109 protein-coding genes, 1 tRNA gene, 1 other RNA gene and 1 pseudogene (2 of these 112 cut by a window edge) are annotated in these 109,225 nt (G+C 69.2%); 48 read left to right on the forward strand and 64 right to left on the reverse strand.

Going from position 1 to position 109,225, the window contains the following annotated elements; all coding sequences use genetic code 11:
• Nucleotides 1-693, reverse strand: partial view of a pseudouridine-5'-phosphate glycosidase gene (locus ACK8OR_RS15035; RefSeq protein ID WP_410190216.1) — the 5' portion only. 198 nt of this gene lie to the left of the window's left edge; the window shows 693 of its 891 coding nt (coding positions 1-693); its start codon is at nt 691-693; the stop codon falls past the left edge of the window.
• A 110-nt stretch (nt 694-803) separates the two neighbouring features.
• On the opposite strand from ACK8OR_RS15035, the gene cobN reads away from it, so the two are divergent.
• Together cobN and ACK8OR_RS15045 are read left to right on the forward strand one after the other, a co-directional pair.
• Complete coding sequence (cobN, locus tag ACK8OR_RS15040; RefSeq protein ID WP_410190217.1) at nt 804-4,478, forward strand: cobaltochelatase subunit CobN; 3,675 nt, start codon at nt 804-806, stop codon at nt 4,476-4,478.
• A gap of 33 nt (nt 4,479-4,511) precedes the next feature.
• Nucleotides 4,512-4,982, forward strand: coding sequence for a DM13 domain-containing protein (locus ACK8OR_RS15045; protein ID WP_410190218.1), 471 nt, complete (start codon nt 4,512-4,514; stop codon nt 4,980-4,982).
• A gap of 9 nt (nt 4,983-4,991) precedes the next feature.
• Here the strand turns inward: ACK8OR_RS15045 and ACK8OR_RS15050 are convergent, their stop codons facing one another.
• On the reverse strand, nt 4,992-5,168 hold the full coding sequence (locus ACK8OR_RS15050) for a hypothetical protein (protein ID WP_410190219.1): 177 nt from the start codon (nt 5,166-5,168) through the stop codon (nt 4,992-4,994).
• A 57-nt stretch (nt 5,169-5,225) separates the two neighbouring features.
• Nucleotides 5,226-5,546, reverse strand: coding sequence for a hypothetical protein (locus ACK8OR_RS15055; protein WP_410190220.1), 321 nt, complete (start codon nt 5,544-5,546; stop codon nt 5,226-5,228).
• Nucleotides 5,547-5,632: 86 nt separating this feature from the next.
• On the opposite strand from ACK8OR_RS15055, the gene cobO reads away from it, so the two are divergent.
• Entirely contained in the window at nt 5,633-6,253 is a 621-nt protein-coding gene (gene cobO, locus ACK8OR_RS15060; protein ID WP_410190221.1) for a cob(I)yrinic acid a,c-diamide adenosyltransferase, read from the forward strand.
• Between the two features lie 57 nt (nt 6,254-6,310).
• Here cobO and ACK8OR_RS15065 read toward each other — a convergent pair whose 3' ends face one another.
• From ACK8OR_RS15065 to ileS, 3 genes are read right to left on the reverse strand one after another with little or no spacing between them, the layout of a single operon-like run.
• Nucleotides 6,311-6,574 carry a DUF3253 domain-containing protein gene (locus tag ACK8OR_RS15065; protein WP_410190222.1) on the reverse strand — a complete coding sequence of 88 codons (264 nt, stop codon included), beginning with the start codon at nt 6,572-6,574 and terminating at the stop codon, nt 6,311-6,313.
• A gap of 5 nt (nt 6,575-6,579) precedes the next feature.
• A complete protein-coding gene (locus ACK8OR_RS15070) occupies nt 6,580-7,830 on the reverse strand; it encodes an NADH:flavin oxidoreductase/NADH oxidase family protein (protein WP_410190223.1) in 1,251 nt (416 codons plus the stop codon).
• 2 nt (nt 7,831-7,832) lie between these two features.
• Nucleotides 7,833-10,778 carry an isoleucine--tRNA ligase gene (gene ileS, locus ACK8OR_RS15075; protein ID WP_410190224.1) on the reverse strand — a complete coding sequence of 982 codons (2,946 nt, stop codon included), beginning with the start codon at nt 10,776-10,778 and terminating at the stop codon, nt 7,833-7,835.
• A 228-nt stretch (nt 10,779-11,006) separates the two neighbouring features.
• Between ileS and ACK8OR_RS15080 the strand changes: the two genes are divergently transcribed.
• Nucleotides 11,007-11,141 (forward strand): hypothetical protein, encoded by a 135-nt coding sequence (locus ACK8OR_RS15080; RefSeq protein ID WP_410190225.1) that lies wholly within the window; start codon nt 11,007-11,009, stop codon nt 11,139-11,141.
• Between the two features lie 10 nt (nt 11,142-11,151).
• Here the strand turns inward: ACK8OR_RS15080 and ACK8OR_RS15085 are convergent, their stop codons facing one another.
• The 3 genes from ACK8OR_RS15085 to ACK8OR_RS15095 form a co-directional block, all read right to left on the reverse strand.
• A complete protein-coding gene (locus ACK8OR_RS15085) occupies nt 11,152-12,804 on the reverse strand; it encodes an FAD-dependent oxidoreductase (protein ID WP_410190226.1) in 1,653 nt (550 codons plus the stop codon).
• 2 nt (nt 12,805-12,806) lie between these two features.
• Nucleotides 12,807-13,823 carry a YcjF family protein gene (locus ACK8OR_RS15090; RefSeq protein WP_410190227.1) on the reverse strand — a complete coding sequence of 339 codons (1,017 nt, stop codon included), beginning with the start codon at nt 13,821-13,823 and terminating at the stop codon, nt 12,807-12,809.
• 77 nt (nt 13,824-13,900) lie between these two features.
• Nucleotides 13,901-15,313 carry a YcjX family GTP-binding protein gene (locus ACK8OR_RS15095; RefSeq protein WP_410190228.1) on the reverse strand — a complete coding sequence of 471 codons (1,413 nt, stop codon included), beginning with the start codon at nt 15,311-15,313 and terminating at the stop codon, nt 13,901-13,903.
• A 136-nt stretch (nt 15,314-15,449) separates the two neighbouring features.
• Here ACK8OR_RS15095 and truA point away from each other — a divergent pair, with 136 nt between their 5' ends.
• Entirely contained in the window at nt 15,450-16,226 is a 777-nt protein-coding gene (gene truA / locus ACK8OR_RS15100) for a tRNA pseudouridine(38-40) synthase TruA (protein ID WP_410190229.1), read from the forward strand.
• Here truA and ACK8OR_RS15105 read toward each other — a convergent pair.
• Nucleotides 16,193-16,675: a MarR family winged helix-turn-helix transcriptional regulator gene (locus tag ACK8OR_RS15105; RefSeq protein ID WP_410190230.1), complete on the reverse strand. Its 483-nt coding sequence runs from the start codon at nt 16,673-16,675 to the stop codon at nt 16,193-16,195. The two genes, truA and ACK8OR_RS15105, sit on opposite strands and share 34 nt — an antisense overlap.
• A complete protein-coding gene (locus tag ACK8OR_RS15110) occupies nt 16,675-17,778 on the reverse strand; it encodes an Acg family FMN-binding oxidoreductase (protein WP_410190231.1) in 1,104 nt (367 codons plus the stop codon). Before ACK8OR_RS15110 ends, ACK8OR_RS15105 begins: the two co-directional genes overlap by 1 nt.
• Nucleotides 17,779-17,926: 148 nt before the next feature.
• Here ACK8OR_RS15110 and ACK8OR_RS15115 point away from each other — a divergent pair, with 148 nt between their 5' ends.
• Entirely contained in the window at nt 17,927-19,111 is a 1,185-nt protein-coding gene (locus tag ACK8OR_RS15115) for an alpha-hydroxy acid oxidase (protein WP_410190232.1), read from the forward strand.
• On the opposite strand, the gene ACK8OR_RS15120 is transcribed toward ACK8OR_RS15115, so the two are convergent.
• From ACK8OR_RS15120 to dapA, 4 genes are read right to left on the reverse strand one after another with little or no spacing between them, the layout of a single operon-like run.
• Entirely contained in the window at nt 19,074-20,216 is a 1,143-nt protein-coding gene (locus tag ACK8OR_RS15120) for an MFS transporter (RefSeq protein WP_410190233.1), read from the reverse strand. The genes ACK8OR_RS15115 and ACK8OR_RS15120 overlap by 38 nt on opposite strands.
• Before the next feature lie 44 nt (nt 20,217-20,260).
• Nucleotides 20,261-20,737 (reverse strand): SsrA-binding protein SmpB, encoded by a 477-nt coding sequence (gene smpB, locus ACK8OR_RS15125; protein ID WP_410190234.1) that lies wholly within the window; start codon nt 20,735-20,737, stop codon nt 20,261-20,263.
• Between the two features lie 9 nt (nt 20,738-20,746).
• Nucleotides 20,747-21,904: an MFS transporter gene (locus tag ACK8OR_RS15130; RefSeq protein ID WP_410190235.1), complete on the reverse strand. Its 1,158-nt coding sequence runs from the start codon at nt 21,902-21,904 to the stop codon at nt 20,747-20,749.
• A gap of 8 nt (nt 21,905-21,912) precedes the next feature.
• Entirely contained in the window at nt 21,913-22,785 is an 873-nt protein-coding gene (gene dapA, locus ACK8OR_RS15135; RefSeq protein ID WP_410190236.1) for a 4-hydroxy-tetrahydrodipicolinate synthase, read from the reverse strand.
• 139 nt (nt 22,786-22,924) lie between these two features.
• On the opposite strand from dapA, the gene ACK8OR_RS15140 reads away from it, so the two are divergent.
• On the forward strand, nt 22,925-24,904 hold the full coding sequence (locus tag ACK8OR_RS15140; RefSeq protein ID WP_410190237.1) for a lytic transglycosylase domain-containing protein: 1,980 nt from the start codon (nt 22,925-22,927) through the stop codon (nt 24,902-24,904).
• 4 nt (nt 24,905-24,908) lie between these two features.
• On the opposite strand, the gene ACK8OR_RS15145 is transcribed toward ACK8OR_RS15140, so the two are convergent.
• Nucleotides 24,909-25,775, reverse strand: coding sequence for a DMT family transporter (locus tag ACK8OR_RS15145; RefSeq protein WP_410190238.1), 867 nt, complete (start codon nt 25,773-25,775; stop codon nt 24,909-24,911).
• Nucleotides 25,772-26,440, reverse strand: a complete 669-nt coding sequence (mnmD, locus tag ACK8OR_RS15150) for a tRNA (5-methylaminomethyl-2-thiouridine)(34)-methyltransferase MnmD (protein ID WP_410190239.1) — start codon at nt 26,438-26,440, stop codon at nt 25,772-25,774. The genes ACK8OR_RS15145 and mnmD overlap by 4 nt, the downstream gene beginning before the upstream one ends.
• Before the next feature lie 34 nt (nt 26,441-26,474).
• Between mnmD and ACK8OR_RS15155 the strand changes: the two genes are divergently transcribed.
• The 3 genes from ACK8OR_RS15155 (at nt 26,475) to arfB (ending at nt 28,859) form a co-directional block, all read left to right on the forward strand.
• Nucleotides 26,475-27,503 carry an NAD(P)/FAD-dependent oxidoreductase gene (locus ACK8OR_RS15155; protein WP_410190240.1) on the forward strand — a complete coding sequence of 343 codons (1,029 nt, stop codon included), beginning with the start codon at nt 26,475-26,477 and terminating at the stop codon, nt 27,501-27,503.
• Between the two features lie 68 nt (nt 27,504-27,571).
• The gene (locus ACK8OR_RS15160; RefSeq protein ID WP_410190241.1) at nt 27,572-28,168 is read left to right on the forward strand and encodes a queuosine precursor transporter; all 597 of its coding nucleotides are present in this window, start codon (nt 27,572-27,574) and stop codon (nt 28,166-28,168) included.
• Between the two features lie 271 nt (nt 28,169-28,439).
• The gene (arfB, locus tag ACK8OR_RS15165) at nt 28,440-28,859 is read left to right on the forward strand and encodes an alternative ribosome rescue aminoacyl-tRNA hydrolase ArfB (protein WP_410190242.1); all 420 of its coding nucleotides are present in this window, start codon (nt 28,440-28,442) and stop codon (nt 28,857-28,859) included.
• A gap of 3 nt (nt 28,860-28,862) precedes the next feature.
• Here arfB and ACK8OR_RS15170 read toward each other — a convergent pair whose 3' ends face one another.
• From ACK8OR_RS15170 to pncA, 5 genes are all read right to left on the reverse strand, one after another.
• Nucleotides 28,863-30,638, reverse strand: coding sequence for an AAA-like domain-containing protein (locus ACK8OR_RS15170; RefSeq protein ID WP_410190243.1), 1,776 nt, complete (start codon nt 30,636-30,638; stop codon nt 28,863-28,865).
• Nucleotides 30,639-30,842: 204 nt separating this feature from the next.
• The gene (gene pncB / locus ACK8OR_RS15175) at nt 30,843-32,135 is read right to left on the reverse strand and encodes a nicotinate phosphoribosyltransferase (protein WP_410190244.1); all 1,293 of its coding nucleotides are present in this window, start codon (nt 32,133-32,135) and stop codon (nt 30,843-30,845) included.
• A gap of 48 nt (nt 32,136-32,183) precedes the next feature.
• Nucleotides 32,184-32,912: a YkgJ family cysteine cluster protein gene (locus ACK8OR_RS15180; protein ID WP_410190245.1), complete on the reverse strand. Its 729-nt coding sequence runs from the start codon at nt 32,910-32,912 to the stop codon at nt 32,184-32,186.
• A 46-nt stretch (nt 32,913-32,958) separates the two neighbouring features.
• Nucleotides 32,959-34,077, reverse strand: a complete 1,119-nt coding sequence (locus ACK8OR_RS15185; RefSeq protein ID WP_410190246.1) for a trypsin-like peptidase domain-containing protein — start codon at nt 34,075-34,077, stop codon at nt 32,959-32,961.
• 53 nt (nt 34,078-34,130) lie between these two features.
• On the reverse strand, nt 34,131-34,727 hold the full coding sequence (gene pncA / locus ACK8OR_RS15190; RefSeq protein WP_410190247.1) for a bifunctional nicotinamidase/pyrazinamidase: 597 nt from the start codon (nt 34,725-34,727) through the stop codon (nt 34,131-34,133).
• A 108-nt stretch (nt 34,728-34,835) separates the two neighbouring features.
• Between pncA and trhO the strand changes: the two genes are divergently transcribed.
• The 3 genes from trhO (at nt 34,836) to ACK8OR_RS15205 (ending at nt 37,138) form a co-directional block, all read left to right on the forward strand.
• On the forward strand, nt 34,836-35,747 hold the full coding sequence (gene trhO / locus ACK8OR_RS15195; protein ID WP_410190248.1) for an oxygen-dependent tRNA uridine(34) hydroxylase TrhO: 912 nt from the start codon (nt 34,836-34,838) through the stop codon (nt 35,745-35,747).
• 234 nt (nt 35,748-35,981) lie between these two features.
• Nucleotides 35,982-36,698, forward strand: coding sequence for an alpha/beta fold hydrolase (locus tag ACK8OR_RS15200; RefSeq protein ID WP_410190249.1), 717 nt, complete (start codon nt 35,982-35,984; stop codon nt 36,696-36,698).
• Nucleotides 36,695-37,138, forward strand: coding sequence for a DMT family transporter (locus ACK8OR_RS15205; RefSeq protein ID WP_410190250.1), 444 nt, complete (start codon nt 36,695-36,697; stop codon nt 37,136-37,138). Before ACK8OR_RS15200 ends, ACK8OR_RS15205 begins: the two co-directional genes overlap by 4 nt.
• 36 nt (nt 37,139-37,174) lie before the next feature.
• Here the strand turns inward: ACK8OR_RS15205 and lysM are convergent, their stop codons facing one another.
• Nucleotides 37,175-37,606, reverse strand: a complete 432-nt coding sequence (gene lysM, locus ACK8OR_RS15210; RefSeq protein WP_298429893.1) for a peptidoglycan-binding protein LysM — start codon at nt 37,604-37,606, stop codon at nt 37,175-37,177.
• 63 nt (nt 37,607-37,669) lie between these two features.
• Nucleotides 37,670-39,043 carry an FAD-binding oxidoreductase gene (locus ACK8OR_RS15215; protein WP_410190251.1) on the reverse strand — a complete coding sequence of 458 codons (1,374 nt, stop codon included), beginning with the start codon at nt 39,041-39,043 and terminating at the stop codon, nt 37,670-37,672.
• A gap of 90 nt (nt 39,044-39,133) precedes the next feature.
• On the opposite strand from ACK8OR_RS15215, the gene ACK8OR_RS15220 reads away from it, so the two are divergent.
• Nucleotides 39,134-39,210 (forward strand) — tRNA-Met (locus tag ACK8OR_RS15220).
• A gap of 143 nt (nt 39,211-39,353) precedes the next feature.
• Here the strand turns inward: ACK8OR_RS15220 and ACK8OR_RS15225 are convergent.
• The 5 genes from ACK8OR_RS15225 to ACK8OR_RS15245 all read right to left on the reverse strand — a co-directional run bounded on the left by ACK8OR_RS15225 (nt 39,354) and on the right by ACK8OR_RS15245 (nt 45,239).
• Nucleotides 39,354-40,748 (reverse strand): alpha,alpha-trehalose-phosphate synthase (UDP-forming), encoded by a 1,395-nt coding sequence (locus tag ACK8OR_RS15225; RefSeq protein WP_410190252.1) that lies wholly within the window; start codon nt 40,746-40,748, stop codon nt 39,354-39,356.
• Nucleotides 40,741-41,526, reverse strand: a complete 786-nt coding sequence (otsB, locus tag ACK8OR_RS15230) for a trehalose-phosphatase (protein WP_410190253.1) — start codon at nt 41,524-41,526, stop codon at nt 40,741-40,743. Before otsB ends, ACK8OR_RS15225 begins: the two co-directional genes overlap by 8 nt.
• Nucleotides 41,527-41,553: 27 nt before the next feature.
• On the reverse strand, nt 41,554-42,402 hold the full coding sequence (locus tag ACK8OR_RS15235; protein WP_410190254.1) for a UTP--glucose-1-phosphate uridylyltransferase: 849 nt from the start codon (nt 42,400-42,402) through the stop codon (nt 41,554-41,556).
• A gap of 143 nt (nt 42,403-42,545) precedes the next feature.
• Complete coding sequence (locus tag ACK8OR_RS15240) at nt 42,546-43,982, reverse strand: UdgX family uracil-DNA binding protein (protein ID WP_410190255.1); 1,437 nt, start codon at nt 43,980-43,982, stop codon at nt 42,546-42,548.
• A 27-nt stretch (nt 43,983-44,009) separates the two neighbouring features.
• On the reverse strand, nt 44,010-45,239 hold the full coding sequence (locus ACK8OR_RS15245; protein ID WP_410190256.1) for a putative DNA modification/repair radical SAM protein: 1,230 nt from the start codon (nt 45,237-45,239) through the stop codon (nt 44,010-44,012).
• A gap of 282 nt (nt 45,240-45,521) precedes the next feature.
• Here ACK8OR_RS15245 and ACK8OR_RS15250 point away from each other — a divergent pair, with 282 nt between their 5' ends.
• The 3 genes from ACK8OR_RS15250 to ACK8OR_RS15260 are packed head-to-tail and all read left to right on the forward strand — an operon-like array spanning nt 45,522 to nt 47,784.
• Nucleotides 45,522-46,142 carry a hypothetical protein gene (locus ACK8OR_RS15250; protein ID WP_410190257.1) on the forward strand — a complete coding sequence of 207 codons (621 nt, stop codon included), beginning with the start codon at nt 45,522-45,524 and terminating at the stop codon, nt 46,140-46,142.
• Complete coding sequence (locus ACK8OR_RS15255) at nt 46,142-46,549, forward strand: phage holin family protein (RefSeq protein WP_410190258.1); 408 nt, start codon at nt 46,142-46,144, stop codon at nt 46,547-46,549. Before ACK8OR_RS15250 ends, ACK8OR_RS15255 begins: the two co-directional genes overlap by 1 nt.
• Nucleotides 46,549-47,784 carry a DUF3618 domain-containing protein gene (locus ACK8OR_RS15260; protein WP_410190259.1) on the forward strand — a complete coding sequence of 412 codons (1,236 nt, stop codon included), beginning with the start codon at nt 46,549-46,551 and terminating at the stop codon, nt 47,782-47,784. The genes ACK8OR_RS15255 and ACK8OR_RS15260 overlap by 1 nt, the downstream gene beginning before the upstream one ends.
• Nucleotides 47,785-47,891: 107 nt before the next feature.
• On the opposite strand, the gene ACK8OR_RS15265 is transcribed toward ACK8OR_RS15260, so the two are convergent.
• Nucleotides 47,892-48,383, reverse strand: coding sequence for a DUF892 family protein (locus tag ACK8OR_RS15265; RefSeq protein ID WP_410190260.1), 492 nt, complete (start codon nt 48,381-48,383; stop codon nt 47,892-47,894).
• A 152-nt stretch (nt 48,384-48,535) separates the two neighbouring features.
• On the opposite strand from ACK8OR_RS15265, the gene ACK8OR_RS15270 reads away from it, so the two are divergent.
• Nucleotides 48,536-48,976, forward strand: a complete 441-nt coding sequence (locus ACK8OR_RS15270; RefSeq protein ID WP_410190261.1) for a PA2169 family four-helix-bundle protein — start codon at nt 48,536-48,538, stop codon at nt 48,974-48,976.
• 99 nt (nt 48,977-49,075) lie between these two features.
• Entirely contained in the window at nt 49,076-50,146 is a 1,071-nt protein-coding gene (locus ACK8OR_RS15275) for an SDR family oxidoreductase (RefSeq protein WP_410190262.1), read from the forward strand.
• Between the two features lie 64 nt (nt 50,147-50,210).
• Here the strand turns inward: ACK8OR_RS15275 and ACK8OR_RS15280 are convergent, their stop codons facing one another.
• Entirely contained in the window at nt 50,211-51,752 is a 1,542-nt protein-coding gene (locus tag ACK8OR_RS15280; protein WP_410190263.1) for an alpha-amylase family glycosyl hydrolase, read from the reverse strand.
• Between the two features lie 72 nt (nt 51,753-51,824).
• Nucleotides 51,825-52,676: an SDR family oxidoreductase gene (locus tag ACK8OR_RS15285; protein ID WP_410190264.1), complete on the reverse strand. Its 852-nt coding sequence runs from the start codon at nt 52,674-52,676 to the stop codon at nt 51,825-51,827.
• Nucleotides 52,677-52,815: 139 nt separating this feature from the next.
• Here ACK8OR_RS15285 and ACK8OR_RS15290 point away from each other — a divergent pair, with 139 nt between their 5' ends.
• Nucleotides 52,816-53,373 carry a heme oxygenase-like domain-containing protein gene (locus ACK8OR_RS15290; RefSeq protein WP_410190265.1) on the forward strand — a complete coding sequence of 186 codons (558 nt, stop codon included), beginning with the start codon at nt 52,816-52,818 and terminating at the stop codon, nt 53,371-53,373.
• A 170-nt stretch (nt 53,374-53,543) separates the two neighbouring features.
• Nucleotides 53,544-54,938, forward strand: a complete 1,395-nt coding sequence (gene gndA / locus ACK8OR_RS15295; protein ID WP_410190266.1) for an NADP-dependent phosphogluconate dehydrogenase — start codon at nt 53,544-53,546, stop codon at nt 54,936-54,938.
• Here gndA and ACK8OR_RS15300 read toward each other — a convergent pair.
• Nucleotides 54,935-55,423 (reverse strand): GNAT family N-acetyltransferase, encoded by a 489-nt coding sequence (locus ACK8OR_RS15300; protein WP_410190267.1) that lies wholly within the window; start codon nt 55,421-55,423, stop codon nt 54,935-54,937. The genes gndA and ACK8OR_RS15300 overlap by 4 nt on opposite strands.
• 33 nt (nt 55,424-55,456) lie before the next feature.
• Nucleotides 55,457-56,398, reverse strand: coding sequence for a hydroxymethylbilane synthase (hemC, locus tag ACK8OR_RS15305; RefSeq protein ID WP_410190268.1), 942 nt, complete (start codon nt 56,396-56,398; stop codon nt 55,457-55,459).
• An 88-nt stretch (nt 56,399-56,486) separates the two neighbouring features.
• On the opposite strand from hemC, the gene hemE reads away from it, so the two are divergent.
• Both hemE and ACK8OR_RS15315 read left to right on the forward strand, forming a co-directional pair.
• Nucleotides 56,487-57,530: a uroporphyrinogen decarboxylase gene (gene hemE / locus ACK8OR_RS15310; RefSeq protein WP_410190269.1), complete on the forward strand. Its 1,044-nt coding sequence runs from the start codon at nt 56,487-56,489 to the stop codon at nt 57,528-57,530.
• A gap of 152 nt (nt 57,531-57,682) precedes the next feature.
• Nucleotides 57,683-58,849, forward strand: coding sequence for an NAD(P)/FAD-dependent oxidoreductase (locus tag ACK8OR_RS15315; protein WP_410190270.1), 1,167 nt, complete (start codon nt 57,683-57,685; stop codon nt 58,847-58,849).
• Nucleotide 58,850: 1 nt separating this feature from the next.
• Here the strand turns inward: ACK8OR_RS15315 and hemF are convergent, their stop codons facing one another.
• Entirely contained in the window at nt 58,851-59,759 is a 909-nt protein-coding gene (gene hemF, locus ACK8OR_RS15320) for an oxygen-dependent coproporphyrinogen oxidase (protein ID WP_410190271.1), read from the reverse strand.
• Nucleotides 59,760-60,012: 253 nt separating this feature from the next.
• Here hemF and ACK8OR_RS15325 point away from each other — a divergent pair, with 253 nt between their 5' ends.
• Nucleotides 60,013-61,293: a D-alanyl-D-alanine carboxypeptidase family protein gene (locus ACK8OR_RS15325; protein ID WP_410190272.1), complete on the forward strand. Its 1,281-nt coding sequence runs from the start codon at nt 60,013-60,015 to the stop codon at nt 61,291-61,293.
• An 18-nt stretch (nt 61,294-61,311) separates the two neighbouring features.
• Here ACK8OR_RS15325 and ACK8OR_RS15330 read toward each other — a convergent pair whose 3' ends face one another.
• From ACK8OR_RS15330 to ACK8OR_RS15350, 5 genes are all read right to left on the reverse strand, one after another.
• Nucleotides 61,312-62,922: an ABC transporter ATP-binding protein gene (locus tag ACK8OR_RS15330; protein WP_410190273.1), complete on the reverse strand. Its 1,611-nt coding sequence runs from the start codon at nt 62,920-62,922 to the stop codon at nt 61,312-61,314.
• Between the two features lie 91 nt (nt 62,923-63,013).
• On the reverse strand, nt 63,014-64,123 hold the full coding sequence (locus ACK8OR_RS15335) for an ABC transporter permease (protein ID WP_410190274.1): 1,110 nt from the start codon (nt 64,121-64,123) through the stop codon (nt 63,014-63,016).
• A 4-nt stretch (nt 64,124-64,127) separates the two neighbouring features.
• On the reverse strand, nt 64,128-65,216 hold the full coding sequence (locus ACK8OR_RS15340) for a microcin C ABC transporter permease YejB (RefSeq protein ID WP_410190275.1): 1,089 nt from the start codon (nt 65,214-65,216) through the stop codon (nt 64,128-64,130).
• 7 nt (nt 65,217-65,223) lie between these two features.
• Nucleotides 65,224-67,068: an extracellular solute-binding protein gene (locus ACK8OR_RS15345; RefSeq protein ID WP_410190276.1), complete on the reverse strand. Its 1,845-nt coding sequence runs from the start codon at nt 67,066-67,068 to the stop codon at nt 65,224-65,226.
• Between the two features lie 176 nt (nt 67,069-67,244).
• Nucleotides 67,245-67,769 (reverse strand): c-type cytochrome, encoded by a 525-nt coding sequence (locus ACK8OR_RS15350; RefSeq protein ID WP_410190277.1) that lies wholly within the window; start codon nt 67,767-67,769, stop codon nt 67,245-67,247.
• A 108-nt stretch (nt 67,770-67,877) separates the two neighbouring features.
• On the opposite strand from ACK8OR_RS15350, the gene ACK8OR_RS15355 reads away from it, so the two are divergent.
• Nucleotides 67,878-68,726 (forward strand): prephenate dehydratase, encoded by an 849-nt coding sequence (locus ACK8OR_RS15355; protein WP_410190278.1) that lies wholly within the window; start codon nt 67,878-67,880, stop codon nt 68,724-68,726.
• On the forward strand, nt 68,723-69,385 hold the full coding sequence (locus tag ACK8OR_RS15360; RefSeq protein WP_410190279.1) for a glutathione S-transferase family protein: 663 nt from the start codon (nt 68,723-68,725) through the stop codon (nt 69,383-69,385). Before ACK8OR_RS15355 ends, ACK8OR_RS15360 begins: the two co-directional genes overlap by 4 nt.
• Here the strand turns inward: ACK8OR_RS15360 and ACK8OR_RS15365 are convergent.
• Both ACK8OR_RS15365 and nudC read right to left on the reverse strand, forming a co-directional pair.
• Entirely contained in the window at nt 69,370-69,831 is a 462-nt protein-coding gene (locus ACK8OR_RS15365) for an SRPBCC family protein (protein ID WP_410190280.1), read from the reverse strand. The two genes, ACK8OR_RS15360 and ACK8OR_RS15365, sit on opposite strands and share 16 nt — an antisense overlap.
• Nucleotides 69,832-69,925: 94 nt before the next feature.
• Nucleotides 69,926-70,861, reverse strand: a complete 936-nt coding sequence (gene nudC / locus ACK8OR_RS15370) for an NAD(+) diphosphatase (protein ID WP_410190281.1) — start codon at nt 70,859-70,861, stop codon at nt 69,926-69,928.
• A 211-nt stretch (nt 70,862-71,072) separates the two neighbouring features.
• On the opposite strand from nudC, the gene ACK8OR_RS15375 reads away from it, so the two are divergent.
• From ACK8OR_RS15375 to ACK8OR_RS15385, 3 genes are all read left to right on the forward strand, one after another.
• On the forward strand, nt 71,073-72,077 hold the full coding sequence (locus ACK8OR_RS15375; protein WP_410190282.1) for an ABC transporter substrate-binding protein: 1,005 nt from the start codon (nt 71,073-71,075) through the stop codon (nt 72,075-72,077).
• A 124-nt stretch (nt 72,078-72,201) separates the two neighbouring features.
• Complete coding sequence (locus tag ACK8OR_RS15380) at nt 72,202-73,056, forward strand: ABC transporter ATP-binding protein (RefSeq protein WP_410190283.1); 855 nt, start codon at nt 72,202-72,204, stop codon at nt 73,054-73,056.
• A complete protein-coding gene (locus tag ACK8OR_RS15385) occupies nt 73,053-73,820 on the forward strand; it encodes an ABC transporter permease (protein WP_410190284.1) in 768 nt (255 codons plus the stop codon). The genes ACK8OR_RS15380 and ACK8OR_RS15385 overlap by 4 nt, the downstream gene beginning before the upstream one ends.
• Nucleotides 73,821-73,823: 3 nt before the next feature.
• Here ACK8OR_RS15385 and ACK8OR_RS15390 read toward each other — a convergent pair whose 3' ends face one another.
• The gene (locus ACK8OR_RS15390) at nt 73,824-73,949 is read right to left on the reverse strand and encodes a TauD/TfdA family dioxygenase (protein WP_410190285.1); all 126 of its coding nucleotides are present in this window, start codon (nt 73,947-73,949) and stop codon (nt 73,824-73,826) included.
• A 100-nt stretch (nt 73,950-74,049) separates the two neighbouring features.
• Nucleotides 74,050-74,910, reverse strand: a pseudogene (locus tag ACK8OR_RS15395) (TauD/TfdA family dioxygenase); the annotation flags it as partial.
• 226 nt (nt 74,911-75,136) lie between these two features.
• Here ACK8OR_RS15395 and ffs point away from each other — a divergent pair.
• Together ffs and ACK8OR_RS15405 are read left to right on the forward strand one after the other, a co-directional pair.
• Nucleotides 75,137-75,235: signal recognition particle sRNA small type (ffs, locus tag ACK8OR_RS15400), an RNA gene on the forward strand.
• Nucleotides 75,236-75,290: 55 nt separating this feature from the next.
• Nucleotides 75,291-75,509, forward strand: coding sequence for a hypothetical protein (locus ACK8OR_RS15405; protein ID WP_410190286.1), 219 nt, complete (start codon nt 75,291-75,293; stop codon nt 75,507-75,509).
• Nucleotides 75,510-75,516: 7 nt separating this feature from the next.
• On the opposite strand, the gene ACK8OR_RS15410 is transcribed toward ACK8OR_RS15405, so the two are convergent.
• Together ACK8OR_RS15410 and ACK8OR_RS15415 are read right to left on the reverse strand one after the other, a co-directional pair.
• Nucleotides 75,517-76,476 (reverse strand): DUF5996 family protein, encoded by a 960-nt coding sequence (locus tag ACK8OR_RS15410; protein ID WP_410190287.1) that lies wholly within the window; start codon nt 76,474-76,476, stop codon nt 75,517-75,519.
• Between the two features lie 49 nt (nt 76,477-76,525).
• Nucleotides 76,526-77,362, reverse strand: coding sequence for an alpha/beta hydrolase family protein (locus ACK8OR_RS15415; protein ID WP_410190288.1), 837 nt, complete (start codon nt 77,360-77,362; stop codon nt 76,526-76,528).
• 87 nt (nt 77,363-77,449) lie between these two features.
• Between ACK8OR_RS15415 and ACK8OR_RS15420 the strand changes: the two genes are divergently transcribed.
• The 4 genes from ACK8OR_RS15420 (at nt 77,450) to dps (ending at nt 80,911) form a co-directional block, all read left to right on the forward strand.
• Nucleotides 77,450-78,016, forward strand: coding sequence for a TetR/AcrR family transcriptional regulator (locus tag ACK8OR_RS15420; protein WP_410190289.1), 567 nt, complete (start codon nt 77,450-77,452; stop codon nt 78,014-78,016).
• Between the two features lie 6 nt (nt 78,017-78,022).
• Nucleotides 78,023-78,415 (forward strand): YidH family protein, encoded by a 393-nt coding sequence (locus ACK8OR_RS15425; protein ID WP_410190290.1) that lies wholly within the window; start codon nt 78,023-78,025, stop codon nt 78,413-78,415.
• Between the two features lie 43 nt (nt 78,416-78,458).
• Entirely contained in the window at nt 78,459-80,180 is a 1,722-nt protein-coding gene (locus ACK8OR_RS15430; RefSeq protein WP_410190291.1) for a DNA polymerase III subunit gamma/tau, read from the forward strand.
• A 251-nt stretch (nt 80,181-80,431) separates the two neighbouring features.
• Entirely contained in the window at nt 80,432-80,911 is a 480-nt protein-coding gene (gene dps, locus ACK8OR_RS15435) for a DNA starvation/stationary phase protection protein Dps (RefSeq protein WP_410190292.1), read from the forward strand.
• Between the two features lie 57 nt (nt 80,912-80,968).
• Here dps and ACK8OR_RS15440 read toward each other — a convergent pair whose 3' ends face one another.
• Nucleotides 80,969-81,577: a histidine phosphatase family protein gene (locus tag ACK8OR_RS15440; protein WP_410190293.1), complete on the reverse strand. Its 609-nt coding sequence runs from the start codon at nt 81,575-81,577 to the stop codon at nt 80,969-80,971.
• Between the two features lie 157 nt (nt 81,578-81,734).
• Between ACK8OR_RS15440 and ACK8OR_RS15445 the strand changes: the two genes are divergently transcribed.
• The 3 genes from ACK8OR_RS15445 (at nt 81,735) to ACK8OR_RS15455 (ending at nt 84,057) form a co-directional block, all read left to right on the forward strand.
• Entirely contained in the window at nt 81,735-82,079 is a 345-nt protein-coding gene (locus tag ACK8OR_RS15445) for a YbaB/EbfC family nucleoid-associated protein (protein ID WP_410190294.1), read from the forward strand.
• A 5-nt stretch (nt 82,080-82,084) separates the two neighbouring features.
• Nucleotides 82,085-82,681 (forward strand): recombination mediator RecR, encoded by a 597-nt coding sequence (gene recR / locus ACK8OR_RS15450; RefSeq protein ID WP_410190295.1) that lies wholly within the window; start codon nt 82,085-82,087, stop codon nt 82,679-82,681.
• Between the two features lie 101 nt (nt 82,682-82,782).
• Nucleotides 82,783-84,057 (forward strand): GGDEF domain-containing phosphodiesterase, encoded by a 1,275-nt coding sequence (locus ACK8OR_RS15455; RefSeq protein WP_410190296.1) that lies wholly within the window; start codon nt 82,783-82,785, stop codon nt 84,055-84,057.
• Here ACK8OR_RS15455 and ACK8OR_RS15460 read toward each other — a convergent pair.
• On the reverse strand, nt 84,054-84,695 hold the full coding sequence (locus tag ACK8OR_RS15460) for a ribonuclease T2 family protein (RefSeq protein ID WP_410190297.1): 642 nt from the start codon (nt 84,693-84,695) through the stop codon (nt 84,054-84,056). The two genes, ACK8OR_RS15455 and ACK8OR_RS15460, sit on opposite strands and share 4 nt — an antisense overlap.
• A gap of 158 nt (nt 84,696-84,853) precedes the next feature.
• On the opposite strand from ACK8OR_RS15460, the gene ACK8OR_RS15465 reads away from it, so the two are divergent.
• Nucleotides 84,854-85,609, forward strand: a complete 756-nt coding sequence (locus ACK8OR_RS15465) for a DUF1013 domain-containing protein (RefSeq protein ID WP_410190298.1) — start codon at nt 84,854-84,856, stop codon at nt 85,607-85,609.
• A 137-nt stretch (nt 85,610-85,746) separates the two neighbouring features.
• On the opposite strand, the gene ACK8OR_RS15470 is transcribed toward ACK8OR_RS15465, so the two are convergent.
• From ACK8OR_RS15470 to ubiA, 3 genes are read right to left on the reverse strand one after another with little or no spacing between them, the layout of a single operon-like run.
• A complete protein-coding gene (locus ACK8OR_RS15470) occupies nt 85,747-86,070 on the reverse strand; it encodes a hypothetical protein (RefSeq protein ID WP_298429805.1) in 324 nt (107 codons plus the stop codon).
• Nucleotides 86,067-87,965, reverse strand: a complete 1,899-nt coding sequence (locus ACK8OR_RS15475; RefSeq protein WP_410190299.1) for an OmpA family protein — start codon at nt 87,963-87,965, stop codon at nt 86,067-86,069. The genes ACK8OR_RS15470 and ACK8OR_RS15475 overlap by 4 nt, the downstream gene beginning before the upstream one ends.
• 54 nt (nt 87,966-88,019) lie before the next feature.
• The gene (gene ubiA, locus ACK8OR_RS15480; protein WP_410190300.1) at nt 88,020-88,961 is read right to left on the reverse strand and encodes a 4-hydroxybenzoate octaprenyltransferase; all 942 of its coding nucleotides are present in this window, start codon (nt 88,959-88,961) and stop codon (nt 88,020-88,022) included.
• A gap of 12 nt (nt 88,962-88,973) precedes the next feature.
• Between ubiA and ACK8OR_RS15485 the strand changes: the two genes are divergently transcribed.
• Genes ACK8OR_RS15485 through ACK8OR_RS15500 form a run of 4 tightly spaced genes read left to right on the forward strand, consistent with a single transcriptional unit; the run spans nt 88,974 to nt 92,434 of the window.
• Complete coding sequence (locus ACK8OR_RS15485) at nt 88,974-89,708, forward strand: 16S rRNA (uracil(1498)-N(3))-methyltransferase (RefSeq protein ID WP_410190301.1); 735 nt, start codon at nt 88,974-88,976, stop codon at nt 89,706-89,708.
• Nucleotides 89,705-90,499 (forward strand): hypothetical protein, encoded by a 795-nt coding sequence (locus ACK8OR_RS15490; RefSeq protein WP_410190302.1) that lies wholly within the window; start codon nt 89,705-89,707, stop codon nt 90,497-90,499. Before ACK8OR_RS15485 ends, ACK8OR_RS15490 begins: the two co-directional genes overlap by 4 nt.
• Nucleotides 90,496-91,008 carry a hypothetical protein gene (locus tag ACK8OR_RS15495; protein WP_410190303.1) on the forward strand — a complete coding sequence of 171 codons (513 nt, stop codon included), beginning with the start codon at nt 90,496-90,498 and terminating at the stop codon, nt 91,006-91,008. The genes ACK8OR_RS15490 and ACK8OR_RS15495 overlap by 4 nt, the downstream gene beginning before the upstream one ends.
• 55 nt (nt 91,009-91,063) lie before the next feature.
• Nucleotides 91,064-92,434: a glutamate--cysteine ligase gene (locus ACK8OR_RS15500; protein WP_410190304.1), complete on the forward strand. Its 1,371-nt coding sequence runs from the start codon at nt 91,064-91,066 to the stop codon at nt 92,432-92,434.
• Here ACK8OR_RS15500 and ACK8OR_RS15505 read toward each other — a convergent pair.
• The 8 genes from ACK8OR_RS15505 to ACK8OR_RS15540 all read right to left on the reverse strand — a co-directional run bounded on the left by ACK8OR_RS15505 (nt 92,428) and on the right by ACK8OR_RS15540 (nt 98,075).
• Nucleotides 92,428-92,673, reverse strand: a complete 246-nt coding sequence (locus tag ACK8OR_RS15505; protein WP_410190305.1) for a hypothetical protein — start codon at nt 92,671-92,673, stop codon at nt 92,428-92,430. The genes ACK8OR_RS15500 and ACK8OR_RS15505 overlap by 7 nt on opposite strands.
• A 26-nt stretch (nt 92,674-92,699) precedes the next feature.
• Nucleotides 92,700-93,146, reverse strand: a complete 447-nt coding sequence (locus tag ACK8OR_RS15510; RefSeq protein ID WP_410190306.1) for a DUF805 domain-containing protein — start codon at nt 93,144-93,146, stop codon at nt 92,700-92,702.
• Nucleotides 93,147-93,236: 90 nt separating this feature from the next.
• Nucleotides 93,237-93,839: a glycerol-3-phosphate 1-O-acyltransferase PlsY gene (plsY, locus tag ACK8OR_RS15515; protein ID WP_410190307.1), complete on the reverse strand. Its 603-nt coding sequence runs from the start codon at nt 93,837-93,839 to the stop codon at nt 93,237-93,239.
• Complete coding sequence (gene pyrC, locus ACK8OR_RS15520) at nt 93,832-95,103, reverse strand: dihydroorotase (RefSeq protein ID WP_410190308.1); 1,272 nt, start codon at nt 95,101-95,103, stop codon at nt 93,832-93,834. The genes plsY and pyrC overlap by 8 nt, the downstream gene beginning before the upstream one ends.
• A gap of 40 nt (nt 95,104-95,143) precedes the next feature.
• Nucleotides 95,144-95,683 (reverse strand): hypothetical protein, encoded by a 540-nt coding sequence (locus ACK8OR_RS15525; RefSeq protein WP_410190309.1) that lies wholly within the window; start codon nt 95,681-95,683, stop codon nt 95,144-95,146.
• Between the two features lie 52 nt (nt 95,684-95,735).
• Entirely contained in the window at nt 95,736-96,278 is a 543-nt protein-coding gene (locus ACK8OR_RS15530; protein WP_410190310.1) for a hypothetical protein, read from the reverse strand.
• Between the two features lie 325 nt (nt 96,279-96,603).
• Entirely contained in the window at nt 96,604-97,146 is a 543-nt protein-coding gene (locus tag ACK8OR_RS15535) for a hypothetical protein (RefSeq protein ID WP_410190311.1), read from the reverse strand.
• Nucleotides 97,143-98,075: an aspartate carbamoyltransferase catalytic subunit gene (locus tag ACK8OR_RS15540; RefSeq protein ID WP_410190312.1), complete on the reverse strand. Its 933-nt coding sequence runs from the start codon at nt 98,073-98,075 to the stop codon at nt 97,143-97,145. The genes ACK8OR_RS15535 and ACK8OR_RS15540 overlap by 4 nt, the downstream gene beginning before the upstream one ends.
• Before the next feature lie 329 nt (nt 98,076-98,404).
• Between ACK8OR_RS15540 and ACK8OR_RS15545 the strand changes: the two genes are divergently transcribed.
• From ACK8OR_RS15545 to ACK8OR_RS15565, 5 genes are all read left to right on the forward strand, one after another.
• Nucleotides 98,405-99,196 carry a uracil-DNA glycosylase gene (locus ACK8OR_RS15545; protein WP_410190313.1) on the forward strand — a complete coding sequence of 264 codons (792 nt, stop codon included), beginning with the start codon at nt 98,405-98,407 and terminating at the stop codon, nt 99,194-99,196.
• 88 nt (nt 99,197-99,284) lie between these two features.
• Nucleotides 99,285-100,103 (forward strand): glutathione-dependent disulfide-bond oxidoreductase, encoded by an 819-nt coding sequence (gene yghU / locus ACK8OR_RS15550; RefSeq protein WP_410190314.1) that lies wholly within the window; start codon nt 99,285-99,287, stop codon nt 100,101-100,103.
• 88 nt (nt 100,104-100,191) lie between these two features.
• Complete coding sequence (gene moaB, locus ACK8OR_RS15555; protein ID WP_410190315.1) at nt 100,192-100,722, forward strand: molybdenum cofactor biosynthesis protein B; 531 nt, start codon at nt 100,192-100,194, stop codon at nt 100,720-100,722.
• 74 nt (nt 100,723-100,796) lie between these two features.
• Nucleotides 100,797-102,245 carry an efflux RND transporter periplasmic adaptor subunit gene (locus ACK8OR_RS15560; RefSeq protein WP_410190316.1) on the forward strand — a complete coding sequence of 483 codons (1,449 nt, stop codon included), beginning with the start codon at nt 100,797-100,799 and terminating at the stop codon, nt 102,243-102,245.
• The gene (locus ACK8OR_RS15565) at nt 102,245-105,853 is read left to right on the forward strand and encodes an efflux RND transporter permease subunit (protein ID WP_410190317.1); all 3,609 of its coding nucleotides are present in this window, start codon (nt 102,245-102,247) and stop codon (nt 105,851-105,853) included. Before ACK8OR_RS15560 ends, ACK8OR_RS15565 begins: the two co-directional genes overlap by 1 nt.
• Here ACK8OR_RS15565 and nusB read toward each other — a convergent pair.
• The 5 genes from nusB to ACK8OR_RS15590 form a co-directional block, all read right to left on the reverse strand.
• Complete coding sequence (nusB, locus tag ACK8OR_RS15570) at nt 105,850-106,332, reverse strand: transcription antitermination factor NusB (protein WP_410190318.1); 483 nt, start codon at nt 106,330-106,332, stop codon at nt 105,850-105,852. The genes ACK8OR_RS15565 and nusB overlap by 4 nt on opposite strands.
• A gap of 275 nt (nt 106,333-106,607) precedes the next feature.
• Nucleotides 106,608-107,150, reverse strand: coding sequence for a 6,7-dimethyl-8-ribityllumazine synthase (locus ACK8OR_RS15575; RefSeq protein ID WP_410190319.1), 543 nt, complete (start codon nt 107,148-107,150; stop codon nt 106,608-106,610).
• Between the two features lie 3 nt (nt 107,151-107,153).
• Nucleotides 107,154-108,272 carry a 3,4-dihydroxy-2-butanone-4-phosphate synthase gene (gene ribB, locus ACK8OR_RS15580; protein ID WP_410190320.1) on the reverse strand — a complete coding sequence of 373 codons (1,119 nt, stop codon included), beginning with the start codon at nt 108,270-108,272 and terminating at the stop codon, nt 107,154-107,156.
• 63 nt (nt 108,273-108,335) lie between these two features.
• On the reverse strand, nt 108,336-109,097 hold the full coding sequence (locus ACK8OR_RS15585; RefSeq protein WP_410190321.1) for an SDR family NAD(P)-dependent oxidoreductase: 762 nt from the start codon (nt 109,095-109,097) through the stop codon (nt 108,336-108,338).
• 58 nt (nt 109,098-109,155) lie between these two features.
• A protein-coding gene (locus ACK8OR_RS15590) for a hypothetical protein (RefSeq protein ID WP_410190322.1) crosses the window boundary here: on the reverse strand, nt 109,156-109,225 show its 3' end. It continues 485 nt past the right edge of the window; 70 of the gene's 555 nt are visible here — the last part of the coding sequence; the start codon falls outside the window, past its right edge — the gene reads right to left on this strand; its stop codon occupies nt 109,156-109,158.

Below are 109,225 nucleotides of genomic sequence, written 5' to 3' on the forward strand. Positions count from 1 at the left end.
GTCGGCCTCGGGGATGGGGTTCGCGACCAGCATTCCGGTCCCCAGTCCGACCGCCGCGTTGGCCGCCCGGATCGCCGCGATCCGCGCCGGGTCGTCGCAGCGTTCGCCCGCGACGTTCCCCGAATCGCGGGAATAGAACGCCGGGAAGGCGTCCGCGCCGAACACCGCGACGGGCACGCGCAGGGTCTCGAGCATCTCGATGGTGCGCGGGATGTCGAGGATCGACTTCACGCCCGCGCAGACCACGAGAACATCCGTCACCGACAGCTCGGTCAGGTCGGCGCTGACATCCATGCCATCGCCGCGATGCACGCCGCCGATGCCGCCGGTGGCGAAGACCCCGATGCCGGCGAGCGCCGCGATCCGCATCGTGGCCGAAACCGTCGTCCCCGCCGTCAGTCCGCCCGCGATGCAGGCGCCGAGGTCGCGCGACGCGGCCTTGACGACATTCGTGTCGCGGCCCAGCCGCTCGACCTGCACCGGCGTCAGCCCGGCGCAGGGCACGCCGTCGACCACCGCGACAGTGGCCGGAACCGCGCCCTCGGACCGGACCACGTCCTCGACGGCGAGCGCCACCTCGGCGTTGCGCGGCCATGGCATCCCGTGGCTGATGATCGTGCTTTCCAGCGCCACGACCGGGCGGCCCTGGGCCAGGGCCGTGGCCACCTCGTCGGACATTTGCGGCTTCAGCATCGGGCGTCTCCTGTTTGCCGACCCTATGCCCCGTCGCACCCCCGGCGTCACGCCCCTTGCGCCCGTCCCCGGCCCCCGGCACACCCGGTCCGACCGACCGCGAGGCCCCCATGCACCTGCTAGCCGCCCAGCCCGGCGCCGTGGATGACGGCGAGCCCGTCGATCTGGGTCAGAGCCCGGCCGACCTGGTCGTGATTTCGGCCGCCGATACCGAACTTGCGGCCCTATCGCAGGCGCGCGCGGCCATGGACGACCCGCCCGAGACGCGGCTGGCGAGCCTGATGCACCTGCGCCACCCGATGTCGGTGGACCTGCATCTCGAGGCCTGCGCCACCCGCTCAAAGCTGGTGGTGGCGCGCGTGTTGGGCGGGCGCGGCTACTGGGGCTACGGGGTCGAGCAATACGCGGCGCGCTGCCACGAGGCGGGCGTGCCGCTGGCGCTGCTGCCAGGCGACGACAAGCCGGACGCCGAGCTGCGCGGCCTCTCGACCGTCGCACCGGCCGATTACGACGCGCTCTGGTTGGCGCTGGTCGAGGGCGGGCCGGCCAATGCCACGACCTTCCTGACACATGCGCGCGCGATGATTCGCGACGAGGCACGGCCCGCCGCCGCCGTCCCGCTCCTGCGCGCGGGCCTCTACTGGCCGGGGGCCGAGGCCCCGACCCTCGCCGATCTGCGCGCCGACTGGCCACCGGATGCGCCGGTCGTGCCAGTTATCTTCTACCGCGCGCTGTTGCAGGGGGCGGGGCTGAACCCGGTCAACCGGCTGGTCAAGGCGCTGCTGCGGCAGGGGCTGGCGCCGCTTCCGGTCTTCGTGGCGTCGCTGAAGGATCCGGTCTCGGCGGCGACGCTGGACGCGCTGATGACCGAGGCGCCGCCCTCGGCGATCCTGAACCTCACCTCCTTCGCAGTGGGCGACGCCGCCGCCAACCCGCTGACCGCCCCTGCCGCCAATGCCGCATCCGTCTTCCAGGCCGTGCTGTCCTCGGGAACCGAGGCGGCCTGGCGCGACGGCACCTCCGGCCTCTCGGCGCGGGACATCGCAATGAACGTCGCGCTGCCCGAACTCGACGGCCGCGTCCTGACCCGCGCGATCGGCTTCAAGGGCGAGGCCTTCTACGACGAAGCCACCGAGTGCCCGATCGCCACGTGGAAGGCCGAAGGCGGCCGGATCGCCTTCGTGGCGGAGCTGGTGGCAAACTGGTGCCGCCTGCGCCGCATCGCGCCCGCCGACCGGCGCACGGCGCTGATCCTGGCAAACTACCCGAACCGCGACGGGCGGCTGGCCAACGGCGTGGGCCTCGACACGCCCGCCGCGACCGTTCACGTCCTGCGCCTGCTGGCGGCGGCGGGGGATGGCGTGACAGACTTGCCTGCGGACAGCGCGGCGCTAATGGACCGCCTCCTGGCCGGGCCGACCAACTGGTTGACCGACCGGGCGACGAAGACGGGGGGCGAACGGCTGTCCTTAGCTGACTACCGCGCGGTCTACGAGGCCCTCCCCCTTGCCGCCCGCCAGCAGATCGAGGCCCGATGGGGCGCGCCGGAGGACGATCCCTTCGTCGCGGACGGCGCCTTCGCCCTGTCGATCCACCGCTTCGGGAACGCCATCGTCGGCCTGCAACCGGCGCGGGGCTACAACGTCGACCCGACCGACAGCTATCATTCGCCGGACCTCGTGCCGCCGCACAATTACCTCGCCTTCTATGCGTGGCTGCGGCGCTGGGGGGCGGACGCGGTCGTCCACATGGGCAAGCACGGCAATCTCGAATGGCTACCCGGCCGCGCGCTGGCGCTGGCCGAGGACGACTGGCCCGAGATCGCGCTCGGCCCCCTGCCCCATCTCTACCCGTTCATCGTCAACGACCCGGGCGAGGGCACGCAGGCCAAGCGCCGCGCGCAGGCGGTGATCGTCGACCACCTGACGCCGCCCCTGACCCGCGCCGAGACCTACGGCCCGCTCCGCGATCTCGAGGCGCTGGTGGACGAGTATTACGAGGCGGCCAACGTGGACCCGCGCCGGATCGACCACCTGCGGGGCGAGATCCTGTCGCTGGCGCGCGTCACCGGGCTGGACGTCGATGCCGGCATGGACGGTTCGGACGACCTGGCGAAGCTGGACGCCTATCTCTGCGAGCTGAAGGAGGCGCAGATCCGCGACGGGCTGCATGTTTTCGGCCAGTCGCCCGAGGGACGGCTGCGCGACGACCTGCTGCAGGCGCTTCTGCGGCTGCCGCGCGGGGACGGTACAGGCGCCGCGGCGTCGCTGCCCCGCGCCATTGCCGCCGATCTGGCACTCGGGTTCGACCCGCTCGACTGCGACATGGCCACGCCGTGGGACGGCCCACGCCCCGACGCGCTGGCGGGCGACGCGACCTGGCGGAGCCATGGCGATACGGTCGAGCGGATCGAGGCACTGTCCGCGGCCCTTCTGGCGGGCGAGGCCCGCGCCCCCGGCCCCGCGACCGCCGCCGTTCTGACCGCCGCGGATGCGCTCCGCGCAACGCTCGACGCCTGCGGTCCGGCCGAGGGAGAGGGGCTCCTCACCGGCCTGTCAGGCCAGTTCGTCGCCCCGGCGCCGTCCGGCGCCCCCACCCGCGGGCGGCCCGACGTGCTGCCGACCGGGCGCAACTTCTACTCGGTCGACAGCCGCGCAGTGCCGACGCCGACCGCATGGAAGCTGGGCTGGAAGTCGGCCTCGCTCCTCGTTGAGCGGCACTTGCAGGACCATGGCGACTGGCCGCGCACGATGCTGCTGACCGCCTGGGGCACCGCCAATATGCGCACGGGCGGCGACGACATCGCGCAGGCGCTGGCCCTGATGGGTGTGAAGCCCCGGTGGGACGCGGCGAACCGGCGCGTGACCGGCTACGAGATCATCCCCCATACCGCGCTCGGCCGCCCCCGCGTGGACGTGACGCTGCGGGTGTCGGGCTTCTTCCGCGACGCCTTCCCGCAGCAGATGGCGCTGGTCGATGCCGCCGCGCGGGCCGTGCAGGCACTGGACGAACCCGAGGACGCCAATCCCGCCGCCGCCCGCGCGCGGGCGGGTGAAGGGATGGCACGGGTCTATGGATCGAAGCCCGGAGCCTACGGCGCGGGGCTGCAGGCGCTGATCGACGAGCGGCTCTGGGCGGAGACCGCCGATCTGGGCGCGGCCTACCTGGAATGGGGCGGCTATGCCTATGGACAGGGCAAGGGCACGGCGGATCACGCGGGCCTCCGCGCGCGGCTGGGACAGGTTGAGGCGGTGGTGCAGAACCAGGACAATCGCGAGCACGACCTGCTCGACAGCGACGACTACTACCAGTTCGAGGGCGGCGCCGCGGCGGCGGTCGAGGCGATCCGGGGCACGGCACCCACGGTCTATCACAACGACCATTCGCGGCCCGAGCGCCCTGTCATCCGTTCCCTCGACGAAGAGATCGGCCGCGTGGTGCGATCCCGCGTGGTGAACCCCAAGTGGATTGAGGGGGTGAAGCGCCACGGCTACAAGGGCGCGTTCGAGATCGCGGCGACGGTCGACTACCTCTTCGCCTTCGCGGCGACGACGGGGGCAGTGAAGAACCACCATTTCGACCTCGTGGCCGATGCCGTGCTGGCGGATGACGCGACGCGGGACTTCATCGCCGGGGCCAATGCGCCCGCGTTGGCCGATATCGCGGACCGGCTGGCCGAGGCGATCGCACGCGGGCTCTGGACGCCCCGGTCGAACTCGGTCCGGGGCCTGGTGGAACGGTTCGGGCGCGGCGGCGACTATCCAAGTGCCGGTCGTCGTGGTTGATTGGGAGCCGGATGGTCAAGGGAGTTCGGCGCGATGATTCGATGGTTCAGGCGGATCGCGACCCATGCCGTGGCCCTCGGGCTGGGGTTCGGGCTCGGCATCTATCTGCTGCCGATCCTGACCGCGCCGCCCTCGCCCGACGCCGCCACGCTCAGCGCGATGGCACAGGACGCGCGCTACACCGCGGCTTTCGCGCAGGACCTGCGCGGGCACGACCTCCTGCATTGGGGCGAGGGCACGGTCAGCCTGGGCCCGGGCGGGATCGTGCACGAGGGCCGCCTCGCGCCGGGGCCGGATTACATGGTGTATTTGGTGCCCGAATTCGTCGAGCACGAGGACGAGTTCGCACCGCTCAAGGCGCAAAGCGTCGTGGTGGGCCCGGTCAAAACCTTCGAGGGCTTCGCGCTCGACCTGCCGACCGATATCGACCTCGACGCCTACACGACCGTTCTGGTCTGGTGCGAGGCCTTCTCAGAGTTCATCGCCGCAGCCGAGTACCGCTAGCGCCGCCGCTCAATCCTTGTCGCGCGCGGCCTTCTCGTCGCGGGTCAGCGTTTTGTTCCACTGGTTGTTACTCAGCCCCAACTCGGGCTTGGGCGGCTTCGTCTTGCCGACGCTGATCTTGCCGCCCTTCGCGAGATAGGCCGCGATCAGGTCGTCATCGGTGGTCGGCTTGGGCACTTTCTTCATGCCCTCCGGCCTACAGGTCCGGGGGTACGCTTGTCACGCGGCGTCTGGTGACGGCCGTCACCGGCCCGTGCAGTCGAGCCCCATGTTCATCAGCGCGATGTCGCCCGTGACCGAGCCGGGCTTGACCCGGCAGCCGGTCGCGGCCTCGGTCGCCTGAACCGCTGCCGCCGTCACCGCCGCCACCCCTGGCCGCCAGGTCGGGTTCGTGCGCGTGGCCTGCGCGGTGGTCGGGTTCCAGTTGATGCGGAAGTCGTGCCCCCCCGCGCTGGCCGTGCCCGAACGATCGAGACCGTCCAGCGGGTGCGCCCCGTTGCAGGCGGCCAGCGCGAGGAGACATCCGGTGAGACATACGATTCGCATCGCCCCCAGAAGGTACATGGCGTGCTTAACGAAGGCTTAACGTCGCTTGACCCCGCGGCCCCCGCGATGGAACGTCCGCGGCGACCCAGACGAGGAGGCCCGACATGGCCGACGAGACCCCCGACGACACCGCGCGGCACAACCAGAAGATGGCCAAGAAGAAGGCCGCGCGCGACAAGATCATGGCCACCAAGACCGACGAGAAGGGCCTCGTGATCGTCCATACCGGCAAGGGAAAGGGCAAGTCGTCCAGCGCCTTCGGGATGATCTTCCGCTGCATCGCCCACCAGATGCCATGCGCCGTCGTGCAGTTCATCAAGGGCGGCATGGGGACGGGCGAGCGCGACCTCATCACCACCCATTTCGGCGACCTCTGCGAGTTCCACACGATGGGCGAGGGCTTCACCTGGGAGACGCAGGACAAGTCGCGCGACATCGAGATGGCGCAGGCGGCCTGGGCCAAGGCCAAGGAACTGATCTCCGACCCGGGCAACCGCATGGTTCTGCTCGACGAGATCAACATCGCCCTGCGCTACGACTATGTCGACGTGGCCGAGGTGGTCGCGTTCCTGCGCGACGAGAAGCCGCCGATGACCCACGTGGTCTGCACGGGCCGCAACGCCAAGGACGAGCTGATCGAGCTGGCCGACCTGGTGACCGAGATGGAGCTGGTGAAGCATCCGTTCCGCTCGGGCGTGAAGGCACAAGCCGGCGTGGAATTCTGATGGCGCGCCGGGCGTTCGCGTCGGCATACGCCCCATCGCGTCGCGGCCTTGAGACGGTCAGGCGGACGGGTCGGACGGTGGTTGCGCCGCGAGCCGGATCGCGCCCCGGGCGGTGACGGGATCGACCGGGTCGCCGCGCTGGGTCGCGACGATCTCCGGCATGGTCCCGGCGACGGCTCGGACGCGCGGCATCAGGGGGCGCCAGTCCTCCGCCAGCGCGCGGGCGACTTCGGACGGGCAGATGGTATTCGGTGCGCGGGCGGCGGTCTGGCGCGTGATCTCGGCGGCGATGGTGGCGTCGGAGGGCACGAGGCGGGCCATACCGCTCAGCCGCGCCGCGTCCGAAAGCCCGCCCGACCCATCGCGACCAGGTTGTCCCAGACCGTGCGCCAGGCCGTCAGGTCCGGATCGGGGTCGCGCCCCTGCCCCATGCGGCGGATCTGGGTTTCGTACCAGGTCAGGGCCAGCATCAGCATCCGGTCGATCCCCCGGACACCCGTGCTGGGCCGACCGACATCGCGGACGTAATCGGGGTCGGTCGCGGCATTCAGCGGCAGTTCGGGGTCCAGCGTCAGCGCGCGGGCGATCCCGATCATGTCGCAGGCGCCCGACGCCAGCGCCGCCTCCATCGCGCGGACCGAGCGGAAGCCGCCGGTGACGGCGAGCGGCACATCCGTCCGGGCGCGGGCCTCGGCGGCGAAATCGAGGAAATATGCCTCGCGCGCGGATGTCTTCTGCTTGGCACCGACCATCGCGGGCGCCTCGTAGGTGCCGCCGGAGATTTCGATCAGGTCGATGCCCTCGGCGCTCAGCGCCTCGATCAGGGCGAAGGCCTCGTCGCCGCCGAAGCCGCCGGTCTGGAAATCGGCGCTGTTCATCTTGATCGACACGGGCACGTCAGGGCCGACGGCCGTGCGGATCGCGCGCAGGATCTCCAGCGCGAAGCGGCGGCGGTTCTCGGGCGAGCCGCCCCAGTCGTCGTCGCGGCGGTTGTGATGCGGCGAGAGGAACTGGCCGACGAGATAACCATGGGCCGCGTGTATCTGCACGCCGTCGAAGCCCGCGCGAACGGCCAGCGCGGCCGCGCGGGCGAACCGGGCCACGATCTCGCGGATCTCCGCATCCGTCAGCGCGCGGGGCGTGGCGAAGCTGCGGTCGAGCCCATGCCCCAGCGGGACGGCACTGGGCGCCACGGGCTCGGGCGAGAGGAACTTGGGGCTCTGCTTGCCCGGATGATTGAGCTGCATCCAGACGCGCGCTTCGGGATTCCCGTCATGGACGGCCGCGGCCCAGGCCCGGAAACGGTCGAGCCCGTGGTCATCTTCCAGCACGACATTGCCCGGCTCGCCCATGGCGCGGCGGTCGATCATCACGTTGCCGGTGACGATGATGCCCGTGCCGCCCGCGGCCCAGCGACGATAGGCCGTCTCGTGCGCAGTGGTCGGCAAGTGGACGCCCTGCTCGGCCATGACCTCGCTCATGGCCGACTTCAGAAACCGGTTCGGCGCATCGATCCGCCCGCCCGGATCGAATGGACTGTAGAGCAGCGGCGCGTGCGCGGGGGCCGGGATCGCCATCCCTATCCTAGCGCCTGGTCGCAGCGCCCGCAGACGCCATCATGTCCGTGATGCCCGACATCCGGCAGCACCTTCCAGCAGCGCTGGCACTTGCCGCCCGATGCATGGGCGAAGACGACCGCGACGGTCGCGTCGTCCTCGGACCGGAAGGCGGTGTCGGGCGCGGGGTCGGTGGTGACCGTGATCCCGGACACGATGCAAAGATCGTTGAAGGGCACATCTTCCAGCAGCGCCGCCGTCTCGTCATCGACATGCACGAAGGGCGCCGCCTCGAGCGAGGAGCCGATGACCTTGTCGCGGCGCTGCACCTCAAGCGCGCCCGTGACCGCGCGGCGGACGGCGCGGATGCGCGACCACTTGGCGGCCAGCGCGTCGTCGCGCCAGCCCGGGCGCGGTGCGGGGAAATCCTCAAGGTGCACGGAGCTGTTGTCGCCGGGATGCACCTCGAGCCAGACCTCCTCCATCGTGAAGGGCAGGATCGGCGCGAGCCAGGTCGTCATCCGCTCGTGCAGGAGGCGCAGGACGGTGCGCGCCGAGCGGCGACGCAGCGTGTCGCCATCGCAATAGAGCGCGTCCTTGCGGATGTCGAAATAGAAGGCCGAGAGGTCTATCGTCGCGAACTGGAAGATCGCCTGGAAGGCGGCGGCGAAGTCGTAGCGCGCGTAAGCGGCGCGCACCTCGTCATCCAGCATGGACAGGCGGTGCAGCACGAAGCGCTCCAGCTCGGGCATTTCCAGCGGATCGGCGGGCGCATCATCGGTGATCGATCCCAGCATGAAGCGCAGCGTGTTGCGCAGCCGGCGGTAGCTGTCGGCCACGCCCTTGAGGATCTCGGGCCCGATGCGGTGATCGGCGGTATAATCCACGGTCGCGACCCAGAGCCGCAGGATGTCGGCGCCGTACTGGTCCACGATGTCCTGCGGCGCGATGGTGTTGCCGATGGACTTGGACATCTTCATGCCCTTCTCGTCCATGGTGAACCCGTGCGTGACGACGGCGCGGTAAGGCGCGCGGCCCGTGGTGCCGCAGGCCTGTAGCATCGAGGAATGGAACCAGCCGCGATGCTGGTCGGTCCCTTCGAGATAGACGTCGGCGATGCCGTCCTCGGTCCCGTCGGGCCGGTCGCGCAGCACGAAGGCGTGGGTCGAGCCGGAATCGAACCAGACGTCGAGGATGTCGTCGACCTTGTTCCACGCTTCGGGGTCGTAGTCGGCGCCGAGGAAGCGCGCCTTGGCGCCGGGCTGATACCACGCGTCCGCGCCCTCGGCCTCGAAGGCCTCGATGATGCGTGCGTTGACCGCCGGGTCCTTCAGCAGAAAGTCCGGGTCGTCCGCCTTGGCGCCCGCCTTTGTGAAACAGGTCAGCGGCACGCCCCAGGCGCGCTGGCGCGAGAGCACCCAGTCGGGGCGGTTCTCGATCATGGAATAGAGACGGTTGCGCCCCGTCTTCGGCGTCCATTCGACGAGCTGGTCGATGGAGGTCAGGGCGCGGGCGCGCACCGTCTCGCCATACGTGTCCTGGCCATCGCCGACGGGTCGGTCGATGGCGGCGAACCATTGCGGGCGGTTGAGGCGGATGACCGGTGCCTTGGAGCGCCAGCTATGCGCGTCCGAGATGGTGATGCGCGCGCGGGCCAGCAGCGCGTCGCCGGCCTGAAGAGCGGCGATGACGGCCTTGTTGGCCCCGCCGGGCTTCTTGCCGTTGGCGCTCAGGATCGCCTCGCCGCCAAAGATCGGCAGGTCCGCGCGGAAGCTGCCATCGGCCTCGATATTGTGGGTCATGGCGAGGCCGTGCTTGACCCCGATCTGATAATCGTCGTCGCCGTGGCTGGGCGCGGTGTGCACGAAGCCCGTGCCCGCGTCGTCGGTGACGTGATCGCCGGGAAAGAGCGGGACGTCGTAGTCCCATTCGCCGTGTGCACCCTCCGCGCCGCGGAGGGGATGGGCGCAGGTCAGGGCCGCCAGTTCGTCGGCAGTGACGTCGCGCAGCTTCGTCCACATGTCCGTGTCGAGCCGCGCGGCGGTCAGCGTCGCCTCGGCCAGCGCGTCCGCGATCAAGTAGCGGTCGCCCGTCTTGGCCCAGCTTTCCTCCGGCGTGCCGGTGACCTCGTAGAGGCCGTAGGCGATGCCCGGCCCGAAGCAGATCGCGCGGTTCTGCGGGATAGTCCAAGGCGTCGTGGTCCAGATGACCACACTTGCGTTATCTATTCCGGTCCAAACGATGCTCTCATGAGGACGGCCATTCTCCTTCGGTTCGGCTACAGGCCTCAATACATCAAACTTCACCCAGATCGCATCCACCTGACGGTCGTGATACTCCACCTCCGCCTCGGCCAGCGCGGTCTTCTCCACCGGCGACCACATCACGGGTTTCGACCCCTGGTAGACCAGCCCGTTCATCAGGAAGGTCTGGAACTCCGCCGCGATCACCGCCTCGGCGCGGTAATCCATCGTCAGGTACGGATCGGCCCAGTTGCCGGTGATGCCGAGGCGCTTGAACTCGTCGCGCTGCACGTCGACCCAACCGGCGGCGAACTCGCGGCATTCCTGCCGGAACTCGACCATGTCGACGGCATCCTTGTCGCGACCCTTCTGACGGTACTTCTCCTCGATCTTCCATTCGATCGGCAGGCCGTGGCAGTCCCAGCCAGGCACGTAGCGCGCGTCGTGACCCATCATCTGACGCGAGCGCACGACCATGTCCTTGAGCGTCTTGTTGAGCGCGTGGCCGATATGGAGGTTGCCGTTGGCATAGGGCGGGCCGTCATGCAGCGTGAAGGGCTCCCGGCCCTCGGACCGCTCGCGCAGGCGGTCGTAGACACCGATCCGCGCCCAGCGCTCCAGCCAGCCCGGCTCGCGCTTGGGCAGGCCCGCGCGCATCGGAAACTCGGTCTGTGGCAGGTTCAGCGTCGACTTGTAGTCGGGCGTGGCGGGGGTCTCGGCGCTCATCGGAGGCGTCCTTCGGATCGGAATTGCATGAAGATCGGTGCGCGCGCGCGGCACCCTTGGCCCGGCCGCCCCGAAGGTCAGGGCGCCGGGGGGCTAATTCGTATGATCCGCGCGCGGTCCGTCATGTCGCGGGCCTTATAGGCGGGGGCCGGTGCGGGGGGCAAGCGGGCGCGGCTTAACGCTATCTTCATGCCTCGGGCGCAGCATGGCGGGCGAAGGAGCCCTGCCATGACACTGTCCCTCGCCCTCGCCTTTCTCGGAACGGCCGTCATCGTGCTGACGCCGCTCTGCCTGCCGCAGCCCGACGATCCGGTCCGACGCCTGCGCCGCCGCGCCGCGCGCGCGGCCGATCCGCCGACCTGACGCGCGCCCGTCAGGCGGCGTCTGACGCGGCCTCGTCCTCGCGCACACGGTTGACGTGATCCCATACGCGCGAGATCACGACGGACCCCTCGCCGACGGAACTGGCGACGCGCTTGACCGACCCGGCCCGCACGTCGCCGACCGCGAAGATCCCCTCGGCCGAGGTGGCATAGGGACTGTCCCGCCCGACCGCATCGCCGGTCAGCACGAAGCCCTTGCCGTCGACCTCGACCTGACCCGCCAGCCAATCGGTGTTGGGGGCGGCCCCGACCATGATGAAACAGGCGCCGCTGTCGATGCGGTCGTCGCCCTCCTCGACCCCGCTGCCCTTGAGGCGCAGACCGGTCAGCTTCTTGTCTCCCTCGAGCTCGGCGATCTCGCTGTTGTAGCGGATGCGGATGCCCGGATCGGCGTCGAGACGGCCCGACAGATAGCTCGACATGCTGTCGGCCAGGCTGTCGCCGCGCACCAGAAGATGGACGCAGCGGGCGTAGCGCGACAGGAACATCGCCGCCTGCCCCGCCGAGTTGCCGCCGCCGACGATCACCGCGTCCGTGCCCCGGCAGTACCGCGCCTCGACATCGGTGGCCGCGTAGTAGATGCCCGCGCCCTCGAACTCCTCCAGCCGGTCGAGCGGAAGGCGGCGGTATTGCACGCCGGTCGCGATGACCACGGCGCGCGCGCAGGTTTCGGTCCCGTCATCCAGCGTCACGCAGAAGCCGCCGCCGGGCTGGGGTGCAAGGCTCGACGCCCGCCGGGGCACCGCGAAGCGCGCGCCGAACTTCATCGCCTGCACCTCGCCGCGCCAGCACAGATCGGCCCCCGAAATGCCGGTCGGAAAGCCCATGTAGTTCTCAATCCGGCTTGAGGTGCCCGCCTGCCCGCCGATCGTCGCGTCCTCGACCACCAGCGCCGAGAGCCCTTCGGCGCCCGCATAGACCGCCGCCGCGATGCCGCCCGGCCCGCCGCCGACGATCAGGACGTCATGGACCTCGTCCGCGTCCAGGTCGAGGTCGAGCCCGAAGAGCTCCGCGATCTTGCGGGGCGTCGGATCGTCGATCACTTGGTCGCGGCCGAACACCACCGCCGGTTCCTTGGGGGCCAGCGAACAGGATTTCGCGATCTCGCCCGCCTCGCCGTCGTCGAGGTCAAGCGTGCGATAAGGGATGCGGTTGCGCGCCGCGAAGGCCCCGATGGCGCGGATATGGCGGTCGCGGTCCATGCCAATCAGCGTCAGGCTGCCGCCGTCCTTCTCGATCTGGCGGCGGCGGCGGGCGGCGAAGACGGTGATGATGATGTCGCTCATCTCGGGAATCTCGGACATCAGCTGCAGCATCTCGACCCGGTCCACGACCAACGCCCTGGTGTCCTGTGCCGCACGCGCGCCCAGCGTCGCGCGCCCGCCATGGAGGAAGGTGATATCGCCGAAGAATTGCGACGGCCCCAGCGACGCGTTGCCGTAACGCTCGCCGGTGACGGGATCGATCGCCTCGATCTCGCCGTCGAGCACGTAGACGAAGCGGTCGACGACCTCACCGATCTCCTGCACGGCGTCGCCCGCGTCGAAGGTGGTCTCGTGTCCGATCTTGCGCATCCGCGCGACATGGTCGTCATGCAGCGGGGTCCGGATCATCGTCTCGAGGTCTTGGGCGAGGCTTTCCATCGTCAGGTCTCCGATTGGCCGAACAGGCCGGTCAGCGCGCGCTGGACCACGGCGGTGATCCGGGGCGGGCGGGCATGGGTGAAGGGCAGCGGGCGGCAGACTTCCATCGCGGCGACGCCGACCCGCGCCGTGAGCGCGCCGTTGACGAGACCCTCGCCGAAGCGGCGGCTGAGCTTGGCCAGCACACCGCCCCCCGCGACCGAATGGATCAGGTCGTCGCCCACGGCGACTGCGCCGGTGGCCGCCAGGTGGGTCAGCACGGTCCGCGCGAGACGCCAGGATCCCAGCGTGCCGCCGCGCCCGCCATAGATCAGCGCGATGCGGCGGATCATCCGCAGGTTCGAGGTCAGCGCCGCAACCACGTCGGCCAGGGCCAGCGGCACGATCGCCGTCACCAGCGCGACCTGCCGGGCGGCGGCTTCGACCTCTCGGGTGGCGGCGGCGTCGAGCGGGGCGAGGAGCTTGTCCTCGGTCAGGGCCATCACGGCGTCCGCGTCGAAGAGGTCGTCCGCGCGCGCCGCCAATTCCTCGCGCCCCCAGCGCGTGTCGGGGCGCCCGGCATAGAAGCCCGACAGCCGGGTCGAGAGGGCGCGCGCGGCACCCAGATCGTCTGCGGCGGCCACGGCGTCGTGCCGGAAGTCGTCGATCCGGCCGAGCCGCGAGAGGGCTACGATCTCGCGGGTGGCAATGACGAGGCAGACGAGGACGAACGCGCCCGTCAGGGCGAGTGCGACGAGGCCCAGCAGCGGCCGCGTCTCGATCAGGCCGGTCACGAAGTTCCACGCGGCGACCGAGATCGCGAAGGTCAGAAGCGCGCCGAGCGTCCCCCAGAACCAGCCTGCCAGCGAGCGGCCGCGCCGGGCGGCGAGCACCGCGACCGTCTGCATCGCGCGGCCCGAGGGCGGCGGCGCCACCTCGGGTTCGGGGACCGGGGGCGCGGCGGCGGGATCGGGTGCGGCGGCATCCGGGGCGTCGTCGTAGAGGATCGCCCCGCGGCGGGGGCTCGGGTCGGCGGGCATCGGCGTCTCGCGTCAGGGTCGCCCCCGAACCTATGCCCCCCCGGCCCCGATGCAATGGCACCGCGTCCGGGCGGGCGTCAGAGCCGGTCGCCCAGCAGGAATTCCGCCGCCCGGTCCAGCCGGATATGGGGCGGCCCCTCGCCCGGGCGAAGCGTCAGGGGGGCGGGGGCGAAATCCATCAGGTCGTACTCCCCGTCGAGCCAGGCCTCGGCCCCCGCACGCGCAGGCGTCAGAAGATGCGCGGGGTCGTCGGGCAACGCACCGGGATAGAGCGCGGCGGAGCGGCCGGCGGTCCCGTCTGGCTGCAGCAGACGTCCGCGCACGACCTGAAGCGTCGTGCCATTATGGCCGCGCTCCTCCTCGACGGTGGCACGCAGCGCGGCCATCGACATCGCGCGGGTCTGCGCACCGGCGAAATCGGCGCGCGACCGCGCCTCGCGCACCATCGCCTCGAGGATCGCGGTCAGCTTGGCATGCTGCGCGTGGTGCAGGTGGTCGGCCTTGGTCGCGGCAAAGAGCACGCGGTCGACGCGTCGCGCGCCCAGAAGCTGCATCAGCCAGCCCAGCGCGCCGGGTTTGAACGCCGCAAGCAGGTCCGCCATCGCGGCGCGCATCTCCTCGACCGCGCGGGGCCCGCGCCGGATCGCGCCGAGGACGTCGAGCAGCACGATCTGGCGGTCCAGCCGGGCGAAATGGTCGCGGAAGAAGGGCTCGACGACCTGCCGTTTGTAGGCCTCGAACCGGCGTTCCATCTCGCGGCGGAGCGAGCCGCGAGGCGCGTCGCCGGGCGGCAGGGGCGCGAAGGTCAGGACGGGCGAGCCTTCGAGTTCGCCCGGCAGAAGGAACCGCCCCGGCGTCAGGTCATAGGCCCCGGCGGCGCGCGCCGCCTGCAGCGCGGCGGTGTAGGCCCGGGCGAGCGACTGGGCCTGCGGCTCGTCGAGCTTGGCCGCGCCGTCGGCCGCCTCCATCGCGACGGCGTAGTCGGTGGCCCCCCAGTCCGACAACCGGGTCAGCGCGCGGGCGGACCACGCGTCGTAGGATTTCTCCATCAGGCCGAGATCGAGGAGCCATTCGCCGGGATAATCCACGATATCGAGATGCACCGTCCGCACGCCGCGCATCCCCGAGAGGAGCCCCGCGGGCCGCACCTTGAGCGAGAGGCGCAACTCGGAAACCGCGCGCGTGCCGTCGGGCCAGCGGGGGTCGCGCGCGGTCAGGTCGGCGAGATGCGCTTCGTAATCGAAGCGCGGCACGGTGTCGTCGGGCTGCGGCTGGAGGAACGCGGTCTCGATCCGCGCACCGGCGGCGAAGCCGGGCATCCGGCCCCGGTCGATCAGGTTGGCCACCAGCGAGGTGATGAAGACGGTCTTGCCCGCGCGGCTGAGCCCCGTGACGCCGAGCCGGATCGTCGGGTCGAACACGTCCGTGACCGAGGCCGCCATGTCCCCCACGCCGCGCGTCACCGCATCCGCCAGCCGTCCGATCACCATCGCGCACCCCCCGTTCCCGCACCAGATAGGCGGCGGGACGCCGTAGGGAAAGCACGGCGATGGGTGGCGGGGTCCGGCGGACGGGTCCGCCCGGTCGGGGCTGGCCCCCTTCGCCGCCGCGCGGTAAGCGCCGCCCATGCCCCGTTTTGCCCTTCGCGTCGAATATGATGGCCGCCCGTTCGCCGGGTGGCAGCGACAGGACGGCCCGGCGTCGGTCCAGCAGACGCTGGAGGAGGCGCTCCGGGTGCTAGAGCCGGACATGGGGTCGATCGCGGCGGCGGGCCGGACCGATGCGGGTGTCCACGCGACGGGACAGGTCGCCCACGCGGACATGGCGCGCGACTGGGAGCCGTTCCGCCTGTCGGAAGCGGTGAACTGGCACCTGAAGCCCGCGCCGGTCGCGGTGACGGCCTGTGCGCGGGTCGCGGACGACTGGCACGCGCGCTTCGATGCGGTCGAGCGGCGCTATACGTTCCGGATCATCGCCCGCCGCGCGCCGCTGACCCTCGACGCGGGCCAGGCGTGGCGCGTGATCGGGCCGCTCGACCCCGAGGCGATGCAGGCCGGCGCGGCGCATCTGATCGGGCAGCACGACTTCACGACGTTCCGCGCGTCGATCTGCCAGGCGAAGTCGCCGGTGAAGACGCTGGACGCGATCACGGTCGAGGCGCGCCCCTATCCGGGCGGACAGGACATCCGGTTGCATCTGCGGGCGCGGTCGTTCCTGCACAACCAGGTCCGGTCGATCGCGGGCACGCTGGAGCGGGTCGGCGCCGGAGCCTGGGCGCCCGCGCGCGTGGCCGAGGCGCTGGCGGCGCGGGACCGCGCGGCCTGCGGGCCGGTCGCACCGCCTGACGGGCTGGTCCTGACGGGCGTGCGCTACCCGTCGGACCCGTTCGGCGGATCGCGCTGAGCGTCGAGGAAGATGCGCAGACCCGTCAGGTGACGCAGCAGGTTCTCCTGCGCCTGAGGCTTCAGGGCGGCCCCGACCTCGGTCAGTTCGGGCATCAGGTCGGTGATGGCTTTCTCGCGGAAGGCGCGGCCCGCCTCGGTCAGCCAGACGCGCTTGGAGCGGCCGTCATCGGGATTGGGCCGAAGCTCGACCCATCCGTGGCGGACGGCGACCGACACCATGTGCGACACCGTCGTCTTCGGAAGCTGGAACGCCCGCGCCATGGCCAGCGGCGTCTGCCCATCCCGCACCCGGACGAGATGATTGACCAGCGTGAAATGCGGCAGCAGGACCCCGTCGGGCAGCCGGTCCTCGAACAGGGCCCGGCTGAGTTGCGCGATAATGCCGATCTCGTTGAAGATCGCGAACATGCGTCGCGGGTCGTCGGTCTCGGTCGGCGGCTCGTCCATCAGGCCCTCATGCGGGTGTCCAGCGGCCAGCGCGGCGTGCGCGGCGTCGGCTCGGCATAGCCCAGCAGACCCAGCATTTGAACCGTGCCTCCGTCGGGCGCGGCGATGGCGTGAATGGCGTCGTGATGCACGGCCATCTCGGGATATTCCTGAAGCGCCTGGCTCACGGGCCGGAGGGCCAGACCGGCCCCGGTCGCCGCGAGGTTGAGACGCAGCCAGCGTCGCCCGACTTCGATCTGGTCGTCGCGCGTATTGGTCGCCGTGGTCTGCACGACCATGCCCGGGGCGCCGAGGATCGCCTCGGCCGTCGCCTCGACATTGGCGCGGGTTCCGGGGTTGTCGAGATCCATCGCCGCCTCGCGCGTCAGGAGGCCGACGCGGGCAAGTCCTTCCATCATCGGCCCACCGAGGTCGATGCCGTCGGGATTGGCCTCGATCTCGGCGCGTCCGATGCGCAGCAGGTCGATGCTCTCCTTCAGGGCGGCGGGGGTCGAGACCTCGGCAATCCAGGCATCATGGGCGATGGTGCGAAGCGCGTCGCGCGTTTCGCCGTCGAGATGGAGGTCCGCATGTTCGGCGAGTGCCGAGGCCTCGGGGCCGACGGGCCGGGGGTCGAACGCCTCCTTGTGCGAGCGGCGCGCCATGACATGGGCGAAGAGGGGGTCAGGCGTGCCGCCATCGGTCAGGGTGAGCCGTGCGACCGGCCCGTCCTCGCCCTCGGGGAAGAGCACGGTGTCGGTCGCATAGCCCTCCTCGGCGGCGGCCATGCGGCAGAGTTCGAGAAAGCAGCCCATGCCGATGGTCAGCTGACGGCCATGGGGATCGGTCACCGGCAGGTCGCGCGCCGGATCGCGCCAGATCGCGATGCCATCCGTACCCGTCAGCTCGGCTTCCCACGGCTGTCTATTATGCGGGTTGGGCGCCAGCAGCGCGTAGCTCAGCGCCCGCATTCGCGGATCGGCGTAGTTCCCGGCCGCGTCCCAGGGGGCGAGTGCGGCATGCGGCGTTCGGGTGGCGGCGAAGGTGGCGAGGCCGCCGGTCGCGGCGAGGATCGTTCCACCCCCGATCAGGGCGATGGTCTTGCGGCGGGACAGGTCGGGCATAGCAGGCTCCTTTAATGCAATGTTGCACTATTTAGTGCAATGTTGCATTACTTTCAACCCCGCGTCTGCACTGGCACCGGATTGCGGGCAATTCCCAAATTGGTTAGAAGTCCTCACCAATTTCGTGGCCAGCCGGAGGTTCGCGCCCATGTCGCCCGTCATCACCACCATCGACGACCTCCACACCCTCTACCGCCGGCGCGTCCCAAAGATGTTCTACGACTACTGCCAGTCGGGCAGCTGGACCGAGCAGACCTTCCGCGAGAACGAGACCGACTTCGACCTGATCCGCCTGCGTCAGCGCGTGGCGGTGGACATGGAAGGCCGTTCGGTCGCGACGACGATGGCGGGCCGCGACGTGTCGATGCCCGTGGCGCTCGCCCCCGTCGGGCTGACGGGGATGCAGCATGCGGATGGAGAGATCCTCGCGGCACGCGCGGCCGAGGATTTCGGCGTGCCGTTCTGCCTGTCGACCATGTCGATCTGCTCGATCGAGGACGTCGCCCGCAAGACCGCGAGCCCGTTCTGGTTCCAGCTCTACGTCATGCGCGACGAGGAATTCGTCGACAATCTGATCGGCCGCGCCGAGGCGGCGGGCTGCGACGTGCTCGTCATCACGCTCGACCTCCAGATCCTCGGGCAGCGCCACAAGGACCTCAAGAACGGTCTCTCCGCGCCGCCAAAGCTGACGCCCGCCAGCATCGCGAACATGGCCACGAAGGTCGGCTGGGGCCTCGAGATGATGCAGGCCACGCGCCGAACCTTCGGCAATATCGTGGGCCACGCGAAGGGGGTCGGCGATACCTCGTCGCTGTCGTCCTGGACGGCCGAGCAGTTCGATCCCCGGCTCGACTGGGACAAGATCAAGATGCTGCGCGACAAGTGGAAGGGGAAGGTCGTCTTGAAAGGCATCCTCGACCCCGAAGACGCGCGGCTGGCGCTGGATGTGGGTGCGGACGCGATCATCGTATCGAACCATGGCGGACGACAGCTCGACGGCGCGCTCTCGTCGATCCGGATGCTGCCCGAGATCGTGGACGCGGTGGGCGACAAGATCGAGGTCTGGATGGATGGCGGCGTGCGGTCGGGTCAGGACGTCTTGAAGGCCGTGGCGCTGGGTGCGCGCGGCGTGATGATCGGGCGCGCCTATATCTACGGGCTGGGCGCAATGGGGCAGAAGGGCGTCGGCCACGCACTCGAGGTGATCCGCAAGGAGCTGGATACCACTATGGCGCTGTGTGGCGAGAAGGACATCCACGATGTCGGACCGCACAACCTTCTGATCCCGAAAGGCTTCAGGGGCGAGTGGGAGCCAACCGGCCGGAATAACTGAGCGGCCAGGCGGCGGCCGTCACGACGGCCACCGCCGCAAAGGCCCAACGGAGCCCGAACGCGTCGGAGGCGAGGCCCATCAGCGCGGGCGCGATGAAGAAGCCGGTGAAGCCGATCACCGCGACCCGCGCGATCACGGCCGTCCGCTGGCGCGGGTCGGCGAGACGGCCCGCGAGCGCGAGGCCCATCGGTCCGATCACCGAAATTCCCAGACCCAGAAGGCCGAAGCCGAGATAGGCGATGGCCGGTGACGGGGCCGCCGCCGCGACAAGGACGCCGATCACGGCGAGGCCGGTCGCCATGCGGATCACGGTGATCTCGGACATTCGCGCCGAGACCGCCTGTCCCGAGAACCGTCCGACGGCCATCGTCAGGCCCAGCATGGCCGGGCCGAACGCGCCCTCGGCCGCGCCGCCGCCCAGCGTGCGTTCGATATGCAGCGCCGACCAGCTTTCGACCGTGGCCTCGGCCATGAAGGCGATCAGGACGATCACGGCGCAGGCGGCGATGAGCCCCGCGGGCAGGCGGCCGGCGCCGGTATCGCCCTCCGCGACAGGTGCGACGTCCATCCGCTGGAACGGGACGGACGCGAGGATGAGCGCGGCGATCACGGGAAAGATCGCCTCGGGCCCCCAGCCCGCCTCGCGCATCGCGCCGGTCAGCAGTGCAGAGGCGGCATAGGCGACCGAGAACATCGCGTGGTTGACGTTCATCAGGCTGCGGCCCGTCCGCGCCTCGATCTCGGAGACGCGGGCGTTCATCACCACGTCCGTCAGGCCGCTGGTCGCGCCCATCAGGAGGAGTGCGGCGAAGAAGAGCGGCACGGTCACGGCGCCGATGGGCAGAAGGGCGGCCACCGCCAGCATCACCGACCCGGCCGGCAGGGCCAGCGCGCCGAGACGCCGGTCCCAGCGGGGCGCCACGTAGAGCGTGGTCGACAGGCCGATCGCCGTTCCGAGAAGCAGCAGACCGAACGTCGCGTCATCCGCCCCGATCCGCGCCTTCAGCACCGGTGCCATCGCCGCGACGCAGCCCCAGGTCAGGCCGACCGCCATGAAGGCCGCGACGGGCGCGCGGCTGAGGCGCAGGGCGGAAAGGACGGACATTCAGCGGGCCGACGCGGTGGCGGGCGCGAAGACCAAAGCCGTGCTCACCCGTGTTCCTTCAGGAGCCGGGCCTTCTGGCGCTGCCAGTCGCGCTTGGCGGTCGCGGCGCGCTTGTCCTCGGTCTTCTTGCCTTTGCCGACGCCGATCTTCAGCTTCACCATGCCGCGATGGTTGAAATACATCACCAGCGGCACGAGCGTATAGCCCTCGCGCGCGGTCGCGTTCCAGAGCTTCGACATCTCGCGCTTCGACACCAGGAGCTTGCGGCGGCGGCGCTCCTCGTGGCCGAAGGTCTTGGCCTGCGCGTAGGGCGCGATGTAGGCGTTCACCAGCCAGAGCTCGCTGCCCTCGACGGCGGCATAGCTTTCGGCGACGTTGGCGCCGCCCTCGCGCAGGGATTTCACCTCCGAACCCTCGAGCACGATGCCGCATTCGATATCGTCCTCGATCGCGTAATCGTAGCGGGCCCGCCGGTTTTCGGCGATCACCTTGTAGTTCTTGTCGTCGTCTTTCTTGGCCATGGACCGGACCTAAGTGCGGCCCGCGCCCCTGTCCAGCCGGTGCGAGGCGATCAGGTGGACGATGGCCAGAAGCGCGGTGATGCCGCCGGCGACGCCCACGGCCCGGACGCCGTAGCCCGCGATGACCCAGCCGCCGATCGCGGCCCCGACCGCCGCCCCGAGATAGATCGACGCCGCATGGAGCGAGAGCGCGACCGGCGCGCGGGCGCCCGCGCGGGCCACGAGGCGGAGCTGCTGGGCCGCGTTGAAGCCGTAGCCGCAGGCGTTCCATGTGAAGATCAGCAGGTAGAGGAGCAGGATCGGGACGGGCAGTGCCGAGAGGAGCGGCATCAGCACGACCTGCGCGCAGGCGAGGATCAAAAGCGTGCGGACCGGGCCCAGCCGGTCGGCCAGCGCGCCGCCCGCGAGATTGCCCGCCACGGCGCCCAGCCCCGCGATCACCAGCGCGATTGTCACGCCGTTCCGGCCCATGCCCATCGTCTCCTCCAGGAGCGGGGCGACGTAGGTGAAGGGGATGTAGATCGCGCCGAGGAAGGTCGCTGTGAAGAGGATGGCGAGCATCAGCTTCGGGTCGGCGAGGACCGCGCCGAGATCGGCAAGCCGCACGGGCTGGAACCTGAGGCCAGCGGGGACGCGGACCCAGATCGCGGCGGCGGCGAGGATCGAGAGGGCCGCGACGATCCAGAACGCCACGCGCCAGCCGAAGCTGTAGGCGATCCAGCTGCCGAAGGGGACGCCCGCGACCTGCGCCAGCGTCAGCCCGAGGAATACCATGGCGAGGACGCGGCCCCGTGCCTCGGGCGGGGCGAGCGCGGCGGCGGTGGCGGCAGCGACCGGCGTGGTCATCCCGGCCCCCGCGGCGGCGAGGACGCGCGCCGCCAGAAGCCAGCCCATCGACGGCGCGAGCGCGGATGCCGCGGCCCCCAGCGCAAAGAGTGCCAGACCCGCAGCCATCACGCGCCGTCGCCCGAACGCGCCGGTCAGCGCAACGAGAAGCGGCGAGAGCACGACATAGGCCAGCGCGTAGACCGTCAGGATCCAGCCGGCTAGTTCGGGGGTCAGTGACAGGCCCTGCCCGATCGGCGTGAGCGCCCCGATCACGAGGAACGCCCCCATCCCGATGACGAAATTGGCCATCGACAGGATGGGGACGAGGCCCCGGGGCATGGCCGCGGTCAGTTCAGCAATCCGGCGTGGCGCAAGCCGTCGGCGATCCGGCCGCGCGCGCCCTCGGTCGAGGGGACATGCGGCAGCCGGACTTCCGGATCGCAGCGCCCGAGGAGCGACAGCGCCGTTTTGGCCCCGACCAGCCCCGGCTCGGCGAAGATCGCGAGGTGCAGCGGCATCAGCCGGTCCTGGATGTCGAGCGCGGTGGCGTAGTCGCCCGCCTCGGTTGCCTCGTGCATGTCCGACAGAAGCCGCGGCGCGACATTACAGGTGACCGAGATCGCGCCGACGCCGCCTTGGGCGTTGAAGCCATGCGCGGTCGCGTCCTCGCCCGAAAGCTGCACGAACTCGCGCCCGCAGGTGATCCGCTGCTGGCTGACGCGCGCAAGGTCGCCGGTCGCGTCCTTCACACCGATTATGTTCGGGTTCTTGGCCAGCTTGCCCATCGTCTCGGGCGTCATGTCCACGACCGAGCGACCAGGGATATTGTAGATCAGGATCGGCAGCCCGACCTCGGCCACCGCCGCGAAATGGGCGATGAGGCCGGCTTGGGTCGGCTTGTTGTAATAGGGCGTCACCACCAGCGCCGCGTCGGCGCCCGCCTGCTTGGCATGCTCGACGAGGCGGCGGCTCTCGGCGGTGTTGTTCGACCCGGCCCCCGCGATGACGGGCACGCGGCCCGCGGCACGCTTGACGACGGCGACGACGACGGCATCATGTTCGTCATGGCTGAGCGTCGGGCTCTCGCCTGTGGTGCCGACCGGGACGAGCGCCTTGGTGCCCTCCTCGATCTGCCAGTCGACCAGCGCGTCGAGCGCGTCGAAATCCACCGATCCGCCTTTCAGGGGCGTCACCAGGGCGACCATCGAACCCTTCAACATTGACGCATCCTCCTGTGGGGCCAAATCGAGCGGAAACTAGCCAAGCCCCTGCCGCGCGGCAAGGCGATGCTTATATCGGATCGGACCGTCCTGCCAGGAGCGTGGGGAACGGGTCCGCCGCCACCGAGGTTACGACATCATGTTGAGACGCGTCCTGGCGCTCTGCGCCGCCCTTCTGCTGGCCGTTCCCGCCACGGCCGACCCCAATCTCGCGGTGGGGCTCGCCCATGCGCGCGCGGGTGACCGGGACGCGGCGCTCGCGGCCATCGACCGGATCGACGACCCGGCGCTGGCGGACGTAGTGCTCTGGTATCTCATCCGCGACCGGAACGGCACCTTCGCCGAGGCCGAGGCGTTTCTGGCGCGCAACACCGACTGGCCGGGGCTGGCCCTGTTGCAGGCGCGGGTCGAGGCGGCGATCCCGGCCACGACCGCGCCCGACCGCATCCTCGATTTCTTCGACGCGCGCCCGCCGCGCAGCTCGAAGGGGGCGCTGATGCAGGCGATCGCGCTCCGCGCCAAGGGGCGGGCCGAGGAGGCGGAGATCGCGGCCATCGAATTCTGGCTGAGCGAGCCGATGACCCCGGCGAGCCATGCGGGCTTTCTCGAGCTTTTCTCGGACGTGCTCGAACCCTATCACGCCGCGCGGCTCGACGCGCTGGCCTGGTCGGGAGACGTCTCCAGCGCGGATCGCATGCTGCCTCTCGTGGACGGGCCCGAGAACGCGCTGGCCCGCGCCCGGATCGCGCTTCGCGACGACCGCGACGGGGTGGACGCCCTGATCGAGGCCGTCCCCGAGGATCTGCGAGACCACCAAGGCCTCGCCTACGAGCGGTTCCGCTGGCGCCTCGATCGGGGGCGCCGGGACGAGGCGCTGGAGCTTCTGTTCGCCTATGACGAGAGCGCCGACACGCTGGGCGCACCGGATGCCTGGAGCGGGCATCGCCAGCGGCTGGCTCGAGGCCTGATGCAGGACGGACGCAGCGAGGACGGCTACCGCGTGGCCGCGAACCACCACCTGCCCGATGGCCATCCGGACGTGGCCCAGCTCGAGTGGCTCGCGGGGTACATGGCGCTGCGCTTTGCGGACGATCCGGTGCTGGCCGCCGCGCATTTCCGCACCTTCGACGCGCATGTCGCCTCGCCGATCTCGAAGGGGCGCGCGGGATATTGGTTGGGCCGCGCGCTGGAAGGCGCGGGCGATGCCGAGGGCGCGGCGGCGGCCTATGCGGCCGGGGCCGAATACCAGACCAGCTTCTACGGGCAGCTCGCCGCCCAGCGCGCGGGCCTTCCCGCCGATCCCGACCTCGCCGGCACCGAGACCTTCCCGCCGCTCGCCGCGACTTCCCTGCCCCAAAGCACTGTGTTGCGAGCGGCGCTGGCGCTCGACGACCTGGGCGAGCGGGACCTGGCCGAGCGGTTCATGGCGCATATGGCCGAGACCCTGCCCCGCGCCGAGATCGGCACGCTGGTCGACCTCGCGCTCGACCGGGACGAGCCGCATATCGCCCTGATCATCGCCAAGCGCGCCGCGCGCGAAGGCCACGAGATGCATGCGGGCTATTTCCCGGTGACTGACCTCGCCGCGTTGCCCTCGCCCGTGGCCCCCGAACTGGCGTTGGCCATCGCGCGACGCGAATCCGAGTTCGACCCGATCGTCACCAGCCCGGCGGGTGCGCGCGGCCTCATGCAGCTGATGCCCGGCACGGCGCGGGAGATGGCGAACCTGATCGGCGTCGAGGATTACCAGCAGAGCAACCTGACGCGCGATCCGCTGCTGAACGCGCGGCTCGGGACGGCCTATCTGGGCGAGCTGGAGGCCGAGTTCGGCCTGTCGCCCGTGCTCGTGCCCGCGGCCTACAACGCGGGCCCCAGCCGGGCGCGGCGCTGGTCGTCCGAGTTCGGCGACCCGTCCGACCCGTCGGTCGACGTGATCGACTGGATCGAGGACGTACCCTTCTCGGAGACGCGGAACTACATCATGCGTGTCTCCGAAAGCCTGCTGCCCTACCACGCGCGTCTCGGCGGCGCCCCCGAGGAGGTGCGGCTGCTCGACTGGCTGAAAGACGGATACGGCGAACTGGTGTCCGAAGGCCTGAAGGCCACGCGGGGGGAATAGACGATCAGCGTGCCGCCGTCGCCTGCCGCGCCCGCCACAGCGCAAAGAGCCCGGCCGCGATCACGATGCTCGCGCCGACGGCCACGTTCGGGCGCAGCACCTCGTCGAAGACCGTCACCCCGATGGCCGCCGCGAAGACGAGCTGGAGATAGGCGAAGGGCTGCACGGCGCTCGCCTCCGCCGCCTCGTAGGTCAGGATGAACAGCCATTGCGCCGCCGCCGCGATAATGCAGAGACCGGCCATCCAGCCCCAGTCGGCGGGAGTCATCGGCTCCCACGCCGCGAGGCCGAAGGGCGCCAGCAGGACGGCCCCGACGACGCCGGTCCAGACGAAGGAGGTCAGCGCCGTGTCGGTGCGCGAGGCGAGCCGCGTCAGCACCGCATAGAGCGCGAAGAGGAACGCCGCCCCCAGCGGCACCAGCGCCAGCGGGCTGAAGACGCCGCCATCGGGCATCAGGATCACAAGGACGCCCGCGAAGCCCGCGCCGATTGCGGCCCAGCGCGCCGGTCCCACCCGCTCGCCCAAAAGCGGCACCGACAGGGCGGCGACCAGAAGGGGGCAGAGCGCGAAGATGGCATGGCTCTCGGTCAGGCCCAGCGCGACGAAGGCCCAGACGAGGACCACGATTTCGAGCGCGAGGATCGCGGCGCGGGCGAATTGCAGCCCCGGGCGGGGCGTCGCCCAGGCGTGGCGCAAGACCCCTCTCCGCCACGCGATGGCGACGGCAAGGACCGCGAAGAACCAGTAGCGCAGCATGACGACCATCGTGACGTCGTATTGCGCAGCGAGGTGGCGCGAGAAGCCGTCCTGCACGGCCAGCGCGAACATCGTCAGGCACATCAGCGCGATGCCGCGCCCGTTGCCGCTCATGTCAGCCGCCCGCGCGTCATGTGGCGCTTGCGACCGTAACCCGCGACCCGCTCGACGGCGAAGCCCGCCTCGGCCAGCGCGCGCCGCACATGGCCCGCCGCGGTATAGGTCGCGAAGGTACCGGCGGGCGCGGTGCGGTCGGCCACCGCGCGCATCAGGTCGAGCCCCCACATCTCGGGGTTCCGGGCAGGCGCGAACCCGTCGAGGAACCAGGCGTCGGCAGTTCCTTCCCAGGCGGGCAGGGATTCCCGCGCGTCTCCGAACACAACCTCGAGGTCCATATGCGGCAGCGCGATGCGCGGCGCGGGCCACGCGGCTAGCAGCGCCTCCGCCGCAGGGCCGGGATGCGCGGTGAGCGCGCGCGCCATGTCGTCCCGCGCCATCGGAAAGGCTTCGAAGCTGGTCATCCGGATGCGCCCCGGCCCCTGCCACGCGGCGTCCAGAACCACCGCGTCCAGGCCGGTGCCGAAGCCCAGTTCGGCCACGTGGAACCCGGCCCGCAACCGCGCCGGCAGATCGTTGCCACCCAGGAAGACATGCCGCGTCTCGGCCGGACCGTCGGCGCGGGTGAAATACGGGTCGCCGAACGCGACCGCCACCGGCGTGTCGCCCTGCCATTCCAGCACCGGGGTGTTCCCGTCCGACCTGCCCTGCCCTATGCCCATGGCCGACAGATGTCGGAGGGATCGAGGCTTGGCAATGGACGTCACCATCCGGGGCGCGGGCGTGTTCGGCCTCTCCTGTGCCTGGGCGCTGGCGCGGCGCGGCGCGCGGGTCCGGGTGATCGATCCGGCGGGCGTCGGCGCGGGCGCGTCGGGCGGGATCGTCGGCGCGCTGGCGCCCCATGTTCCCGAACAGTGGAACGACAAAAAAGCGTTCCAGCTCGACAGTCTCCTGATGGCCGAGGACTGGTGGGCGGCCGTCGCCGAGATCGGCGGCGGCGACCCCGGCTACGCGCGCACCGGCCGATTGCAGCCGATCGCCGACAACGCTGCGCTCGAACGGGCGGAGGCGCGGGGCGTCGAGGCGCGTACGCTCTGGCGCGGCGCCGCGACATGGGAGGTGATAAAGGCGCCGGCGGACTGGCCCCCCGGTGGCGGCCGGGTGATTCACGACACGCTCAGCGCCCGCATCCATCCCGCGCGGGCCTGCGATGCCCTGGCGCGGGCCATCCGTGCCCTCGGCGGCTCGATCGATACCGACGCGCCCGAGCGCGGCCCCGTCCTCCATGCCACCGGCTGGCAGGGGTTGGCCGAGATGCGGGACGACCGGGGCCGCCCTGCGGGCGCGCCGATCAAGGGACAGGCGGTGCTTCTCGATCTCGACCGACGGGACGCGCCGCAGCTCTATGTCGACGGGTTGCACGTCGTGCCCCATGGCGACGGCACCACCGCGATCGGCTCGACTTCCGAACGGGAGTTCGATCACGACCACACCGACGTGCTGGCCGAGGACCTTCTCGAGCGCGCGCGCGCCGCCCTGCCGGTGTTGACGGGGGCGCCCGTCCTGCGTCGATGGGCCGGGCTCCGGCCCCGCGCCCGCAGCCGCGCGCCGCTGATGGGCACCTGGCCCGGCCGGCCCGGTAACTTCATCGCCAATGGCGGGTTCAAGATCGGGTTCGGCATGGCCCCGAAGGTAGCCGAGACGATGGCCGACCTTATCCTCGAGGGCACCGACCGCATCCCCGAGGCCTTCCGCACCGACACCCTTGCGCCGCGGCGCGGGTAGGACTAGACGGCCCGCCTGCCCCACCGGGCCATGTCTCCGACCACCATGTCAAAACGGGTTAACACACCATGATCCTCGCTATCCTCGCCATGGGGGCGATCGTCGTCGCCTCGAATATTGGCGTCCAGTTCCTGATCGCCGACGGCTGGCTGACCTGGGGCGCGTTCTCCTATCCGCTCGCCTTCCTCGTGACCGACGTGACCAACCGGCTCTATGGCCCGGACCGCGCGCGGCGCGTCGTGCTCTGGGGCTTCGCGGTGGGGCTTCTCTGCTCGCTGATCGGGACGCAGATCATCGGTGAGTTCGGCCCGCTGGTCACGCTCCGCATCGCGCTCGCCTCGGGGACCGCGTTCCTCGTGGCGCAACTCCTCGACGTGGCGATCTTCGCGCGCATCTCGGAGGCCCGCTGGTGGCGCGCGCCGCTCCTGTCGACACTGGTGGGATCGACCGTCGACACGGCGCTCTTCTTCACCATCGCCTTCGCCGCGTTCCTTGCGTTTCCCGCGGCCTGGGGCGACGTGTCCTGGGCCCAGGATCCGACCGCCGTGGGCCCGCTCTGGCTCGGGCTGGCGATGGCGGACTGGGCGGTGAAGCTGACGGTCGCGCTGGCCGCCCTGGTGCCGTTTCGCGTCATCACGCGGAATTTGGCACAACGGGTTGCGTGAAGGGGCTTGACGGACACAAAATCCGTGCCAACCTCCAATCTATCGGCAACATTCGAAAGGAGGTGATCCAGTGTCAAGAAAGATGGTGGAGAAGAGCGTCGGGACAACTTCGGAGGTCCGTGCCTGAGGCAGCCCTGAGGCATGAGAACTTCGTAGGTGAGGTCACTCTAACCGACACACCTCCTGAACTTTCGGAAGGCCGTCCCGTTGTCGAGGGGCGGCCTTCTTCTTTGGGGCCCGCCGTGGAAGTATCGCGCCCGAGGACCGAGCCATGCCGCTGACCGTGACGCCAAAGATCGAGATCCAGGACTGGGAGCTGACCGAGCAGTTCGTCCGTGCGAGCGGTCCCGGCGGGCAGAACGTCAACAAGGTGTCGAGCGCGGTCGAGCTGCGGTTCGAGGCGGAGCGCTCGCCCTCCCTGCCCGGGCCCGTCAAGGCGCGGCTGAGGCGTCTGGCGGGACGGCGCTGGACGAAGGACGGCGCGCTGGTCCTCCAGGTCTCCGACGAACGCTCCCAGGCCCGCAACCGCGAGATCGCCCGCGACCGCCTGGTCGAACTGATCCGCGCGGCGACGGTGACGCCGAAGCGGCGGGTGAAGACGAAGGTGTCGCTCAACCAGAAGCGCAAGCGGGTGGAGGCGAAGAAGAAGCGGGGGGAGGTTAAGGCGTTGAGGGGTGGGGTGGAGTTTTAGCTGCTACTGAACAAATTCAGCTTCAAGGAGATCAAACGCCTTTCTGCATTTTGCCATATCATCGCTGGTCATATTCTTGGCATGCGCATCTGTCCTAACTTTGTTAATGAGTGCACTTGCAATCACCACGTCTTGTCGCCTTTCACCAAGGTAGCTGCAAACCGCCGGGTCCTTAAGAAGCATCATAATATCAGAAAAGAACAGCTCACTGGTATCGTTGCTAAATAGAAATCTAGGGACAAGAGACGAAAGAGCTTCAAATCGTTTTTTTGACAGACATCTCTCAAGTATTCCCTCGAATTCTCTTGCCTCAATATATCTCGACCACGATAGAAGTTCGCGCCGAAGTTCCGTCTCCAACTTGTTTCGCCGACGAGAAATCTCGGCCCATCGCTGAGCTGCATCATCAACAGGTTGGAAAACTCTAATCAGAGCGGTCTTAATGGCACCTACAGATATTTCTACGTCTTCCCCTCTGCGCGCCACGAGCCCATAGCCAAGTAGGTGGTCAATAAGTTCAGGGGCATCCTTAGCATACTCTCGCGCTTCATCCGTATCGTCGTTCACAATTGCTTCAAGGAGCGCGTATTCCTCCGGATATGAACCCCTCAACCCATGAATGATCTCGGTCATATATCGATCTAGCTGACCAGCAGAGGATAGAATCGCCTCCTCGAGCCTTGCATCCGAAATAGTAATCGGCCTTTTTTCCGAAATGCCGCTGTGAACCTGGCTACAAACCTGTCGCATAAAAAACGGATGCCCTCCGTACACACGCACCAAAGTAGCGATCTGCTCAGGTGAAAACGAAAGCCCCATGAAAAAGCCCAACTGGTCAATCATTGACCTTGTTTCATCATATGAGAATGGGGGTATAAAGCTTTTCTGAGCGAATAAATACATAGGATTTGCCACACTACTTATCCGCTGAACCTCTAACAGGTGCGGGTTTGTTCCGACAAGGCAGAGAGATAATGCGCCCTTACTCTCCGCTTGCACGAATGAACGGATGTTCTGCCAAAACAGAAGCGTATCTCGTCCATTCCTCCAGTGCTCCGAAGCGGCAGTATCTGGAGATATATTCTCAATTTCATCAAAAATCAAAAGAATATTCCGCGATGCATGCCCAAGAGCCGACTTCATTTGCTGAGAGAACGATTCTGATACTTCGACATCATTATCACCCAGAATTTCTATCTTCTGCTTCTGGCCAAGAGATTTTCTAATCTCTCCAATGATATAGCGAAGAAGCTCCTCATATTGTCGACCATGTATTGCCGGGTTCTGACAGTCAATCATAATGGGTATGATTCCAAAAGACTTTGCACGGCGCATTATAGCGTAGATTGCCGAAGTCTTTCCGCTCTTCCGAAGGCCCAATATACTTGAACTTTGACCAGATTTTGCTGAATCTAAAACCGCATTGACAATAGCTTGTCTTCCGAAGAAAAAGGTTTCCTCTCTAAGAGGGTTTTGGTACCCAAATAGATCGCGGAGCACATAGTTGCGACGAAGGGAGGTGAGAATTATATCAGACCTGCCTTTAAATGACCCTAGATATATCGGTATTATTATCGGATATTCGGGGTTCTGATTTAAATAGTGCCGGATGATCTCTTCTATTCTTGGATCAGCTGATACTAGAAATCGAATACTTTTATCAACTCGCTGCTGATCAAGTTGCGCGTAGAACTCATCATATGCCTCCAATGTGCGAATTTCAAAATTCGAATAATCTGAAAATAAGACAAGCAGCTCTCGGTCGGCGTTCAGATGCACAGAAAAATCATCGGATGGACGAGCAAGTAGCGCCCAATAACGACTATTCCCAATGTCTTCCGATTGGAAAGATCGAGAAACATAAAACTCTTTCGCAAAGGCCTGTATCGCGGCTACGCACGACCGAGGATAATCGTTAAATGATGTACTGTTATGAAACCCTGGGTTAGTAGCCATATTTTTTCACCGATTTTATGTCTTTTTTCAAACCACCACCTCCACTGGCACCTGTCCCCCAACGCCAAACACCCGCTTGTAGCGGGCAATCTCCGCCTCGGGCCCCATGGCCTTGTTGGGGTTGTCCGAGAGCTTGACCGTCGCGCGTCCGTTGGCCGACACGGCCTTGCACACCAGCGAGAACGGGGCGAGGCGGTCGTCTTCGACCAGCCCTCGGAAGTCGTTGGTCAGCATCGTGCCCCAGCCGAAGGACACGCGCACGCGGTCGGCGAACTGGCGGTGGAGGGTCTCGATGACGTCCACGTCCAGCCCGTCCGAGAAGATCACCAGCTTCTCGCGCGGGTCCTCGCCCCGGTCGCGCCACCAGCGGATGGCGGTCTCGGCGCCCGTGGCCGGGTCGCCCGAATCGATGCGGATGCCGGTCCAGCCGGCCAGCCAGTCGGGCGCGTGGGCGAGGAAGCCCTCGGTCCCGTAGGTGTCGGGCAGGATGATGCGCAGGTTGCCCTCGTGCTCCTCGTGCCAATCGGCCAGCACCTCGTAGGGGGCGGCGGCCAGCGCGGCGTCCCCCTCGGCCAGCGCGGCATAGACCATGGGGAGTTCGTGGGCGTTGGTACCGATCGCCTCGAGGTCGCGGTTCTTGGCGATGAGGCAGTTGGACGTGCCCGTGAAGTTGGCGCCGAGCCCCTCGCGCAGCGCCTGCACGCACCAGTCCTGCCAGAGGAAGGAATGGCGGCGGCGGGTGCCGAAATCCGCCAGCCGCAGCCCCTCGAGCGGACGGAGGCGTTCGACCTTCTCCCAGACCCGCGTCATGGCGCGCGCGTAGAGGACCTGGAGTTCGAAGCGCCCCATGTCGCGGAGCACGGCGCGCGAGCGGAGCTCCATGATGACGGCGAGCGCCGGGATCTCCCAGAGCATGACCTCGGGCCAGGCGCCCTCGAAGGTCAGCTCGTATTGGTCGCCGACGCGCTCGAGATGGTAGGGCGGCAGGCGGAGCTGTTCGAACCAGTCCATGAAGGCGGGCGTGAACATCTGGCGCTTGCCGTAGAAGGTGTTGCCGCGCATCCAGGTCGACTCGCCGCGGGTGAGCGAGAGGGTGCGGATATGGTCGAGCTGTTCGCGCAGCTCGCCCTCGTCGATAAGGTGGGCGAGGGGCACGTGGGTCGACCGGTTGATGAGGCTGAAGGTGACCTGCGTGTCGGGCCGGTTGCGGAAGACCGACTGGCACATCAGCAGCTTGTAGAAATCGGTGTCGATCAGGGACCGGACGATCGGGTCGATCTTCCACTTGTGGTTCCAGACGCGCGTGGCGATGTCGATCATTCCGGCCTCCCTGCCCTTCGGGTTTAAGGCATGGCCGACCGGGGGTGTCTAGCGCGCGCGGGACAGGCCACGGGCGAGGCGCCGCCGTTCGGCCTCGAGCGCCTTCGGAGCGTGGCGCGCCTGCTTCAGCGGATCGGGCGTGGAACGGGTCGCGGCGGCGGCGACGCGCTTGAGCGAATAGGTCGGGACGGCGGCGGCGCCCCGGAGGGCATCGCGGGCCAGCGCATGGGCCGTCAGGTAGGTGATCTGCGCGGGATGGGTCATAGGGCCGGGCGCGGGCGTGCCCTCGGCGATGGCGGCGCAGGCCTCCGCGCTGGTGCTGACATAGGTGCGGCAGATCATCGGGCGTGCGTCGTAGGCCCGGCACATCCGGGTCACGGGATCGAGCGACGGGCAGGCCTCTGGGTGCCAGGCGGTGCCGTCCGGCCCGTCGAGCGGAGCAAGCGCGTCGTGGAGGGCCGTGGCTTCTATGCCGGTGATCGTCGCCCCGTCTGCGCCCGGCAGGATGCAGCAGAACGCGCAGCCGGCGGCACAGGCGAGACCCGGCGGCGCGGCAACCTGCCCGAGCATGGCGTGCCCGATCTGCGTGGCGACGGCGCCGGAGGCGAGGTCGCGGATCAACTCGGGCACCGGCCGCATGGCCGACGCGTCGAGCCAGGCCAGAAGGCCCGCGCGGGCCCGCTCGGTAATGTCCTTCGGCGTGCCGGGCGCGCGGGCGCGCGCCAGGGCGGCACGGAGGGCGGCCGCATCGCGCGGCGGGCCCCCGCGGGCCGTCATCAAGACGGCATCCCACGCGCGCCAGTGCGCCGGAGCAATGCGGGCGTCATCGCCGATACCCGAACGACACGCCGCCGATCTCCGTCAGCGGTCCGAGCCGGTCCTTGAGCCAGCAGTCCCGATTGCGCTCAATCCAAGCGAACGCGCGGCAGCGTGGATCGGTCGCGCATTCGAGATGACATTGAAGATAGCCGACCCGGCGCAGCCGTGCGTAATCTCCGCCCGGGCTGTCGGTCCCTTGGATCACGGCCATGTCGGAGAGATGGAACTCCGGGATGAGCCAAGGCCGCACCCCGCCCACCGCGCTCGCATGCAGGCTGCCCAAGCGGGCGTCGTCCTTCATGAGGCACGCGCGGACATCCCGATTGTAGGTGAATGCGACGCATTGCTGGTCCGCATCGCAAAGCCCGGCGCAGCGCGGCAGGTCTACATCGGGAACAATCCGCAGATCGTCGCCGAGCACGTCAAGCCCCTCGGTCACGACGAAACCCGACAGCGCCGCATCGGAAGAGGTTAACGCGGGTGCAGACCGATCCGGCGGCGGCGCGGATGCGGCTAGGCTGCATTCGACCATGATCGTCGCTGCGGCGGCCGCCTCGGCGACATCGGACGGGTCCGGGCCGGGGCCCGGCACGTCTGGCTGGCTTTCCGCGTGCGCGATACCGTTCGCCGCGAGGAACCCGAGGGCTGCGCCAGCGGAGATCGCGAAGTTGACGTTCTGGGTCTCGGCGCCCCCGAGCCGCGCGACGACGACCCCCACCACCGCCCCGTCGCGGTCGACAAGCGGCCCGCCCGAGTTTCCTGGCTGGATCGGCGCGGAGATCTGCAACTCGCTCTCGGCACCTTGGAAGCCTCGTAGCGCGTTCACGCTGCCTGTTGTGACCTTGATGCCCGGTGCGAGCTGGTCGGTCAGGGGATAGCCGAGCGCGGTGACGGGTTCCGCCAAGCGTGCGGGCCGCCGGCGGAAAGCGAGGGACGGGGTACTGGTCGCGCTTTCGATCCGGAGCGCCGCAAGGTCGAGCGCGGCGTCCGCGAAGATGACCTCGGCGCGGCCGTGGCCGGGGACGTTCAGGGCATCGCAGCCATCGACGACGTGTGCGTTGGTCAAGGCCCAACCGACGCCATTGACCCAGAAGGCCGAGCCGGTCGCCCGGTCGGCCAGCACCGGGGCGGCCCCGGCGAGCGTTGCAAGGCATCCGAGAACGAGGGGGCGGAGCCTCACGACAGCAGGACCCCCGCCGCGCGCATGCCGTCGCGGGCGGCGGCGAGCGAGCCGTCGAGGTCGATGGCGCGGGTGAGGTCTTCGCGGACGGTGACGGCGTAGCCGAGGCGCGCTGCGTCGACGGCGGAGAAGTTGACGCAGAAATCCGTGGCCAGCCCCACGAGCGTCAACCGCTCGACCCCGAGTGTCCGCAGCAGGCCGTCTAGGCCGGTGGGCGTCGCGCGATCATTCTCGAAGAAGGCCGAGTAGCTGTCGACGGCCGGGTTCATGCCCTTGCGGATCACGGCCCGGGCGCGGTCGGTGGCGAGGTCGGGATGAAAGGCCGCGTCGTCTGAGCCCTGGATACAATGGTCGGGCCAGAGGACCTGTGGGCCGTAGGGCATTTCGACCACGTCATAGGGCGCACGGTCGGCGTGGCTGGACGCGAAACTCGAATGGCCCGCCGGGTGCCAGTCCTGCGTTAGGATCACATGGTCGAACTCGGCCATCAGGGCATTGATGCCCGGCACGATATCGGCCCCGCCGGGCACGGCGAGTTGGCCGCCGGGGCAGAAGCCGTTCTGGACGTCGATCACGATGAGGGCGTCGGACATGGGGCCTCCTGCGGGTGCTTCGCCACTGGTCTAGTTTGATCGGGGCCCGAGGTGTAGGGCGCGCGGACCCCGATTGAGGCGGCGCGGATGCCGCGATAGGACGCATCGATGTTCCAAGTCGCCGCCCTCTACCGGTTCACACCCTTCGCGGACCCGGCCGCCCTGTGCGGCACGCTCCTGGAGGTGTGCCGCGCGCACGGCGTCACGGGAAGCCTTCTGCTCGCGCCCGAGGGGATCAACGGCACGATCGCCGGACCGCCCGCCGGCATGGCGCACGCGCTGGCGGCGATCCGGGCCTTGCCGGGTTGCGCCGATCTGGAGCCGAACTGGTCCGAGGCCCCGTCCGCGCCCTTCGGCAAGATGAAGGTCAGGCTCAAGCGCGAGATCGTGACCATGGGCGTCGACGGTGTCGATCCGCGCGCGGGCGCCGGCCGCTACGTCGCGCCCGAGGACTGGAACGCCGTGATCGCGGACCCTGATACGGTGACGATCGACACGCGCAACGGCTACGAGGTCGCGATCGGCAGCTTCGCGGGCGCGCTCGATCCGGGGACCGAGGCCTTCGGCGATTTTCCGGGCTGGTGGGACGGGAACGCCGAGCGCTTCGCGGGCAAGCGCATCGCCATGTTCTGCACGGGCGGCATCCGCTGCGAGAAGGCGACGACCTATCTGAGATCGGAGGGTGTCGAAGACGTCGTGCATCTCGAGGGTGGCATCCTGAACTACCTGGAGACGGTGCCCGAAGCCGAAAGCCTCTGGCGCGGCGACTGTTTCGTCTTCGATAGCCGAGTCGGCGTCACTCACGGGCTGGCGGTCGGCGACCATGTCCTTTGCCACGCCTGCCGCCGACCGATCACGCCGGGCGACCGCGACCATCCGGACTACGAGGCGGGGGTGTCCTGCCATCTTTGCATCGGGACCTATTCCGACGCGGACCGCGCGCGCTACCGCGAACGGATGCGGCAGATGCGCCTGGCCGAAGACCGGGGCGCACGGCATCTCGGGGCGGATGGCACCTGACGCGGGCCGTCCGGCGACCCGCGGCGCTCCGCGTCAGCGGATCTGCGGCTCGTCCACGTCCTTCTCGACGGCGACCCAGTGCGAGGTCAGCATGCGGACCAGTACGACGGCGGCGAACACCGCGACGGCGAGGATGAAGAAGTCAGTCATGCGTTCCTCCCACGAAAACGAATGGCTGGGATCGACGGTAGGCCGGGGCTTGCGCAGCGGTCAACCGCAGGGTGTGGTGCCGGCATGAACACGCCGCTGATCCTTCTGCCGGGCATGATGTGCGACGAACGGCTCTTTGCGCCGCAGCGCGATGCGATCACCGATCGCCCAGTGACGGTCGCCGCGATCGGTGGCGCGGATCGCGTGTCCGATCTGGCGCGCGCGGTGCTGGTCGAGGCCCCGCCGCGCTTTGCGCTCGGCGGGCTCAGCATGGGCGGGATCGTCGCGATGGAGATGGCCGCGCAGGCGCCGGATCGGATCGCGGGCCTCTGTCTCATGGACACCAATTCCGAGGCCGAGGCTGCCGCCGTCGCCAATCGGCGTGTGCCGCAGATGGCGCGCGTTGCGGCGGGGGAGCTGCGCGCCGTGATGCGCGACGAGATGAAACCGAACTATCTCGCGGAGGGGCCGGGCCGCGCCGCGGTGCTGGATCTCTGCATGGCCATGGCCGAAGCGCTGGGCCCCGAGGTGTTCCTGCGGCAGTCCTGGGCACTCATGACGCGTGCGGACCGACAGGACAGGTTGCGCGCCATGGCGGTGCCGTCGCTCGTTCTCTGCGGGGCCGAGGATACGCTCTGCCCGGTGCATCGCCATGAGCGGATGGCCGGACTGCTGCCCGATGCGGTGTTGGAAATCGTGCCCGGCGCGGGCCACCTGCCCACGCTGGAGCGGCCCGACGCCGTCAATACCGCGCTGGCCGCATGGCTTTCGCGCGTCGACACCGAGGAGGCGGGCCGTTGACGCATCATGCGCTCATCATGCTGGCTGCGGGGATCGGCATTCCGGTTCTGGCCGCGCTCAACGCCCGGCTCGGCGCGAATGTCGGGGGACCGGCGGCGGCAGCGCTGGTGCTCTTTGCCGTGGCCTTCGCGGTCGCGGGGGTGGCGACGATCCTGACGGGGCCGGGCGCGCTCGCGCGGATGGCGGGCCAGCCGCCGCACCTGTTCCTCGCGGGCGGGCTCGTGGCGTTCTACGTGCTGTCGGTGACGTGGATCGCGCCGGTCTTCGGGGTGGGCAACGCCGTGTTCTTCGTGTTGCTGGGCCAGTTGATCTCGGCGGCGGTGATCGACCAGTTCGGTCTCTTCGGCGCGAAGGTCGTGCCGCTCTCGCCGCTGCGCGCACTGGGCCTCGTCGCGATGGCCGGCGGCCTCGCGCTGACGCAGCTGGCCGGGCGCGGCTGAGCGGGTGGCGCGCGACCCGAAGGCCGTGCGCGGCATTCAGCCCTGCGGGATGCGCAGGTTCTGGCCGGGATAGATCTTGTCGGGATCCGACAGCATCGGGCGGTTCGCCTCGAAGATCTCCTTGTAGCGGGCACCGCTCCCGAGGGTCTTCTCCGAGATCGCCCAGAGCGTGTCGCCCTTCTCGACGGTGTGGAAGACGGGATCGTCGCCGTCGATATCCTCCTCGACCGCGGCCACGCCTTCGACATTGCCCACGGCGAGGATGACCTTCTCCTTGGTCTCCTGATCGAGTCCCTTGCCGGAGACCTTGACCGTGTCGCCCGCGACCTCGATCTGCACGTCCTTGGCGTCGAGCCCGAGATCGTCGATCTCCTTGCGCAGCGTGTCGGCATCGGGGGCCTCGGCGGCCTCGGCGGCGCCGGGCAACAGCTTGCGGCCCGCGGATTTGACGAAATTCCAGATACCCATGTCGATCCCTCCTGAGTGACGGCGCCATGGGACGCGGATCGCCCGCAGGTTGCAAGCACCGTCTCAGGCCGGTGGCACGACCTTGCCGGGGTTGAGGCGGTTCTCGGGGTCGAGCGCCTGTTTGACCGCCCGCATCACGTCGAGTGCCACGGGGTCCTTGCGGCGCGTCATCGTCGACAGCTTCGACAGGCCGATGCCGTGTTCGGCGCTGATCGAGCCGCCCAAGCCCACGGTCACGCCCTCGATCATCTCGCGGACGGCGTCGAGCTGGCTGTCGTCGGTGGGATAGACCGTCAGGTGGATATTTCCGTCGCCGAGATGGGCGCAGATCAGGTGATCGGCGCCGTCATCCATTTCCCGCAGGCGGTCCAGCATCGTCTCGATGAAGGGCTCGACCCCGTCGAGCGGCAGCGCCACGTCGTTGTCGACGATCGGCAGGCGGGTGAAGGTGATCTCGGCGGCGGCCTCGCGCATCTCCCAGATATGGGCGCGCTGTCCCTCGTTCTGGGCGATCGTCGCGTCGAGGACGTCGCCCGCTTCCATCGCGCGGGCCAGCACCTCCTCCATCACGTCGTCGAGCGGGCGCGACAGCCCGCCCATGTCGATCATCACCGCGTGGTCGCGCGTCTCGAAGGGCGGGCGCAGGTCCGGGCGGTGGCGCTCCAACTCCGCCATGTAGGAGCGGGGCATGTATTCGAATGCCTCGACCGCGCCGTCGGACGCGGTCTGCAACGCGCGGAGCAGGCGCAGAGCGGCGGGCAGGTCGGCCACGGCGGCGAAGGCGGCAGCGTGGTGCTTGGGCGCGGGCGTCAGGCGCAGGACGGCGGCGGTGATGATCCCCAGCGTGCCCTCGGCCCCGATGAAGAGGTCGCGCAGGTCATAGCCGGAATTGTCCTTGCGAAGCTCGGTCATCAGGTCGAGGACGCGCCCGTCCGCCAGCACCACCTCCAGCCCCAGCACGAGGCCCCGCGTCGGGCCATAGCGGACCACATTGGACCCGCCCGCATTGGTCGAGAGCAGCCCGCCGATCCGCGCCGATCCGCGCGCGCCCAGCGTCAGCGGGAAGATCAGATCGTGCCTGGCCACGGCATCGTGCACGTCCGACAGGATCGCGCCCGCCTCTACGATGGCGATGCCCGCCTCGGGCCGCACCTCGCGGATGGCGGTCATCCGCTCGAACGAGATCATCAGCGCGCCCTCGTTGGCCGTCCCGCCGACGAGGCCGGTGTTGCCGCCGACCGGCACGATGGCGAGGTCATGCGCCGCCGCGATGCGGACGATCCCCGAAACCTCGTCGGCGGTGGCCGGGCGCAGCACCGCCAGCGGATCGGCGCGCCACTTGCCCGTCCAGTCGCGCGCGAAGCGGTCGGTGTCCGCCCCGGTCAGGACATGGGCGTCACCCAGAAGGCAGGAGAGGTCGGAGAGTGCATCGGTCATGGGGCGGTTGTGGCACGCGCGAAGGCGGCGCGGAAGTCGTGCCGCCGACTATTGACGCCCCTCGCCCACCGTCTTATCTCGCGCGCCAGTGGCGGTGTAGCTCAGTTGGTTAGAGCAGCGGAATCATAATCCGCGTGTCCGGGGTTCAAGTCCCTGCACCGCCACCATCTCCGCTATCGCCACACGCCGATTGGACGCTCCGGAACCCGCGTCGGACCGACACGCGCCGCGGGCACTGCTGCGTCCGGGGTTCAAGCCCCTGCACCGCCACCACCATCCCCTCGACCCATCCTTCGGGACGATATGATCGTCAGGCCGCGCCGCGGTTCGGTCCCTGTCCAGGGGCCGCGCGCAACCGGTCGATGAAGTTGGTCGTCCACCAGTCGATATCCTGTGCGAAGACGCCCGCCCTGAGGTCCGCGTGGCGCGATTTGCGTTCCTCCAGGGGCATCTCGACCGCCTGCCGGATCGCCCGTGCGAAGCTGGCACGGTCGAACGGGTTCACCAGAAGCGCGCCTGCCTCCATCTGTTCGGCCGCGCCCGCGAAATGCGACAGGATCAGCACGCCGGGATCGTCCGGGTCCTGTGCGGCGACGAATTCCTTGGCCACGAGGTTCATGCCGTCCGCCAGCGGCGTGACCAGCGCGGCATCGGCGCGGCGATAGAGCCCCGCGATCCGGTCGCGGTCGACATGCCTCCGGATGTAGCGGATCGGCGTCCAGTCGAGATCGGCATGGGCGCCGTTGATCGAACCGGCCGCGCGCTCGAGGTCCTCGCGGATCTCCTTGTAGGCGGCGACGTCTTCGCGCGAGCCGGGGGCGATCTGGATAAAGGTCGGGCGCGGCATGCCGGGCTTGCGGGCCGACAGGTAGGCATCGAAGGCTTCGAACCGGTGGACGAGCCCCTTGGAATAGTCGAGCCGGTCCACCCCGAGCAGCAGCGGCGCGTCGGGCGCCATTTGCAGGTCGACGGTCGGCGCCTCGCGTGCGGCGATCTCGAACCCCTCGGCATCGATCCCGATCGGGAAGCTCAGCACCGCGAAGGTCCGCCCGTCGCGGATCCATGTCCCGTCGTTGAGGATCTGCGCCTTCGGGTCGTGGCGCATCGTTTCGCGGACCGAGACGACGTCGCGCCGCGTCTGGACCCCCACCACGTCATGCGCCGCCAGCCAGGAGGGCAGCATCGCGACCTGCGGCAAGGCCATGATGTCGTTGGGGTTCGGGAAGGGGATATGCAGGAAGAGACCGATCCGGTTCGTCACGCCGAGGGCCCGCAACTCGTGGGCGACCATCAAGAAATGATAGTCGTGGATCCAGATCAGGTCGTCCGATCCGGCGATCTTGGCAATGGCCCGCGCCACCCGCTTGTTGACCGCGACATAGGCGTCGAAATCGCCTTCGGCGAAGGTCAGGAGGTCGGGCCGATGGTGGAAGAGCGGCCAGAGCACCGAATTGGCGTAGCCGAGGTAGTAGCCTTCGTGTTCGGCCTCGGTCAGCGCGAAGGTTGCGCGGTCATAGGCGTCGGAGCCGATCGGCGTCAGCCCGTCCTCGGCCGTCTCCGTCACGTCCGCCGCGCCGATCCAGAGGCCGCCCGCGCCCATCAGGGCCTCGTGCAGCGCAAAGACCAGACCGCCCGAGGGCACGTCGCCCTTGGGGATCCGGTTCGAGACGACGATCAGCCGTCCGTCCTTAGGTCTGTCAGCCAAGCCAGCCGTCCAGCAGCGTGCGGAGCGCCGTGGGATCCGCGAGCCGATGGGCGGCGACCGTCTCGGCATCGCCGATCTTGATCGCGGCCCCGCCCCGCGCACGCACAAGCTTGAGCGCGGGCTCGTCGGTCAGGTCGTCGCCCGCATAGATCGGGGTGCGTCCCGCGAACGGCCCGTCGTCTAGAAGCCGGTCGAGCGCGATGTCCTTTCCGACGCTCTCGGGCTTGATCTCGTAGGCCATGAGCGCGGGCTGAAGTCGGAAGCCCTCGGCCGCGTCGGCGAGGCTTTCCATGAAGTGCAGCGCCAGCGCGCCCAGGGCCTCGGCCTGGCGGTAATGTAGGACGACGCCGGTCGGCTTCGGCTCGACCAGGAATTCGGGCCGGAGCGCGCCGAAATCCTCGACCAGCCGTTGCAGACGTTCGATCGTGTCGTGGTCGAAGTCGGCGGCGGGGAAGCGCTCGCCCGCGACGCGGAACTCGGATCCATGGGCACCGATCAGCGTGCCGTCGAAGCCCGGCAGGAACTGCACGAGATCATCGATGGTCCGCCCGCTGACCAGCGCCACGGCGCCATCGGTGCGGTCCATCGCGCGCGCCAGAAGGTCGCCCAGATCGTCGGGAACGGTGATGCCGTCGGGCCGGTCGGCGATATCGACCAGCGTGCCGTCGAAATCGAGGAGCAGCGCGGCCGTGTCGGGATGGGGGAGGTCGATGTCGTCGGCTTTCTGTGTGCAGGGATCGGGGCCCCCGAGGAAGCCGGTCATCTGGTAATACTGCATCCGTCCTCCCGTGAGAATGGCGCCCCGCTATTCGGCGGCGACGCGCAGGTGGTGGCGCGCGCGGGACGCCTGTACCGCGAGCGTGGCATCGACCAGCCCGTCCTTGCTGCCGCAATCGTAGCGGTCGCCGGAAAACCGGAAGGCCGAGATAGAACCTAGGGCGGCGATCGCATCTGTCAGTTGAATTTCGCCCCCGGCCCCCTGCCCGATACCCTCCAGCACGTCGAAGATCTCGGGCGACAGGATATAGCGACCGACGGCGGCGAGCGTGGATGGCGCGTCTTCGGGGGCGGGTTTCTCGACGATGCCGCGCGCCGGGATCGCGCCGGAGCCCGAGGCATCGTTGCAGTCGAAGATGCCGTAGCTCGACACCTTCCCACGCGCGACGTCTTGCGCCGCGACGAGGCTCTTCATGGCGCGGAGGTCGTAGGCCGCCACCATCTCGGCCAGGCAGGGGCGCCCGAGGATCAGATCGTCGGGCAGGATGACCCCGACGGGCCCGTCGAGCGCCTCCGCGCCGCCGCAGAGCACCGCGTGCCCGAGGCCCAGCGGCTCTTCCTGCATGACGACCTTCAGATCGACCCCCTCGGGGAGCCGGGTCGTCCGCACCGCCCTGAGGAGGTCCGACTTGCCCTTTTCAGCCAGCGTGTCCTCCAGTTCGGGCTCGGCGGCGAGATAGGCTTCGATGGCCGTCTTCTTCGGGTGCGAGACCAGCACGATCCGCCGCGCACCCGCCGCGAGCGCCTCATCGATGGCGAATTGCAGCAGCGGCGTGTCGTAGACCGGCAGCAACTCCTTCGGCGTGACCTTGGTGGCCGGTAGCATGCGCGTCCCCATGCCGGCGACGGGGAAGATGACGGTGTCGATGCGGGTCATGGGAGGCTCCGGGGTTGCAGGTCGGGAGGGATATCGGCCCTCACAACCAAGGCCGTTCAGCGGGGGTTCCCGCCGATGCCGTAAATCATCCCCTTGAATTCCCTTGCGAACGCGGGAACGCCGAAAGACGCGCCGAAACGCATCTAGGATGCGCGTTTGGCCAGCAGGTCGGGAACGCGGGCGAGGTCGGCGCGGAACAGCTCGGTCTCGCGCGCGCGGCTCGCGGCATCGGGCAGTCGCAGCAGGTAGGACGGGTGCACGGTGATCAGCACGGGACGCCCGTCCTTCGTCTCCTCGACGGTGCCGCGCCGCTTGAGGATGCCCGCGCCCTTGCCGGTCAGCGCGTGCAGCGCCGTGGCCCCCATCGCCACGACGATCTCGGGATCGACGGCGCCCAATTCCTGCTCCAGCCACCAGTTGCAGGCATTCACCTCGGAGGTCGCGGGCTTCTGGTGGATACGCCGCCGACCCTTCTGCACGAACTTAAAATGCTTGACCGCGTTGGTGACGTAGCAGGCGTCCCGGTCCAGCCCGGCCGCCGCGGCCACCTCGTCGAAGAGCTGGCCCGCGGGGCCGACGAAGGGACGCCCGGCCAGATCCTCGCGATCGCCCGGCTGCTCGCCCACGATCATCACCGGCGCATCGGGCGGGCCTTCGCCGAACACCAACTGGGTGGCGGGGCCATGGAGGGGGCAGCGGGTGCAGGCGGACGCGCCCTGGCGCAGGTCGGCGACGGTCTGGCCGCCGAAAAGGTCGGTCTGGCTGGTCATCTTCTCTTCGGGCTCCGTTCGAAGGCGCGCCTGCGGCGGCGGCACGGTGGGTCCGGCCTCACGCATCTCGGTGACGCGGGCGCGGGCGTTGGCGATCAGACCGGGAATCGCGCGGGCCTCTGGAAGGTTCCGCCAATACTTTTTGGGCATCTCGGCCCGCATGGCATCGACCTTCAGGCGCGCGGGATTGAAGATGTTGCTGTAATAGGTCGTCCAGAGCTGTTCGAGCGGGTCCTCGGCATCCGGCCGGACGGAGGCAACGGCCCGCATCGACAGCGACCCTTCGGCGTAGGTCAGCGTCACCTCGGGCGTGACGATGGCCCAATCCATGTCGCCGAAGCGGTTCACGAAGAAATCGGCGGTCGTCTCCTCGATCCGGTGGGACGGCTCGAACCAGGCGGCGAAGCGGCGGCGCGCGCTCTGGTCACCCACCTCGCGGAAGCGGACGAAGGCATGCATCTTGTGGATGTCGCGCCGAATGTCCTTGGCGATGTGCTCGGCCTCGGCCACGTGGGGATCGGCGCGGTTCGACAGCAGGCCGCGCTCGGACTGGATCCGGTGGAGAAGCGCGTGGGCCAGCGCGAAGCCGCGTCCCGACCGCTCGGCCATGAGCGTCGACGACAGGTTCGCGAAGGCTTTGGGCACCTTCAGATCGGAGATCGGCTCCGGCAAGGGTGCGTCGAACATCGACGGGGCCGCGTCCTCCCAGCCCCAGGCGATCTCCTCCGGGGAGATGTGGACGAGGCGACGCGCGGCGTCGCGCCACGCGGCATGGGTGCCCAGCCGGGGAAGACGCGGCGCGTAGGTCACGACGAGCGGCGGCCCGCGCGGCCCATGTCAGAACAGCTCCATCTGCTTTGGCTTGACGAAGCGCTGTCGCAGGTCCGCCGCGTCGAGCTTCGCCCCCGGATTGTGGTCGCGCGTCACGACAAAGGGTCGCGCCGCCTTCACGCGCCCGCCCATCCGGCGAATATCCTCGAGGCCCAGCGCCCCGCTGCGGCGCGCATTCAGGATGCGCTGCACGATCTTGGTGCCGAAGCCCGGCACCCGCAGCAGCATCTCCTTCGGCGCGAGGTTCACGTCGACGGGAAAGCGGTCGCGATTGGCCAGCGCCCAGGCCAGCTTGGGGTCCACGTCGAGGTCGAGCATCCCCGCATTGTCGCGGGTCACGATCTCGGAGAGGTCGAAGTCGTAGAACCGCATCAGCCAGTCGGCTTGGTAAAGCCGGTGCTCGCGCATCAGGGGCGGATCGACCAGCGGCAGGACCGCACTGCTGTCGGGGATCGGCGAAAAGGCGGAATAATAGACCCGCTTCAGCCCGTAGGCACCGTAGAGCCGATCCGCGTTGCCTAGGATGGTCGCGTCGTCGGATGCGTCGGCGCCGACGATCATCTGGGTCGACTGGCCCGCGGGCGCGAACCTGCCCCGCCGGCGGCCGGTATGGCTCCGGTCGGCATAGTCCTCCTTGGTCAGACGGACCTTGCCCATCGCCTGCCGGATATTGCCCGCGTCCTTTTCGGGCGCGTAGGCCTTCACGCTGGCATCGGTCGGGAGCTCGATATTGATCGACAGGCGATCGGCGGCGAGCCCCGCCCGCTCGATCAGTTCGGGACTGGCCTCGGGGATGGTCTTGAGGTGGACGTAGCCGCGAAAGCCCTGAGCGCGCAGCGTCTCGGCGATGCGGACCATCTCCTCCATCGTGTAGTCCGAGGAGGCGATAATGCCCGACGACAGGAACAGCCCCTCGATATAGTTGCGCCGATAGAATTCGGTCGTCAGCCACACCACCTCGTCCACGGTGAACCGGGCGCGGGGGACATTGGAGGAGCGCCGGTTCACGCAATAAGCGCAGTCGTAAACGCAATAGTTCGTCATCAGGATCTTCAGAAGACTGATGCAGCGGCCATCGGGGGCATAGGCGTGGCAAATGCCCGACCCGGTCGTCGATCCCAGCCCGGTGCCGTCGCGCGACCCGCGCTTGGTCGTGCCCGACGAGGCGCAGCTCGCGTCGTATTTCGCTGCATCCGAAAGAAGCGCAAGCTTCTGCTGAATCGACATCTTTCCCATCTGTTCTTCATACGTTCCACGTCTCGGCTCGGCAAGGGGCGGGCCGGAAAATACACGTGGGGCGTGTGGAACAACGAGGGGGGGACCCGGCGTTGAGGCTGCATCAGGGACCGATCACCGGTTCCCGCCCATGTGATTCAAAAGCCGGAGAAATATCGTGAACAGCATCTTCTACGTCATCGGTGTCGTCGTCGTCGCTCTGGCGGTCATCTCGTTCATCGCCTGAACGGATCGCCCCCGACCTGACCGCCACCGCCATAGCCATTCCTGAAGGAGGACCCCATGTCCGACAGCAGCACCAATAAAACGACCGCCGCCAAGACGCCCGCGCCCGAAGCCCACATGGCTTCGACCGCGGCCGCCACGTCCACCGCCAAGGCCGACAAGGACAAGGACGCCGCCAAGCTCGCCGAAGAGACCGGCGCCGCCGCCAAGTCCCGCGCCGCCGAGTTGACCGAGCGCGCCAAGGCCGAAGCCAGCGCCGCCGCCGACCGAGCCAAGGGCATGGCCGACGCCAAGGTCGACGAAGCCAAGAGCTATGCCTCCGGCGAGATCGACCGCACCGCGCAGCAGATCCGCGATGCCGGCCGCCAGTTCGGCGAGAGCAGCTATCAGGCGCAGGCCGCCGATTACCTGGCTTCGAACCTGAGCTATGCCGCCGACGCCATTCGCGACAAGGACCTCTCCTCGGTCGCCGATGACCTGACGCAGTTCGCGCGCCGCAATCCGGCCGTCTTCCTCGGCGGGGCCGCGCTTCTAGGCTTCGCCGCCGCGCGCCTGATGAAGGCGTCCGAGCGGGCTGAGCTTCCGCGCTACACGACCCGTCGCGACGCCCGCTTCGACGCCCCGCCCGCCGGCGTGCGCCACACGCCCTACGAGCGCCCGAACGGGGAGTTTCGGTGATGAAGGACGACGCACACACCGATGAACCGCGTGCCAAGGGCGCGACGGGCATCATTGGGGACGTGCTCGGTCACGTCTCGAACCTGATCCGCAAGGAAGTCGACCTCGCGCGCTCCGAAATCAACGAGAACCTGACCCGCGCGGGCATCGCCATCGGCCTGCTCGTCGGGGCGCTGGTGATTGCCCTCGTCGCGCTCAACGTGCTCGCCGCAGCCCTCGTGGCCGCGATCACCGAGCTGGGGATCGACGCCGGCTGGTCCGCTCTCATCGTCGGTGGTCTGCTTGCGGTCGTGGCCTTCGCCATGGTCGCCAAGGGGATCAACGACCTCAAACTCAGCAGTCTCGCGCCGACGCGCACGGTCAAGAACGTGCGTCGCGACGCCGAGGCGGTGAAGGAGACACTCTGATGTCAGACGATCGCTCCCCCGCGGAGATCGAGCGCGAGATCGAGGCCGAGCGCGGTGCGCTCGCCCGTTCGCTCGAAGATCTTCAGCGCCAGTTCTCGCCCGATCACCTGATCGACACCGCAACGGGTTACGCCCGCGAACATGGTGGCGAATTCGCGCAGAACGTCGCGCGCCAGGTCAAGGACAACCCAATCGCGGCCGCACTGGCCGGGATTGGCGTGGCGTGGCTGATGGCCGGGTCCGGCCGGAAGGCTCCGACCTACGACCGTTGGGCCGCCACCCATGACAACCACGCCCCGTACTTCTCGTCCGAACGGGACGCACCGGCCGTCGCGGCGCCCCGTCCCGCCTGGGACGACCGCAGCTACGGCGCCGCGCCGGGTCTGCGGGACGACGCGCCCCGCATGGCCGGGTTCGACGAGCGGGTGGCCTATGCCGCCGGCGATCGCAATGACCCTTCGGCGTGGGACAAGATCTCGGATACGGCCGACGATCTCGGGGACGCTGCCGCGCGCGGCTGGTCCGACCTCAAGCACAGCGCCGCCGACGCCTGGGAGAAAATCGAAGATCTTTTCGACGGCGATGATGACGATGACGACGACCGAGCGGAAAGCGATCGTGATGCATGGCTGACTGGCGCCCGCGAGGGCTACGCCGCCGCCCGGTATCGCGATGCCGCCGTGTCCGCGCCGTCCGCACGCGGTCGAGGCTACAAGTCCTCGACCGAACTCAGATCCACCTTCAGCGAAGGGACCCAATCCATGTCCGACAAAGCCCGAGAGCGCGTGTTGCGCGCCCGCCAGACCGCCTACGAAGCCCAGCGCCGCATCGAGGAGCGCATGGGTGACTATGCCGACGAAGGCCGCCGTGTCTTCGACTCGCAGCCGCTGATCGGGGGCCTCATCGCCGCCGGGATCGGGGCCGCGATCGGCGCCGCCCTGCCGCGCACCCATCGCGAGAACGAGATGCTGGGCAGCTATCGCGATCGCGCCTTTGACGAAGCCGACCGCGTCTTCCGCGAGGAGAGCGCCAAGCTGAAGGCCGTCGCCGGAGCCGCCGTCGACGAGGCGAAGAACGTCGCATCCGATGCAATCGAGACCGCCAAGGGCAACACGCCCACCGGTCAGGACGCCGTGGACCGCGCCGAAGACGCCGCAACCTCGGCCGCCGACCGCGTTAAGGCCGCCGCCGAAGCCGAGGCACAGCGCCAGAAGCTGGGCAGCAATCTCAACTGACGCGGCGAGCATCGCCGAGCAAAAAGGGGGCGCGATCCGGTTTGATCGCGCCCCCTTTCTTCGTTGTCGTCCGGGGCGGCGCCGATTTCCGGCGCCGCCCGTCGTGATCAGGCCGCGGCGTCGCGATTGATGCCGCCCATTGCGAGCGCGGTCATCGTCTCGTCGCCGTCATAGGTGTTCGAGAGGTGCTTATCGAGCTTCGAGGCCTCGTCCTCGAGGTCGAGGCGATGCGCGAAGGCCTTGCAGCAGCCGTAACCCGCGATCGCGTAATGGGCCATCCGCTGGTACTGCGTGATAATCATCGCATCGCGGACGGCATCGTCACCGAACTCTTCATCGAACACATGGGCGTTGACCTCCTTCACGAGGCCCTCCATGCCCTTGCAGAATTCGCCGTCCGGGTCGGCGCCGTGGCCGCGCAGAATCTCGGCCATCATGCTCATGCCCGTCTCGATGCCCTTGTGGCCCGCGTGAAGCGCATCCTTGAGGTCGGAATCGGTCGCCGCCTTCTCCATCTTCATGGTGGCGTCGCGCGACTGCTTGCAGGCCGAATAGATGTCCTGAAGCTGGTCGACATAGAGGTCCTTGAGGGTGTCCATGGGGTCTCTCCTTGGTGCAGGTGTCATACCCCTGGCAAACGTCCGCCGCCCCCCGCCCGTTCCTTTCGAGGTCGCTCGATCCGCGTGGAACATTTCCCCCGCCGCCGCGCGTTGGGGCGGGGAGTACCTGCAAACATAAGGACTTGCCCAGAATGACCGACCGTATCGACGCGCTGAAGACGCTGATGACCCGCCTGATCGATTCCCGCGAAGGCTACCGCGAGAGTCTCGACCATGTCGAAAGCCCGCATATCCGCGAGATCTTCGAGGGCTTCCTCGCCCGCCGCGACCGCAACGCCTCCGAAATCCGTGCCTACCTGACCCGCGAGGGTCACAGCGTCGATGCCGACGGCTCGCTTCTGGGTGCCGCCCATCGCACATTCGTCGGGCTGAAAGATGCCGTCACCGCCGCCGACGACGCGGCCACGCTGGCCGAGGTCGTGCGCGGCGAGAATGTCCTGCTCGACGCCTATGACGAGGCGCTGACCGCGTCGGGCGGCACGGACCCGGAATACATGTTCCTCAAGGAGCAGCATGCCTCGCTCGAGCAGGCCATCGCCCAGCTCGAGACCCGCCGCGACCTCGCGGCGTAACGCCACGCCCGACGGACCAGATTATCGGGGCGTCTCCGCAACCGGGGGCGCCCCGCATTCGTTGTGTCTTCGACAAGAGAATTCGTGAAGGAGATGAATATGAGCCGCATTGCCGTCGTCGCTGGAGGAAGCGCTGGCGTGGGCCGCGCCACCGTGGATGCCCTGCTGGACCGGGGCTACCGCGTCGCGGTCCTCGCGCGCGGGCAGGCCCGCCTGGACGAAATCGAAGCCACCCATGGCGACCGGGTCTTCACCCACGCCGCGGATGTCAGCGAGGCCGCGCAGGTCGAGGCCGCCGCCGACGCCATCGTCGCCCATTGGGGCGCACCGGATGTCTGGATCAATAGCGCCATGCTGACCAGCTTCTCGCCCTTTACCGAGGTGGACGAGGCCGAGTTCCGCAAGATCACCGACACGACCTATCTGGGCACCGTCAACGGCTGCCGGGCGGCGATGCGGGTAATGGACGGGGGCAATATCGTCAATGTCGGCTCGGGCCTCGCCTATACGTCGGTGCCGATGCAGACCGCCTATTGCGGCGCGAAGCACGCGATGGAGGGCTTCACGCAGGCGCTTCGGATCGAATTGGCGCGCACGCGACCCGACCTGACGCTCGGGATGGTGCAGCTGCCCGCGATCAACACGCCGCAATTCGACTGGGCCCGCAACCGGCTTGCCCGGAAGCCCCAGCCCGCGCCGCCAATCTTCCAGCCCGAGGTCGCCGCCCGCGCGATCCTCAAGGCCATCGACGAGGGTTCCCGCGAGGTCATCGTCGGGCGCTCGGTGCTGCAGCTGATGTTCGGCAACATGCTCTTCCCGAACCTCGTGGAGAACCAGCTCGAGGATGCGGGCGTCGAGGCGCAGCAGTCGGAACAGATCGATTTCGGGCGTGACGACAATCTCGACGGGCCGCTTGCGGAATATCCGTCCAAGGCCCACGGCTCCTACGATCACCGCGCCGAAACGACGGGCATCATCGTCGATGGCGACCGCACGCGGAAGGCGCTGGTCTTCGGCGGCGCGGCTGCACTTCTGGCGATCGGCACGATGCTCGGTCGCGCGACCAAGCCCGCCTCTGCGGCCCGCGAGAGGATCCGGGACGACCGCGACGACACGCCGTGGGGTGTGGACGCGCCCTATTACGCGCGGCCGGTGGAATACCGTCACTGACGGGCGCCGGATATCGAAGGTACGAGGGGGGCCAAGCGGCCCCCCTTTTTGGCCGGAGGACCGGTCAGGTCAGCCAGATCGCCGCCGTCCGGCCCGGCAGGCTTTCGTCGTCCAACGGGGCGGATGTCAGGTCCGGCTTCCCCTCGACATCGACGGGATCGGTTCCGAAGTTCAGCACGACCCGCGCGCCGGGATAGCTCAGCCGGATCACCTCGCCGTCGCGCGACCAGTCTTCCAGCCGCCGCTCGCCCATCTTGTCGCGCCGAAACGCGAAGACCCGGCGGTAATACGCGAGATTCGTATCCGCCCCGATATCCTGCACCGCGACCGAGACGCCCGAAGGCCAGTCCATCGGCAGCCACGGACGGCCGGTCGAGAAGCCCCGGTCGTCGCCCTCGGCCCAGGGGATCGGCACGCGCGCGCCCTCGCGGCCCGGCCCGTCGGGCCAGTAGAGAAGATCGAGCGGGTCGGTCACCGCGGCCTTGGGCAGGTCCGGCTGGACGAGACCCAGCTCCTCGCCCTGGTAGAGGATCGTCGGGCCCGGCGCAGTCGCGAGCACCGTCGCAAGGAACCGCACGTCCCGGTCGGACCCGTCGCCGGAGTTGCCCGCATGGCGCGGCTGGTCATGCGAGGACAGCCACCAGCCGATCCGCCCCGGATCGCCCGCCCGCTCCAGCACGTCCGCATAGGCTTCGGCCGTGCCCTTGTTCTCGGGAAAATCGGTCGTGTAGGCCGCGTCGAGCCGTCCGTCCTCGGCCAGCTGCGCGGCGAGTTCCACCGACTGGTTGCCGGACGTCACCTCGCCCAGAAGGTAGACTTCGTCCCCGGCCCAGCCGCGCACCACGTTGACGAACTCGATCCCGTCACCGGGCAGGATGTCATTGGCATGGTCCTGATAGGTATAGGGCACGAAGTTCTCGCCCGAGACCTTGTCCTGCACCTCCGCGCTCGCGGGCGGGTTGTCGGCCAGGGACGGGTCGAACAGGAAGGACGTGATCGCGTCGATGCGGAACCCGTCCACGCCCCGGTCGCGCCAGAACTGCATGATGCGCTTCATCTGGTCCTGCACGCCCTCGCAGCGGAGGTTGAGACTGGGCTGATCGGCGGTGAAATTGTGGAAGTAGTACTGCCGCCGCTTGTGGTTCCACGTCCAAGCGGGCGGCCCGAATTGCGACAGCCAGTTGTTCGGCTGGGTGCCATCGGGCTTGGGGTCCGACCAGACGTAGTAATCCTCGTAGTCGGGGTCGCCCATCACGGCGCGCTGGAACCACGGGCATTCGATGGACGTGTGATTGAAAACCTGGTCGATCACGACCCGAAGGCCCAGCCCGTGCGCCCGTTCGATCAACTTGTCGAAATCGTCGAGCGTCCCCATCGCGGGATGGACGTCGCAGTGATCGGCGACGTCATAGCCCCCGTCCGAGAGCGGCGAGGGATAGAAGGGCGACAGCCAGAGCGCGTCGACGTTCAGCGAGGCGATGTGGTCGAGCTTCTGGACGATCCCGTCGATCGTGCCGATGCCCGTGCCCCGCGTGTCGCGGAACGAGCGTGGATAGACCTGGTATATGACGGGCGCGTCGGGCCAGGGGAGGTCGGACTGGGTCATGGATCGGCTCCCGCATGGCAAAAAGGGCGCCCCGCAAGGCGCCCCGCTTCGATACGTCGATCTAATGCCCGATCAGGCGCCGACCACCATGCCGCCATTGGGATGCAGGCATTGGCCGGTGTAGTAACTGCTGTCGTCGGACGCGAGGAACAGGAACGCGGTCGCCACCTCCCACGGCTGCCCCGCGCGGCCCATCGGCGTCTCTGACCCGAAGCCCTCGACCTGATCCGCGGGCATGGTGCCGGGGATGAACGGCGTCCAGATCGGGCCAGGTGCCACCGAGTTCACCCGGATCCCCTTGTCGGCGAGGTTCCCGGCCATCGACCGAGTGAAGGCCAGCGACGCGCCCCGCGTCATCGAATAGGTGATCAGCGATCCCATCCCGGCGAAGGCGTTGACCGACGACGTGTTGATGATCGCGGCGCCCTCCTTCAGGTGCGCCAGCGCGGCCTGCGTGGTGAACATGTAGGCCATGATGTTCGAGTCGATCATGCGACGGATCTTCTCCTCGTCGAGATCGGCGAAGTCCTCGTCCAGCCATTGCTGCGCGCCGTTGTTCACCAGCACGTCGAGCTGGCCGTATTCGGCGACGGTCTTCTCCACGGCCTCGGTGGCATGGGCCTTCTGGCCGAGATCGCCGGGGATCAGCAGGCACTGACCGCCTTCGGCCTCGACCAGACGCCTGGTCTCCTCGGCGTCACGATCCTCTTCGAGATAGGCGATGGCGAGCTTCGCGCCCTCGCGCGCATAGAGCACTGCCACCGCGCGCCCGATCCCGCTGTCGCCGCCGCAAATGAGCGCAACCTTGCCGTCGAGCTTGCCTGCACCGGGATGGCGTGGCGTATAGTCGGGGGCAGGATCCATCTTCCACTCGTCGGCGGGCATGGCATCCTGGGATTGCGGCGGAATGGCTGGCGCGTTCATGGTGAGTTCCTTTCAAATGAGTCGTGCAGAAACCCCGGCGCGGGTCGGACGGTTCCCTGACGAAGGCCGGAGCGCGCGCGAACACCTTGAAACGTCGGAATTTTCCGCGTTTCAGTAACTGAAAAGGCGGATCGCACGAATGGTCATTATCAATCTGCGGGAACGGTTTCGGGCCGAGACGCGGCGGGCCCATGACGCGTCCGACCGTGCTTTCGCCCGATTCGACCTCACCGATCCCGATGGCGTCCGGGGGTTCCTCGCCGCGCATCGCGATGCCGTCACCAGCCTGCGCAAGGCCGAAGGATCCGGCCAGCTGGCACCCGCACTCGACGCCGCCCTCGCGGCACTCGACGCCGATCTCGGCGCGCTGGGCCATGACGCGCCCGCCGCGCCGCCTGCCGGTCCGGCCGCCGACGATCCCGTCGCGCGCCGCTATGTCTGGCTCGCCTCCCGGCTCGGGACACGGATGCTGACCCGGCACTGGCGCGACGCCACCGACCCGGCGGTGCGCGCGGCGGATGCCTATCTCGGCCAGGATCCCGATCGCGGCGAGTGGCGGCTCTTCTCGACCGAGGCCGAGGACATGCCCGCCCGCGGCCCGGACCCCGACCGGATCCTGCGCGCCGCGAATGACTGGTTCGCCATCTTCGAGACCACAGCCCATGAGCATCACCGAAAGGTTCGATCCGACGCGTGACGAGACGTGGACGGGGCCGTCCTCTCCACGACGTAAGCGCATGTCGGAGGGCCCAGATTCTCTGGAAACCGTTTCCAACCCTTGCGCGCGGGGCGCGGTTCGGCGCGCCCTCCCTTTCCACCGGACCGGCGGCAGGCTAGGTCGGCCCGGTACGGCGCGGGAGGCACGGCATGTCAGACACATCACGGATCGGGCTGATCGGCCTCGGCACCATGGGGGCCGCGCTGGCCTCGAACATCGCCGAGAAGGGCTTCGACATCGCCGTCTTCAACCGCACGACGCAGGTCACGCATGACTTCGCCGCCGGTGCCGGCGACCTAGCTCCCCGCATCACTCCGACCGAGACGCTCGAGGAGCTGGTCGCAGCCCTCGCCACTCCGCGCGCCATCATCCTCATGGTGCCCGCGGGTGCGGCGGTCGACGATCAGATCGATGCCCTGCGCCCGCTTCTGGACGATGGCGATCTGATCATCGACTGCGGCAACGCCAATTTCCACGACACCGACCGCCGCGTCGCCGACGATCGCGGACCCTTCCTCGGCGTCGGCGTGTCCGGCGGCGAAGAGGGCGCGCGGCACGGCCCGTCGATCATGGGCGGGGGCGACCCGGCGCATTGGGCCCGGGTCGAGGACATCATGCTCGCCATCGCCGCCAAGCATCAGGGCGACCCCTGCGCCGCGCTGATGGGTCCGGGCGGCGCGGGCCATTTCGTGAAGATGGTACATAACGGCATCGAATACGCGGACATGCAGATGATCGCCGAGGTCTACGGCATCCTGCGCGACGGGCACGGCATGGGTCCGGATGCCATCGGCGACGTGTTCGACGCATGGAACCGCGGCCCGCTTGAAAGCTACCTGATCGAGATCTCGGGCAAGGTGGCACACGCCCGCGACGTGGCCACGGGCGAGCCGCTCCTCTCGGTCATCGTCGATGCAGCGGGCCAGAAGGGCACCGGCCGCTGGACCGCGATCGAGAGCCAGCACCGCCTCGCTCCCGTGCCCGCCATCGAGGCCGCCGTCGTCGCCCGCAACCTCTCGGCCCGGCGGGACGAGCGGGCCGCGACCGAGGACGTGTTCGGCCCCGCGCCGCAAGCCTTCTACACGCTCGACCATGCCACGCTGGAGCGCGCGCTGATCGCGGGCAAGGTGCTCTGCTACGCGCAGGGGTTCGAGATGCTGTCGGCCGCGACACGCGATTTCGGCTGGGATCTCCCCATGAGCCGGATCGCCCAGATCTGGCGCCAGGGCTGCATCATCCGCTCGACGATGCTCGACGACATGGCCGCCGCCCTCGACGCGCAGCCGGGCACCAACCTGATGCGCACCGAAACCTTCTCGGCGATCCTGAAGGACAATCACGACGCCCTGCGGCGGGTCGTGGCCGAGGCGACGCTGAACGGACACCCGACGCCCGCGCTCTCCTCTGGGCTAGCCTATTTCGACAACATGCGCACCGCGCGCGGCACCGCCAACATGATCCAGGCGCAGCGCGACTTCTTCGGCCTGCACGGCTTCGTCCATATCAACGGCGAGACCGATCAGCACGGGCCCTGGGCGGGCTAGCGCCGCGCCAGCATCGGCAGGATGGGTCCCCACGCGGTCTCTTCGGGCGGACCCGACACGGCGAACCCGACCTTTCGATAGACGGCGATCGCCCGCGCGTTCTCCGGGTGCGGATCGGTCGCCACGACCGGCGCCCCGCCCACGAACAGCGTCCGCACCCGCGCCGCGATGAACCGCTTCCCGTGCCCGACCCCGAGCAGGGCCGGATCCCCGATATACTGGTCGATGCCCCGCGACCCCTCGGGCAGATGCGCGAAATGGTGGTCGTCCCAGCCGTGCACCGCATAGTCCTGCATGTAGGCGAAGGGGTGCGTTCCAACCGAGACGATCCAGCGCGCCACGCGCGGATCGGCCAGCTGCGCCGCGCCATAGGGATCGTCCGCGCCCCACCACTCCCGAACATGCGGCGCCGCCCGCCAGCCCGCCAGCAGATCGATATCGTCCATCGTCGCAGGGCGGAACGTGTAGACCGGAGCCTGGATCATCCGGTCAGCATAGCACGAGGAGGACCCGTGCGCTCACCCGCGCCAGTCGAAGAACCCGTCCGGTGCGCGGTCCAGCAGGCGGCGCGCCAGCTCGATCCCCAGCGCCGGCCCGTCCTCGGGGGCGCAATCGCCCGCCTCCTCCAGCGCCTCGGAGCCATCGGGCCGCAAGACCTCGCCGCGCAGGCGCAACCTGCCGCCATCGAGCACCGCCAGCCCCGCGATGGGAGTTTCGCAGGAGCCGTCGAGCTCACGCAGGAATGCGCGCTCCGCCTCGACACGGAGGCCCGTATCGCCGTCGTGGATCGCGGCCAGCACGTCGCCCACTACGTGGTCGTCGGCGCGCCGTTCGATCCCGATGGCGCCCTGCGCGATGGCGGGCAGCATGTCGCCCGGGTCCATCGCGCGGCGCGGCACATCCTCCATTCCCAGCCGGTTCAGGCCGGCCATCGCAAGGAAGGTCGCGTCCGCCACGCCGTCGCGCAGCTTGCCCATCCGGGTCTGCACGTTGCCGCGAAACTCGACCACCTCCAGCGTCGGCCGCCGCAGGGTCAGCTGCGCGCGGCGACGCAGGCTCGACGTGCCGACCCGCGCGCCGTCCGGCAGGTCCGCGATGGAGCCGCCATCCAGCGTCACGAAGGCGTCCCGCACATCCTCGCGCGGCAGATAGACATCGAGCAGCAACCCCTCGGGCTGCAGCGTCGGCATGTCCTTCATCGAATGCACCGCGATATCGATCCCGCCGTCGAGCAGCGCCTCCTCGATCTCGCGCGTGAACAGCCCCTTGCCCCCGATCTCCTTCAGGGGGCGGTCCTGCACCGCGTCGCCGGTCACCTTGATGATCGCGATCTCGAACGCCGCCTCGGGCAGGTCCATCGCGGCCATCAGCCGGGCGCGGGTCTCATACGCCTGAGCCAGCGCCAGCGGCGAGCCGCGCGTGCCGATCTTCAGCGGGCGATCGGGGGAGAAGGTCGTCATCGGCGGCGTCCGGTCTGTCTAGTGCGGTTGACACCTACGCGCCGCATGGGACAGTTGACAAGACGCACCGACCGAAGGCCCTGCCCCCATGAAAACCCTGCTGCGCTCCCTCGCCGGAGAGACCCTGCCCGTGCCGCCGATCTGGATGATGCGACAGGCGGGCCGCTACCTTCCGGAATACAAGGCGACGCGGGCGGAGGCCGGGGATTTCCTGTCGCTCTGCTACAATCCTGACCTTGCAACCGAGGTGACTCTGCAGCCGATCCGCCGCTTCGGGTTCGACGCCGCGATCCTCTTCGCCGACATCCTGCTCGTGCCGCAAGCGCTGGGGGCCGACCTCTGGTTCGTCACCGGCGAGGGCCCGCGCCTCTCGACCATCACCGGCCCCGGAGGCGTGACCGCGCTGAAGGGGCGCGACGACATCCACGACACGCTCGCCCCCGTCTACCAGACCGTGCGCAACCTCGCCTCGGCGCTGCCGTCCGAGGTGGCGCTGATCGGTTTCGCGGGCGCGCCCTGGACCGTCGCGACCTACATGATCGCCGGGCGCGGCACGCCAGACCAGGCTCCGGCGCATGCCCTGAAGGACGGCGACCGCGCCACCTTCGAGGCGCTTCTCGACCGCATCACCGAGGCCACGATCGAATATCTCGACCAGCAGGTGCAGGCCGGGGCCGAGGTGGTGAAGCTTTTCGACAGTTGGGCCGGGTCGCTGAAAGGCGACGATTTCGCGAAATACGCGGTCGCGCCCGCCAAGCGCATCATATCCGAGCTGAAGGCCCGCCATCCGGGCCTGCCGGTCATCGCCTTCCCGCGCGAGGCGGGCGACGGCTATATCGGCTTTCACGCCGCGACCGGGGCCGATTGCGTTGCCGTGGACGACAGTGTCGATGCCGCCTGGGTCGCCGAGCATGTCCAGCCCGATGGTTGCGTTCAGGGCAACCTCGAGTCGTCGCACATGGTCACGGGGGGCGACGCGCTCGTCTCCGAGGTGCGGCGCATCCGCGACGCGCTCTCGGGCGGGCCGCATGTCTTCAACCTCGGGCACGGCATCACGCCCGACGCGGATCCCGACAACGTCGCGCTGATGATCGAGACCCTGCGCGAAACGGCCTCCGTCCCCGCAAGCTGAACGGGGGCGAGGGGCCAGCCCCTCGCGCTCCCCGGTCAGGGGGCCGTCTGCCCCCTGCCGACCCCCGAAGGTATTTCCGGCCAGAGGACGGGATGACCGGCCCGCCCGGCCGTGGCAGGCTGGCGCGCGGGCAAGCGATCGGTTGAGGCGCCATGGACATCTACGACTTCATCGTCATCGGTGGCGGCATGATGGGCGCGCCCTGCGCCCGCTACCTGGCCGAGGCGGGACATTCCGTCGCCCTGATCGCCGCGCCCGAACCGGCCGACGTCCAAAGCTGGACCGGTCCCCTCGGGAGCCATTTCGACGCCGCCCGCATCACCCGCCATGTCGCGGCAGACGCCGACTGGGCGCTGGCCTCGGCGCGGTCCATCGCGCGCTACGCCGATCTCGAGGCGCGGTCCGACCTTCGCATCTTCCACGAGACCGGGGCCCTCATGGCCGGGCCGGTGGAGGGGCCACTCGCCGACTGGACGCGCGGCTTCCGGGACGTGGCGACGCGCGTGACGGGCGCGACCCTGATCGACACGGACGACGCGCGGTCGCGTCTGGGCCTCGCGCTGCCCGCAGGCTCGGTCGTGAGCCACGAGGCGACCGGCGGCGGCTGGATGGATCCCCGCGCCATGCGGCAGGCGAGCCAGGCCCTCGCCGCAGAAGGCGGGGCGACCATCCTTCCGCTCCACGCCACGGCACGGGAGGACAGCACCGTCACGCTGGCCAACGGCACGCGGATCGGCGCGGATCATGTGATCGTCGCCACCGGCCCGCATACCGCATCGGACGGGCTGTTGCCCGCGCGGCCCGCACTCAAGGTCTGGGCCCGCACCATCGCATTCGCCGAACTTTCAGAGGCCGAAGGCGCGCGCCTTGCCGACATGCCGTCGGTCATCTGGGTGCCCGAGGGCTGGGATTACGACCTCTACATGTTGCCGCCCGTGCGCTACCCGGACGGGCGGCTCTATCTCAAGATCGGCGGGCAGGTGGACAGCCCCCGGATCGAGAGCGCGGCGGACATGACCGCATGGTTCCGCTCGGGCGGGGATGCCGCCGTCGCCGACCGCCTGATGACGGAAATGCGCGCCGTGCTGCCGGGTCTGGCGATCGAGCGCAGTACCCCCGGCCCCTGCGCCGTGGTCTGGAGCGCGACAGGCTATCCCTACATCGAACGGCTCTCGGACCGGGTGACCGTGCTCTGCGGCGGCAACGGCGCCTCGGCCAAATGCGGCGACGAATGGGGGCGGCTGAGCGCGATCGCCGCCACCGGGGGGCGGCTGGACGGCGAGGGCTACGCCTGCGACTTCAGGGCAGTCTGGGCCTAGGTCAGATCCATTTGGCCAGCGGTGGTAGGCTCATCAGCACCGCGTTCGCATCGTGTCCCGTCTCGAGCCCGAACTTGGTGCCGCGGTCATAGACGAGGTTGTACTCGGCATAAAGCCCGCGATGCACCAGCTGCGCGTCCTTGTCGGCCTCGGTCCAGGGCTGGTCTCGGCGCATGGTCACCAAGGGCTCGAAAGCGGGCAGGAAGTGCTCGCCCACCGACCGGGTGAAGGCGAAATCCGCGTCCCAGTCGCCGGTGTTCAGATCGTCGTAGAAGATCCCGCCCACGCCTCGCGCCCGGCCCCGGTGGGGTACGTAGAAATACTCGTCGGCCCATGCCTTCAGGCGCTCGTAGCGCCCCGCCTCGTGGGCGTCGCAGGCGGCCCGCATCTCGGCGTGGAAATGCGCCGTGTCCTCGGAATACTCGATCGCGGGGTTCAGGTCGGACCCGCCGCCGAACCACCACGCATGCGGCGTCCAGAACATCCGCGTATTCATGTGGACGGCGGGCACGTGCGGGTTGCGCATATGCGCCACGAGGCTGATGCCGCTGGCCCAGAAGCGGGGATCCTCGGCCATGCCCGGCACGCCGCGCGCCGCCATCGCCTTCTGCGCGCGCGGGGCGAGCGTCCCGTGCACCTCGGACCAGTTAACGCCGACTTTCTCGAAATGCCGACCGCCCCGCATCACCGACATGATTCCGCCGCCCGCGTCCGAGCCGTCCTCGGCGCTGCGGGTCGTGGGCGTCACCTCGAACCGGCCTGCGGGCAGGTCGGCATGGGGGCTGGCCACGTCCTCGAGCGCTTCGAAGGCCGCGACGATTCGGTCGCGCAGCGTGCGAAACCAGGCCGCGGCCTCGCGCCTGGCATGGTCGGGGGCCGCGGCGGCGCGGGGGGTCGAGGTCTCGGTCATGGTCGGTCCATTCGTGCGTAGCGTCGCCCGGGCCACAGGAGCGGCATCCGGTGCCACGATCCTGCCACATTCCACGCCGGGATTGGTAGGCCGAACGCCGCCCAGCCCCCACATCTGGGGATCCCGCAACAGATCGGGGTAATTTCGGGGCAAGGCCGTTCGAGGCTGGATTCCCGGACCCGCCTGCGGTTACCCTCATGGCAATTGGGACCGGCGCAAAGTCGGCCCGTACGGCAGACAGAGCAGTCGCACCATGATCAGGATAAACCGGGCCCTTGCGGGCCTGATGCCGCTTATCGTCGCCCTTCTCCTGGCCCTTCCGGCGCAGGCCGCGCCCTATGCGGAGATGGTGATCGACGCGCGCACCGGCGAGGTTCTCCGGTCGCGCAATGCCGACGCGCGCCTGCATCCCGCCTCGCTGACGAAGATGATGACGCTCTACGTCGCGTTCGAGGCCGTGCGGCTGGGCGAGATCACGCTGGACACCGAGGTTCGCATCTCGCGCAACGCCGCCAATGAACAACCCTCGAAGCTCGGCCTGCGCGCGGGCCAGAAGATCGCCTTCCGCTACCTGATCCGCGCCGCCGCAGTGAAATCCGCCAACGATGCCGCGACCGCCATCGGCGAGGCGATCAGCGGCTCGGAGTCGGCCTTCGCCGAACGCATGACCCGAACGGCCCGCGCCCTCGGGATGGGATCGACGACCTTCCACAACGCGCACGGCCTGACGCAGTCGGGCCATCTCAGTACCGCCCGCGACATGACCACGATGGGGCGGCGGCTGTTCTATGATTATCCGCAGTATTACAACCTCTTCTCGCGGGTCTCGACCGATGCGGGCATCACCCAGGTGCGCAACACCAACCGCAAGCTCCTGGCGGCCTATCGCGGCGCGGACGGCATCAAGACCGGCTACACCCGCGCGGCGGGCTTCAACCTCGTCTCCTCGGCCGAGCGGGGCGGCGTGCGGATCATCGCGACGGTCTTCGGCGGCCGCTCGACGGCGGCACGCAACGCGCGTATCGCCGAGCTTCTGGACATGGGCTTCGACCGCGCCCCCCGGCACGTGACGGAACGGCGCCCCGCCCTGCCCGTCTATAACGGCGCATCACGGCCCGGCCCGTCGGCGCCGGCTGTGTCGGTCCGCCCGATCATGCGCGGCACGCTCGGTGTGCAGCTCTTCGCCTCGGCGACGCTTCCTTCGACGGTGACGCCCGCGCCGCGCCCCGCCGCGATCGAGGCACAGGCCGCGCCCCCCGCCCCGCGCGAGGTCGTCACCCGCGCTTCGACATCCGGCGGGCGCGTCTTCGCGATCTCGCTCAGCCGCCAGCCGTCGCGCTCGGCGGCCGACAAGCTTCTGCTGCGGACAGCCTTGCAGGAGCTCGACACGCTCGACGATGCGCTGCGGCAGGTGAACCAGGCGAGTGGCGGCTACGACCCCAGCTTCGTCGGCTTGTCGGAGCGCGAAGCCGAGCGCGCATGTACCCGGCTGCGCGCCCGCGAAGTCGATTGCGACGTGGTCCAGGGCAGCTAGCACCTCGTCAGAAGCCCATCAGGCCGGGATCGCCTCCGCCGCCTTCAGATCGAACGCCGCCGCCATCAGCGCGCGCGTGTAGGGATCGGCGGGCGCGTCGAAGACCTGCGTCGCATCGCCCGCCTCGACCACGTCGCCGCGCTTCATCACCATCACCTTGTGGCTCAGCGCGCGGACGACCTTGAGGTCGTGGCTGATAAACAGGTACGCGAGCCCGTATTTCGCCTGCAGGTCGCGCAGCAGCTCCACCACCTGCACCTGCACCGTCTGGTCGAGCGCGCTGGTCGGCTCGTCCAGCACCACGAGCTTCGGGCGCAGGATCATGGCGCGCGCGATCGCGATCCGCTGGCGCTGACCGCCCGAGAACTCGTGCGGGTAGCGGTCCATCGCGGCGGGGTCGATGCCCGTTTCGGTCAGGATCTCGGCCACCTGCTCGCGGTGGGGCCGCGTGTCGCCCGTGTCGTGCAGCTTGAGACCCTCGGCCACGATCTCGGCAACCGTCATGCGCGGGCTGAGCGAGCCGTAAGGATCCTGGAACACGATCTGCATCGCCTGGCGCAGCGGGCGCAGGGCCTTCGACTTCAGCCCATCGATGCGGCGGCCCTCCAACGTGATCGCACCTTCCGACGAGATCAACCGCATGATCGCCAGCGCCAGCGTCGTCTTGCCGGACCCGCTCTCGCCGACGATGCCCACGGTCTCACCCGCGCGCACGCTCAGCGTCGCGTCGTTAACCGCTTTCACGTAGCCCGCCGTCCGCTTCAGGAGGCCCTTCTGGATCGGGAACCAGACCTTCAGATGCTCGGTCGTCACGATCTCGGCCGCGCCCGCGGGCACCGGGTCGGGTCGCCCGGTCGGCTCGGCGGCAAGAAGCTTGCGGGTATAGGGATGCTGCGGGCGGTCGAAGATTTCGGCCACGGGGCCAGTCTCGACGATGACTCCCTTCTCCATCACACAGACACGGTCGGCGAAGCGACGCACGATCCCGAGGTCATGGGTGATGAAGAGCATCGACATGCCCTCCTCGCGCTTGAGATCGGCGAGGAGTTCGAGGATCTGCGCTTGGATCGTCACGTCCAGCGCCGTCGTCGGCTCGTCCGCGACCAGAAGCTCCGGCCCGTTGGCCAGAGCCATGGCGATCATCACCCGCTGCCGCTGCCCGCCGGACAGCTGGTGCGGATAGGACGACAAGCGGCTCTCCGCGTCCTGAATGCCCACCTTGTCGAGAAGATCGAGGATCTTCGCGCGCACCGCATCGCCCTCCAGCCCCTGGTGCAGGCGGATCGACTCGGCCAGCTGCTTTTCGATCGTGTGCAGCGGGTTGAGCGAGGTCATCGGCTCCTGGAAGATGAAGCTGACATCGTTGCCGCGCACCCGCCGCAGCTCGGCCTCGTCGGCCCCGATCATCTGCGCCCCATCGTAAGTCACCGACCCCGAAACCTGCGCGCTGTCGGGCAAGAGCGAGACCGTCGAGAGCGCCGTGATCGACTTGCCCGACCCGCTCTCGCCGACCAGCGCGACGGTCTCGCCCTTCTCGACCTTGAAGGACACGCCGCGCACGGCTTCGGTCGTCACGCCGTCCTGCCGGAAGGCGATCCGCAGGTCGCGGACGTCCAGAAGCGCGGTCATGCCCCGCCCTCCGACCGCGCGCCCAAGGCAGCCACGGGGGAAAAGAATTTTCCGGCGAAAATTCTTGGCGCTTGGCGGGACGGGCAGCGGGTCATGCGAAGGTCTTTCGCGGGTCGAACGCGTCGCGGACACCCTCGAATATGAACACCAGCAGCGACAGCATGATCGCGAAGGTGAAGAAGGCCGTGAAGGCCAACCACGGCGCCTGAAGGTTCTGCTTGGCCTGCAAGGTCAGCTCGCCCAGCGACGGCGCCGAGGACGGCAGGCCGAAGCCGAGGAAATCGAGCGACGCGAGGCCCGCGATCGAGCCCGTCACGAGGAACGGCAGGAAGGTCAGCGTCGCGACCATTGCGTTGGGCAGGACGTGACGGAACATGATCGTGCCGTTGCCCACGCCGAGCGCCCGCGCCGCGCGGACGTATTCGAAGTTGCGCGCGCGCAGGAACTCGGCCCGCACCACGCCGACCAGCGCGGTCCAGCCGAACAGGACCGACAGCCCCACCAGCAGCCAGAAGTTCATCGGTATGATCGCGGCCACGATGATGATGATGTAGAGGCTCGGCACCCCACCCAGGATCTCGATGATCCGCTGGAAGATGAGGTCGGTCCAGCCACCGAAGAAGCCCTGTACCGCGCCGGCCGCGATGCCGATCACGGATGTGAGCAGCGTCACGATCAGCGCGAACATCACCGACAGGCGGAAGCCGTAGATCACCCGCGCCAGCACGTCGCGCGCGGTGTCGTCGGTGCCGAGAAGGTGCTGGCCGTCGGGGGCCGAGGGCGCGGCGCCGTCGATGTCGTTCACCGTGTTGTAGCTGTAGGGGATCAGCGGCCAGAGGATCCAACCCGCCTCGACCGGGTTGCCCGCGACGGTGCCCGAGGCCTCGACATCCGCAATGACCCCCTCGGGATCGTCGAAGCAATCCTCAAGCCCGCCCGATACGATCAGGCATTGGACCTCGATATCGGTATAGGCCGCCTCGGTCTGGAAATCGCCGCCGAACGCCGTCTCGGGGTAGAAGGCGAAGACCGGCACGTGCAGTTCGCCCCGATACGAGACGAGGAGCGGCTTGTCGTTGGCGATGAGCTCGGCGATCAGGCTCAGTCCGAACAGCACCGCGAAGATCGCCAGCGACCAGACCGCGCGCCGGTTCTTGCGAAAGTTGCGCAGCCGCCGCTGGTTGAGGGGGGAGAGGGCCATCGCCTCAGGCCTCCCGGCTCTCGAAGTCGATGCGCGGATCGATCCAGATATAGGTAAGGTCCGTGATCAGCCCCATTACCAGCCCGATCAGTGAGAAGGTGAAGAGCGTGCCGAACATCACCGGGTAATCGCGGCTGACCGCCGCCTCGAACCCGAGCCGGCCCAGCCCGTCGAGCGAGAAGATCGTCTCGATGATGAGCGAGCCGCCGAAGAACACGCTGACGAAGAGCGCCGGGAAGCCCGAGATCACGATCAGCATCGCGTTGCGGAAGACATGGCCATAAAGGACGCGGCTTTCCGGCAGGCCCTTGGCCTTGGCGGTGACGACGTATTGCTTGCGGATCTCGTCGAGAAACGAGTTCTTCGTCAGGAGCGTCAGCCCCGCGAAGGCCGAGATGGTCGAGGCCAGCACTGGCAGCGCGATGTGGTGCAGGTAATCGAGCGCCTTGCCGATCGGCGAGAGTGTCTCGAAATTGTCCGACGTCAGGCCGCGCAGCGGGAACCATTGCAGGTAGCTGCCGCCCGCAAAGACCACCAGGAGCAGGATCGCGAAGAGGAAGCCGGGGATCGCATATGCCACGATCACGACGCCCGAGGTCCAGGTATCGAAACCCGAGCCGTCGCGCACCGCCTTGCGGATGCCCAGCGGGATCGAGATGAGATAGGCGATCAGCGTCGACCAGAGGCCCAGCGTGATCGACACGGGCATTTTCTCGATCACGAGGTCCACGACCGAGATCGAGCGGAAGTAACTCTCGCCGAAATCGAACCGCATGTAGTCCCACATCATATTGAGGAACCGCTCGAGCGGCGGCTTGTCGAAGCCGAACTGCGCCTCCAGCTCGTCGATGAACTCCTGCGGCAGGCCCTGGGCGCCGGCATAGCCCGAGTTGTTGCCCTGCCCCTGCCCCTCCTGCAATTCGGTGGAGGCGCCCGAGATGTTGCCGAACACGTCGCCGCTGCCTTCGAGCTGGGCGAGGATCTGCTCGACCGGGCCGCCGGGCACGAACTGCACCAGCGTGAAGTTGATGATCATGATCCCGAGCAGCGTCGGGATCATGAGCAGCAGGCGTCGGAGGATGTAGGCGCCCATCGGGAGGTTACAGCGCCCCGGAGGCCCGCAGGGCTTCGGCCTTCTCGGCCTCGTACCACCAGAAATCCAGAAGACCGACGGCCAGCGGCGGCAGCGGATCGGGCCGTCCATACTGGTTCCAGTAGGCCACCCAGATGTCCCGGTTCTCCCACTGCGCCAGCCAGAAGCCATGGGCGCGCAGCACCCGGTCCAGCGCGCGCGTGCGGTCGCGCAGATCGTCGAGCGTGTCCGAGACGACGACCGACTCGATCAGGCTGTCGACCGCTGGATCGGCGAGGCCCATGATATTGCGGCTCGAGTCCTCGCGCGTCTCGCTGCCGAACCATTGCACGAGGCCCGGTCCCGGCTCGTAGCCCTGCCCGGGAATGATGTTCGACAGGTCCCAGTCGCGGTTGCGGCGCAGCTCGACATATTGCGACGTGTCCGTGCGGCGCAGGCTCGCGTCGATCCCGACGAGGCGCAGGTTCTGGATGAACGGGTTCATCACCCGGTCGAGATTGGCGTCGAACTGGATGATCGAGAGCGTCAGCGTCTCGCCCGCCTCGTTGCGCAGAAGGCCGTCATCGCCCACCGTCCAGCCCGCATCGGCCAGGAGCCGCGTCGCCTCGCGGCGGGTGCGGCGGTCGGGCGCGTTGCCCGACGCGTCGCTGACGGGCGGCATGACGGCGTCCTCGGCCAGGATCGCTTCGTCCAACAGACCTTGGGCGACCAGCGGCTCCAGCACGGCCAGCTCGCCCGGCGTGGGCGGGCCGTCGGCGGCCAGCTCGGAATTGCCCCAGACGGAATAGGGCCGCTCGTAGAGACCATTGAACAGCGTCTCGTTGGACCATTCGAAGTTGAACAGCATCCGCACCGCGTCGCGGACCCTCGGGTCCTGCCACTTCTCGCGGCGCAGGTTGAAGGCCAGCCCGCGCGCCGCGTCGATCCCGCCATCGGGGATCGTCTCGGTGATCACGTCGCCCCGCTCGACCGCCGGGAAGTTGTAATCGACCGCCCATTCGCGTGCCGATCCGGGCGTGCGCACGGTGTACTCGCCCGCCTTGAACGCCTCGAGCGCGGCGGTCTGGTCGAGGAACGCCTCGATCCGGATGGCGTCGAAATTATGCCGACCGACATTCGACGGCACATCCGCGCCCCACCAGTCGGGGTCCTTCCGATAGACGACGCTGCGCCCCATATCGACCCGGTCGAGCACGTAGGGCCCGGTCCCGAGGAAGGGCCGATCGGCGCTGTCGTCGAGGCGCTGGCCGCTCTCCTCGAACCACGCCTTCGACCAGGCGACCCAGGCCCCGGACTGCGCCACGCGGGTGCGGAAATCGGCGTCTGGCCCAAACTCGTAGCGGACCTGGTAGGGGCCGGTCGCCTCGATCTTCGAGAAGAAGTTGCCGATCGCCTGCCGGAACTCCGGGATGCCCTGCTCGAGGAAGAGGTTGGCGGTGAACACCACGTCCTCGGCGGTCATCGGCGTGCCGTCCGAGAAGGTCACGTCCTCGCGCAGGTTGATGATGAGCCATTCGAGGTCGTCGGGATACTCGATCGTCGTGCAGAGATAGCAGTAGGTGCCGTAGGGATCGTCGGCGGCCGAGAACATGATCCGCTCGTAAACCAGATCGGCGGCGGTCGATTCCGCCACGCCCTTGCGCGCATAGGGGTTGAAGCTGTCGAAGGTGGCCAGCGTCGCGAGGCTGATCTCGCCCCCTTTGGGCGCGTCCGGATTGACGTAGGCCAGCACCTCGTCGGGGCCGTATTTGAGCTCGCCGAAATTCGTGTAGCCGTGGCTGACGGTGACATTCTCCTGCGCCGCGGCGGGGGCGGCGGCGAGAATGGCGATGGCGGCGGCACGTGCGAGCATGGACAGGCCCTCCCTAAAGGTTGGCGAACAGGTAAAGAGCGGGCGCGACCGGGCGCAAGGGGCGCGGCGACCCGTTCGATTCACCAGTGCGTGAGATAGGGCATTGGCGCCACGGGGAAAGGCGCGCGAAAAGGGCCGCCCCGATGGACGGCCCGTTTGAATGTCGCGGGCGGATCTCAGCCGCCGAAGGTCGCGAGATAGGCGATCAGGTTCGCCCGGTCCTCGACATCTTCCATGCCGCGGTAGGCCATCTTGGTGCCCGGCGCATAGTCGCGTGGGTTCTCGAGGAAGGCCGAGATGTTCTCGGGCGTCCATTCGCCGTCCTGCGACAGGAGCGCGTCGGAGTAGTCGTAGCCGTCAACCGAATGCTTGGCCCGTCCGACGACACCGTGGAGATAGGGACCGGTCGCATTCGCCCCGGCCTCCAGCTGGTGGCAGGCCGAGCACTGGCGCCACAGACGCTCGCCCGCATCGGCGGAGGCGTTGACGTAAACCTCTTCGAAGGGCGCCTCGGGGACGGCATCGGCCACGTCGGCCCCGGCGTCGTCGCTCTCGACGATAATCGCGTAACCCGCAGCATGCTCTTCGCCATGGCCCGTGTCCGAATGATAAAGCCCCTCGGCGAACCACAAACCCAGCAGTGCGATCAGAAGTGACCCGCAAATCGCGCCGCCGGCCTTGGTGATCGTCATCGTATCCATATGCTGCACTCTCTCGCGTCTGGGCTCGCGGGTATGTATGTGAACTCGGGCCGGGGAAGCAAGTGGCGTCCCCGCGACCAAACGCACCAGCGCCGCGAGGGTTCAACGATGTCGACGATTGCCTTCCAGGGGGAGCTGGGCGCCTATTCGCACCAGGCCTGCCACGAGGCGCGGCCCGATCACGATCCCCTGCCCTGCCCGACCTTCGAGGACGCCATCGCCGCCGTCCGCGACGGCACGGCCGACCTCGCTATGCTGCCGGTCGAGAACTCGACCTACGGGCGCGTCGCCGACATCCATTCGCTGTTGCCCCATTCCGGCCTCCACATCATCGAAGAGGCTTTCGTGCGGGTGCATATCAACCTTCTCGCCGTGCCGGGCACGCGGCTGGAGGACGTGCGGGTCGCGCAATCCCACACCGTCCTTCTGGGCCAGTGCCGCGACTTCCTCGGATCCCATGGCATCCGCCCGCGGATCGGCGCCGACACCGCCGGGTCCGCCAAGCAGATCGCCGCCGCCGGCGATCCCGCCGAGGCCGCGCTCGCCTCCGAGATGGCGGGCCGGATCTACGGGCTCGACGTGCTCGCACGGCATATCGAGGACCACGACCGTAACACCACGCGCTTTCTCATCATGTCGCGCGATCCGACCCGCGCCGCGCCCGGCTCGGGCCCGATCAAGACGACCTTCGTCTTCCGCGTCCGCAACATCCCCGCCGCGCTCTACAAAGCGATGGGCGGCTTCGCGACCAACGGCGTCAACATGACCAAGCTCGAGAGCTACATGGTCGACGGCGTCTTCACCGCGACCCAGTTCTATGCCGATATCGAGGGGCATCCCGACGACCCGCCCGTCGCCCGCGCCCTCGAGGAGCTGCGCTACTTCACCTCGGCGCTCGACATCCTCGGGGTCTATCCCGCCGATCCGGAGCATTTTGAAGGCGGCGGCACGGCGTGACGGGCGCGGTGGTTCTGCACGGCTACCGCTACAGCGTCTATACCCGCGCCGCCCGCCTCGCGCTCTGCACCAAGGGCGTCGATCATGCCGCGGCCGAGATCGACCCCTTCGCCGATCCGCCCGACCCCGCGCTGGCCCGGCTGCATCCGTTCGGGCGGGTGCCGATCCTCGTCCATGGGGACACCACGATCTACGAGACGGCGGCGATCACGCGCTATGTCGATGCGGCCTTTCCCGGCCCGCCGATGGTGCCCGCCGACGCCCGTGCCGCGGCGCGGATGGCGCAGGTCGTCGCGATCGTGGATGCCTATGCGTACCGCCCGCTGGTGCGCGGCGTCTATTCCGATGCCGTCTTCCGCCCCGCGATGGGCATGGCCGCCGACCCGGACGCCGTCGCGGACGGTCTGGCCGCCGCCGCGCCGGTGCTCGACGCGCTGGACGCCGTGGCCGCCGAAGGGCTGGTGCTGGACGGCACGGCGCTCACGCTGGCCGATTGCCATCTCGCGCCGATGATCGCCGCCTTCGTGCAGGCGGCCAAGGGAGCTGACCGTCTGGCGCGCCGCCCGGCTTTGGCCGATTGGTGGACGGCGATCGCCGACTGGCCCGCACTCGCGGCAACCGATCCCGGCCTGCCGCAGCCGCCTCAGCCCGCGCCGTAGCCCGTCTCGATCGCCTGCGCGAACTCGGCCACGCGGCCCTTGTAGCGCTTGGCCAGCGTCTGCCGCGCCAGCTTGGCCGATTGCAGCATCAGCCGCGCGGCCAGCGACCGCGCCTTGGCCTCCGTCGTCACGGTCAGCCGCGTGCGCGTCGGCGACATCGCCTCGAGCGCGACGTCGATGCCCACGTCCATTCCGTCGGTCGCGGCGCTCAGGTCTATGCGCTGTGGCCCGTCCAGCTGGTTGAGCGTGACGGTCACGTCGCGCTTCTTGCCCGCCACCTCGGCCCGCGCAGACCACGCGGTGCCCGGCCGGGGTTCGCCGTCGGGGCTACGCGTCATGCGGCCGACGCGCGACGCGATCCGCGCCTCGAACCGGTCGAGATCGGACACCCGCGCCCAGACGTGCTCGATCGGGGCGGCGATGTCTTCGACGGCGACGAATTTCATGGCGACTCCGGGGTTGGTGCGGGGCTGGGCTGGCTGGGCCGATACTGCGAAGGGCGCGATCGGGTCAATCGCGGAGGTGGCGTTCGCCGCGGGATCAGTCCAACCGGTCGGCCAGCCAGTTCCGCAACAGGAAATGCGCGATGGCGCCTTCGCGCGCCGGCGTGATCCGGGGGTGGGTACCGGCGAAGACGTCCATCAGTTCCTCCTTCTCCAGCCAGATGGCCTCGGCGATCTCCTCGGGGTCGATCTCGATGGCATCGGACGTGGCCTCGCCATGGGCGCCCAGCATCAGCGAGCCCGGAAAGGGCCAGGGCTGCGACGCAAGGTAGCCGACCCGTCCGATATGCACGCCCGTCTCCTCCCAGACCTCGCGGCGGACGGCGGCCTCCATCGTCTCGCCCGGCTCCATGAACCCGGCGAGGCACGAGAAGAACCCCTCGGGCCACGCGGGCGACCGTCCGAGCAACACGCGGTTGCCCCGCGTCACGAGCATGATGACAACGGGATCGGTGCGCGGGAAATGCATCCGCCCGCAGCCCGCGCAGCCGCGCATCCATCCCGCCTTGCCGGGCTGCGTCGCCGTCCCGCAATTGGCGCAGAACCCGTGCGTCCGGTGCCATTCCAGCACACCCTTGGCGGTCGCGCCGATCTCCGCCTCGATCGGGGTCAGCTGCGTCATGAGCTGGCGCAGCTCGGCGAATTCGGTGCCGTCCGGCAGGTCGGGATGGGTCTGGCGCGTCGGATCGCGGAAGGCGCCCGTCTCCTCGTCCACGCCATCGACCGCCAGCCCCGACACGTCCCGCGCCATCAGGGCGTGGCCGTCGATCTTGCCGACCAGCACCGGATGCCCGTGATCCGTCATCGCCGGCCCGTCGATCACATGCAGCGCGTCGCCCCGCACCAGAGGTTTGCCGCGCCACAGCAGGAGCGTGCGCACCGGCAGTTCGGCCAGAAGCTCGGGATGGCGGCGCAGGTCCTCGGCGCGGTCGAGCCCACCACCGCCGAATGTAACCGTTTCGGCGATCTTCATGGCCCCTCCCGTCGCGATCCGCCCTGAATGGGCGATGCCGCCGGGCCGGGCAAGCCCCGTCGCGTTGCCCGGAAATCAGGCGCCGCTTCGGGGAATCGCTTGAAAACCGGGCAACGACACGCGCAGGCTGAACGGCGACGGCCCCGCGGCTGGTCCCTGCCGGGCCGCCCGCGCACAACCGGGCGCCGATCCAACTGGGGAGTTGAAACCAATGTTCGCACGTCTGTCCGGCCTCGCCGCCGCCCTGACCCTCGCCGTCCCGGCCTGGGCCCAGACCGAGATGCCCTTCGCGCTCGACTGGAAATTCGAGGGTCCGTCCGCCGCCTATTTCGCCGCCATCGACAACGGCCATTTCGAAGCCGAGGGCCTGTCGGTCGAGGTCACCGCGGGCCAGGGGTCGCTGGATGCCATCCCGAAGGTCGCCACCGGCGCCTTCCCCGTGGGCTTTGCCGACATTAATTCGCTGATGCGCTTCCTCGACCAGAACCCCGGCGCGCCCGTCACCGCCGTGATGATGGTCTATGACAAGCCGCCCTTCGCCATCGTCGGCCGCAAGAGCCAGGGCATCACGGACGTCGCCTCGCTCAACGGCTCGACGCTGGGCGCGCCGCCGCCCGACGGCGCCTGGGCGCAGTTTCCGATCTTCGCCGCCGCCAACGACCTCGATGTCGACAGCATCACCGTCGAGCCCGTGGGCTTTCCGACGCGCGAGCCGATGCTGGCCGAGGGCGAAGTCGACAGCGTCACGGGCTTCAGCTTCTCGAGCTATTTGAACCTCGTCCGCCTCGGGGTGCCCGAGGACGATATCGTCACCATCCTGATGGCCGATCACGGCGTCGATCTCTACGGCAACGCGATCATCGTGAACACGGACTTCGCCGCTGCGAACCCCGACGCCGTGAAGGGCTTCCTGCGGGCCGTCGCCAAGGGCTGGGCCGACGTCATCGCCGATCCCGCGATGGGCGCGCAGGCCGTGATCGACCGCAACCCCGCGGGCGACGTGGACCTCGAACAGCGCCGTCTGCAACTGGCCATCGACGCCAATGTCGCCACGCCGTTCGCGATGGAGAACGGCATGGGGGGCATCGACGACGCCCGGATGGCCGCGGCGATCGAGCAGACGAAGCTGGTCTACGAGTTCCAGAACGAGCCCGACGCGAGCCTCTACTTCGATCCGCAATACCTGCCGGATGCAGCGGACCGCATGCTGAAGTGACACGACGGGGCGCGTGCTTCGTCGCGCGCCCCCCGATCCCCGCGCCCGGCCAAGCCTTCGCCGGGCGCATGTCCCGTCCCCGGCCCGATCCGGGGCGGCCCCCAATCCCCGGACACCCCCGCCCATGTCCCTGCCCATCGCCCTCGAACACGTCACCCATGCCTACGCGACGGCAGCCGGGCCACTGCCGGTGCTGGACGACCTCTCGATGGAGATGCCCGAGGGCAGCTTCACCGCCGTCGTCGGGCCCTCGGGCTGTGGCAAGTCCACGCTGACCCGGCTTGTCGCCGGGCTGATGAAACCCGACCAGGGCGTCGTGCGGCTGGGGGGCGAGCCGGTGACCGGCCCGCGCAGCACGGTCGGCATGGCCTTCCAGAACCCCGTCCTTCTGGAATGGCGCACGATCCTGCAGAACGTGATGCTGCCCCTCGAGATCGTCTCGACCGACATGTCGAAGACCCAGCAGCAGGACCGCGCCCGCGAGTTGCTGGCACTGGTCGGGCTCGAGGGGTTCGAGGACAAGAAGCCGTCGGAGCTGTCGGGCGGGATGCGTCAGCGCGCCTCGCTCTGCCGCTCGATCGTGCATCGTCCCGAGGTCCTGATCCTCGACGAGCCCTTCGGCGCGCTCGACGCCTTCACCCGCGAAGATCTCTGGCAGACGATGCACGATCTGCGGCGGCAGGAGCGGGTGACCTGCGTCCTGATTACCCACGACCTTCGGGAATCGGTGTTCCTCTCGGACCGCACCGTCGTCTTCAGCGCCCGCCCCGCCCGCGCCCAGCGCATCGTCGAGATCGACCTCGGCGACCATCGCTCGCTCGACGATCTCTACGCGCCGCGCGCGGTCGAGCTTCTGGCGACGCTTCGCCGCGAGATCCAGATCGCCCAGGGCCGCGAGGTCGAGGCCCCCGATCCGCCCGCGCCGGACCGCGACGTTGCCGCCACGGCCCGCGACACCGCCACGGAGAGCCCGCGATGACCCGCACCCTGCGCCAGATCGCCGTGCCCGCCGCCGCGATGCTGATCTTCCTTCTGCTCTGGGAACTGCTCGTCTGGGCCAATAGCTGGCCGAACTTCGTTATGGCCTCGCCCTCGGACCTGCCGCCCGCCTATGCCCGCTATTGGGAGCTGTTCCTGATCGGCGGCTGGCAGACACTCTGGCGGACAATGCTGGGCCTCGCGCTCGCCGTGATCTTTGGCGTGGTCCTCGGCATGATCATGGGGTTCTCGCGCCTCGCCCGAGAGGCGCTCTATCCCCTCCTCGTCGGCTTCAACGCCGTCCCCAAGGCGACTGTGGTCCCGATCGTGGCACTCCTCTTCATCGGACAGCACGACCTCAACACGGTGCTGATGGCCTTCATGATCTCCTTTTTCCCGATCGCGGTCTCGATTTCGATCGGCCTCTCGACACTCGAGCCGGAATACCGCGACATCCTGCGCTCGCTCGGCGCCTCCAACACAACGATCTTCTGGAAGATCGCGCTGCCGAAGACCCTGCCGGAGTTCTTCGGCGCGCTGAAGGTGTCGGTCACGCTGGCCTTCATCGGGACCAACCTGATGGAGATCGTGTCGCCCCACGGGAAGGGCCTTGGCGCGCTGTTCGATTCCGGGCGCACCAATGCCGATTACCCGCTGATGTTCGCCGTGCTGATCGCGCTTGCCGTCCTCGGCATCGCGCTGTTCTACGTGGTCGTCTTCCTTGAACGCATCTTCGCGGGCTGGGCCGAACGCGCGCCGGGCTAGAGGTCAACCGAGCATCCGCAGCCGCGCGTCGAATTCGCCCCGATCGACATAGCAGCCCCGCAAATGCCGCGCGCCTGTGCTCGGGTCGAAGGCGGCGCGGCCATGCAGGATGCGGCGATTGTCGAACACCGCCATCTCGCCCGGCGCCAGCCGCGTCTCGACCCGGAACCGCGCATCTCGCGTCTCGCGTCAGGGCCATGTAGGCGCGGTAGGCCGGATAATAGTCGCGCAGGACCTCGGCCTCCATGTCGAAGATATCGGCCAGATGGGCGTTCCAGCGCAGTTCGATCACGTCGCCGCGGGGCCCCAGCGTGATGACCGGGCGGTGCACCCGGATATCCGTCGTCTCGTCGTGGAAGCGGAACGGGATCGGCACCGTCGCCAGCACCTCGAACGTTGCCGCATCATCGGCCCGGAGCGCCTCGGCCAGCGCGATCCCGTCGGCATAGGTCGAGCCGCCGCCCACCGCCCCATTCTCGATGCAATGCAGGAACTGGTAGCCGGGGGGGACCTCCTGGTTGGCGAGATCGGTGTGGAGCGGCAACTCATCGGACGTGTAGGCGAGGTTGTTGGGCACTTTCTTCGAGCGGACTTCGAAGGTGGTACCGAAATTCGTCCGCCGCAGGAACCCGATCCGGCGGGCGAGGTCGATCCCTGCCTCCGCACCCTCGAGGCCCGTCACGATGGTCAACCCGTCCATCTTCGTCCGACGCAGCCAGTCCCGCAGGGTGTCGTCACCGGCCAGCGTGTCGACGGCCAACCGCTCAGGCACGAACCCGTCGGGCCAGGGACGGCGCGCGATCTCGGCGGCGTCCTCCGACAGGCCCGGTCGGTGGCGCGACAGCCAATCCAGCTCGAACGCCGTCTCGGCCGCATCGGCCCAGCCGATCACAAGGCGGCCCGCATCGACGCGGGCCCCGGTCGCAACAGGGCGGGGCGGCACCGCCAAAAGGTCGCCCGTCCGCTCGCGCGTCACGGGGTGAAAGACTTCGGGCGCGTTGTCGCGCAGCCAGATCAAGGGATAGTCGACGGGCGCATCGGCCCAGACGACGCGCAGCGCGTCGCCGTGCACGTTCACGGTGGGGGTCATCGGATGTCCTTCGGGTCTTCGGTCCAGGCAGGGTCGCGGGGCGGGGCGGGTCAGCCGCCCGGCGGCCACCAGAGCTGGGTCTTGCCGTAGGGCAGGCCGGGCGTCCGGCTGGGACAGAAGGCGCGGGTCCGGGTCATGCCGGAAAGGCTAGTCCCGGGTCGCCGTCGCCGTCAAACCCTTCCGCCCCCGGCTTGCATCAGGCCGGCTCTGGCCTTATCTCGGGCCTCGAGAGGTTGGCGCGGGCAGGTGCCTCGCCAACCTGGTCAGGTCCGGAAGGAAGCAGCCACAACGAGTCCCACTTGGGTCGTCGTCCAGCCTCTCACCCCCGCCGTCCCCGGCGCAGGATCATTTAGCTTTCAAGGTTCGGGACCGCTCCGCCCATGGCCGAAAAGACCACCGTGTTCGTCACCAAGGCGAACGAGAACGCCCCCGCCTTCGCCATTCGCAGCGACACCGACGAGCAGGTCTTCATCCCGCACGCCGCCGCCGAGGCCGCCCAGCTTCAGGTCGGCGATGAGCTCGTCTGCGTCCTGAAGGCCAATGACCAGCCCGACAAGGCGCCGTGGTTCTCGGTCGCGTTCCGCCGCATCGACGACTGAAGGCCGCTCAGACCGGGCGCGGTCGTCCCACCTCGCCCTCGGCACAATCCAGCGCCGCGCGGTCCCAGCCGCCCGTCTCGGCCGCCGCGTCGTAGGTCGAGCGCAAGAACGCCAGCAGCGTCCCCGCCGGATCGTCGGCCGCCTGCACCGCCGCGTAGGGCAGCAGGAACTCGCCCAGATCGGCGTCCCAGCGCGCCGCCTCCGGGGCCACCGTGCGGTCCGCGAACCCCTCGGGCCCGGGATAGGCATAGCTGTAGAACATCGCCTCGCCCGCCCCCGCGCCGGGCCAGAACCCCGCCGACGACACCTCGTGGCTATAGGCCTCGCGCGTGACCGCGTCGGGCAACGCGGGGATGCCGCCCGGATGCGGCGGCGCGCCCCGCCCCGAAAAGCGCGTCACGGCCAGATCGAACGACCCCCAGAAGAGATGCACCGGGCTGACCTTGCCCAGAAATCCCGTCCGGAACCGCTCGAAGACCGGCACGATCCGCAACAGCGCCTCGTGGAAGCGGCGCACCGCGTCGGCGTCATAGGGCCGCTCGACCCCGTCCTCGGCGAACGGCACCGGATCGGGCAGCTCGTTCGGCGCGCCGTGGATGTCGAAGCGCCCGCCCACGGCTTCGACCGCGCGCCGCAGCCGGTCGTGGAACGCCGCGACCGACATCGGCTCCAGCACGAACCCGTCCCTTTGGCCCGAGGCCGCCTCGGCCAGCAGCCGGTGATCGTGGAGGTCGAGCGTCAACGTGACGCAATCGCCCGGCCCCGACCCTGCGCCGCCACCGTGGATCGGCCCCGTCGTCAGCCCGCGCGGTGTCACATAGAGCGTCGCGTGCCACGAATGGTTCACCCAGGGCGTCTGCGACAGGCGGACCTTGCCCAGCATCTGGCACCAGAGATGCAGCGCGGTGCAGGTCTCGGCCCAGGGGGCATAGGGGATCTCGGGCCAGTTCCGGTTTGCGTCGGTCATCGGGTCACCTCCGGGTCACAGGCTGCGCCGAGACGCCTCGCCCGGCAAGTCAGTCCGACGGGCCCATCACGCTGTCCCAGGCGGGGCGGCCCCGCGCCCCGAGGATGTCAAGATGCCCGATCCGGCCCAATCCTACGGTGCGCGGTACGATCGTAACCTGACGCTTCCGCGCCTGCGGATAGGCCCGCATCAGCCGCCAGACAGAATGCGGCGGGCAGAGATCGTCATCGGCCACCGCGACGCATCGTATCTCGCAGGTCAGCGCGTGCGGGTTCGGGCGCCCCAGCGCCGGGTCGGCCGCGTGGAACCCGCGCGAGGTGCACCAGATGCGCCACTGGGCATAGACCTCCGCCGGAAGGTCGTGGCCGACCCGCATCGCACGCGCCGGCAGATACCCCAGCCGTCGCGCCAGCGGCGGCAGCACCGGCGACCAGAACGCCCGCGCCACCGTCTGGTATGGCCAGGGGTGATCGGTGACATGGACGGCACCCGACGCCACGGTGACGACCCGATCGATCCCGTCCAGCCCGGTCTGGAACGGCAGCATCATGCCCCCCAGCGAATGCCCGATCACCCAGAGCGGCGCCCCCGGCAAGGCGCCCCGCAGCCAGTCCCGCGCGGCCTGCTGGTCGAGGACGCCCCAGTCGGTCATCGTCGCGTCGCTGCCGCGCGCCGTGCCGGACGCGCCGAAATCGCGGTAGTCGTAGGTCAGGCAGGCGACGCCTCGCGTCGCCACCAGCCAATCCGCGAAGTCCGCGTAGAACCGGGCCGGAACGCCCGTCGCTCCGTGCAGCACCGCCACCGCACATGGCGTCGCCTCCGGGCGCATCAGCCGCCCGACCAACCTGCGGTCCCCGGACGGGATCGATACCGTCTCCGCCAGCATGCGCGCCTCCTTAGACCAAATGGTCTAGACCGTTTGGTCTAATCTGCACGACTGGACCGATCGGTCAAGCCATGTCAGTCCCGGGTCATGACGACCCAGCCGCCCGACACCCGCACGCGTCTGATCGATGCGGCCATCACGCTCTTTCAGGAGCGCGGCTATCACGGCACGTCGGTCGCCGATCTCCTCGCGCGGGCCGGGGCACCCAAGGGCTCGCTCTACCACCATTTTCCGCAAGGCAAGGCCGACCTCGCGCGCGCCGCGACCGACGCCACCTCGGACCTCCTTCTCGACATCGTGGCGCGGGCCTTCGACCCCGCCGACGATTTCGACGCCGGCACGCTGCGTCTTGCCGAGAAGTTCGCCCGCCTCTTCGAGCGCCATCCCCACTGGCGCACCTGCCCCGTCCAGACGCTCCTCCTCGACGGGCCGAGCGCCGAGGGCCGGGCCGCGGGGCTCGCGCATCTCGAACGCTGGATCGACGCCACCGCGCGCCAGGCCGCCCGTCTCGGCCATCCCGCGCCCGCCGAGGCCGCGCGCCGCCTCTGGTCGATGCTGATCGGCGTCTGGACCCTCGCGCGGGCCGAGGACGACCCCGCCCCCCTCCGCGCCTTGCCGGCCCTCCTCGGAACCGCGCCCGCCACCGGGGGTTGAGGCGACATGGCCGATACCCACCCCGACAAGTCCGACGCCGACACCAAGACGCAATGGGCCGAGGACCGCACCGATTGGGCCGAGGATCGCACCGTTCTCGCCAACGAGCGGACCTTCGCGGGCTGGATGCGCACCGGAATGGCCGCCATCGCCATCGCCGTCGGCCTCAAGGCCGTCTTCAACGAGGCCGAGCCGACCTGGCTCCCGAAGGGCGTCGCCACCGTCTTCATCGGCGCCGCGCTCATTATATTCTACGCCGCGTGGCGCAACTCGTGCAAAGGCCAACGCCGCCTCGACACCCACGACACCGAAGAGCAATCGACCAGCACCTTCGGCCTCCTCGCCTCGATCTTCTCGGTCGGCGCCGTGCTCGTCGGCGGCATCCTCTGGACGCTCTGACCGCACGGGCGCTACACAGGCCCCCTGACCGAGAGGGGCCGCGATGAGCGACGAGACCAAACCCGAATACCAGGTGCTCGCCCGCAAGTACCGCCCCGCGACCTTCGCCGACCTGATCGGCCAGGACGCCATGGTCCGCACCCTTCGCAATGCCTTCGCCGCCGACCGCATCGCGCAGGCGTTCATCCTCACGGGCATCCGCGGCACCGGCAAGACGACCACCGCGCGCATCGTGGCCAAGGGGCTGAACTGCGTCGGCCCCGACGGCACCGGCGGGCCGACGACCGATCCCTGCGGCGTCTGCGAGCCCTGCGTGGCCATCGCCGAGGGCCGCCATGTCGACGTGCTCGAAATGGATGCCGCGTCCAATACCGGCGTCGGCGACATGCGCGAGATCATCGACAGCGTGCATTACCGAGCCGCCTCGGCGCGCTACAAGATCTACATCATCGACGAAGTGCACATGCTCTCGAACAGCGCGTTCAACGCGCTCCTGAAGACGCTCGAGGAACCGCCGGCGCATGTGAAGTTCATCTTCGCCACCACCGAGATCCGCAAGGTCCCCGTCACGGTCCTCAGCCGCTGCCAGCGCTTCGACCTGCGCCGGATCGAGCCCGAGGTGATGATCGCGCACCTGCGCGGCGTGGCCACGAAGGAAGACGCCGAGATCGCGGGCGACGCCCTCGCCCTGATCGCGCGCGCCGCGGAGGGATCGGTCCGCGACGCGATGTCCCTGCTCGACCAGGCGATCAGCCACGGCGCGGGCGAGACCACCGCCGACGAGGTCCGCGCCATGCTGGGCCTCGCGGACCGGGGCCGGGTGCTCGACCTCTTCGACCTCGTCATGAAAGGCGAAGCCGCCGCTGCCCTGACCGAGCTCTCGGCGCAGTATTCCGATGGCGCCGACCCGATGGCGATCCTGCGCGACCTGGCCGAGATCACCCATTGGGTCTCCGTCATCCAGATCACCCCTGATGCCGCCGAGGACCCGACGGTCAGCCCCGATGAACGCGCCCGTGGCCAGGCCTTCGCAACTGGCCTCCCGATGCGGTCCCTGACGCGGACGTGGCAGATGCTCCTGAAGGCGCTCGAGGAGGTGGCCGCCGCCCCCAACGCCATGATGGCCGCCGAGATGGCCGTGATCCGCCTGACCCATGTCGCCGATCTCCCCTCCCCGGACGAGCTGGTCCGCAAGCTCCGCGACGCGCCGCCCGCCGGTCCCGGCGCCCCGGCCCCGCGCCCCGCCCCCGACCCCGGCGGCGCGCCCGTCGCCCGCGTGGCACGGGGCGGTGCGCAGCCCGCGCCGCAGGCCGGGGCCGAAAAGGCCCTCGCCCGGTTCGGCACCTTCACTGAGGTCGTCGAGCTGATCCGGGCCAATCGCGACGTCAAGCTGCTGGTCGAGGTCGAGACGGGCGTCCGCCTCGTCAGCTACCGGCCCGGCCGGATCGAGTTCGAGCCCGCGCCTGGCGCCGCGACCGATCTCGCGGCGCGGCTCGGCGGGCGGCTTCAGGGCTGGACCGGCGTACGCTGGGGCGTGTCCGTCGTGACCGATGGCGGCGATCCCAGCATCGCCGAGACCCGCGACGGCGAGGCACGGCGGATCGAGGCCGAGGCGCTGGCCCACCCGACGACGCAGGCCATCCTCGATGCCTTCCCCGGCGCCGAGCTGGTCGAGGTCCGCTCCCGCGCCGCGATCGCCGAAGCCGCCGCCGAGGAGGCGCTGGGCGAGGTCGAGGACGAATGGGATCCCTTCGACGAGGACTGACCGCGCTTCGGCATACGGACACGTCTCCTCGATCCTCTGGCCCGAAATACCTCGGGGGGCCCGAAGGGCGGGGGCAGCGCCCCCTCCGCGCCCGCGACCGGCGACGGCCCGGCCGCATGACGCAGGCCCCACCGCCGGGGGTCCGGGGGGCGTCCCCCGGCCCCGCCCGCGGGTCCCCGCGCCTTCGCCTGAAACCGAATCGTCCCCTTCCGTGTTGGCCCGTCGCAACCGCAGCGCCAAGGAGATCTCCCATGCCCGACAGCTTCGTCACCGGTATCGACCAACAGACCCAGGAACAGATGTGCGAGGAGCTCAACGCCCGCCTCGCCCAGGGCATCGACCTTCGCCTCGCCGTCAAGCAGGCCCATTGGAACCTGCGTGGCCGCGGCTTCATCGGCGTCCACGAGCTCCTGGACGAAGTCTCCGCCCGTCTCGGCGAAGGCACCGACATGATGGCCGAGCGCGTCGCGCTGATGGGCGGGTTCGCGCGCGGCACCACGCAGGTCGTGGCGGAGAAATCGGGGCTCGATCCCTATCCGGTCGAACTCACGGATATCGAGGATCACATCTCGGAGCTCGTGTCGCGCTTCAAGGTCTACGGCAAGGCCGTCCGCGAGAGCATGGACGCCGCGGACGAAGCGGGCGACGAGGACACGGCCGACCTGCTGACCGAGGTCAGCCGCATGGTCGAGAAGGACACCTGGTTCATCGGCGCAAACGCCGCCACCTGATGCGCGCTGCCCCACGGGTCCGCGCCCGCCCCGTGACCGCGGGGCGGGCGCTTCGCGTCAGAGGCCGGGCCAGGCATCGGGGGGGATCGACCCGAGAACCTCCAACGTGCCATCCGCGGGCGACAGGACGTACGCGACGCCCTGCGGCTCGGGATAGATACCGGTGACCGCTTCGAACGGATCGTCATGGCCGACGATCACCCGGTTCGTTCCGGCCTCGGGCATGACCAGAAGCGGCGCGACGCGCGCCCGCATCTCGGCCACTTGCGCCTCGGAATACTCCTCCGACGGCAGGAAGTTGAGCGCCTCGACCTCCTCGCGGCGACCGAAGGCGAGATCGGCCGTCTGCCACGCGCGGCAATATTCGCTCGACAGCACCTCGCCGACCGGGATGCCCAGCCGCTCGAACCCTTCGCCGATGCCGCGGGCCTCGGCCCAGCCCGACCGGCTGAGGACGCGCTGCGTCGCGCAGTCGCCCGGATCGGCCGTCACCTGGTCGGCATAGTCGCTCTCGGTGGCGGCGTGGCGGATATAGATGACATAGCCCCCCTCCTGCAGCCGCTCGACCAGCGTCTCCGGCGTGACGGTTTGGGCCTGTGCGGCCGCAGGAAGCGTCAACGCGGTGATGATGATCCGCACGAGCGGGTGGCGTTTGCGATCAGGCATGGCGGCGTCCTCCGGTGGGTTCCATAACCCATCCGTCGCTAACCTGACAAAAATAGTCAACATATTTCCGACAAGGTTTGTCGGATAAGCGGCCCGTTGCACCACAGGCTCGTCGTCGCTACCTCAGGGGGAACGCGATCCAAGGAGGAACGAGAAGATGTTCAAGGGACTGGGCGGCCTCGGCGACATGGCCGGGATGATGAAGAAGGCCCAGGAGATGCAGGCCAAGATGGGCGAGATGCAGGACGGGCTCGCTGACATCCAGGTCACCGGCGAGAGCGGTGCAGGCCTCGTCAAGGCGACCGCGACCGCCAAGGGGGATCTCGTGGCGCTCGATATCGATCCCTCGATCTTCCAGCCCGCCGAGAAGGAGATGGTCGAGGACCTGATCCTCGCCGCCATCAAGGACGCACAAGCCCGCGCCGCCGAGAAATCGCGCGAGGAGATGGGCAAGATGGCCGAAGGGCTCGGACTGCCGCCGGGCATGAAGCTGCCGTTCTGACGCCGATGGACGGGCATCGCGACATCGACGCCCTGATCGACATGATGGCGCGTCTACCGGGCCTCGGGCCGCGCTCGGCGCGCCGCGCCGTCCTTCACCTTCTCAAGAAGCGCGACGCGCAGCTCCTGCCGCTCGCGCGGGCGCTGGACGAGGTCGGGCGCAGTGTGCGCACCTGCCTCAACTGCGGCAACCTCTCGACCGGCGACATCTGCGCCATCTGCGCTTCCGATAAGCGTGCCAACGGGCAGGTCTGCGTCGTCGAGGACGTCGCCGATCTCTGGGCGATGGAGCGCGCGCAGGTCTTCGGCGGGCGCTACCACGTGCTCGGCGGCACACTCTCGCCGCTCGACGATATCGGCCCCGAGGATCTGCACATCCCCAAGCTGCGCGACCGCGTCACCGCAGAGGGGCTGACCGAGATCATCCTCGCGCTCAACGCCACGGTCGAGGGGCAGACCACCGCGCATTACGTCGCCCACGAGCTTGCCGGCCTCGACGTCGTCGTCAGCGGCCTGGCACAGGGGGTTCCGGTCGGCGGAGAGCTGGATTATCTGGATGGCGGGACGCTGCAGGCGGCCCTCTCGTCGCGCACGGCATTCTGAGGCCATGCTGTCGCCCCATTGGCCGCCTATCCCCGCGCGGATGAACGGGCTGTCTCGTACATGCCGCGCGGTCGCCACGGGCCGTCACGAGGATTGAGAACATGGCGCAATCTGACGTCCTGGCGATGGTCCGGCGCGGGCTCGCCCGCCTGCCGGGGCTGGGACGCGGCAGGGCAGCCGGGCCGGGCCCTCGGGGCGCGGCCTCGAAAGGCGGCGCGCTGGGTCTGCTCGATGTGGACGACCTGAAGGGGCTCAACGCTTCGTCGGATTTCGACACCGGCGACCGCCTGCTGAACGCCATCGACGACACGCTTCGCCGCGCGCTTCCGAAAGGGCTCGGGGTGGAGCGCTCCGAGAATGGGCGCTTCGTGCTCTGGCTGCCGGGGCTCGGCCTCGACGATGCGGCGGCCCTGACCGAACGGCTGCGCCATCTCGCGGCCTCCGTGGTGGTCGAGGGCACGACCGGCCTCATGGCCCGCACGCTTTCGGCCGGGGTCGTGCGGATCGGCACCGACGAGAGCCGCAACCGCGCCGTTCTCCACGCCGACAGCGTGCTCGCGCGGGCCAAGGCGCTCGGCGGCAACCGCACCGAGACCGCGCGCGCGATCACCTCGCCCTCGATCCTGCCGACCCGCGCCGAGGTCGAGGCCGCCATCGACAGCGCCGCGATCGAGTATCACCTGCAACCCATCGCCGATTTGCGCGACCGCGGCGTCGCGGGGTTCGAGGCGCTGCTGCGCTGGCGCAAGGACGATGGCGCGGTGGTCGGGCCCGCCCCCTTCGTCGACACCCTGGACCGCATCCCCGAGGCGGGCTCCGAACGGCTCGCCGATCTCGCCTGCGCCGCCGCCCGCCCCCTTCTGGCTGAGGACGGCGCCCACTACGTCACGTTCAACATCACCGGCGCCGTGCTCGACGGGCAAAACAGTCCCGGCTGTCGCTGGATGCGGCACCTGCTCGACACGTTACCACCCGACCGGATGGTGTTCGAGATCGTCGAGACGGCGATCGTCGTGAACCCCGCGCGCGCCGCCGACCTGATCGACAAGCTGCGGGCGCAGGGTTTGCGCATCGCGCTCGATGATTTCGGCACCGGACTGTCGAACCTCGAACGACTGCGCCGCTTCCCGGTCGACATCCTCAAGATCGACCGCAGCTTCGTCGACGGCCTCGGCGGCGCAGGCCGCGAAGAGGCGATCCTTGCCAGCTTGGTGACGCTGGCCGAGCGGCTGGGCACCGATATCGTCGCCGAGGGCATCGAGACCGAGCGCCAGGTCGAGACGGTGCGCGATCTCGGCATCCACTTCGGCCAAGGCTACCATCTCGGGCGCCCCGCGCGCGCGATGAACTGGCTGGGGACGGGCTCCGACGCCTAGCGCAGCGGCGCCAGCAGCGCCGCGTCCAGCGTGCAGTCGCGCACCACGTCCGCCCCGCAGCGCCGCGGCGCGAGATCCCGTGTCAGGCAGAGCCGCACCTCCTGGATGCGGCCCGCGCGGCAGGTCACCGTGATCCCGTCCGCCTCGAGCGCGGGATTGGCCTCGAGCCACGCGGCCTCGACCACATGCGCCGGCAGCGTCACCGCGCGTCCCAACTCGCGCAGGATCGCGGGGCGCTCGACCCGCTCATAGGCCAGCCGCGCCAGCCCAAAGTAGTCCTCCGCCGTCAGCCCCGAGCATCGGCCATGCTTCTTCCACTGGTGCCAGGCCAGCCCCGCCGATCCCATCACGTCCGCCATCGCCGCCGTCTGGCCGCGCGTCGCCTCGCGGTGGGGGGTGCGGCAATAGCTGGGCCAGCCGGTCTCGTATTGCGGCCAGAGCCCGTGGAGCGAGAAGCCCCGGCCTGCACCCGCCGCACATTCGGGCGCGCGGCGATCGTCGCCTTCCAGCGCGCACCAGGTCGGCGACCAGCTCAGCGACAGCACGTAGTAATCGAACGCGCCCGCGGCCTCGCCCTCGGCGGCGGCGGGCGACGTCAGGGTCGCAAGGAGGAAGCCGAGCAGGACAGTCAGGCGCATTTGAGGTCTTTCCGATCAGGATCGCCTTGCCTATATAGCGCTCCAAGTTCCCCGAAAGCGAGAACACGGCGACCCCGCCGCAGCCCCTGATCCGGGCGACGGGGAAGGTCCGTCCGCAGATCGGGATCCGGCAACTGGTCCGCATAGGAGCGCACGCGATGAACAAACCGATCATGGCCAAGGCCACCGCCGTCTGGCTGGTGGACAACACGACCCTCAGCTTCAAGCAGATCGGCGATTTCTGCGATCTCCACGAGCTGGAGGTGCAGGGCATCGCGGATGGCGACGTGGCCGTGGGCGTCAAGGGCTTCGACCCGATCGCCAACAAGCAGCTGACGCAGGACGAGATCGACGCCGCCGAGAAGGACCCGACGCGCAAGCTGACGCTTCTGCACAATCCCGCCTCCGACGGCGAGCAGAAGCGCCGCGGCCCCCGCTACACGCCCCTGTCGAAGCGCCAGGACCGGCCCGCCTCGATCCTCTGGCTGGTGAAGTTCCACCCCGAGCTGACCGACGCGCAGATCTCCAAGCTGGTCGGCACGACCAAGCCGACGATCCAGGCGATCCGCGAGCGGACGCATTGGAACATCCAGAACATCCAGCCGATCGACCCCGTTGCGCTGGGTCTCTGTAAGCAGTCCGAGCTCGACGCCGCCGTCCAGAAGGCGGCCGCCAAGACCGCCGCCGAGGGCGAAGTCATGTCCGATGACGAGCGCCGCAAGCTCGTGTCGACCGAGCAGTCGCTGGGCGCCGACCCCGACGGCCCCGCGATGCCCGCCTCGATGGCCGGTCTCGAGACCTTCACGCTCTCGGGCAATGCCGAGGATGACGAGCCCAAGGACACCCGCGACGTCCGCGACGCCGACAGCTTCTTCAACCTCCCCGAGGACGAGGACAACGACGACGACAAGTAGGCACCGAGTCCGGGCCGTGCTGGGGACGCGCGGCTCGGGGTACCGGGAGACCCGGTGTCAGGGTCGCATGGCGGGTCAATGCAGTGCGGCGAAGGTCGGGTTCGAGCCCTTAGCCGCTATTTCGGTATCCGGGCCCGTCAGGCGTTCAGGCTCTCGATATACCCGCGCAGCTCCGAGGCTTCCTGTCGGGCCTCGCGAAGGCCGTCCATCGTGGCCTTCAGCTCGGCCTCGGTCTGGCTGAGCTTGGTCGACAGCTCCTGCTCGCGGTATTGCAGGTAGGTGATCGCCTCGTCGCGCTGTTCCTCGGCCTCGTGGAGCGACTTTGCCATGTCCTCCAGCTCGGCCACGTCCGAGGTCGTCACCCGGCTGAAGCGGTAGACCAGCCAGGACGCGAACCAGCCCAGCACGAAGGCGACGAAGAGGATCACCGCGATGGCAATTACGAATTCGGTGCGGTTCATTCGGTCGATCCTTCGGTCTCGGCGGCATTCGCCCGCTCGCGCAGCGGCGAGGGTGCGTCGGCGTCGCGGCGGCCGAGCAGCGTGAACGTGATGCGACGGTTCGCCTCGCGGCCGCTCTCGGTATCGTTGTCGGCGATCGGATCGGCCTCGCCGAAGCCCGTCGCGACCAGCTGCGTGGGCGGCACGCCGCGCGACAGAAGGGCGGCGCGCACGGCCTCGGCGCGCTGCTGGCTGAGCGAGAGGTTCATCTCCTCGCGGCCCTGACTGTCGGTGTGGCCCCCGATCTCGAAGGCAGCGCGCTTGCAGTCGTCGAGCTTCGACGTCAGCCGCGAGAGCTGGCCGTCGCCCGCCTCCTCGATCACGGCCTCGCCCGGCGCGAAGGTCAGCTTCTGCTCGACGAGGATGGCGTTCAGCTCCACCTCGCATTCCTCGGGCGTGGGGATGTTCAGGACGGGGTCCAGCTCCTCGCGGTAATCGACTTCGATCCGGTATTCGGCCTCGGCCCCGAGCTTCGACGACAGCAGTCCCGAGATATCCGCCTCGGCGCGCGGATTGCCGGTGATCCCGCGGATCACCACGAGGTCTGGGCGGATCACGACCGACCCGTTCTCGACCCGCGACAGCGCGTCGAGCCCGGCGAGCACGCGCGCGGGCCAGCCCTGCGGCAGCGTCGCGTCGTTGCGGGTCGCGATATAGGTCCGCTGTACGCCGAACAGCGCGCGCCCGTAGCTGAGGACGGCATTCTCCTGCGCCTCGTCGAAGAGACGCCCGCGCAGCTGCACCTGCCCTTCGGGCGAGAGCGTGGCGACGAATTCCGGCGTGCCGGTCGCCGTGCCGGTGCCGTCGGTCTCGGCCGGTTCGGGCAGGACGGCGGTCAGCGCGAAGATATCCGGCAGCGCGGTCTCCAGCTCGGCGACGATGCGGTCGAAGGGGTCGCGCGGCGCGCCTTCATGGGCCGCCAGCGTGACATCCGCATCCGAGAGCGTGACCGACCCGCCGCCCAGCTCGGCCAGCGCACGGATCGACAGGGCCGCCGCCTCGCCCCAGGAGGCCGAAGGTACGCCCAACCCGATCTCGCAGCGCGCTTTGCCCTCGAATCCGGCATCGCCCGCGGCCGCGAGGATGCGGGTCCGGGCCTCGGCGCTGTCGACGGCGCAGGCCTCAAAGCGCGGCGCGGCGCCGTCGGGCATCACGAAGCGCAGCGTGAAGGGCGTGATGACCGGGCGCGGGGCCGCGATCTCCAGTTCCAGCGCGACCGTCTCGGGGCGGGCGCGCGCCAGTTCGGTCTCCAGCCGGGTCTTCTGCTCGGCGCTGTCGGCGACGGCGGTGACCGAGATGCGGCCCGGCACGATGCTGATCTTCGAGCGCGGCAGGTCCTCGAGCGTGGCGAAGGCGAAGCGCAGCGTCTCGTCCCAGGCGGGCGGCACGGCGTGATCCGCATTCTCGACCATCGACGTGACGTCGAGGGCCATGTTGGCGTTCAGCTCGGCCAGCAATTCGGACAGCATCTCGGGGCCACCCGCGCTGGGCACGAGGCCGATCAGCGACACGCCCGTCTCGTTGCGCAGGATCTCGAGCGAGAAGCGCGGGGCCGCGACCGGCTCGGACGCCTCGACATCCATGCCGTCGACGATCCGGCGGGGGTCGACCACCGTTCCGGCGCGGGTCACGGCACGCAGCCGCGCGGGCTCGCTCGGGGCAAGGCCGGTGAGGATCAACTGGAGGCCGTCGGTCTCGACCCCGGCCCAGCCCATTTCGGATGTGGCGAGCGTCGCGGCGACCGCGTTGCGCGACCGCTCCTCGATCACGCCGGCGGCCAGCCACGCGGCACTCGCGGCGCCCGCGGCGGCCAGCACGAATGCGGCGGATGTGGCGATCGTCGTCCTGCGGCTCATCGGTGTCCTGTCCATCCCCGCCTGCGTGATAGACCCGGCCCGCGCCGGGCACAATCAAAGCAATGCGGCGATGGCGAAAAACGGCAGGGGGATCAGGCCGGTCGTCCGGTTGGCCCGGAAAAGGCGCAGGCAGAGCGCCGGATCGGTAATGTCGAGCCGCGCCAACTGCCACGCCAGATGCCAGCCCATCGCCCAGACGCCCGCGAGCGCCACCAGCGCCGGCAGCGGATCGAGTGCCAGGAGCACCGCCCCCGAGACCAGAAGCACCGTCGCCGCGAGAAACGCGCGCAGCCACGGCGCGGGCGTGTCGCCGAAGCGCCGGGCGGTCGATTTCACGCCGATCAGCGCGTCGTCCTCGACATCCTGGTAGGCGTAGATCGTGTCGTAGAACAGCGTCCAGGCGATGCCGCCCAGATAGAGCAGGACCGGCGGCCAGCCAAGGCCGCCCGTATGGGCCGCCCAGGCCAGCAGCGCGCCCCAGTTGAACGCGAGCCCGAGGAAGACCTGCGGCCACCATGTGAACCGCTTGGCAAAGGGATAGACCGCGACCGGCAGGAGCGAGAGGATGCCCAGCGCGATGGCGCTCCCGTTGAAGGTCAGGAGGATCGCGAAGGACACGAGCGCCTGCGCCGCAAGCCAGGTCAGCGCGCCCTGCACCTCCACCTGCCCCGACGGGATCGGCCGCGACCGGGTGCGCGCGACGGAAGCGTCGATGTCGCGGTCTGCGATGTCGTTCCAGGTGCAGCCCGCGCCGCGCATCAGGAACGCGCCGATGGCGCAGCCCAGCGCGATCCAGATCGCGACGGGCCGGAACCCGGTCGCCGCGACGGCCAGCGTCAGGCCCCACCAGCACGGCAGCAGCAGAAGCCACGTGCCGATCGGACGGTCGGCGCGGCTCAGCCGCAGATAGGGCCGCGACCAGGCCGGGGCACGGGTGTCGACCCAGTTGCCCTTGACGGCGTCGGCCACCTGTCCTTGATCGGACGTGTCGGTCATGGAGGGCCCCCGATGGACAGCAAGGTCAGGCTGCACATAGCCGGTCCGCTCGGGGCGGGGCAATCGGTCGGGATCGAGAAGGCGCAGGCGCATTACCTCTCGGGCGTGATGCGGCTGGGGCCGGGCGACACGCTGACCGTGTTCGACGGCGTCTCGGGCGCATGGCGCGCGCGGATCGAGACGGTGTCGAAGCGCGGCGGCGTGCTGATCTGCGAGGACCCGGTGGCCCCGCAGCGCGATCCGCCGGACCTCTGGCTGTGTTTTGCGCCGATCAAGAAGGCCCGGACGGATTTCATCGTCGAGAAGGCGACCGAGCTGGGTGCCGCGCGCATCCAGCCCGTCACCACGCGGTTCACCAATTCCGAGCGCATCCGCCGCGACCGCCTGCAGGCCCATGCCGTCGAGGCGGCCGAGCAATGCGGCGGCACCTTCGTCCCCGAGGTGGCCGAGCTGGTCACGCTGGACCGGTTGCTGGACGGCTGGCCCGAGGGCCGCGCGCTGATCTTCGCGGACGAGGCACTGTCGGACGATCCCGACTGGGCCGGCGACGGTACGGCCGCGGCGATACCGCCGGCGCCCGCAGCGATCCTGATCGGACCCGAAGGCGGTTTCGCGGATGCGGAGCGCGCCCGCATCCGCGCCATGCCGCAGGCCGCGCCGATCGCGCTCGGCCCCCGCATCCTGCGCGCCGACACGGCGGCGGTCGCGGCCCTGACGCTCTGGCAATCGGCGCGGGGCGACTGGTGAGCGCACCGCGCCTCCTCGTGCTGACCGCGACGAATAGCGTCCACGCGGTCGTTCTCCGGCGCGGCCCGTCGCATCGTGTGGCAAGCTGGGGCTGGAACCGCGCCACGGGTACGCTCAGCTTCGGGCAATGGCTCTCGGGGCGGATTTTCCCCTTCCGCTCGGATCTCGCGCCGGACGGCGCGCATCTGGTCTATCTCGTGGATGGCGGGGCGACGGGCTACCGCACGGTGGTCAGCCGCGCGCCCTATCTCCACGCCATCGCGCAGGTGACGCAGACCGACGGCTGGCATGGCGGCGGGGCCTTCACGGCTGACGGCGCGCTCTGGCTCAACGGAACGGGGGCCCTGCCCGATTGCCCGCGCGAGATCCGCGTGACGGAGGACGCGCGGGCCTACCCGCCTACGAGCGACGGATTTCACATGGGCAACCTCCAGGTGACCAAACTCATGCGGCGCGGCTGGGTCCATGTCTCGGGCACGGGCTACGACGCGGTGCTGACCCGCGACCTCGCTGGCGGCTGGCGGCTGGGGCAGCGTTTCGTGCTCGGGACCGAAGACCGCGCACAGATTACGGCGCGCTACGACCTCGTCGATCCCTCGGGTGCGGCAATGCCCCAGCCGGACTGGGACTGGGCCGAGCCCTGGGGCGATGGCTTGCACGTCACGGCCGGGGGCCACATCTGGCAGATGGAGGCGCCCGACGCGCCGCCCGCCCCGCTGCACGATCTCGGCGGCCCCCTGCCGCCGCCCGTGCGCGCGCCCTATGACGACCGCCCCGAGGTGCCCCGATGATCCGCCCCGAAGCCACCGCGACGATCCTGCGCTGGCGCGAGGCGGTGCTGGGCGGCGCGGCGATCCTCTGGGGCGGCTGGCTGGTGGCGGCGTCATCGGGGCTGCCCGCGCTTTTCGGGATCGCGCTGGTGCTCGTGGGCGCGGTCCTGGCGCTCTCGGGGGTGCGCCACGCGCGGTTCCGGACCGAGGCCGAGGCGCCGGGCATCGTCGAGGTCGTAGAGGGTCGGATCACCTATCTCGGGCCGGTGATGGGCGGGACGGTCGCGCTGGACGAGTTGGCCGAGCTGGCCTTTCGCCGCTCGTCCGGGGGCGAAGCGTTCTGGCGGCTGACCCCGTTGTCGGGCGCGGCCGTCTTCATCCCCGAGGGCGCGAAGGGGGCCGAGGCGCTGCTCGACGCGCTGGCCCCGCTGCCCGGCTTCGATGGCGGCGCGATGGTGCGCGCGGTGCAGGGGCGCACACCCGGCCTCGCGATCCTGTGGCGCAGGCGGGGCGCGGCCGCCTTGACTTGACCCCGCCCGGCGCTCACTCGTCCGGGACGAGATGCGACCGAAAGGCCCCTGCCCCATGTCCATTCCCCAATCCGGCGGCGGCCCGATCACCGACCCCGCGCAACTGGCCGAATACATGGCCTCCGGCTGCAAGCCGAAGGACACGTGGCGCATCGGGACCGAGCACGAGAAGTTCGGCTTCTGCGTCGATACGTTGAAGCCCCTGCCCTATGACGGCGACCGCTCGATCCACGCCGTGCTCGCGGGTTTGCGCGACCGCTTCGGCTGGACCCCCGTCGAGGAGGGCGGCCACCTGATCGGGCTCGAGAAGGGCGGCGCCAATGTCTCGCTGGAACCGGGCGGCGCGCTGGAGCTGTCGGGTGCGCAGGTCGAGACCATCCACCAGACCTGCGACGAGGTGAACGACCACCTGCGCGAGGTGCGCAGCATCGCCGACGAGATCGGCGTGAAGTTCATCGGGCTGGGCGCCGCGCCGGTCTGGACCCATGACCAGATGCCGCTGATGCCCAAGGGCCGCTACAAGCTGATGGACGCCTACATGGACAAGGTGGGCACCATGGGAAAGGTCATGATGCGCCGCACGACGACGGTGCAGGTGAACCTCGACTTCGCCTCCGAGGCGGACATGGTCAAGAAGCTGCGCGTGGCGCTCAGCCTGCAATCGGTCGCGACGGCGCTTTTTGCCAACTCGCCCTTCTTCGAGGGCAAGCCCAACGGTCACAAGTCCTGGCGAAGCCGCGTCTGGCGCGATCTCGACGCATCGCGGACCGGCATCCCCGCCTTCGCTTTCGAGGACGGGATGGGGTTCGAGCGTTGGGCCGATTACGCGCTCGATGTACCGATGTACTTCGTCTACCGCGACGGCACGTATATCGACGCGCTGGGCATGTCGTTCCGCGATTTCATGCGGGGCGAGCTGCCCGCGTTGCCGGGTGAGGTGCCGACGCTGTCGGATTGGGCCGATCACCTGACGACGCTCTTCCCCGAGGCACGGATCAAGAAATACATGGAGATGCGCGGCGCCGATGGCGGGCCGTGGCGACGGCTCTGCGCGCTGCCGGCCTTCTGGGTCGGACTTATGTACGACGAAAGCGCGCTCGACGCGGCCTGGGACCTGGCCAAGAACTGGGACCAGGAGACGCGGTTGGCGCTTCGCGTGGCGGCCAGCGAAGACGGGCTGCAGGCCGAGGCGGGCGGCGTGAAGATGCACGACCTCGCGCGCGAATGCCTCGCCATCGCCGAAGCAGGTCTCGTGGCGCGGGGCAAGGCCGGGGCCGGCGGGCTGGTGCCCGACGAGACGCACTTCCTCAACGCCCTCAAGGAGAGTGTCGAGACCGGCAAGGTCCCCGCCGACGAGCTTCTGGACGACTATCACGGCAAGTGGGGCGGCGACCTCGACCGGATCTATGCCGAGCGGAGCTACTGAGGGGCTGACGTCACCGCCAGGTCGTCGAGAAAGGCCATCACCTTGGCCGCGGGCATTTCGCAGGGGCGCAGACGCGGCCCCGCCTCCAGCCGGTAGAGGTTGAGCGAGACGTAATCCGCGCCATCGAGACTGCGCGCCACCAGCTTCTCGGACGCCCCGCCCGCATGGAGCGCGCGCGTCACCAGCCAGTCGCGCCCCAAGGCACGCCCACGGAATCCGCCGACCGGAAGCGTGTCCAACAGATCGGCGGCGCGCGCGGCGTCGCTCAGCGGTCGACCTTCGGGATCGAACTGGACGCGACGGGTCCGGTCTCGGCCTGGCCCAGCGCGCCGGGTGCCAGCGGATCAGGTCCGAAGCGGTTCGGCCCCTCGGTGCCCCGCCGGATCCAGAACGCGAAGATCAGGATCAGCCCACCGATCAGCGGCACGAGGCAGAGAAGCATCCACCAGCCGCTCCGGTCCCGGTCATGGAGCCGGCGGATGGCGACGGCGATCGAGGGGACGATGATTGCAAGCGCGAAGACGAAGCCGAACAGGCCGTTCACGTCGCCGTCCTCGTTCACGCCGAAGATTACACGGTCGATAAGAGAGATCGCGAGCCCGGCCACGAGCGTGAACAGGTAGAACCACCAGAATTCCGACCGGGCCGCGCGTCCCGAGAAGGTGGCGTATTTCTCGCGCAGGACCGTGCGCACCGCGTCCGTGAAGGTCATCTCAATCTCCGAGCCGAATGCGCGCGATCATGTCAGAGGATGCGCGGTTGTCAAAGTCCGGTGGGCCCGGGTCCGGTCGGTCGAGGGACATCATTTCTGGCCGATCTTCGGTTCGGTCCCGGCGGCGATTCGGCTGATATTGGCGGTGTGGCGGTAGAAGATGAGGGCCGCCAGCGCCGCGCAGAGAAGCGCCGCGCGCGGGTCGATCCAGAATGCCCAGAGCGGGGTCGAAGCCGCCGCGACGAGGGCCGCGAGCGAGGACATGCGCAGGACGGCGGCCACCGCGAGCCACGTCGCGCAGGCCGCGAGGCCCAGCGGCCATGCCAGCGCCAGCAGCGTCCCGAGGAAGGTCGCCACGCCCTTGCCGCCGTGAAAGCGCAGATAGATCGGGAAGCAGTGCCCGAGGAAGGCCGCGAAACCCGCAAGTTGGGCCGCGTCCTCGGCCAGGAGTGCGCGGGCAATCAGCACGGCCGCCCCGCCCTTCCCGGCATCCCCGATCAGCGTCAGGAGTGCGGCGGGCTTCGAGCCGGTCCTGAGCACGTTGGTCGCGCCGATATTGCCAGACCCGATCGCCCGCAGGTCGCCCAGCCCGAAGAGCCGCGCCATCACGATGCCGAAGGGGACGGACCCGAGCAGGTAGGCGAGGACGGCCGTCACGGCGAGGAGGACGGGGGGCGTGACGATCTCAGGCATGGGCGGTCGCCTCGCCGTGGACGCGCGTGCCGCCGACCCAGGTGCCATGGACGCGGCCCTGCATCCGGGCGCCGTCGAAGGGCGTGTTCTTCGACTTCGACGCCATCGTCCAGCGGTCCAGCACGAAGGGCGCATCGGGGTCGAAGAGCACGAGATCGGCGGGCGCGCCGGGCGCCAGCGTCCCGCCCTCCAGCCCGAGGCGGCGGGCGGGTGCGGTCGACATCGCGCGCCAGAGCGTCGGAAGGTCGATCATGTCCGCATGGACGAGGCGGAGCGCGGCAGGCAGCAGCGTCTCGAGGCCGACGGCCCCGGGGGCCGCCTCCTCGAAGGGGCGGCGCTTCGATTCCTCGTCCTGCGGCGTGTGCATCGACGAGACGATGTCAATCTCGCCCGCCGCCAGCGCCTCGGCGATGGCGATGCGATCGGTCTCCTCGCGCAAGGGCGGGACTAGTTTGAAGAACGTGCGATAGTCGGCGACGTCCATCAGGTTGAGCGTCAGGTGATGGATCGAGGTGCCGAACGTTGTGTCGAGGCCCGCGTCCCGCGCACGCCGCAGCGCGGGCAAGGCCGTGGCACTGGTGATCTGGTCAGCATGCCAGCGCGCGCCGGTGGCCTCGACCAGGGCGAGGTCACGCTCCAGCCCCAGCCGTTCGGCCAGGGGCGAGACGCCGGGAAGACCCCGCAGCGACGCGAACTTGCCCGATGTCATCGCGGCCCCCGCCGACAGGCCCGGATCCTGCGGGTGCCCGATCACCAGCGCGCCCATCGACCGCGCATAGGTCAGGCAGCGGGTCAGGACCTTGGTGTCGGCGGTGACATGCGTGCCGTCGGTGAAGGCGACCGCGCCCGCATCCATGAGAAACCCGATCTCGACCATCTCGCGACCGGCGCGGCCCCGCGTCAGGGCGGCCATGTGCCGAACGCGCACCGGGGCGTCGGCGGCGCGGGCGCGGGCCTGGTCCAGCATCTCCGGGCTATCGATCGGGGGCTGAGTGTCGGGGCGGCAGACGATTGTGGTGACGCCGCCTGCCGCGGCAGCGGCGCCAGCGGTGCGAAAGCTCTCCTTGTGGCGCTCGCCCGGCTCCCCGACCTTGACGCCGACATCCACGAGACCCGGTGCCAGGCAGCGGCCCCGGCAATCGATTACCTCGGCCGCGGGACCGGCGGCGGCGATGCGTCCATTCTCGATCCGGAGTTCGCCGCGCGTGTCGGTGCCCGCGACGGGGTCGATCAGGCGGGCATTGGTGAAGAGCGTGGCGGCCATGCCGCCGGTGCTAGCGGGGCCGCGCCCGCCGCGCAACGCCTCAGAGGATCGCCACCAGCAGCCCCGCGAGGACGAGCGCGCCCAGCACGATCCAGACGATCGTCTTCTGCTGGAGCGGCGTTCCGGTCGCGGCGCCGGGCGTGGCGATGCGCGGCTCGCGCGCGGCGGGCGGCAGGGTGACGGGCGTGTCGTCGGCCTGCGCGGTGCTGTAGCTGCCGATATGGGTCAGCTCGGGACGCGGGGTCAGCGTCGCGACACCATCGACCGCGCGAGGCGCCAGCACGACCACGTCGCCCGAGAGCGCGTCCAGCCGGGCGGCATCGGCGGAGAGCGCGTCTGCGGGGATGTCATGGGCTTGCGCGAGATAATCACGAAGCGTCATCGGCGCGATATCGTCGATGGCGAAGACCTCGGCATAGGTCGCGTCGACCGATGCGCCCAGCGCCGTCTCCAGCGGCAGGGCATCGGCGGGCGGGTCGGTGAGCTGCGACAGATAGGTCTGATGCGCGAGACGCAGGGGGCCGTCGGAGACGGAGAAGACGTGGATGCGCGGGTCGTTCGGGGGCAGCGTCAGGGTCATGTCGGGCCTCGTGGGGTGCGGGTGTTCCACCCACCCAACGCACGAGCCCGCGTCAGGGTTCGGACGCCATCGCGCGCAAGGCCAGACCGTAGACCGCACGGGGGTCGTCCAGCGCGTCGAAGCCCAGGCGGCGGGTCGAGGTCTCGCCGTCGCTGTCGCGCTCGACCCGGTTGATGAACTGCACGCCGCCGCCCGGTCCGTCGGTCAGGGTGATCGCCTCGGGATCGAGGACGATCCGCGTCAGCTTGAGCGCGAACCAGCGGGTCGCCACGTAGGCCGCCCGGTCGGTCAGCGCGTAGCGGATGCGCCGGGGGCCGAGGCGGTGGTGAAGGGCCGGGCCAAGAATCATGGCGAGGCCCACGCCGAGGAACGGCAGCGCGAAACAGGCGAGCGCGATCGCGCCGGCGACGTTCCACGGGTTCGGCGCGAGGAATGCGGCGGCGGTGGACAGCGTCGCGATACCGGCGGCGAGGAACGGGATGCCGAACGCGGCGATCAACAGCGTCGCCCAGGTGAGCATCGGACGCGACCCCGGCGCGCCGGTCCAGAGGATCCGCTCACCCGGTCCGATCACGTCGTGCCACTCGGTCTCCATACCCGGTGGGCTAGCGCGCGATTCGGGCGAATTCGCGGCCACGGGACGCGGCCCCGGCGGGTCGTCCCGCGGGGCTTGGAGTGGGCTCGGGTTCGACGCGGGGTCGAGGGTGAGGACGGCGCCGCCCTCGGTCGAGGGGCGGTTCCTTCGGGCCTGCCGGGGCGTTCAACCCCCGGCGTCCGGGCCTATCGCGCGATTCCCCCGTGTCCGGCGGCGTGACCCGCCCGACCCATGGAACCTGTCCTTCATGTCGTCGACGGGATCGTTCTTGGGGCGAGCGGTTAAGGAAAGGTGAAAGCAAGGCGAGCGGGCCGAACCCGTAGGATCAGTCGCGCAGCATCGCGTCGCGCTCGCGGACGATCAGCCGGTGGACGGCTGCCGCCTCGGCGATGCGCTCGAAACCGATCCGCCGCTGCCGCGTCCGGGTCTGGCCATCGGGATCGCGACGTTGCCACGCCTCGCGGGCGAAAAGGACCGTGGGCGGGTCGCCGTCGATCAGTTCGACCTCCTCCTCGGGCGTGATCGCATAACTCCTGAGTCGACGCGCGCCGATCCGCGGTTCGGTGGCGATGAACCCGCGTCGGTTCGTCAGCGTGTAGACCGTGCCCGCCAGACGAACGCTGTCGCCGATCAGCGCCCAGAGCGTCAGTCCAAGTCCCGGAAGAAGGAAGATCACCCCGATCAGCCACCACGGACCGGGCGTTCGCGAACCGATCACCATCACGGCGACGGCGACCCCGGCAAAGACGAGGCCGAGGGACGCCATCGCGACTATCGGCAGATCGGGACGCCAGCGCGGATCGGGCCGCCCCTGCCAGAGGATCGTCTCGCCCTTCTGCAGAAGGTCGTCCCAGGTTGTGGCAATCATGCCTCGGACTTCAGGTTCGCCGCCAGAAGGTCCATCGCGGCCATGCGGACGGCGACGCCCATCTCGACCTGTTCCTGGATCACCGAGCGATTGATGTCGTCGGCCAGCGTTCCGTCGATCTCGACGCCGCGGTTCATCGGGCCGGGATGCATGACGATGGCGTCGGGCTTGGCATGGGCCAGCTTGGCCGCGTCGAGGCCGTAGCGATGGTAATACTCGCGCTCGGACGGGATGAAGCCGCCATCCATGCGCTCGCGCTGGAGGCGGAGCATCATCACGACATCCGCGTCCGCCAGCCCCTCGGCCATGTCGTCGGTGACTTCGACGCCCAGCGCGCTCGCCTCGGCGGGCATCAGCGTGGGCGGCCCAACGAGCCGCACGCGGTTCTCCATCTTGCCCAGCAGGAGCAGGTTCGAGCGCGCGACGCGGCTGTGCGCGATGTCGCCGCAGATGGCCACGGTCAGGCGGTGCAGGCGGCCCTTGGCGCGGCGGATGGTCAGCGCGTCGAGCAGGGCCTGCGTCGGATGCTCGTGCCGCCCGTCGCCCGCATTGAGGACGGCGCAGTTTACCTTCTCGGCCAGAAGGTTGACCGCGCCTGAATGGGGATGGCGCACCACGAGGATGTCCGGGCGCATCGCGTTCAGCGTGAGCGCCGTGTCGATCAGCGTCTCGCCCTTGGTCAGGCTCGAGGCCTGCATAGCCATGTTCATCACGTCCGCCCCCAGCCGCTTGCCCGCGATCTCGAAGCTGGCCTGCGTCCGGGTGGAGTTCTCGAAGAACATGTTGATCTGCGTCAGCCCCGCCAGCGCATCGCCATGCTTGTCCCCGGCCCGCGTCGCCTCGGCGTAATGGTCGGCGCGGTCGAGCAGCGTGGTGATCTCGACCGGATGCAGCGGCTCGATCCCGAGGAGGTGGCGTTGGGTGAACATGGGCGGTTACTGCGGCGACGGACCGATGCGATCAAGCCCCCATCGCCCGACATCGGCATGCCCGGCCGCGTCCCGGGCCAAGGGGGGGACCGGGATGGACATCGCTTTCGCGATGGATGACCGGCTTCTCCGGTTTGCGATCGACCCCGCCCGAAGATTTTATCGTAGCGGGGGTCGGCGAAGTCTTTCTGGTGTTCCGCCGGACGTTCGCGCGGACGGCGTCTGCGCAGGTGGCGCCGGCGTGCCGGGAGATTTTCGACCGGGTGACCGCCGCGGCCGCCGGCCAGTCCGACTGGCCCCCGCGGACGAGACCCGTTAGCACTCCGCCCATGCTCGAGCCCATTTCCCCCGCAGCGCTGCGTGCCGCACTCGAATGGCAGCTCGAGATGGGCTGCGACGAGGCGATCGGGGAGGCGCCGCTCAATCGCTACGCCCTGCCCGATCGGATGCCGCCCGCCGCGTCCGCAGCGAACGTCACCGCTCCGGGCCCTGCCTCCGCCCCGATGGTCGCGCCCGCCGCCACCGATCCCGTAGCCGAAGCCGAGCGAATGGCCGCCGAGGCGGGCGACCTGGCCGCGCTCCAGGCCGCGCTCGCCGCCTATCCGTGGTGCGACCTGCGGCTGGGCGCGCGCAACCTCGTCTTCTCGGATGGCGACCCTGCGGCGCGCGTGATGATCGTGGGCGAGGCACCGGGCCGCGAAGAGGACCGCGCGGGCCGCCCCTTCGTCGGGCAGGCGGGGCAACTTCTGGACCGGATGCTGGCCGCCATCGGCATGTCGCGCGACAGCGAGGCCCGCGACGCGGTCTACATCACCAATGTCCTGCCCTGGCGGCCGCCGTCGAACCGCGATCCCGAACCCGAGGAGACGGCGATGATGCTGCCCTTCGTGCGGCGTCACATCGCGCTGGCCGATCCCGAAATCCTCGTGCTGATGGGCAACCATGCCTGCGGCGCGCTGCTGGGCCGCAAGGGCATCACGAGGATGCGCGGCCACTGGGCCGAGGCCGAGGGGCGACCGGCGCTCCCGATGTTGCACCCGGCCTACCTTCTGCGCCAGCCCGCCGCCAAGCGGGACGCCTGGGCGGATCTTCTGTCGCTCGCGGCGCGGCTGCGCGCCTGACGCGTCCTGTCGACACGGACGGCTGCGCATTGACCCCGGCGGCGCGGTGCTACCTGTTACGGGCCACGTCTACGACCGAGGATCACCGATGACCTACACGCCCCCCGCCGTCTGGGAAAACACCGTCTCCGGCGGCAAGTTCGCCAACATCAACAGCCCCACGGCCGGCGCGCGGCACGACAAGGACCTGCCCGTGGGCGAGCACCCGCTGCAGCTCTATTCGCTGGCGACCCCCAACGGCGTGAAGGTAACGGTCCTTTTGGAGGAGCTTCTGGAGGCCGGGCATGATTGCGAATACGACGCTTGGCTGATCGACATCTCGGAGGGCGACCAGTTCTCGACGGGCTTCGTGGACGTGAACCCCAATTCGAAGATCCCCGCGCTGTTCGACCGCACCAAAGGCGCGAACGTGCGCGTCTTCGAGAGCGCCGCGATCATGCTTCACCTCGCCGAACGTCACCGGGCCTTCCTGGGCGATTCGCGCCCCGAGATGCTGTCCTGGCTGTCCTGGCAGATGGGATCGGCCCCGTTCCTCGGCGGCGGCTTCGGTCATTTCTACGCCTATGCGCCAGAGAAGCTGGAATATCCGATCGACCGCTACGCGATGGAGGCCAAGCGCCAGCTCGACGTGCTCGACCAGCATCTGGAGGACAACGAGTGGATGGCGGGCAGCTATTCCATCGCCGACATGGCGATCTGGGCGTGGTACGGCCAGCTCTGCCTCGGGCGGCTCTACGAGGCGGCCGAGTTCCTCGCGGTTCGTGAATACGAGCACGTCATGGAATGGGCCAAACGGATCGACGCGCGACCCGCCGTGCGCCGGGGCCGGATGGTGAACCGCGCCTTTGGCGACGACGAGAGCCTGAAGCTGCCCGAGCGCCATTCGGCGAAGGATTTCGAGCGTTGATCTGACGGATCGCCGCATCGCGAATGCGGCGACCGGGCGGGGGGCCAGCCCCCCGCACCCCCCGGCATATTTGAGGAACATCGAAGACATGACCGAGCGCGCGTTCCTGCCCTGCCGCATCGCCGTGCTGACGGTGTCCGACACGCGGACGCCCGAGGACGACCGGTCGGGCGACACGCTGGTCGCGCGGCTGGAGGCGGCGGGGCACGTGCTGGCGGACCGGGCGATCTGTCCCGACGACCGGGTGGCCATCGGCGAGCATCTGGCGCGCTGGTGCGGCGAGGACGCGATCGACGTGGTGATCTCGACCGGGGGGACGGGGCTAACGGGGCGGGATGTGACGGTCGAGGCGCATCGCGACGTCTACGAGAAGGAGATCGACGCCTTCGCCACGATGTTCACCCTCGTCAGCATGAAGAAGATCGGGACGAGCGCGGTGCAGTCGCGCGCCTGCGCGGGGGTGGCGCAGGGGACGTATCTCTTCGCGCTGCCCGGCTCGCCCTCGGCCTGCCGGGACGCCTGGGACGAGATCCTCGTCCACCAGCTCGACTACCGCCACATGCCCTGCAACTTCGTCGAGATCATGCCGCGTCTCGACGAGCACCTGCGACGGAAGTGATGCGCGCCTGCGTGTGACTTTGGATAACGCAGCGGTCGCATTATCTATGACGTGGTACGAAACCCGGAGATGACATGCGCTTTCTCGGTCGCAGCCTGACGGCCCTCTTCCTCGCCGCGCTGACGGTGGGCCTCCTGGGCTGGGCGGCACAGATCACGCTGTCGGCGCTCGAGGATCGTGCCGCGCGCGACGGGGATGGCCCGCCAGCCCGTGAGCGCGTGCTGGCCGCCAATGTCGTCACCGCCGAGGCCGGTCGGATCGTGCCGACCCTGACCGCCTTCGGCGAGGTCCGCGCCCGCCGCGTGCTGGAGCTGCGTGCGCCGGTCGGGGGCCGTGTCGTCGAACTGGCCGACGGGTTCGAGGAAGGCGGCACGGTCGAGGCCGGGCAGATCCTGATGCGGATCGACCCGAGTGCCGCGGAGGCCGACCTGTCGGTGGCCCGGGCCGATCTCGCCGGGGCCGAGGCGGAACTGCGCGACGCTGCGCGGGGGCTGGAGCTCGCACGGGCGGAGCTGGCCGGGGCCGAGGCGCAGCGCGACCTGCAGCGTCAGGCGCTGGATCGGCAGGCGGACCTCTCACAACGCGGGGTCGGATCGACCGCGGCGGTTGAAGTGGCGGAGCTTGCGCTGTCGGCGGCCGAACAGACGATCCTGTCGCGGCAAGGCACCATCGCGCAGGCCGAGACCCGGATCGACGCCGCGAACCTCTCGGTCGAGCGCGGCCGGATCGCGGTGGCCCAGGCCGAGCGCGACCTCGACGACCGCTCGCTCCGGGCGGAATTCGCGGGCCAGCTCTCGGACGTGTCGGTGCTGCGCGGCGGGCTGGTGAACGCCAACGAGCAGGTCGCGACTCTGATCGACCCCTCCGAGCTGGAGGTGGCGTTCCGTCTTTCGGCGGCACAGCACGCGCGGCTTCTTTCGGAAACCGGCGCCTTGGTCGGGGCGCCCGTGCGCGCGGTGCTCGACGTGCAGGGCCTGCTGCTGGAGGCCGCAGGCACCATCACGCGCGAGAGCCCGGCCGTCGGCGAAGGACAGACCGGGCGACTGGTCTTTGCACGCTTGGCCGGGGTGGACGGCTTCCGACCCGGCGATTTCGTCCGGGTCGAGGTCGAGGAGCCGGCGCTGGTCGATGCGGTCCTGCTGCCGTCGACGGCGCTGTCGGCCCAGGGCAGCGTGCTGGTGCTCGGCGCGGAGGACCGGCTGGAGGCGGTTGACGTCACGCTCCTGCGGCGGCAGGGCGACGACGTGCTGGTCCGCGGCGAGATCGACGGCCGCGAGGTCGTGGTCGAGCGCGGCCCGGCACTGGGCGCGGGCATCCGCGTCCGGCCGCTGCGCGACGGTGCGCCGCCCGAGCCCGAGGAGATGGTGACGCTCGACGACGAGACCCGCAGCCGTCTCAAGGCCGTGGTCGAGGCCAACACCCGCCTGCCCGACCCGGTCAAGGCACGGATGCTGGCGCGGCTGGACGAGGCCGAGGTACCCGCCGAGATGGTCCAGCGCCTCGAAGCGCGGTCCGGCGGCTGATGCGCATCCTCGGCTACTTCACGCGCCACAGGACGGCGGCGAACCTTCTGCTGGTGCTGATGCTGGCCGCGGGTGCGCTGGCCCTGCCGAACATGCGCGCGCAGTTCTTTCCCGATGTGGTCGTGGACGATGTGGACGTCACGGTGGTCTGGGACGGGGCCGGCGCCGAGGATGTCGACCTGGGGATCGCGCAGGTGCTGGAGCCCGCGCTTCTCGCCGTCGAGGGGGTCACCGACAGCCGTGCCACCAGCCGCGAGGGCCGCGCCTCGGTGACGCTGGAGTTCGAGCCGGGCCGCGACATGGCGAATGCGGCGGCGGACGTGCAGGCGGCGGTGGATGCGCTGACGACGCTGCCCGACGGGGCCGAGGATGCCGATGTCCGTCAGGGCGGCTGGACCGACCGGGTGACCGACGTGATCCTGACCGGGCCGGTGGGTGTCGATCAGTTGGCGCGACTGACGGATGCGTTCACGACGCGGCTGTTTGCGGCGGGGGTCACGCGGACCACGATCCGGGGCGTGGCGGCCCCCGAAATCGTCGTAGAGGTGCCGACCGTCGCGCTCCTGCGCTACGATGTGACCCTGTCGGAGATCGCGGACGCCATCGCCGCCCAGAGCCGGGCCGATCCCGCAGGCGACGTCTCGGGGGCGAACGCGCGGGTGCGCACGGGCACCGATCGCCGCGACCCCGCCCAGATCGAGGACGTGGTGATCCGACGCGACGGCGACGGAACCGCGTTGACCGTGGGCGATGTCGGGCGCGTGACGTCCGAGGGCGTGGACCGGGACCGGGCCTATTTCGTCGGCGACGACCCCGCGATCAGCCTGCGCGTGGACCGCAGCGCCGAGGGCGATGCCATCGCACTGCAACGGCAGGTCGAGGAAGTCGCCGCCGAGATCGTCGCGGCCGCGCCCGACGGCGTGCGCATCGACCTCATCCGCACGCGGACCGAGGCGATCACCGGGCGCATCGACATCCTCGTGGACAACGCGGTGCTGGGGCTGGGGCTGGTGGTGATCCTGCTCTTCCTGTTCCTCAACGCGCGCACGGCCTTCTGGGTCGCCGCGGGCATCCCGGTGGCGATGTTCTCGGCCATCGCGCTGATGTGGCTGGCCGGGCTGACGATCAACATGGTGTCGCTCTTCGCGCTGATCATCACGCTGGGGATCGTGGTCGACGACGCCATCGTGGTGGGCGAACACGCCGATTTCCGCGCCCGGCGGCTGGGGGAGGACCCGGAGACGGCGGCCGAGAACGCCGCCCGCCGGATGTTCACGCCGGTCTTCTCGGCCACGCTGACGACCGTGATCGCGTTCTTCGGCCTCGTCGCCATCGGCGGGCGGTTCGGATCGCTGATCGCGGATATCCCGTTCACCGTGATCGTCGTGCTGATCGCATCCCTGATCGAGTGCTTCCTGATCCTGCCGCATCACATGGCCGGCGCGCTCAAGCATCGCGAGCCGAAGGGCTTCGACCGGACGCGGGCCACCGTGGGGGCCGTCGCACTGACCGTGTTCACCGTGGCGGGGGTAACGCTCCTCTGGGTGGCGGCGCATTTCGTGGCCTGGCGGGCCGGGCTGACCGAGGCGGGGCCGCGCCTGACGCCCGCCGGTCTGTCGCTGCCGCTGGCTGCTGGCGGTGCGCTGGCCTTCGCACGGCTGACGGGGTTGATCGGCGACCGGCAGGCGCTCTGGTCGCGGCTGTTGCGGCACGGGATCGACGTCGTCTCGACCACGGTCAATTCGGGCTTCGAATGGGTGCGCGAGCGGATGTTCCGCCCCCTCGTCCGCCTCGCCATCCATGCCCGCTACCCGGTCGCGGCGGCGGCGATCGTGCTCTTGTCGACGCAGGCCGCCCTCTTCATGCGCGGCGACGTTCAATGGCGCTTCTTCAATGCCCCGGAGCGCGGCTCGGTCACGGGCAATTTTGCGATGGCCGACAATGCCACCCGCGCCGACACCATCGCGCAGATGCGCGAATTGCAGCGCGCGGCGACCGATCTGGGCGCCGCCTATGCCGAACGCTATGGCGTCGATCCGCTCGCCTATGTCATCGCCGAGATCGGCGGCAATACCGGCCGCCCGCTGGCCTCGGCGGACGAGAAGGATGCCGACCAGCTTGGCGCAATCTCGATCGAGCTGATCGACGCGGATCTGCGCCCCTATTCCAGCTTCCAGTTCGTCGGCGAGTTGCAGGAGACGGCGCGGCAGCTGCCCCTGACCGAGGAGATCAGCTTTCGCGGCTGGCGGTCCGGGCCCGGCGGCGACGCGCTCGGCGTGAATTTCTTCGGGGCCGATTCCGCCTCGCTGAAGGGTGCCGCCGAGGACCTGAAAGCCGCGATGGCGCGCTTTCCCGAAGTGTCGGGCCTCGAGGACACGCTGCCCTACGACAAGGACGAGTTGATCCTGGAGCTGACGCCGCAAGGCGAGGCGCTGGGCTTCGATATCGACGCGCTGGGCCGCGTGCTGCGCGACCGGCTGGGCGGGATCGAGGCGGCGACCTTCCCCGACGGGCCGCGCACCGGCGCGATCCGCGTCGAGCTGCCCGAGGGCGAGATCCGGGCCGATTTCCTCGACGAGTTGCGCCTCGCAGCACCGTCGGGCGGCGGGGCCGTCGCGCTCGCCGACATCGTCACGGTCGCAACGCGCTCGGGCTTCGCGTCTGTGAACCGCGAGAACGGCGTCCAGTTCGTCGGCGTCGCGGGCGAGCTGAACCAGGACGACGCCGCACGCGCCGCCGAGATCCGCAGCATCATGACCGAGGAGATCCTGCCCGAGATCGCGTCGCTCCGGCAGGTCGAGTGGCGCGTCTCGGGGCTGGCTGAGCAGGAGAACCAGTTCCTGACCGACGCGACAGTCGGCCTCGTGTCCTGCCTTCTGGGCATCTACCTGGTGCTGGCCTGGATCTTCTCGTCCTGGACGCGGCCGGGCGTGATCATGGCCGTCATCCCCTTCGGGCTGATCGGTGCGGTCTGGGGACATTGGTTCTGGGACGTGCCGCTCTCGATGTTCTCGATCGTCGGGCTGATCGGGATGACCGGGATCATCATCAACGATTCGATCGTGCTGGTGACCACGGTGGACGAATACGCGCAGGACCGCGCGATCCGGCCCGCCATCGTCGACGCGGTCTGCGACCGACTGCGGCCGGTCCTGCTGACGACGCTGACGACGGTCCTGGGGCTCGCCCCGCTGCTCTACGAGACCTCCAGCCAGGCGCAGTTCCTGCGACCGACGGTCATCACGCTGGCCTACGGGCTGGGCTTCGGAATGGTGCTCGTGCTGGTGCTCGTTCCGGCGATCCTGGCGATGGGCCACGATGCCGCGCGGATGGGCACGGCGCTGCGCCGCATGGCCCGCCTGCCCGCGCGCCGCAGGGGCCGGGGCGTCGGCCTTCTGGGACTGGCGCTGGGCACGGCGATCATCGGCTGGGGCGTGGCGACGCTGGGCTGGACGCTGGCGACGGGGACGACGGCGGTGCCGCTGCCGGTCGAGGGCGTGCCGGAGGCGCTTGCGCTCTTCCTTGCAGGCGTGGCCACGCTCCTTCTCGTGACATGGGGCCTGACGGCGGCGGTACTGGCCGTACGTCGCCCGCGGCGGCCCGCCTAGAACGCCTCGGGGCGTGCCTCGCGCGCCATGTGGTCGAGCACGGCGTTCACGAAGCCGGCTTCCTTGCCCTCGGGGAAGAACGCGCGCGCGACTTCGACGAACTCGTTGATCACGACCTTGGGCGGCGTCTGCGTCACCAGAAGCTCGCCCCCTGCGGCCCGGAACACGGCCCTGAGCGTCGGGTCGATGCGCCCGAGCGGCCACTTGGCCACGAGCGCGCGGTCGGTGAGCTGGTCGATCCGCGTCTGTTCGGCGACGGCGGCTTCGAGCAGCGCGCGGAAGAGATCTACATCGCCTTCCGAGAAGGCGCCCTCGTCCGTGACCATGCCGAAGCGATGGTCCTCGAACTCGACCCGCACGGCGTCGAGCGTCTGCGCCATGGCCTCCATCTGAAACAGCGCCTGCACCGCGTAGAGGCGGGCGGCGGATTTCATGCGGCGGCGAAGCGCCCGTCTGTCGTCGGCGGAGGTGTTCGGCATGGCGGCGACCTATGGCCCGCCGCGGGGCGGGTCAAGCGAGAGCGTGGGGTCGGATCGCGGGCCATTCTGCACGCCAGCCCAAGCACCTTTCCTTCGTACGAAGGAAAGGAGAGATTATTCGTACGAATAATCTTCAGGAACGTTTCTCGGATCGGGGCGGTCGGCGCATGCATGACCGCCTGCGGCGGCCGCACCGGCCTCGCATGCTCGTCCGTCGGGAACGTCTTCCCGCGCAACGGCCTAACCGCCAAACCTTTCGAAATCGCAAACGCTGCTCAGGCGACTGTCGGACCCTTCCGCGCCGCATCGTGCTGGAAGCTGCCGGGTCGGAAACCGATGCCCTTCGTTTCCGTCGTCAGCACGCGCTGCAGATGGACCAGGTGCAACGCCGCCGCCGCCGCGCCGCCGGCGGTGTCCAGCCGCTCCGCATCGGCCCGCTCCTCGGCCTGTTCCATGTTCTCGACGGTGATGATCCCGTTGCCGATACAGGCCCCGGCCAGCCCCAGCGTCGCGATCGCCCGCGCGCTCTCGTTCACGACCACGTCGTAATGCGACGTCCGCCCCCGGATCACGCAGCCGAGCGCCACGTAGCCGTCGAAATCCGCCTGTCGGTGCGCGATCCCGATGGCGGTCGGAAGCTCCAGCGAGCCGGGCACCTCGATCGTCTCGTGGGTCGCGCCGGCCCGTTCGATCACGGCGCGGGCCGAGGCCAGTTGCGCCGTCGAAATCGCGCCGTAATAGGGCGCGATGACGATCAGGATCTTCGGCGCCTCGTCGAAGCGCGGCAGGTCGAGCACGTTGTCGGAATGTCCGGCCATCGTTCAGGCCTCCTTGGGGATGGCGCGCGTGCCGGTGATCGTCAGGCCGTAGGCATCGAGCCCCACGACCTTCGGCGCGCCCGAGTTGGTCACCAGTTCCATCTCGTGGATGCCGAGGGCAGCGAGGATCTGCGCGCCCAGCCCGTATTGCCGGAGCTTCTGCGGGCTGACCCCGCCGGGGTCGAGCTTCATCTCGGTGTCGCGCAGCAAGACGACCACGCCGCGCCCCTCCTCGGCGATGACCTGCATGGCACCGGCCAGGTCGCTGTCGCCGATGCCCAGCGCGTCCTCCATCGGGTTCATCGCGTGCATCCGCACCAGCACGGGGGCCTGCGCGATGTCGCCCTTGGTAAGGACGATATGTTCCGAGCCCTGCGTCTCGTCGGTGAAGACGCGCATCAGCCACTCGCCCCCGATCCGCGACGTGACCGGGTGGCTCGCCGTCTGGTTGACGAGGTTGTCGTGGCGGCGGCGGTAGGAGATGAGGTCGCTGATCGTGCCGATCTTCAACCCGTGCAGCTGCGCGAAGGCGATGAGGTCGGGCAACCGGGCCATCGACCCGTCATCCTTCATGATCTCGCAGATCACGCCCGTCGGGTTCAGCCCGGCCAGCCGCGCGATGTCGCAGGCGGCTTCCGTGTGGCCCGCGCGCACGAGGACCCCGCCGTCGCGGGCGCGGAGCGGAAAGACATGGCCCGGCGTCGCGATGTCCTGAGGCCCCTTGGAAGCGTCGATGGCGACGCTAACGGTGCGGGCGCGATCATGGGCCGAGATGCCGGTCGACACGCCTTCGCGAGCCTCGATGGACACGGTGAAGGCCGTCTCGTGGCGCGAGGAGTTCTGCGACGCCATCAGCGGCAGGCCCAGCGCGTCGATCCGCTCACCCGGCAGCGTCAGGCAGATCAGGCCGCGCCCGTGGGTCGCCATGAAGTTGATCGCGTCCGGCGTCGCCATCTGCGCCGGGATCACGAGGTCGCCCTCGTTCTCGCGGTCCTCGTGATCCACGAGAATGAACATCCGGCCGTTGCGCGCATCCTCGAGAATGTCCTCGATGGCCGAGATCACATCGGAATTCTCGCGCTCCACCGGGCCGGGCGCCTCGAAGGGAATGGGGTCTGCCATGGGGCACCTCCTGTCGGATGGCTTCCTAGCGGGCGGTGCGCACGGGGGCCAGTGCGCCTGCGCTCATTTGCTCTGCATCCGGCGCGCCATCTTCAGGACCTGACGCCGCGGCAGCAGTCCCAAGAGCCGGGTCGCGACCTTGAGCTGGCCTTCGTTGATCGCGACGAGTTCGCCCTTCATCATGGCGTCGTACCCGACCTTGGCGACGGCCTCGGGCGTACTGCCGCCCTTGGTCAGCGGGGTGCCCTCGAGGTCGGCGCGGGCGGCGAAATCGGTCGCGACGTAGCCGGGCGCGAGGACGGTCACGGTGACCCCGTCCTTGCGCATCTCCTCGTCGAGGGCCTGGCTGAAGCTGTTCACGAAGGCCTTCGACGCGAAATACGTCGCTTGGAGCGGTCCGGGCAGCATGCCTGCGGTCGATCCGACATTCAGGATCCGCCCCTGCCCCCGCGCGACCATGCGCGTTCCGATGGCGTGGCAGAGCGTCATCACGGCGGTGATGTTCACGTCGACCATGTTGAGGTCATCCGCCAGCGAGCGCTCCACGAACCGTCCGCGCCCGCCGAAGCCCGCGTTGTTGATGAGGATGTCGATCTCCTGCCCCTCGGTCGCCGCGAGGATGGTGGCGAGCCCCTCTTGCGTGCCGATATCGGCGGCGACCGGCGTGACGGTGGCGCCGTGCGCGTCTTTCAGTTCGCGGGCGAGCGTCTCGAGTTCCGGCAGGCGGCGGGCGGTCACGATGAGGTCGCCGCCGCGCTTGGCATGAAGGGTCGCAAGCGCGCGGCCGATGCCGCCCGAGGCGCCGGTGATCAATGCGAGGGTCATGTCGGTCTCCGTCTGGGTCCCTTCGGATATTGGACCGAACGGTTCGCGTTGAAAGGCGTCAGCCGAAATATCGCGCGGCGGGAACGTAGCCTGCGGCGCGTGCTGCGGCGCACCATTCGCGCTCGAAC

This window comes from Jannaschia halovivens (assembly GCF_046452375.1).
Lineage (GTDB): Bacteria > Pseudomonadota > Alphaproteobacteria > Rhodobacterales > Rhodobacteraceae > Jannaschia > Jannaschia halovivens.

What these genes read in the sequence shown, in the direction of transcription:
- ACK8OR_RS15575 (WP_410190319.1), bottom strand. Translation starts at nt 107,150, where the DNA reads ATGGCCGGACATTCCGACAACGTGCTCGACCTGCCGCGCTTCGACGAG.
- ribB (WP_410190320.1), bottom strand. Translation starts at nt 108,272, where the DNA reads ATGGCAGACCCCATTCCCTTCGAGGCGCCCGGCCCGGTGGAGCGCGAG.
- ACK8OR_RS15545 (WP_410190313.1), top strand. Translation starts at nt 98,405, where the DNA reads ATGCTCGAGCCCATTTCCCCCGCAGCGCTGCGTGCCGCACTCGAATGG.
- nudC (WP_410190281.1), bottom strand. Translation starts at nt 70,861, where the DNA reads ATGAAGATCGCCGAAACGGTTACATTCGGCGGTGGTGGGCTCGACCGC.
- trhO (WP_410190248.1), top strand. Translation starts at nt 34,836, where the DNA reads ATGTTCCAAGTCGCCGCCCTCTACCGGTTCACACCCTTCGCGGACCCG.
- ACK8OR_RS15585 (WP_410190321.1), bottom strand. Translation starts at nt 109,097, where the DNA reads ATGACCCTCGCATTGATCACCGGCGCCTCGGGCGGCATCGGCCGCGCG.
- ACK8OR_RS15255 (WP_410190258.1), top strand. Translation starts at nt 46,142, where the DNA reads ATGAAGGACGACGCACACACCGATGAACCGCGTGCCAAGGGCGCGACG.
- pncA (WP_410190247.1), bottom strand. Translation starts at nt 34,727, where the DNA reads ATGTCCGACGCCCTCATCGTGATCGACGTCCAGAACGGCTTCTGCCCC.
- ACK8OR_RS15460 (WP_410190297.1), bottom strand. Translation starts at nt 84,695, where the DNA reads ATGCGCCTGACTGTCCTGCTCGGCTTCCTCCTTGCGACCCTGACGTCG.
- pncB (WP_410190244.1), bottom strand. Translation starts at nt 32,135, where the DNA reads ATGATCGACATCGCCACGCGCGTCTGGAACCACAAGTGGAAGATCGAC.
- smpB (WP_410190234.1), bottom strand. Translation starts at nt 20,737, where the DNA reads ATGGCCAAGAAAGACGACGACAAGAACTACAAGGTGATCGCCGAAAAC.
- ACK8OR_RS15120 (WP_410190233.1), bottom strand. Translation starts at nt 20,216, where the DNA reads ATGTCCGTCCTTTCCGCCCTGCGCCTCAGCCGCGCGCCCGTCGCGGCC.
- ACK8OR_RS15280 (WP_410190263.1), bottom strand. Translation starts at nt 51,752, where the DNA reads ATGACCCAGTCCGACCTCCCCTGGCCCGACGCGCCCGTCATATACCAG.
- ACK8OR_RS15430 (WP_410190291.1), top strand. Translation starts at nt 78,459, where the DNA reads ATGAGCGACGAGACCAAACCCGAATACCAGGTGCTCGCCCGCAAGTAC.
- ACK8OR_RS15335 (WP_410190274.1), bottom strand. Translation starts at nt 64,123, where the DNA reads ATGGCCCTCTCCCCCCTCAACCAGCGGCGGCTGCGCAACTTTCGCAAG.
- ACK8OR_RS15290 (WP_410190265.1), top strand. Translation starts at nt 52,816, where the DNA reads ATGGTCATTATCAATCTGCGGGAACGGTTTCGGGCCGAGACGCGGCGG.
- ACK8OR_RS15495 (WP_410190303.1), top strand. Translation starts at nt 90,496, where the DNA reads ATGATCCGCCCCGAAGCCACCGCGACGATCCTGCGCTGGCGCGAGGCG.
- hemF (WP_410190271.1), bottom strand. Translation starts at nt 59,759, where the DNA reads ATGACCGAGACCTCGACCCCCCGCGCCGCCGCGGCCCCCGACCATGCC.
- ACK8OR_RS15540 (WP_410190312.1), bottom strand. Translation starts at nt 98,075, where the DNA reads ATGTTCACCCAACGCCACCTCCTCGGGATCGAGCCGCTGCATCCGGTC.
- ACK8OR_RS15160 (WP_410190241.1), top strand. Translation starts at nt 27,572, where the DNA reads ATGATCCTCGCTATCCTCGCCATGGGGGCGATCGTCGTCGCCTCGAAT.
- dps (WP_410190292.1), top strand. Translation starts at nt 80,432, where the DNA reads ATGCCCGACAGCTTCGTCACCGGTATCGACCAACAGACCCAGGAACAG.
- mnmD (WP_410190239.1), bottom strand. Translation starts at nt 26,440, where the DNA reads ATGGGCATAGGGCAGGGCAGGTCGGACGGGAACACCCCGGTGCTGGAA.
- ACK8OR_RS15510 (WP_410190306.1), bottom strand. Translation starts at nt 93,146, where the DNA reads ATGACCTTCACGGACGCGGTGCGCACGGTCCTGCGCGAGAAATACGCC.
- ACK8OR_RS15090 (WP_410190227.1), bottom strand. Translation starts at nt 13,823, where the DNA reads ATGCCCGCCGACCCGAGCCCCCGCCGCGGGGCGATCCTCTACGACGAC.
- ACK8OR_RS15565 (WP_410190317.1), top strand. Translation starts at nt 102,245, where the DNA reads ATGCGCATCCTCGGCTACTTCACGCGCCACAGGACGGCGGCGAACCTT.
- ACK8OR_RS15250 (WP_410190257.1), top strand. Translation starts at nt 45,522, where the DNA reads ATGTCCGACAGCAGCACCAATAAAACGACCGCCGCCAAGACGCCCGCG.
- ACK8OR_RS15425 (WP_410190290.1), top strand. Translation starts at nt 78,023, where the DNA reads ATGGCCGATACCCACCCCGACAAGTCCGACGCCGACACCAAGACGCAA.
- pyrC (WP_410190308.1), bottom strand. Translation starts at nt 95,103, where the DNA reads ATGGCCGCCACGCTCTTCACCAATGCCCGCCTGATCGACCCCGTCGCG.
- ACK8OR_RS15340 (WP_410190275.1), bottom strand. Translation starts at nt 65,216, where the DNA reads ATGGGCGCCTACATCCTCCGACGCCTGCTGCTCATGATCCCGACGCTG.
- ACK8OR_RS15080 (WP_410190225.1), top strand. Translation starts at nt 11,007, where the DNA reads ATGACACTGTCCCTCGCCCTCGCCTTTCTCGGAACGGCCGTCATCGTG.
- otsB (WP_410190253.1), bottom strand. Translation starts at nt 41,526, where the DNA reads ATGCAGTATTACCAGATGACCGGCTTCCTCGGGGGCCCCGATCCCTGC.
- ACK8OR_RS15095 (WP_410190228.1), bottom strand. Translation starts at nt 15,313, where the DNA reads ATGGTGATCGGACGGCTGGCGGATGCGGTGACGCGCGGCGTGGGGGAC.
- lysM (WP_298429893.1), bottom strand. Translation starts at nt 37,606, where the DNA reads ATGGGTATCTGGAATTTCGTCAAATCCGCGGGCCGCAAGCTGTTGCCC.
- ACK8OR_RS15485 (WP_410190301.1), top strand. Translation starts at nt 88,974, where the DNA reads ATGGACAGCAAGGTCAGGCTGCACATAGCCGGTCCGCTCGGGGCGGGG.
- ACK8OR_RS15070 (WP_410190223.1), bottom strand. Translation starts at nt 7,830, where the DNA reads ATGGCGATCCCGGCCCCCGCGCACGCGCCGCTGCTCTACAGTCCATTC.
- ACK8OR_RS15445 (WP_410190294.1), top strand. Translation starts at nt 81,735, where the DNA reads ATGTTCAAGGGACTGGGCGGCCTCGGCGACATGGCCGGGATGATGAAG.
- ACK8OR_RS15385 (WP_410190284.1), top strand. Translation starts at nt 73,053, where the DNA reads ATGACCCGCACCCTGCGCCAGATCGCCGTGCCCGCCGCCGCGATGCTG.
- ACK8OR_RS15355 (WP_410190278.1), top strand. Translation starts at nt 67,878, where the DNA reads ATGTCGACGATTGCCTTCCAGGGGGAGCTGGGCGCCTATTCGCACCAG.
- ACK8OR_RS15350 (WP_410190277.1), bottom strand. Translation starts at nt 67,769, where the DNA reads ATGGATACGATGACGATCACCAAGGCCGGCGGCGCGATTTGCGGGTCA.
- ACK8OR_RS15275 (WP_410190262.1), top strand. Translation starts at nt 49,076, where the DNA reads ATGAGCCGCATTGCCGTCGTCGCTGGAGGAAGCGCTGGCGTGGGCCGC.
- ACK8OR_RS15200 (WP_410190249.1), top strand. Translation starts at nt 35,982, where the DNA reads ATGAACACGCCGCTGATCCTTCTGCCGGGCATGATGTGCGACGAACGG.
- ACK8OR_RS15055 (WP_410190220.1), bottom strand. Translation starts at nt 5,546, where the DNA reads ATGTACCTTCTGGGGGCGATGCGAATCGTATGTCTCACCGGATGTCTC.
- ACK8OR_RS15410 (WP_410190287.1), bottom strand. Translation starts at nt 76,476, where the DNA reads ATGACCGACGCAAACCGGAACTGGCCCGAGATCCCCTATGCCCCCTGG.
- ACK8OR_RS15365 (WP_410190280.1), bottom strand. Translation starts at nt 69,831, where the DNA reads ATGAAATTCGTCGCCGTCGAAGACATCGCCGCCCCGATCGAGCACGTC.
- ACK8OR_RS15330 (WP_410190273.1), bottom strand. Translation starts at nt 62,922, where the DNA reads ATGACCGCGCTTCTGGACGTCCGCGACCTGCGGATCGCCTTCCGGCAG.
- ACK8OR_RS15245 (WP_410190256.1), bottom strand. Translation starts at nt 45,239, where the DNA reads ATGGGAAAGATGTCGATTCAGCAGAAGCTTGCGCTTCTTTCGGATGCA.
- ACK8OR_RS15155 (WP_410190240.1), top strand. Translation starts at nt 26,475, where the DNA reads ATGGACGTCACCATCCGGGGCGCGGGCGTGTTCGGCCTCTCCTGTGCC.
- ACK8OR_RS15130 (WP_410190235.1), bottom strand. Translation starts at nt 21,904, where the DNA reads ATGCCCCGGGGCCTCGTCCCCATCCTGTCGATGGCCAATTTCGTCATC.
- truA (WP_410190229.1), top strand. Translation starts at nt 15,450, where the DNA reads ATGCCCCGTTTTGCCCTTCGCGTCGAATATGATGGCCGCCCGTTCGCC.
- ACK8OR_RS15115 (WP_410190232.1), top strand. Translation starts at nt 17,927, where the DNA reads ATGTCGCCCGTCATCACCACCATCGACGACCTCCACACCCTCTACCGC.
- ACK8OR_RS15525 (WP_410190309.1), bottom strand. Translation starts at nt 95,683, where the DNA reads ATGACCCTGACGCTGCCCCCGAACGACCCGCGCATCCACGTCTTCTCC.
- ACK8OR_RS15440 (WP_410190293.1), bottom strand. Translation starts at nt 81,577, where the DNA reads ATGCCTGATCGCAAACGCCACCCGCTCGTGCGGATCATCATCACCGCG.
- ACK8OR_RS15535 (WP_410190311.1), bottom strand. Translation starts at nt 97,146, where the DNA reads ATGATTGCCACAACCTGGGACGACCTTCTGCAGAAGGGCGAGACGATC.
- ACK8OR_RS15050 (WP_410190219.1), bottom strand. Translation starts at nt 5,168, where the DNA reads ATGAAGAAAGTGCCCAAGCCGACCACCGATGACGACCTGATCGCGGCC.
- ACK8OR_RS15375 (WP_410190282.1), top strand. Translation starts at nt 71,073, where the DNA reads ATGTTCGCACGTCTGTCCGGCCTCGCCGCCGCCCTGACCCTCGCCGTC.
- hemC (WP_410190268.1), bottom strand. Translation starts at nt 56,398, where the DNA reads ATGACGACCTTCTCCCCCGATCGCCCGCTGAAGATCGGCACGCGCGGC.
- ileS (WP_410190224.1), bottom strand. Translation starts at nt 10,778, where the DNA reads ATGAGCGCCGAGACCCCCGCCACGCCCGACTACAAGTCGACGCTGAAC.
- ACK8OR_RS15325 (WP_410190272.1), top strand. Translation starts at nt 60,013, where the DNA reads ATGATCAGGATAAACCGGGCCCTTGCGGGCCTGATGCCGCTTATCGTC.
- ACK8OR_RS15140 (WP_410190237.1), top strand. Translation starts at nt 22,925, where the DNA reads ATGTTGAGACGCGTCCTGGCGCTCTGCGCCGCCCTTCTGCTGGCCGTT.
- ACK8OR_RS15530 (WP_410190310.1), bottom strand. Translation starts at nt 96,278, where the DNA reads ATGGAGACCGAGTGGCACGACGTGATCGGACCGGGTGAGCGGATCCTC.
- ACK8OR_RS15045 (WP_410190218.1), top strand. Translation starts at nt 4,512, where the DNA reads ATGATTCGATGGTTCAGGCGGATCGCGACCCATGCCGTGGCCCTCGGG.
- ACK8OR_RS15475 (WP_410190299.1), bottom strand. Translation starts at nt 87,965, where the DNA reads ATGAGCCGCAGGACGACGATCGCCACATCCGCCGCATTCGTGCTGGCC.
- ACK8OR_RS15560 (WP_410190316.1), top strand. Translation starts at nt 100,797, where the DNA reads ATGCGCTTTCTCGGTCGCAGCCTGACGGCCCTCTTCCTCGCCGCGCTG.
- ACK8OR_RS15415 (WP_410190288.1), bottom strand. Translation starts at nt 77,362, where the DNA reads ATGCTGGCGGAGACGGTATCGATCCCGTCCGGGGACCGCAGGTTGGTC.
- ACK8OR_RS15285 (WP_410190264.1), bottom strand. Translation starts at nt 52,676, where the DNA reads ATGAACGCGCCAGCCATTCCGCCGCAATCCCAGGATGCCATGCCCGCC.
- ACK8OR_RS15300 (WP_410190267.1), bottom strand. Translation starts at nt 55,423, where the DNA reads ATGATCCAGGCTCCGGTCTACACGTTCCGCCCTGCGACGATGGACGAT.
- ACK8OR_RS15345 (WP_410190276.1), bottom strand. Translation starts at nt 67,068, where the DNA reads ATGCTCGCACGTGCCGCCGCCATCGCCATTCTCGCCGCCGCCCCCGCC.
- ACK8OR_RS15105 (WP_410190230.1), bottom strand. Translation starts at nt 16,675, where the DNA reads ATGGACGAGCCGCCGACCGAGACCGACGACCCGCGACGCATGTTCGCG.
- nusB (WP_410190318.1), bottom strand. Translation starts at nt 106,332, where the DNA reads ATGCCGAACACCTCCGCCGACGACAGACGGGCGCTTCGCCGCCGCATG.
- ACK8OR_RS15380 (WP_410190283.1), top strand. Translation starts at nt 72,202, where the DNA reads ATGTCCCTGCCCATCGCCCTCGAACACGTCACCCATGCCTACGCGACG.
- ACK8OR_RS15465 (WP_410190298.1), top strand. Translation starts at nt 84,854, where the DNA reads ATGAACAAACCGATCATGGCCAAGGCCACCGCCGTCTGGCTGGTGGAC.
- ACK8OR_RS15500 (WP_410190304.1), top strand. Translation starts at nt 91,064, where the DNA reads ATGTCCATTCCCCAATCCGGCGGCGGCCCGATCACCGACCCCGCGCAA.
- cobN (WP_410190217.1), top strand. Translation starts at nt 804, where the DNA reads ATGCACCTGCTAGCCGCCCAGCCCGGCGCCGTGGATGACGGCGAGCCC.
- ACK8OR_RS15420 (WP_410190289.1), top strand. Translation starts at nt 77,450, where the DNA reads ATGACGACCCAGCCGCCCGACACCCGCACGCGTCTGATCGATGCGGCC.
- ACK8OR_RS15110 (WP_410190231.1), bottom strand. Translation starts at nt 17,778, where the DNA reads ATGCCCGACCTGTCCCGCCGCAAGACCATCGCCCTGATCGGGGGTGGA.
- plsY (WP_410190307.1), bottom strand. Translation starts at nt 93,839, where the DNA reads ATGCCTGAGATCGTCACGCCCCCCGTCCTCCTCGCCGTGACGGCCGTC.
- cobO (WP_410190221.1), top strand. Translation starts at nt 5,633, where the DNA reads ATGGCCGACGAGACCCCCGACGACACCGCGCGGCACAACCAGAAGATG.
- ACK8OR_RS15145 (WP_410190238.1), bottom strand. Translation starts at nt 25,775, where the DNA reads ATGAGCGGCAACGGGCGCGGCATCGCGCTGATGTGCCTGACGATGTTC.
- yghU (WP_410190314.1), top strand. Translation starts at nt 99,285, where the DNA reads ATGACCTACACGCCCCCCGCCGTCTGGGAAAACACCGTCTCCGGCGGC.
- ACK8OR_RS15085 (WP_410190226.1), bottom strand. Translation starts at nt 12,804, where the DNA reads ATGGAAAGCCTCGCCCAAGACCTCGAGACGATGATCCGGACCCCGCTG.
- ACK8OR_RS15235 (WP_410190254.1), bottom strand. Translation starts at nt 42,402, where the DNA reads ATGACCCGCATCGACACCGTCATCTTCCCCGTCGCCGGCATGGGGACG.
- ACK8OR_RS15470 (WP_298429805.1), bottom strand. Translation starts at nt 86,070, where the DNA reads ATGAACCGCACCGAATTCGTAATTGCCATCGCGGTGATCCTCTTCGTC.
- moaB (WP_410190315.1), top strand. Translation starts at nt 100,192, where the DNA reads ATGACCGAGCGCGCGTTCCTGCCCTGCCGCATCGCCGTGCTGACGGTG.
- ACK8OR_RS15315 (WP_410190270.1), top strand. Translation starts at nt 57,683, where the DNA reads ATGGACATCTACGACTTCATCGTCATCGGTGGCGGCATGATGGGCGCG.
- ACK8OR_RS15260 (WP_410190259.1), top strand. Translation starts at nt 46,549, where the DNA reads ATGTCAGACGATCGCTCCCCCGCGGAGATCGAGCGCGAGATCGAGGCC.
- ACK8OR_RS15180 (WP_410190245.1), bottom strand. Translation starts at nt 32,912, where the DNA reads ATGACGGCCCGCGGGGGCCCGCCGCGCGATGCGGCCGCCCTCCGTGCC.
- ACK8OR_RS15455 (WP_410190296.1), top strand. Translation starts at nt 82,783, where the DNA reads ATGGCGCAATCTGACGTCCTGGCGATGGTCCGGCGCGGGCTCGCCCGC.
- ACK8OR_RS15270 (WP_410190261.1), top strand. Translation starts at nt 48,536, where the DNA reads ATGACCGACCGTATCGACGCGCTGAAGACGCTGATGACCCGCCTGATC.
- dapA (WP_410190236.1), bottom strand. Translation starts at nt 22,785, where the DNA reads ATGTTGAAGGGTTCGATGGTCGCCCTGGTGACGCCCCTGAAAGGCGGA.
- ACK8OR_RS15065 (WP_410190222.1), bottom strand. Translation starts at nt 6,574, where the DNA reads ATGGCCCGCCTCGTGCCCTCCGACGCCACCATCGCCGCCGAGATCACG.
- ACK8OR_RS15265 (WP_410190260.1), bottom strand. Translation starts at nt 48,383, where the DNA reads ATGGACACCCTCAAGGACCTCTATGTCGACCAGCTTCAGGACATCTAT.
- ubiA (WP_410190300.1), bottom strand. Translation starts at nt 88,961, where the DNA reads ATGACCGACACGTCCGATCAAGGACAGGTGGCCGACGCCGTCAAGGGC.
- gndA (WP_410190266.1), top strand. Translation starts at nt 53,544, where the DNA reads ATGTCAGACACATCACGGATCGGGCTGATCGGCCTCGGCACCATGGGG.
- recR (WP_410190295.1), top strand. Translation starts at nt 82,085, where the DNA reads ATGGACGGGCATCGCGACATCGACGCCCTGATCGACATGATGGCGCGT.
- ACK8OR_RS15215 (WP_410190251.1), bottom strand. Translation starts at nt 39,043, where the DNA reads ATGACCGATGCACTCTCCGACCTCTCCTGCCTTCTGGGTGACGCCCAT.
- arfB (WP_410190242.1), top strand. Translation starts at nt 28,440, where the DNA reads ATGCCGCTGACCGTGACGCCAAAGATCGAGATCCAGGACTGGGAGCTG.
- ACK8OR_RS15405 (WP_410190286.1), top strand. Translation starts at nt 75,291, where the DNA reads ATGGCCGAAAAGACCACCGTGTTCGTCACCAAGGCGAACGAGAACGCC.
- hemE (WP_410190269.1), top strand. Translation starts at nt 56,487, where the DNA reads ATGAAAACCCTGCTGCGCTCCCTCGCCGGAGAGACCCTGCCCGTGCCG.